Genomic DNA, 103,960 nt, shown 5'->3' with positions numbered 1-103,960 from the left:
CCCTAATTCCCGCCCTGCCGGTGGTTTGGGCGGGATCAGCACGGCGCGTCACGGCGCCTGCAAGGTCGAGTCGCCTGCCGCTCGTCCAAGATCGACGGCCAGCACAGCCTGATCAAATGGCCATGGGCAGCAAAAACGCTGCCCATGGCTTGACGCGCCCAGAAAAAAATCGCGGCCGCCGCGCGCGGCGGCCTTCCCTCAAGCCATTCTGTTCCCGACCTGATCCCGCATATTTCGCCTTTCCCGACTCGGGCCAGCTATGGTGGCAAAGCACATCGCGGATAAATTTCGATTGCGTCATTATTTCGTGGAAACAATGATCGACCAAGCAGTTATCCCCCTGCAAGTCTCCGCGGCTTGCGCGACCCGACTGGCCCTGCATCAACCGGTGCAGGGTTTTTCGACCCTCTCGGTTGACCTCAGCCTGCCTGCAGTGGGTGGCCGGCTGAGGTTGACTCGATGGCCTCAGGCCATTGCAGATTTCATTCAGATTTCGCTGTTAACAGTCAAATCTATCCAACGGGGCGGCAAGGACTGCGCCAATCTGCTGGATGCCCCGCCTGCCTTTCAGAGCGAAGCGACCCGCCTCAAGGCTGGCGGGGCAAGACCTTATCCCGCTCCAGCCGGAACTGTCCTTGCCCCGCCCGTTGCGAGGTCCAACATCATCCAGCGCGCGCTGGAACCAGCATTGCCAGCCTTTCGCCGGAAGTCCTATCAGTACGTGCCGATACAGGGCGCACCGCGGTCGTTGATTACGGACGAAAACTGTCGCGCCGCTTCATAATGCCGGGGCGCCTGCTATCAGCTATTGACCTTGTCCTTGAGCGCCTTGGCCGGTTGGAAACCGACCTTGCGCGATGCCGGGATCGTCATCGGTTCGCCCGTCCGGGGATTCTTGCCCTCTCGGGCCGCGCTCTGCTTCACCTTGAACTTGCCGAAGCCTGCAATCGAGACATCTTCGCCCTTGGCTGCTTCGTCCGCAATAATGGCCAAGGCTGCGTCGATAATCTTCTTCACGTCCGATTTGGTGACGCCCTGCTGGACAGCAACGGCTTCGATCAGTTCATTTCCAGTCATGGCATCCTCTTTCGCTGGGGGAGGGAGCGTTTTGCCAAACATGCCAGCGGTGGTCGAGCGCACTTCATACTGATTGCAAAAAATACCGCCGCACTCTCATTTTCTGGCCGGCCGCGCCAATCGCCGCCGATTCTTGCGAACCGCCTTGCGATAATGGGTAACTGATGCGCTCATTATCGCAGGGGCCGAGGCGCCAAGGCTACCGGTCATGAACTTCCACTGGAGCAGCGCTGCTGCCTCCATCTTCTCTCTGACCATCAACTGCGCTTCGGCCATGGCTAAAGCGTTTCCGGACATCAGGCGGGGAAGCCGCATGCCAATGACGGACCAAGCCTCAAGCCCAAGGCTCCAGCAATCAAATGTCAGGGACAGGGATGATGCGGTGCGCATGCCGCTATAAGGTCGCCCGTCCGCTGGGGTTCCCGAAATCGAATAGGATAATCTCGAAAATTCGGCGCCGCACCGGGCCGCCGTAGCTTACGCCACATCGCGCCGGCGGGGTTCTCACAGCAGATCCGGCCATCAGCCCGGATAGAGGTCGACACGATCAGCCTGTGGTAGGACGGCATCGAGCAGCAAGGTCCGATGGCAGCCTGCCGGATCGCGCTCGAAGCAAAGCAAGGCGGTAGGACGCCCCTTTGCCAGTTCGACCAGTTGCGCTGCCTGGACAATTGCCTCGGGCAGTTCGAGCTGACCTGAATAGATTTCCGCCAGCCGCGCGTGCTGCCTCTTGCGCGCCGCTTCGCGACCTGCCGCAGGGGTCCCAAGTGCCTTGAAACCAACATAGTCGATGCCAGCCTCTCGCAGACCGGCCGCTAGGATATTCTTCGAAAATCCCGGGCGGCGCGACAGGGGTAGGGCCCGTACATCTGCCAGGACTTCAACGCCAGCCGCTCTCAGCGCGTCGATCAGTTGCTCCTGGGTCACCCCCTCATAGCCGATGGTGAAAATCTTCATGGTTGGGAAGCCTCAGCCTTGCCACTATTGAGCGCATCAATTGATCTTGGGACCGGCAAGTTCCTGGCGCATCGCTGGGAGCGCCGTTTTCCGGCAAGGCGGGCTGACGCATGAAAGACAAGCATTCCCTAACGGAAAGTATCCAAGACTTGTCGGATTCTTACAAGGCGACTCGCTTGCAAGCTTGTATCTGCTCATGAGCGACCCGAGGCTTTTAGCCTGCTACTGCCCGCCCGGCGCAAACCGGGCGGGCTTTTATTTTGTCGCGCCATTGAACATGGCATGATCTCTGCTGCGCCTCGCAGTGAGCAGATCGATTTTCCGGGATTTTCAAAACATGCTTTGAATCGCCCCCGTCAGCGGAACGGCGGTCGGCTATCGGACGTTCGAGCGACATCCAAAGAGGAGGATGTCATGAAAAATCATCTGTGGATGAGCGTCGCACCGATAGCGGCCCTCGCGCTTGGTGCTTGCAGCCCGAAAGTGGAAGAAAAGGCCGACAACGCATTGAACGATACCGGCGCCGCCGTTTCAGGGGCCGTCAATTCCACCGGCAACGCAATCGACAATGCCCAGCAGGCTCTCATGACGACGCCGACGGGCCAGGAATTTGCGGACGCGGCCGCCAAGAGCGACGCCTTCGAGATCGAAGCCGCAAAGCTGGCGGCAACAAATGCCCAATCTCCTGAGGTGAAGGAATTTGCCAGGATGATGGTCGCCGCCCACTCGGATTCGACCGCCAAGATCAAGGCCGCAGCCAAGACGGCCAGTCCCGCGATAACGCCCAATGCCACGCTGACCAAAGATCAGTCGGAGGATCTCGCGGAGTTGAAGGCACTCAAGGGCACTGAGTTCGACAAGGAATATATTGATGGCCAAGTCGATGCCCATGAAGACGCTCTTGAGCTGATGCGCAAATATGCTGCGGACGGCACGATCGCCTCGCTCAAGCAGGCAGCTGGGGAAATAGCGCCTGTGGTCGAAAAGCATCTCTCGAGTGCCAAGGCGCTCGACAAGGACTGACGTGATGCCGCCTTCGCACGCCGTGCATATCTTTTCGGACAATGAAGAGACGCCGTAGCGACATCTCTCCATGGCCTGGGCCTCATGGCCCCTGCCAGCATGTCTGGCGGGGGCCTATTGACGGGGCGCAGGACAGGCCCTCGGTAGCAGACATCTACACGGAAGAAATCGGGCGCTGCCGGCTTTGCGTCCAGGCTCTGACCGAGCCGCAGTTTTGTCGACTTTACCCGCCATCAATATCTTCGCCCGCACGGTCTTTATGATAACCGAGGCACAAGTGGATCGCGCCGTCAGCCCGGACGCAAAGCTTGCCGTGCCCATTGGACAATTGCCTGTACCGGCATTGCGCCTGATTCTCGGGCAATCTCCTTGCCCTTTTTCAAAATCAGCATTGTCGGGATCGTCCGGATAGCATAGCGCGCCGCAATTGCCTGGTCGGCCTGCGTATCGAGTTTGCCGAGCCGCAACCAGGGCTCCAGTTGCGGAGCGGCCGCAGCAAAGGCTGGCGCCATCTGCCGGCAAGGTCCGCACCAGTCTGCCCAGAAATCCACCAGCAACGGGATATCGGATCGCAAGGCGTGCGCATCGAAATTACTGGTGCTTAGTGCGACCGGCGCCGCCGCGAAGAGATCGCCACCGCATTTGCCGCATTTCCCGCCGACACCCAATTTTGACGATGGCACGCGATTGAGCACCGCGCACATCGGGCAGGCAATGATCAGCGCCTGGTTGTCGTTACCGGCCAATGTCAGCCTTTCTTGGCGGGCAGCTTCTTGCGAGCTATGCTCGCAAATTCCTCGAGCTGCTTCTCGGTCATCGACTCTTCCATTTGCTTTGAAGCGCCGCGCAACTTCGATTTGGGTTGATCGCCGCGCTTGGCGGCAAGAGCGGCACCGGCCGCCTTTTGCTGCGCCTTGGAGGTTGCAGGCATATCCTCATCTCTCAACATCAGATAGCCCAGAAACGCATCATCCCTGCATTGGTGCCAGCATGCCGCCCTCCTGTCCCAACAGTCGAACCAGGTCCACTCGCGGGTTCTCAGGACTGCTGTGAGAGTGCCACAGGCTGTGGATCTTGGCTCGGAGCATGGTGAAGGCAGACCTGACGCCATCTGTCTGCCCAGCCCCATTCTCCCTCATCCTGGCCTTGGAGCAGCGTGATTACCTCATGCCGTCAACCCCGCGAGGAGGTTCCCGGATGCCATAGCCATCCGTGACGTCGGTAATCAGCTGCCCCCTGGGCTTGGACATCGGGAATGGTCCCGAGCAGACAAGGAGATCACATCATGGCTACCATCGTCGCGAACCTCATCGTCAAGGGCGATAGCCTTGAAGGCACGCTCGCCACCCTGACCATCAGTGCCCCCATCACCGTTGTGCCCAACGCCCGCAAATCGAAGGAGGCGGAGCCCGATTACCGGATCATCAGCCGCAGCAATGGTTTCGAGCTCGGTGCTGGCTGGAGGAAATTCGCCCAGTCGACCGGTGCCGAATATGTCTCGGTCGTTCTCTCGGCCCCGGAATTCGGGACCATCTACGGCAACATCGCCAATGCGCCGGGGAATGACCCGATGCGCAAGGTCATCATCTGGAATGCACCGGCCTGATCGATGCGTCCCGGTCCGCCATTGGTGGACCGGGGCGTGCCGACTGACAGCCCGGCAATGGATTGTGGTTCGCGGCGCCCTGCCGCCACGCTCTGGTCGTCGGGCAGATGTGCGCTGCGGTGGGAGAGAGCACCTTCCCTCATTGGATAAGGGGTGGCCCCTGACCATTTTGCTGCGCATGGTCGCGATCGCTGCACGTCTCCATACCGGTCGCCTGCTTGTTGCGCTATCATCCTTGCCCTGCCAGCGGTGAGCGCAATCCAGCAGGCAGCGCAAGCCTGCAGAATGATTTGGGGACGGGACAGAGCTGCCGATCCGGTCTGCCGAGATCCTCGTTGCCGGCATCGGCGACAGCTGGGCGCAAGGATTGATGTCCGCCTGATCGAGGATGAGCGCTTGTCAGTCATGGCTTCAGCCGTGCGCGCCGATCCCCGACCCATCCCACATTGCCGATCGTCAAACATGTCCGTTGCCCGTTCGTGCCGCGCCATGGGCCTCTTTCCCTGCGCATCTGCACCAACATCGCCTGCGGCTGGAAGGCTTGCCGCAATGGCGCCGCTCGCAGTTTCTTCCCCGCGGCGCTTCGCGTCGCTCCTCGCGAGCCAAGAAACGGCTGTGGCCCCGTCCTTCGCTTGCGCTGCGGGCCTGACAGCTGCGGCGCCTTCCTGTTGCTGCCCCTCATGCGCATCGAGGCCGCAATGGCGCGGCTCGAGCAACAGAAAAGGACTGGATCATGTCGAAGATCGGCAGCTTCAAGAAGGTCTCGGGCGAATATCGGGGCCAGATCATCACTCTCACACTGCTGGCCAAGTCGGTCCGCATCGTCGAACAGGTCACGACCAGCGAACATGCGCCCACCCACCGCATCTATGCCGGCGAAGCCGAAGTCGGTGCCGGCTGGGTCAAGACCCGCAACGAAGATCGCCCCTTTCTCTCCATCAAACTCGATGATCCCAGCTTCACTGCTCCGATCTTCGCGCAACTTTTCGAGGGCGAGAATGGCGAACATGATCTGGTCTGGAACCGCCAGCCCCGCCGTGGCGCGGACTGACTATGGAAAGGTTCGCTCCCCCAAGGGGGCGAACCGTCCCCATTTGCGGGGATAGCGACCCCCTGATGATGGAATGGCTGAGCTTTTGCCGCCACGCCAACTTCCCGCCATGGCAGAGCAAACAGGCGTGGGTGGCAATGAAGCGGCAGGGCGCCAGCAGCTCGATCTGCCTGGCTTTGCGCAGGAATTTCTCCGCCGCAACCCACGCTACCGCGCCGAATATCATGCGCTTGCCATCCTGCCAGCTGGACAAGCGCCATCGGCGCGGGAGGTGATGGCCCGGCGCTGGGGCCTGAGCTTTCCCCTGTGCCCCCGACATGTTTGCCGCAGCGCAGCCCGCGCTCTGGCATCCGCAGGCGGCGCCGGCGGTCCTCATCCTGGACACCGCGCCGTTTGAGGGCGCGGCTCCTGCTCTCTCCGATTTCGAGGGGCGGCCTGACATTCTGGTCGATCAACTGCTCGAAAACGGGCGTCACATCGTCCTGGCAGACGGCGGCGGTCTGCACCGCCTGTGGCTGCGCCCCGGGCCGGCCGACAGATCACTTGCCTATATGGTCATCAGAGACGACGCGATCGCGCTTCGTCAGGCCATGGTGCGCCGCTTCGAGCGGCGCACGGCGGGCGGCCGCGCCGACCGATTGCCGCCCGGCATTTGCCCCACGTCATTTCAGCGCCAGCGCCTATCCATGCTGCTCGACATACTCGATGCTGCCGGCGCGCGGGACGAAGCCCGGCTGACGACACACGAAATCGCGCGCAGCCATGTCTATGCCCACATGCAGGTGGGGCAGGGCAGCGAATGGAAATCCTCGTCCCAGCGCCGCCGCACCCAGCGCCTCATCGATGAGGCCCGGGCATTGATGGAGGGCGGCTATCGCAGGCTCCTACGCCCCTGAGCGCTACGCGGTGCGACAAAAACCCGGCGATCCAGATAGCCGCTCCACCATGCCGGACGCGCTTCGCCATCCTCCGCCGGACGGTCCGCTGATCTTCGATCCCCGGCCCACCTTCGATGGAGAATGATCATGAGCGCCAATCGCGCCCTGTCCTCGCCGCAATATCTCAGGACACCCGACGCCGCCCTGCATCTCGGCCTCAGCCCGCGTACGCTCGAAAAGCACCGCTGCTATGGCACCGGCCCGGCTTTTCACAAACTTGGTGGGCGCGTCGTCTATACGATCGACGCGCTCGACAGCTGGGCAGCGCTCGGCTTGCGGCGCTCGACCTCCGATCCGGGTTCAGGTGTCTGCCTGCCCGCCCGCCGGTTCGATGGCCCGGTACGGCGCTGAACCGATGGCACATCATAGCGCTCTCACCGTCCGGGACGAGCCGGACCGCGCGCAGCTCGAGCTGTTCCGTTCCATTCCCGGCAATATCCCGCCCCGCGATGCCCAGGATCTGATGGCATGGCCCTTCTTCAGCCTCGCCAAGTCGCCTCGGACCGTGCCGATTGCCTTTGAAATGGGCCAGACCTGGATATCGGTCGAGGCCGTGCATCAGCATGGCATGGCGACGATCTGGGATGCCGACATCCTGATCTGGGCAGCGAGCCAGCTGGTGGAGGCCCGCGACGCCGGCCGGCCGACCTCCCGGCTCATGGCGACCACGCCCTTCGAGATACTCACCTATATCGGACGCGGGACCAGCCGCGACAATTATGACCGATTGAAGGCGGCGCTCGATCGGCTGCAGGCGACCAGTGTCGCGACCTCGATCCGACAACAGCATGAGCGCCGCCGGCACCGCTTTTCCTGGATAAATGAATGGCAGGAGCGGCTCGACGGCAAGGGCCGCCCCCTCGGCATCGAGCTGATCCTGCCAGACTGGTTCTATGCAGCTGTGCTGGATCGTGCGCTCATCCTGACCATCGATCCCGCCTATTTTCGCCTTACAGGAGGTCTCGAGCGCTGGCTCTATCGAATCGTGCGCAAGCATGGCGGCCGACAAGTTGGTGGCTGGAGTTTCGACCTTTCCCATCTGCACGCAAAGTCTGGCGTACTGTCACCCTACAAACGTTTTGCCTTCGAACTGCGGGACATTGTCCGCCGTCAGCCGCTGCCCGGCTATCACCTCCTCATTGACCGGGACAGTGGACGCGAGCGGCTGAGTTTCGCACCGATCGCGCTCAGCGGCTTTGAGCGCGCCCTGCGCCGAACCCGTGCGAGCCAGCAGCGATGAGCCGACTTCGCCTCGTCCTATCGGGAACCGGTGGGCTCGTCCTATCAGGAACCCGATCCTCGTCCTATCGGGAACCGAGACCAGCGATAAGCCGCTGGCATCGCTTCCGGAATCCCGCCCCCTCTAACCATGCTAATAGGAAGGAATCTTCCAGATTCCTTCTAACGCGGTGCGCCGCGCGCCTGGTGATCGCATCCCCATGCCGTGAGCGAGACGCAAGATGACGCCAGCACGGGACCGCGCTGGCCCCGGCACAGCCGTGGCGGACAAGAAGCTTCACACCGACATCGAACTTGTCTGGATCGAAAAGCGCATCGAACATTGGATCCGCTTCGGCAACGCAGTGGACGAGACGATCCACTCGCGCTGCACACGCATATTGCGCTTCCCTCCCAACAGTCCTGTCGCATTGGTTCGGTGGTCGGCGAGCGACTATGGCACGATCCGATCGCGCATCGACATCATGTGCACGGTGATACCGGGCGAGGCCTGTTCGACGCTGCCATTCGTCCGCCCGGGCGCGCAAATCTGGCTCAGCATCGAGGGCGGGCCCAAGGTCCAGCTGGTGCTCGAGACAATCGATGCCATCGAAGCGGCCGGCATCGATCCCTGCGCTGTCGTGCCCGAACATTGGAGCCATGTCGCCGACCGGATTGCAGCGGGCGAGCAGCCACGCGCCTACACTGCCGAGCGCCATGTGGCGTGGCGCAAACGCAAGGCGCTCGGACGATGAGCCGGGCTTTCTATCGTCTCACAACGCTGCTCGCAGCGCCGGGCTTTGCCATCGCCTTTGCCATGATTGCAGTCAGCGGACCCGCGCCACGCCTGCTCTGGAACAGCAGCGCGAGTGCGCCCGTCGGGCTCTATCTCGTCCATGTCGGCGCACGGGCGCGGCGCGGTGCCTTCGTCGCCGTCATGCCGCCGCCACGGCTTGCCGCCTTCATGGTGCGGCGTCGCTATCTAGGCGAAAATGTGCCGCTACTAAAGCGGGTCGCAGCGACGGCCGGTGCCCGTGTCTGCAACGCCCAAGGCATTATCAGCATAAATGGGATCGCCCGCTCGATCGCCCACGCGCGGGATCGGGAAGGCCGTGCACTTCCAGGCTGGGTTGGGTGCCGCACGCTCGAGAGGGGCGAACTCTTTCTCCTCAATGCGCCGGCCGACAGTTTCGACAGTCGCTATTTCGGTCCGCTTTCCAGCCGGACGGTGATCGGGATCGCGACGCCAATCCTCACGCGCGCCGCGCCCGATGCGCCCTGGCGGTGGCGCCGCGATGCGACAGCCCAGACCGACAAGGAGAAAAATCGATGCATATCGGTAAATTCCGCAAGGTGATCGGCGGCTATGCCGGCCGGCTCCAGACATTGAGCCTCGATCTCGACATCCGAGTCCTGCCCGCCGGGCGAAAGGCAAGCGCGACAGCGCCGGACTGGCATGTCGTCCTTGCACGCGGCGACGCGCGCATCGACGTTGGCTGCGGCTGGACGCGCACCAGCGACAAGGCCGGCCCCTTTATCGCCCTTCTGCTCGATTGCCCGTCTTTCTCTCGTCCACTCCGGGCAAACCTCATGCGCTCCGATCGCAATCCCGCTGACCATGCCTTGCTCTGGTCGCGCAGTCTGCCGCGCCCTAGGGAGGCGCAGCCATGACTGCCAGATCCGCAATCATGCGCCGTCGCCTGCCCTGTTTTCTGCTGGCCGGCCTCCTAGGCTGTGCCATCGCAGCGCCGTCACGCGCCCAAGAGCATGGCCTGATCATCGCCGAAGCCGCGTATCGCTTCGCGCTTCCCGAGGACCTGATCCGCAGCGTCATGGCGGCAGAGAGTGCAGGCGATCTGCGCGCCGCATCGCGTGCTGGCGCCATGGGACTGATGCAGATCATGCCTGCAACCTGGTCTTATCTGAGCAGACGCCACCATCTGGGTAGCTCTCCCTATGAGCCCAGGGCCAACATATTGGCAGGGGCTGCTTATCTGCGCGAAATGATCGACCGCTATGGGGATCTACGCCTTGCTCTGGCGGCCTATAATGCCGGGCCGGGGCGCGTCGACGCCTACCGCAAATATGCCCGTGCCCTGCCCGCCGAGACCATCACCTATGTCGCTCGTGTCACCGAAAGGCGCGAGGCTGATGCCCGCAATATGTTTGTCCCCATGCCGACCGACTGGCGCGCGTCGCGCCTCTTCTCTGGCGGGATCGCCGCGATGAAGCCGCCGGGCGATGGCGCTGCTGCTCGTTCCGCGCTCACCGCTCATTTGCATGGTGAGGATGGCTTTGTGGATGTGCTGCCGACGATCTTCGTACGGCACTCTACTGGCTCGGCGCGATGAACCATCGTCCTACCGCCCATGTCGCAGTTGCCGGTCGGAGCGCCGCATGGTCGAAGCCGGTCATGCTGGCGAGCGTTGATTGGGGCGCCCATTGGGCAAGGTTCCAGGGCTGCGATGCTCCGCATCGAGCCAGCAATTTTGATACACACCTCACGCACGGGTGCATCGCGCATTTCTGCGGGGTTGACGGGATGCCGATAGCATCTCGCCAATCGCAACGGCGCGGACATGGCGCAATTGCGCCATTTCTAGCGATGGCAAATAGCATCTCGTCACAGGTAGTGCGATGAGCGCTCGGGCCCAAACCGTGCGGCTCTCTCCAGCCCAGCATCGCATCCTTGCCGAATTCGCCCGGCAGCGCGGCTTGAGCGAATATGCCATGCTCGCTCGGGTCGTGGACCAGGGGCTGATCGCCCTCGTCCAGGGAACAGGCAGCGCGATCGACACCCGCGAGATCGTGACCGAACTTGCAGCGGTCGGCACGCATGTCATCGACCTCGAGCATATGCTCGACCGCACGCTGTTCACCGCCTGCGCAGCCTATTGCTACGCCCGCAGCGCGGCGAGCGGCGCAGGCAAGAGCGACGAAGTCCTCACCCAGGAGATCCATGCCGCCTATGATCGGCAGCGGCGGCTCGCGCAGGAACATCGATCATGACCCGGCGAGACGATCGCCGCGACCATGCAGACGCCCTGCGCAAGCATCATCTCGGTATCGAGGGCGCGCGCCTCAAGCGGCAGGCCTTGGTGATGCTGGCCTCTATCGCCATCGGCGGACTGTCCTTGCCGACCATCTTGCTGAACAAGGACAGCATGCTGGCCACCGGCACCTATTATTGGGCCAGGACCAAACTCTTGGCCGTATCGGCCTGGAAGGCGGACACGGGAATCGATGTCCACTATCCCGACCATATCGAGGAAGGACGATCGGCCCGCCAGATCATCGCCCATCCCTATTTCCACCACCAAGTGGATCTTCTCTGGGCCTGCATCAAAGGCGGCAGCATGCTGGGCTTTGCTGGCTGGCTCGTTGCGCTGATCGCCATGCGTCATGCGATGGCCCGGCGACGTGAGCGCCTGCTGGCCGATCGCTGGATCGGCGGAACGCAGGTGGCGGACGAGAAGAAACTCGCCAGGCTGACCGGCAGGCAGGCCGATGCCCGCACCCTCTCGATTGGAAAGGTACCAATTCCCACCCGCCTCGAAACCCGTCACATGGCCATGATCGGCACAACCGGGAGCGGCAAGACCACAGCCTTGCGGCAATTGCTCGACGGTATCGAGGCGCGTGGCGAAGCTGCTTTGGTCTATGACACAAGCGGCGAGTTCATCGCACATTATTACGATCCGGCGCGCGGCGATATCATCCTCAATCCGTTCGATGCGCGCTGCGCCTTCTGGTCGCCGTTCGCCGAGATCGCCCATCCCGCCGATGCCGACCGCATCGCCCACCAGTTGATCACCGAAACCGGGAAACATGATAGCGACGTGTGGCTCGATACCAGCCGCATCCTTGTCGCCAACATGATCAGGGCTTTGTGGCGAGAGAAGAATGGCACTCTGCCAAACCTGCTTCATGCCCTGAAAAACCGGACCAGGGATGATCTCAAGCAATGGCTCGCCACCAGTTCATCGGCACGCACCTTTGCCGACGATGCCGACCGGGCAACGGGCAGCGTCCTTTTCATGCTCGCCAAGGCGGCGGACCTTATCCAGTTCCTGCGCGCCGAGGGCGCCAAGGAGAGCCCCTTTGCCTTTCGCACCTTCTTCAACGGGCTCGATCGGCATTCCGGCGCGCGGCCCTGGATATTCGTGCCAAGAAAGGAGGACTATTTCGAAGCGTCCAAACCCTTGCTCGCCTGTTGGCTGGAATGTGCGGCAAGCGCCGTGCTGGGCCTGCCCCCTTCCGATACACGGCGCATCTGGTTCGTGCTGGATGAACTGGCCGACCTGCCCCGCGTCGACAATCTGGCGCGGCTGCTGCCCGAGGGCCGCAAATTTGGTGCGGCGGTGATATTGACCTTCCAGGCGCTGGGGCAGATGCAGCACCGCTACGGGCCGCAGATCGCCGAGGCCATGCTGGGCTGCTGTAACAGCAAGCTGTTCCTGCAAAGCATCGACAGCGAAACGAGGAAATGGGCCAGCCAGACCATCGGCGAGTGCGAGATGGAAATGCGGACCAAGGCCGACATTCTGGTAGACGGTGATGAGGGCCACCAAATCAGCTTGGGCAAGCGGCGAGAAGTCCGCCCGGCCGTCTTCGAGAGCGAACTGCGCCTTGCGCGGCATGATGGCTATTTGCTGCTGCCCGACGGATTGCCAGTAGCCAAAATCCGGCTGACCGCCGATCATGTCGCGCGGCGCGGCCCCCCACGCCAGCCGCGGCTTATTGAAGCCGATCCGGCGACCATGCTCTGGGGCAAAGCTGCGCCAGCGTCCCCGATATCTCCGGCACCGCCATCTCCAGCAGCGTCGTCACCGCTTTCCACCCAGCCCGAGAGCCAAGGGCCAGTATGATGGTGGCATCGGTATCGGCATTGACCAGCTCGGCGCAGGCGAGCAGCTATTATGAGGCCGATGACTATTATGCCGAGGGCGGTTTGTCGCCCTCCCATTGGCAGGGCCAGGGCGCCGAAGCGCTGGGTCTGTGCGGGGAGGTGGACCGCGACCAGTTCCGTGCCTTGCTGGACGGCAGGATCGGCGATCTGCAGCTCGGCGCCTTTCGGGATGGCGCGCTTCACCACCGTCCCGGCTGGGACGTGACCTTGAGCGCCCCCAAGTCGGTGTCGATCATGGCCCAGGTGGCAGGCGACCGGCGCTTGATTGACGCCCATGGCCATGCCGTGAAAATCGCGATGGCGCATGTCGAACGGCATATGGCCGCGACCCGTGTACGCGATGGCGGCACCGTTGCGCGCGAGGCGACCGGCAATCTGGTCATTGCCAGCTTCCAGCATGGCACCAGCCGTGCCCAGGACCCGCAGCTTCATACCCACAATGTCATCATGAATGCCACGCAGGGTGAAGATGGTGGCTGGCGCAGCCTAGAACCGCGCGCGCTCTACCAGCTGCAAAAGCAGATTGGAGCCATCTATCGACAGGAACTGGCCTTGAAGGTGCGAGAGCTCGGCTATGAGATCGATGCCGGCAAGGAGTCCATGTTCGAGATCACGGATGTGCCAGCCGGTGTCATTGACGCGTTCAGCACCCGAAGTGCCGAGATCGAGGCAGCGCTTGTCGAAAGGGGAACATCTCGTGATGCCGCCAGCGCTCTGGAGAAGCAGATTGCCGCGCTCGACACGCGCGAGGCCAAAGTCCTCGCCGACCAGACGGGACTTGTTGCGCAATGGCGGGAGAGGGCCGCCAAGACCGGCTTTGGGGCAGAAGTGAGGTCGATGATGGTAAGAGAGGCTCAGGCCAGAATGGCCGATCCTTCTCATCGCGCCAGGATGGCGTTTGAGGGCGAGAATGGCGCAGCCCGCGCTGTCGCCCATGCCGCCGCCAGTCTGGGAGAGCGGCAGTCGCTATTTTCCGAGGCCACCTTGAGACAGGAGGCTGGACGGATCGGGCTGGGCCGGATCGGCTACGAGCAGATCGGGGCCGCAATCGATTTGGCCACGAAGAAGGGGGATTTGCTGGAACGTGTCTATATCGACCGGCGCGGCGCCGAATTTTCCGGGTTCACCACCCGCCAGAATGTCGAGACCGAAGCCAGGATGCTGCGGATCGAGGCGGACGGGCGTGGGGGACTTGCCCCGATCGCATCCCCACTTGCGGCCGCAAAGGCGGTTGCCAACGCTGCAGCGCAGGCCGAGCGCGCGGGTTTCGGCTGGAACCCCGATCAGCGCTCTGCCACCCAGCAGCTCCTGAACAGTTGCAACCGGATCACGGCTCTGCAGGGCTATGCCGGCACGGCCAAGACCACGACTGTACTGGCGACCTTTGCCTGTGAGGCTGCGGCGCGAGGCGTGTCGATCACCGCACTTGCGCCTACCGCATCAGCGGCGATGGTGCTTGGGCAGGCGCTGGGCACAAATGGCGATACCGTGGCCCGACACCTGTTATCACCGCAGCGTGGCGATATTGGCCGACCTGCCGCGTGGATCGTTGACGAGGCATCCCTGTTGTCGGCTCACGATATGGCGCGACTGTTCGAGCTTGCAGCCAAGCATGATGCCCGCATCCTGCTTGTCGGGGATGTAAAGCAGTTGGGTTCAGTCGAGGCGGGCGCGGCCTTTGCCCAATTGCAGGACGCTGGCATGGAGACCGCCAGGCTGGCCGAGATTGTGCGACAGACCAATGGTGCCACCAAGGAAGCGGTGCTGGCGTCGATCGATGGGGATGCCAGAAAAGCCATGGCAGCGCTGGATCGAGGTGGCGGGCAGGTCATAGAAAACGCGGATCGGAATGAGCGCTTTGCTGCCATCGCCCAGCGATATGCCGCGCTCGACAAGACAGGACGTGCCCGCACCCTCATCATCGAGCCGTCGCGCGAAGGGCGCGATGCGCTGACCGCAGACATTCGCGCCGCCCTCGCTCGATCGGAGATATTGACCGGTCCCGCCGTTGCCGTGGAAAGCCTCGCCAACAAGGGGCTCACCCGAGTCGATGCACGCGCTCCGCTGAGTTACGACAAGGGCGACGTCGTCAGCTTCACTCGTGACTATGCCGATAAGGGGGTGGCGCGTGGAGAAGCCTATCGCGTCGAAAGCATCGATCCGCTCAAGGCTGCTATCACACTCAGGGCCGAGGATGGGCGCGCAGTGGACTGGCGCCTGCGGCAATGGGGGGCAGGTCATGCTCAGGCTTTCTTGGCCCAGCCGATCGACCTCAAGGCCGGCGATACGATCCGGTTCACCCGCAATGACCGCGAGACGGGGCGGGTGAATGGCGCCCGTGCGCAAGTCCTTGCGGTTGATCAAGAGGCGCGCACCGCCACGGTCCAGACTGGACGAGGGAAGATCGAAACGCTCCATCTCGATTCCGCCCGCGACCGGCATATTGCCCATGCCTATGTCGATACCGCCTTTGCGGCGCAGGGCAGGACCGCCGACCACGTCATCATCCATGCCGACAGCAGAGCGACCAACCTGGTCGATCAGAAGTCCTTCTATGTAGGGATCTCCCGAGCAAAGCTGTCCGCCACCATATACACTAATGATCGCGACAGGCTCGTGGCTGCGATCGGTGAGCGGACCGGCCAAGTTCAGACGGCCATATTTCAGGCCAAGGCCCCGGCACTTGCAGCTGGCGCTAGGAAAGACGCTGGTCTGGGATGAGGCTGGGCCTTCATCCTGGCAGGGTAAAAAGTGGCGGCATCAAACAATTCGATTGGTTCGCGCCGGGCAACGTTCCCGCCTAGAAGTGGACCAACCGCTGTAGGGGGCCGGCGCCGGGCGCCCCGGCAAACAGCGATCGACGGTCGGGAGCGGACGGTCGGAGATCAGTGTCGCCTCGATCGTGAAACCAATTGCGCGCGCGCTTTGTTTGTTTCGACGATGAGTCGAAAAAGGATATCAATGATGCCCACGACACCTAAAACTACCGACGGTCCAGAGGACACCGGCGCTGGCGAGCGCACCAACCGGAAGGCCGCCCAGAAGGTCTCGCCGGGAGATAGTAGCGCAACAATCGCTGGGGAAGGGCTCGGAAGCCCTGCCATACGTACCACAGACATCGACGAGCCCGACGCCCCGGCTCCGACTAGTGATCGTCCAGATAGAGGTCCGAGCGGTGCCGCGACAGCAGGAAGATTCCCAGATAATTTGCCCAAAGGGTCTCGAAGCTAAACCCGAGCGTGATTGCAGTGACGGGTAGATAGCGGACTGTTTCCAATTCTCCCTAAGCAAACTTGAAGAGGCGCTGGGAACAACGGAATCGGTCGCAAGCTGCCATCAGGCATATGCCTTGGAAGTGACGGGAGGTATCGCCATTCTCACATTGCCCAGTGAGGCTCATGGCTTCATAAGGGACTATGACAATTCCCCTAAAGAATTTAGCCGCCCTTTCCCGCATCCAAGAGAATTGGCTTGCCGCGAAAGAGCGGAAATTGCTGAACTGGTTATGCGCTCAAATGCCGCAGTGCGTCACCCCCGATCTCCTGACGGCCTTGGGCATGTTCGGTGCATGTTTGATTTTCATAGGCTATGTGGCAAGCAATCTACACACATCGTGGCTGTCGCTCGCCATTGTTGGTTATGTCGTCCAATGGTTTGGGGATTCAATGGACGGGAGCATCGCTCGCTTTCGCCGCATTGAGCGTCCTTCCTATGGCTATTTCATCGATCATAGTTGCGATGGGCTTGCGACCCTACTCATCCTTGCCGGCATCGGCCTCAGTCCGTTCGTCACCATGGACATCGCGATGGTGGCGCTTGCTGGATATTTGCTGCTCTCGATCCACGCCTATCTTGCTGCGCGCGTGCTGGGAGAGTTCAAGCTGTCATATCTCGCAGCGGGCCCGACCGAATTGAGATTGATGCTTATCGCGCTCACGCTGATGATGATGGTTTTGGGTTCTGGTCCAGGATATCTTGGGCGCCTGTCGGGCTTCGACCTGTTTGTCGGGGCAGCAGGCTTTATTCTTATTCTTCTTTTCGTCATTCAGACCTTGACCACGGGCCGGCGGCTGGCGCGCTCCGAGCGCTGGGAAGGGTGAAAAGCAGCGTCTCAGGGGCGATGGCGGATTGCAGATTTAGAAACCGTAGCATGAACGACGCAAATGGTCGCTTCCCTTCCAGCTGGTTTCCGGCAACGCCCAGGGCAATACATTCCATGAAGGCACGTTCCCGGATATTCACTGCCATAACGGCCCCACAGTGATGCGGGGCCGTTATTTGCATCACGCGATACCGGCGCCTCCCGTCACACCATAGACTTCGCCCGTGATATAACTGCCCTCCTGCGAGGCAAGCAGCACATAAACGGGCGCAATCTCGACTGGCTGACCAGGACGACCGAACTGGCTCTGCCCGCCGAACTGTCTGACCTTTTCCTGCGGCTGCCCCCCGCTGGGCTGCAGCACGGTCCAGAATGGACCGGGCGCCACCACATTGGCGCGGATGCCCTTCTCGATCAGCTGCTTTGCCAGCGCCTTGGTATAGGCGACGATGCCGGCTTTGGTCGTGGCATAGTCCAGGAGAATGGCCGACGGCTCATAGGCTTGCACCGAGGCGGTGGTGATCACGGATGCGCCAGCAGGTAGATGAGGAACCGCCGCCTGCGTGATCCAATGCATGGCATAGAGATTGGTCTTGAGCGTACGGTCGAAATCTTCCGAGCTCACGGCTGTCACATCATCGCGATATTGTTGATGACCAGCATTGATGACGAGGATGTCGAGGCCGCCTAGGCCAGAGAGCGTTTCATCGACAAGTTTGCGGCACCAGCTCTCATCGGTGATGTCGCCCGGTAGCGCCAAGGCCGTGCGCCCTTCAGCCTCGATGAGGGCGACCACTGCCTTTGCGTCAGCTTCTTCACTTGGAAGATAGGAGATGGCGACATCAGCGCCTTCTCGCGCAAAGGCAATGGCTGCAGCCCGGCCGATGCCGCTATCGCCACCGGTAACGAGCGCCTTGCGGCCCTTGAGCTTTCCTGAACCGACATAGCTGTCCTCGCCATGATCAGGCTTTGGATCCATGTTTGCTGCGATGCCGGGAACCGGTTGCGGCTGCTCTGGAAATGGCGGCTTGGGATATTGCGCGCGCGGGTCCTGCATGGTGAGACGCTCTGCCATGTTCGCTCCTTGCTGAGTGGAATGATGGACATTGTCCGGGTTGCCTCCTGAGGCGACAGGGCAATTTACGAGCCGCAAGGGCATCTGGTTCCAGTGAATGAGCTGCGTAGACCGATCGGCGGGAGCAATTGCGATGGCGGCGGCGCGCGCCCTTAAACGATGGTAGAGTTCATATCGGCGCAAGACGCGCATGCTAGACGCATCATCCGTGGTGAAAACGGCGTTCAGCTGAGGCGATCTGTCGTGGCGGAGGGCGGGAGGCCGGGCTTTGAGGTCCTGTTCTGCGAGCTCATACGGTACCGATACCGCGTGGCGCTAACAGGAAAAGAGCTTAATTCGCATCAACTATGGCAGTTGCCATGGCACTCAATGGCGCCACGGGAATTGCACTGACATGGCTACCGCAATCGCTTTCGTCGGCGCAGGTCCGACCACCATCTATACGTTGAACGCGCTGATTGAAGCCCTAGGCAATTTACCAGGCCGGCCTGACGCCAATATCACCATATTTGAACTGCAATCCCAGCCAGGTCTGGGCACCCCATATCGGCCAGGCTGGAATGATCCCGCCATGCTGTCCAACATTGCGAGCGTCGAAATTCCGCCTCTGGCAGAAACGTTGATCGATTGGCTCGGCCGCCAGGATGAAGATCGGCTTCGCGCACTCGGCATTGATCGATCAGGCATCGACGAACGGGCTTTTTACCCGCGGGTAGCGCTCGGCCGGTTCTTTCTCGACCAGTTCACCCAACTGGTCGAGCGCGCCCGGTTGAAGGGGATCGACGTTCATGTCCGCGCGCGAACCAAGGTAGTCGACATTGAAGTTGAAGGAGACAGCCTGAAGCTGATGATCGCCCCAGCCCGCTTGCCCCAGTCAATCGAGTGGTTTGATTATGTCGTCCTGGCGACCGGGCATCAGTGGCCCGAAGAGCCCGAAGTGCGACCCGGCTATTATCTGAGCCCATGGCCGGCAAGCGCACTTCAGCGGATTTCCGCTACAAAGGTTGGGCTGCGCGGAAGCTCACTGACGGCCATTGATGCCGCGGTGGCTCTGGCTGTCGCCCACGGTCAGTTCGAATGCCGGAACGGCGGAGCTCTGACATATCGGTCAAAGCCCGGCCATGAAAAGCTTCAGATAACGATGATGTCGCGCAAGGGCCTGCTTCCGGAAGCTGATTTCTACCATACTATCCCCTACATACCGCTTTCGATCTGCACGGAAGCAGCGATCACAAGCCTGATCGAGGATGGAGAAGGCGATATTCTCCGTCGAGCCTACGCGCTTTTCCGGCAGGAGCTGCAGGAGGCTGACCCGGATTATGCGAAACGCATCATGCTTGCAGACCTCGCGCCCGAACAGTTTTCGGATCGCTATTTTGGAGAGCGCGCCAACGTCGATCCATTTGAGTGGGCAGCGACCAACCTGGCAGAAGCCAAGCGCAACTTCGCCAAGGAAGTCACCGTTCCATGGCGCTATGCCATCTTGCGGATGCATGAGGTGATGGCACTGATCGTTCCGCATCTTGATGAAGATGAACTCGAGCGGTTTGATCGCTTTCTAAAGCCGATATTCATCGACGACTATGCAACAGTGCCACACCTTTCCATCGAACGCCTGATAGCACTACATCGGGCAAAAAAATTGGATGTGAAGGCATTGGGAGAAAATTACAGAATCGATAGTCATCAAGCCGATTCCGGTGTGCATGTGTTGATTGATGGCGAAGATCACCATTATCCTGTGTTCATCGAAGCAACCGGACAGCGTCCACTCAATGTTGACGCATTCCCCTTCCCAACCTTGATCGAACAAGAAATCGTCCAAAATGCCGCAGACACGCAAGGCTGCAGCGTCAAAGGTGTCGCAATCGACGAGCTCTATCATCCTGTCTCTGACGACCCGGCGGCGCGACGCATATTCTGTCTAAGCCTACCTTTCATTCTTGGTCGCCATCCCTTTGTCCAGGGCATCACCAGCTCCCATGAAATGGGCCTGGTAGTCGGCGCTGAACTGGCTTGTGCGATCGCGATACGCCCATCGCGATCGCCTGTACGGTCCGAGCACCAGCCCGGAGCACCGATATGAAGCTTTTTGCGATATATGTGGGCGGCGAACATCCCAGGGCCCATATCGAAATCCACGATATGCGGTTTGTTGTAGCTGATACGATCACGGACACCCATGCAGCATTGCGGGAGCAATGGTGGGGGACGCCAGGCACGCTGCACATAGACTGCTGGGCCGAGATCGATCATGCCGATGGCTACAATGTCACTTTACGCCCAGAGCGATGGACGGGCGCCGAGAGGCTATATTATGTCAATCTGGGAGGGTATGACCCGACCGACTTCGCGGAGCAGCATCGCAACATGTTCGTCGTGGCAACCAGCCTGTCGCGGGCGAAGGCAAAGGCGATTGAGGCCGTGGCTGGATGGAAGGACGCCCATCGTGACGACATGTATGAGGCGGAGCAGGCTTTCGCGCTCGACACGATGGTCGGGGAGCAGCTCCACATCCATTTGACGCCGAGCCTGCCAGCCCGCCCGCTGAAATTCAAATGCAGCTACAAACCGCTAAAATAGAGGCACTCCAATGAAAATCGCCGCCCCTGCCCGGGGCGGCGATTTTCGCGCGGAGGACCGTCAGTCGCCGGTGCCGGGCTTGTCGGTCTTGGGTGGTTTGCCGTCTTCCATCCTACCTTCGTTGCGAAGGTCGCGACCCTCCTGGGCCTTCTTCTGGCTTTCAGGCGATTTGCCATGCTCGAAAGCTTCTTCCTTCACGTAGCCGGCGGCTTCCTTGGCCTTGCCTTCAATGCTCATGATACTCTCCAATCTGCTCGAGACAAATATTGTCCCGCCAGAAGGACAATCCCTAGCCAAGAGGGGCGTTCCCGGTCGCCGCTGTCGCTTTAATCTCGATCAGTGTGATTTTACCGAGCGCAGTCGGCACGTCCGCACGGCTGAGCATCCTTCCCAGGCTAAAGATGTCTCAGCGCGCCAGCGCATAAATGCGACAATGGTCGAGATAGCCTGCTTCATGTCGCGCCGCCAAGGCAACTACGGCCCGCCACAACCAGGATGGCGCGTCCATGCCTTTTGACCGGCCGTTGCGCAAAGTCGTGAGCCATGTGCGGCGTGTCGCTTTGTCCATTTGTCGAGCATGGGCTTTTCCCACAACGAAGGCGAGATATCGCGCGGCTTTTAGGGCCTCGCCCCGAGAAAATTGTTCTGCCTCGATCTTGAGGTCTTGCGGCATCAGTTCGCGAACGAAGATCGAATGTTCAAGCATCCTTGCTGTGGCCATGCGCTCGCCCAGATGCGGAGACAGGGCGCGTGCTGCTGCCAGCACGCGTTCAGCAGGATCATCCGGCATGCAGGCGCCGGACGCGATCGGCGCGACAGGTTGAACAGCTTCCTTGAGATCGACCAGCGCATGATCGGTGCGCTTCTTTCCTTCCAAGGTGACGATCGCGGCGAACCGCAGAAGGCCAAGCGAACTGCAACCCTTCATCCAATAGGCAGCGTCCGTCATGACAGGTGTGCGTTCTTTCCCGCGATGATCGAGAGACAGGATCATCGCGCTGACAGGCGGATGGATCACGACATCGCGCAGGGCCGCATATTCCTTTTCATCGAGCGGCCAAAATCGCTTGCCAAGAGGAATACAGGGTTCAATCGCCTCCAGCCGCTCTTTGGCCAGATGACGCCATTTGCGGTTGAGAGCACGGCGGCGAACCGTGCGCACCGCATCAGGTTCCTGCTGGGCCTGCCGCTCGTCCTGGTCCGGGTCGGAAAACGCTTCGGCGTAGCCCGCAATCATCTCTTCCAGCATGCGAGCGGTGATGACGCCTGGAAGATCGGAACCGCGCGCCGCGGTCGCAAGTGACAGGCCAAGGCGGATGAGATCATGAGCGGGATTGCCAATGACCGCCTGATCAAGATCGCGTATCTGGATCGCGACATTGCCGTCGCTATCCGCTAATGGACCAAGATTGCCAAGATGGCAGTCCCCGCAGATCCAGATCGCGGGCCCTTCCGGGACGATCCGGGCAAGCCTGCTGTCTTCCAGCCATTCGTAGAAACGTGCAGTGTTGCCCCGCACATAAGCATGGGCCGACCGTGCCATTTTGAGGTCGCGACGGGCATGGAGATAGGGGATGCGTTCTGCAGGCGCGAATGGCTTCATGGAGACATGAACGAGCAACAATTTGTGCCGTTCCGTTAGCTTTTGCCATGGGCTTTTCAAGCTGGGCCAGTGGCTCGCCTAGGGGCTTTGGCCCGCAAGGCCGTAACATGCCGTGCTGCACAAATTGATGGATCGGATGCTGCTCTGGCCAAGCTCTCCGGAAACCTGCAGCGGCAGGTCTTTTGCGAGGCCGGCGATCAGCAGCCAGACTTGCGCGCAAAGGCGAGGAGCGTCTCTGCGACAATCATGCGCGCGTCACCTTCTATTGCCAGGCTTTTCGGGTCGAGGCTGTGATCCAGTTCACAATTGAGATGTGCTTGGGCAGCGCCTTCCAGATCAAGCGACAATCCCTGCAATCGCGCCATGTTGATGGCGAATTCAAGCGTGGTCTGCGCCAGCTTGGTGGCGGCGACGGATTGCAGTCTGAGCGCGTAAGCTTCTTCTTCCGTCATGCCTTTACCTGCTCAGATGGTGCGAAAAGCCTGTCATCAATTCCGTGTGCGGAACCTAGTGGGACGATTGGCAATCGGTCAATCTTGAGCAACATTTTGGCGTGCTTCCATGCTACATTTCGACTGAAGCTTGACAATAAATCGATATAAGTGGATTTATTGATCATGCCTCGAACACGTTCCTTGTCCTCTCACGCCCGGATGGTGCTTGCCGTCCTGCTCGATGCCGATGGCCAATGGTCGCACGGATATGAATTGGCGCGCCGCGCTGACGTGAAATCCGGCACGCTCTATCCGCTCCTCATCCGCCTGGAAGCGCAGGGACATCTTGAAGCAGAATGGCAGCAGCCAGTTGAAGCTGGCCGCCCGCCACGGCACGCCTACCGGTTGACGGCGAGAGGTGTGCAGCTTGCCCGCGCCAATCCTCCCGTTCATCTGGTCACAACTGCCGTGCGCAGCCGGCAGGCAACCATATGAGCATAGGGCTTCGTCGCCGCCTGATCGATCTGGCCTGTCGTGCGCTGCAAGCTACGCTGCCCACGCCCTTGCAGCCATGGGTATGGGCGATCCGTTGCGAAGCCGCTGTCATCCCGGATGACAGCAAGGCCCTCTTATTCACGCTCGGCAGCCTATGTGGGCTCATGCCGCATGCGGTCGCATCGCGCCTGCTGACCATCTACGCATCGGTTGTTGGTGACCATGTTTCCCGTCCGGAAGGATCGACCATCATGCATATCGTCAACGCCGCTGTACGCCGTCCCCGTGCGCTGGGCATCATCTGTCTGACCAGCGCTGTCCTGCTCGGCACTGTCTATATGGCGATCGCCGGCGCGCCGATGCGCTATCTTGGGGTGAACCTGGGCGCCTTGATCATCGGCTTCACGCTGCTGCTGCTGCTGGAACGCGCTGCCCGAGCGGGGCAAGGTTGGACGGACGGCGCAAACCTCATGATGGCAGGGGCATTGTTGGCAACAGCTTTTTTCGGCTCCCAAGCCGATGGAATAGCGCGCTGGGTTTATTGGGGCGGATTGGCGATGCAGCCAAGTCTGATCCTCTTGCCGACAATGCTCATCGCATTTTCGCGTTTTCGAAACGTCCCCGCGACTGTCAGCATCGTCGCGGCTGCGGTCGCAATGGCGCTTCAGCCCGATCGCGCGATGGCAGCGATGCTCTTGATCTGCCTAACCGCGCTTGCAGTCATGCGCCCCGATCGACATGTGTGCGCCGCACTTGCTGCCAGCGCCGCGAGCTTTGCGGCAACGCTGATCCGTGCCGACAGACTGCCCGCAGTTCCCTATGTCGATCAGATCCTCTATTCATCGTTCGACCTTCATGCCGTGGCGGGACTGGCGGTATTGGGCGGCTTGATGCTGCTCGTCGTCCCTTCCGTCATTGGTTGGCGCCGGGCTGCGCAGAGCCGCGCAATCTATGTCGCTTTCGGCGCCGTCTGGTTCGCCGTGATCCTGGCGGCTGCCCTGGGCAATTATCCGACGCCGGTTGTGGGCTATGGCGGCAGCGCCATCATCGGCTATGCGCTAAGCCTGCTGGCGCTGCCGAAATTCTCCAGTGCCAATGCCCTGGCTACTGCCCCCAAGTGCGGCGCTATCGATGAGATGCCCACGGACGGCCCGTTGAGCGTCGCGCTTGCCTGATGGCGTGCGGCGCTTCTATCGGCTCGCAGTTGATGAAGGGCAGCCCGTTGTAACGGCAAGAGGTGCCAGGCGGCCATCAGACGACCCAGCGCCGTTCAACATAACTCATTTGTAACGGAACATGGGTGCCGCTCGCCGCTTACCCCTGCATCTCAAGATGCTATCGGGGAACAGTTCATGACCACAGTGGCGCAGGTAATCGTGAAAACGCTCGCGGCAGCCGGGGCTAGGCGCTGCTACGGTGTCCCGGGCGACACCCTCAACCATGTGACTGACGCCATCCGCGAAAGCGATATTCGCTGGGTCCATGTGCGCCACGAGGAGGCGGGCGGATTTGCAGCGGGGGCAGACTCGATGCTGACCGGCGAATTGGCGCTGTGCGCGGGCTCCTGCGGCCCCGGCAGTCTCCACTTCATCAATGGCCTGTTCGAATCCCACCGCAATCGCGCGCCCGTGGTCCTGATTGCCAGCCAGATCGTTCGCGATGAACTGGGCTTCGACTTCCCGCAGGAGGTCGACTTCCGGTCCATCTACCAGAGCTGCAGCGTATTCTGCGAAGAAATCAGGACGCCCGCACAGGCGCGGCGCAAGACCGCGATGGCAGCCCAGGCCGCTCTGGCGAAGAAAGGGGTGGCGGTACTGATCGTACCTGCGGATGTCTCGAGCGCCAAGGCCCCCGACGAGCCACCCTTTGCGGTTCATCCCGCCCGTCCGCTCATACGCCCGACCGATGCGGATATCGACCGCATCGCCGCTGAGATCGCCAAGGGCAAGAAGATCGCCATCTACGGTGGATCGGGTTGCGAGGGCGCCCATGATCAGATCATTGCCTTGGCGCACGCGCTCCAGGCACCGGTCGCCCATACCTCGCGCGCCAAGGATTTCCTGGAGCATGACAATGCGTTCAATGTCGGGATGACCGGTATATTCGGCGGTGAGGCGGGCTATCATGCGCTGATGGCCTGCGACACGCTGCTGCTGCTGGGCTGTGATTTTGCCTGGCGGCAATTCTATCCCGAAAAGGCAACCATCATCCAGGTCGACATAGATGGTAGCCATCTGGGACGACGCCATCCTGTCGACCTTGGCGTCGTGGGCGATGTTGCTGCGACGATCGAAGCGCTGCTGCCACGCATAGCATCGCGCAGCGAACGCGCGTTTCTCGACGAATGCCTAGCGCATCGTGCCCGAACGGTTGAGGATCAGGCCAAGCATGCGACCATCGGCAAAGGTGGGGCAATTCATCCCCAATATCTCACCGAGATGATTTCACGGCATGCGCCCGCCGATAGCATCTACACCGCCGATGGTGGATCGCCGATGGTATGGTGCCTGCGCCATGTCGCGGCCACCGGGCGCAATCGCACCGTTATCAGCCTGAGCCATGGCACGATGGCCAATGCCATGCCTCAGGCCTTGGGAGCCAAGGCGGCGTTCCCCGACCGAACCGTGATATCCTTGTCGGGCGATGGCGGCATCGCCATGCTGTTGGGCGACCTGCTGACCGCAGTGCAGGAGAAGCTGCCGATCAAGGTCGCGGTGTTCAACAATGGCGCACTCGATTTCGTCGAAATCGAGCAGAAGGTTGAAGGGCTGCTGGAGGCCTATACCGACCTCGACAATCCTGATTTTGCGCGCGTGGCCGAGGCAATGGGGCTATGGGGCCGGCGCGTTGAACAAGCCGACCAGCTTGAAGGGGCCGTAACGGACTGGCTCGCCGCGCCCGGACCGGCTCTGCTTGATGTGATCACGGATCGGTTCGAACTGGTCATGCCGCCCAAGGTCGAAGTGGGGCAAGTCGCGGGCATGGCGCTTTATTCGGCCAAGGCGGTGCTCAACGGACGCGGTCGCGATGTGGTCGGGCTGATCCGAAATCTTCTCTCGTGAGCGAGAGACCCAATCTGGTCGCGGCATTGACGCGCGACCGTCCGCTGTCCCGAAACCTGCTGCTGCTGATCGGGCTCGTCGGCACGATTGGAACGCTGGCCATTGGCCGGCATCATCGCCATGCGCTGTGGCTGTTGCTTGTGCTCGCGCCGATTCTGGTCCTGGCGTTGACCGATCTGTTCCAGTCGCATCATAGCCTGCGTCGAAACTATCCCGCCTCCGCCCGCTTCCGCTGGTTCTTCGAATGGTTGCGTCCCTTTGCCAGGGCCTATTTCGTCGAAAGCGATCTGGATGGGCGACCTTATAGTCATGATGAACGGGCGCTCGTCTACGCCCGCGCCAAGGGCGAGGTCGATGCTCATCCATTCGGCACCGAACTCGACGTCTATTCCGACGAATATGAATGGCTCGCTCATTCGATCGCACCGTCGCGTGACGCCCCCAGAGAGACGCGGGTCCATGTCGGCACGGATCAATGCAGTCGGCCTTATCAGGCGGCGCGCCTCAATATTTCGGCCATGAGTTTCGGCGCACTCGGCAGCAATGCTATCGAGGCGCTCAACCTCGGCGCAAAGATCGGTGCTTTCTATCACGACACTGGAGAAGGCGGCCTGTCGCCCTATCATCTCAAACATGGCGGTGACATCGTCTGGGAAATAGGGTCGGGCTATTTCGGCTGCCGAGACCGACAAGGCCAGTTTGATCCAAGCCATTTCGCTGATAGGGCCGCCCATGACGCAGTGAAGATGACGGAGATCAAGCTGAGCCAGGGCGCCAAGCCCGGTCATGGCGGACTATTGCCAGCGGCCAAGGTGACGCGCGAAATCGCCGAGACCCGCGACGTGCCCATGGGCGAAGATTGCCTCTCCCCCGCTGGGCACAGCGCCTTTTCTACGCCGATCCAGCTCGTCGAATTTGCTGGAAGGATGCGCGAACTTTCTGGCGGCAAACCGGTCGGGATCAAATTGTGCGTAGGCTATCCCCATGAACTTTTCGCTGTGGTGAAGGCGATGATCGAGACCGGCATCCTGATCGACTTCATCGTGATTGACGGCGCCGAGGATGGCACGGGGGCAGCTCCCACCGAATTGTCGGACCGGGTCGGCATGCCGCTGCGCGAGGGACTGATGCTTGCGCGCAACGCACTTGTCGGTACAAATCTCAAGGGAAAGATCAGACTGGCGGCGTCAGGCAAGATCAGTTCGGGCGCGGGGATCGCGATGAATGCGGCTCTGGGCGCAGACTGGTGCAATGCGGCGCGAGCTTTCATGTTCTCGCTCGGCTGCGTTCAGTCCATGCGCTGCCATACCGACACCTGTCCAACCGGCGTGGCGACGCAGTCACCGGCCCGTCAGAGAGGGCTGGTGATTCCCGAGAAGGCGGAACGTGTCGCCCGGTTCCAGCAATCCACCCTGTCGGCCCTGCATGATATCGTCGTTGCATGCGGCCTCGATTCCCCTGACGAGTTTACGCCGGACGGATTGCGCCAGCGGATCAGTGCCGTTGAGATGCGTTCCTTCGATGAACTTTATCCCTTCGTTGAGCCTGGGGAACTGCTCGATGGCGCTCGCGATCCGCGTCTTGCGCGCTGGTGGGCACAGGCTGATGCAACCTCGTTCAAGAGGCAAATAGACTGATCGATGGTCGGCAAGCCCGGCTCGGTCTGGCCTTGGATTGCGTTCACCCGAAAGCATTCGCCCGCGGCTGCACGAGCCACTATTTCCGGTGTCTCGCGCTGATCGTCGACGGACGAAACATATCCGCGAAAGCCGAGAAAGAAGCGAAGTCTAGCAAAAGCGAGCTACCCAACCGGGAGGGCTTTCCACAAGCTGGGTAGACTAAGCGAGGCGTCAGCGCGCATACGTCAGTTTAGAGAGCGCGGAAGACGACCCGGCAGCCTATCGATCGCTATCTTATTAAAACTGAGTAATCGACTCATTGATTGGAACTTGAGCCATCGAAAAATGGAGTATATTCTTTGCCTTGCAACCGCATGGGCACTGGATTGTTATGAAGAAAATATCTGGAAAAAGAAGGTAGGCATGCCACACAAGGATTTTCAAGTGAGGAAAGCTGATAACGGATTGGCGAATATTGCGAAATCCGATCCTGTGCAAGACCTTGACCGTGCAGCTGAGAAATCATGCGCTACCTCGAAGCCCTCGCGCCGAATTCTGACACTCCCGTTCGCGACGAATTAGCAACAGAGCGGCCTGTCCAGGTTCCGCACGCAGACATGATGCGGCATGATCCGGCCATCGAAATGCCGGCAGCACGCTGACGGGATAGCTACTATCTCTCGAGGTGGTAGACATTTCTTTAGAAACGACGATGCAGAGAAATGGTAGCTCGGCGTCACCGTGGCTTAAACTTTCCGATCGACCAGAGAATGTTAGTGATCAGAAATCCCGCCTTTGATGAACATTGAAGGGCATGGGTTACTCGCGCCTAGCCCCCCAACATTCCGCTGGTTCACATCGCTAATTTTGGGCGCCCGGTTTTTCCTATCAGGCCCGTCTTCCGGTCACGAACTGATAGACCAGAACGATTACGGCCAGAACCAGGAGTAGATGGATCAGGCCACCGCCGACCGGAATGACGAACGCGCCCAGAACCCAGAGAACGAGAAGGACTAGGAGAATTGTCCACAACATAGAGGCGTTCCTTTTTCATCGAGTAGAAACTGTCCAAATATAAATCATCTCAGCCCACGCGCGAACAGGAGAGCCGTTAGCAGAATGGCGCCACCCATGGCGACATGTTGGCCGGTTGAAGATCGGGACGAAATATTGTCGTCCGACCGCTGCAGTTCTTCGGCGTCCGCCAAAATGGCCAGGTGCGGCAATGGAGAGGGTGGCGCCTCAACGAAGTGCATTAAGGGGGAAAATTGCATCAGGCCGGTCTCCTCGACACAATGAACGCTCAAAGATCTGAAATGGTCCAATCCGTTAGCAAACTTCGTAACGGTGAAGGATGTCAGGCTACAGACAGATGATGTGCCGATTTGCTCTGGTCTCTTGGCATTGCACGTTGCGGTGAGGAGCCGCCTTTTACGGTGAATATATTCTGCTGCCGGTGACCGGATCATATTCGGGCGGCGGCAGGCTGCTGATTCGATCCAGCATGCTCTGACTTGGCGAGACGCAACAAATATCCCAGATCTGCCCGACAGGATAAGCGCCTACCGCGAGGAAATCCCGACTCTGCTTGACTGCGCGGTGGCCGGTTCCGGCCGGCAGCATCAGCGCATCGCCGGCCGCCACCGCAATTTCAAATCCGGCCGATCCTCCAAGTGCGAGAGTGGCATGACCCGAGGCCATTCCAAGCACTTCATGCGCAGTCGAGTGATAATGATCATAATCATAGATCTTGTCACGCCACTCAGGTAGCCAGCCATGGCTCGCAAATCGCGCCTCGAAGGCCTTGGCCAGATCCGTCCTCTCGCTTGGCTCGACTCCGAGGTACAGCCCGACCGGGATGGCAGAATTATTGGGCACCCAACCATCACGCGAGAAAAGGATCGACTTAAAGATCATGCCTTTTCCTTGATGTTTCAATGACGAGTTCGACCGACACTGGCTCATATCGCAGCCCCGTCCCAAGCTGCGGCGACGGATTGCATAGTCGCGCTGCGAGGGGCCTGCATCCGATGGCTTCGCAAGCCGTAATTTTCACCTCGTGGGTGATCGATAGGGCCGCAGATTTCGGTTCAAGTTTTTTCCGCGATTCGCGTCTGCAAGGACAGCATCGCGAACGACCGGAGCATGGGGGAGAGAGATCGTGGCAGGCTTCCGGTCGCCTCAAAGGGCCATCTCAACAATATCCAGGCGATTGTCCTGCGCGTAGATCATCGCAGCCTGCAGGGCGTCCATGCGCGAGGCATAACCTCTGTTGTCGAGACTGAGGACTGGATCGCCCGGTCGGCCGCTCTCGGCGCTGATATGCCAGCGGCCCTTTTCCTGCCTGATCGCAACATATTTGAACATCATCGAAGATCCTGCAAGGCGCGCCATTGGTTCGCCGACAATGCGGCAATCGCCGTTTCGTTCCCCCCGGGTCGATCTTGCGTTCATGGGGGCTATGCGGAATCCAACAATTCCCTGTTCAGTCTCGCGTGGAAGCGGCTTTCTGCTCTGCCAATATATCCCATCCCGTCAGGAAGAAGGCCGCAGCAATCGGCCCAACCACGATGCCGCTGAGGCCAAGCGTCTCGATACCGCCGAGGGTCGTCACCAATATGAGCCAATCCGGCAGACCGGTATCTCGACCTACGAGCATGGGCCGTAGGAGATTGTCGACAAGACCGATCACAAAGACGCCGGAAGCAACCACGATGACGGCCTGCCAAAAATCGCCCGTAGCAAGCAGATAGGTCGCTACCGGCAGCCATATTATCGCAGGTCCGATCGCTGGTAGCAGGGCGGCAATCGCCATCAGCACCCCCCATAGAAGGGCGGCAGGCATGCCTACTATCCAGAAAGTTGCTGCGCCTAGCATGCCTTGCGCCAGGGCGACAATTCCCGATCCCTTTATGGTCGCGCGCACGACGATCACGAAGCGGGTTGCAATCCGATGGGCTATGGTCGGTTCAAGTGGCAGTCTTGTGATGATCTGCGATGCTAACGCCTCCCCATCGCGCAGGAGAAAGAAACTCACATAGAGACCCACCCCAAAGGAAAGCACGAAAGCTGCTGCGTCCGCGCCTATGGTCAATGCGCGCTGCGTCAATATGCTCGCGCTGTTGCTCAATGCCTGAGAAATCTTGGCTTGTGCCCGCTCAAACGTGCCAAAACCGGCATTCTCAACCCACTGCTGCAACCGCATCGGCAAAGCAGCATGCACCTGACCGAAATAGGTCACAAAGTCGATCTGGCCACTTCTGATCTTTGCGTACACGCCGCTTGCCTGCTCGATCACGAGGCTCCCGATTATCAGGGCCGGCATGATGACAGCTATGATAATGATGAGCAGCGTCAACGCCGCCGCCATGTTGCGTCGCCCGCGACAGTCGAACAGGATACGTCTGTAAAGCGGCTGAAAGAGCAGGGCCGCCAGAGCAGCCCACAATAATGCCGAGATGAAACCTGAAACAATCAGACCCAGCCCGAGCGTCGAGATGGCGATGAAGAGGATCAATCCTCCATTGTCGATACGCTCGCGCGAAATCATCCAAATTCCGATCGATCATTGCTGATATGCTGAGCGGGACCAGCATCTTGAGCGCGGGTGAAATAGTCGGCTGATGCCATCCGGCTCAGCTGTGTGCGCTCCTTGGACTGGCTCATCACGCTATACTGACAATCCTCACCTGACTGTCCCGATGCTGCGGTTTGACGACCACCGTATCTCCCAGACGCTCAAGCATGATATCCGCCTCAGCCAGGCCCAATGGCAACGCCTTGATGAAAAGCCGGTCGATAAATGTCGGCAAGGTGGGTTGGCGGAAAAGGATTTCGTTGGACGAGACATCAAATGCCAGTCCAAGATTGGCCTGGATCAGAGATAGCGGGGCCGCCGCCGACCATGCCTGGGGGCTGCAAGCGACCGGATAAAAGGTCGGGCCTTGGGAGCGTCGTCGCGGGAAACCGCAGAACAGTTCAGGCAGCCGCATGAGATCAACATAGGTTGCAGCGGCAAAGAGTCCTTCGAATATCTGCGCCGCCTGACGCTGAAACCCATATCGCGAAAAGCCTGCGGCAATCAGCGCATTGTCGTGCGGCCAGATTGAGCCATTATGATAGCTCATGGGATTGTAGCGTTTTTCGGTCGACGCGATCGTCCTGACGCCCCAGCCGGAAAATGAGGCGGGCGCCATCAAGGTTGCCACCACTATGGGCGCGCGCTCTGGTCGTGCCAGGCCTGTGTAGAGGACATGGCCTGCGTTGGAGGAACGAACCCGGCAGGGCTGCTTTTGCCCATCGAGCGCGAGCACATATGTTCCCAGTTCCGCGTCGAAGAAAGACGCGTCGAAACGCTGCTGGAGATCGACAGCCCGGGCAAGATAGGTTTCCGAGCGATCCAGATCGCCCATCGCACGATAGATGAGGCTTGCCGCCTGCCACGCGCCATAAACATAGGCTTGAACTTCAGCCAGAGCGATCGGGCCTCTGGCGATACTGCCATCGACATGGAAGATGGAATCATGGCTGTCCTTCCAGCCTTGGTTCTGCAGGCCCTGATCCGTCAGGCGTCCATATTCAACGAAGCCATCACCATCGCGATCGCCATGAGTGTCGATCCATCGCAATCCAGCCTCGATATTGGGTAACAAGCCAGCGAGATATTCAAGGTCCCCGGTGCGCTCCAAATAGGCGCCGGCCAGCATGACGAAAAGCGGCGTGGAATCGATGCTGCCATAATAATGACGGAAAGGGACCTCTCCCAGCTCGGCCATTTCGCCGTGACGTACTTCGTGCAGAATCTTACCTGGCTCGGCATCAGCTGTCGGGTCGAAATCCGTCGCCTGATGCGCAGCGAGATATCCAAGCACGCCTCGGCTGATGGCCGGGTCCATCCAGATCGTCTGAAGGGCAGTGATCAGGGCATCCCTACCGAAAACGGTGCTGAACCAAGGAATGCCGGCATAGGGATAAGGCCCAAATTCTGTATCGGTGGAGAGCATCGAGATGTCGGAAACCGAACGCCGCGAAACGGCATTGAACAGGTCATTGGACGATTGCATCGAAGCAGCGCGGCGTCGCGCATGCTGAAGCGCACGCATGGCCTCGCGCAGGGATTTTAGAAAGAGCTTGGGAAGGGGTTGATCGACCTCATTCTTATGTTCGCAGGAGATACGTGCGAATAATGTGGATCGACTGCCGGGGCCAACAGTGACTTCAAATAGCGCCTGCTCCGCCGTTAGTTGCGCGGGTGCGGGATCAAAATGGAGATGTGTCGAGCGTTCAAGGTCATCGCGTCCTCGATAGCCTAGCAGGACATCGGCGTCTCCGACCTGCGGCTCGTGCATGGTGCCGCGTCGCAATCTGGTCATGCCACGTATCTCGAACAGATCCGCAAAATCGGAAGCGAAGGACAGGCCTACCGACACCCGACGCTCTGCAATGTCGAAATTGCGGACAATGATGCGTTCATAGATCGCGCCGTCCCACAGAAAGCGGCTGCGACGCAGATGGATCAGATCATGCTCCACCTCTACGCGCCCATCCTCTCCAATGAAGTCCGGGTTGGCCAGATCACAGGTCAACATTGCATTGTCGTCCCGCAGCGCCGAACTCAGCAGGATCGGGCGCATGCCATTGACCGTGAGGTACAGGTGCGAAAGATGGCGCGTATCGCGATGGTAGAAACCCTCGGGACTACCAGGCCCGGATATGGCGTCGCCGCTGTGATCAAAGACAGCAAAGCTGTCTCCATGCTTGAGTGTGCGTGGGCGACGTTCATGCAACGAGGCGGTCGCAGGAATGAAGAACTGGGTTTGCGCCTGCGACAGCGCCTGTCCCCCTGCAATGCCCGACACCCCTGGCTGCGATTGGGTCTGCGACATGGCGGCTCCTATGCGACGATCTGCAATTCCGATTCTTCGCCACGCCGGCGACGCAGCCAGGCTGCGTCGGTGCGCGCACCAGGCAGTCTATGATATAATGCGGCATAATCGGCAGCCATCCTGTCAGCCGTGAACCGTGCGTCGAATACGCCGCGCACCATTTTGCGCTCGAGGTGACGAATTTGTTTCACCGCTTCGACAGCCTCGTCTTCGCTGTCGACGATGAAACCCGAGCGCCCATCCTCGATGACCTCCGGAACCGATCCACAGCGGAAGGCGATCACCGGCGTTCCGCAAGCCATGGCTTCGATCATCACCAGTCCGAAAGGCTCAGGCCAGTCGATCGGAAACAGCAAGGCGCTCGCACCACCGAGGAAATCAGCTTTCTCTCGCTCGTTGATCTCGCCGATGAAGCGAATATTGGGATATAGTTTGACGAGAGGCGCGATCTCTTCCTCCCAATAGGCGCGGTCGACCGCGTCGATTTTTGCCGCAATTCGCAATTCCATGCCGGCTCGGGCTGCGATGCGGATAGCGCGGTCCGGTCTTTTTTCAGGCGAAATACGCCCGAGAAAGGCGAGATAACCTTCATTTTCACCAAGGCTGGGGGTGAGCAGATCGGCCGGGAGACCATGGTAGATGGTCGCGCCCCAATTGACCGGGGGCATGGGTTGCCGTTGATGATCAGAGATCGAAACCAGGCAGTGATCGCCAAAGCAGCGATAGAATGGCGGCAGATCAGGAAGGTCCAGCCGACCATGTAGTGTCGTCACGGTGCGCCCGATGAAATCCTGGATCATCGGCAGATGCAGAAGATCGATATGGAAATGGAGCGCATCAAACTCGTCCGCCCGTTGCCGCACCGCATCAAGCATCATCATATGATAGGGGATCGTGTCGACGATTCCCGGGGTCAGTCGCAGCGCCGCCGGCGTGATCGGAACAAGCTCGGCCGAAGTCTGTGAATCGCCGCTGGCGAACAGGGTCACTTCGTGCCCCTGATGCACCAAAGCTTCGGTGAGATAGGAGACGATCCGTTCGGTACCCCCGTAAAGCTTGGGCGGTACACTTTCAGCCAGGGGAGCGATTTGAGCGATCTTCATGCGGCTATCCTCTAACGGAGATAGGCCTCGTTCCTCCCCCAGCGCACGAGCCGCAAAGTAAAGCCGCATGAATGGCTAAAGTTGCATTGCGGAAACAATAAAAATAATGAGCAAACCCGAAATGATCTGACATATTGATCTAAATCAATACGATTTTATCTTCAGTCTTCCGCAAAATCTTCGGTTTGTCCTTTTTCCAACTGTTCACGCGCCTGTTCTGCGGCACGCAACAGGGAAAGACCCGTCCCCTCCGCTGCACTGGCTGTCAGCGTTATGGCGATGCCGTTGGGACCATCCAGCATGATCAATCCGGCGTGGGCTGAGGCGATGCCAGCTTCTTCATGGATACCCGGGGTTGGCATATTTTCGCTCCTTCTCCAAGCCCGGACAACGACAGGCTGACAAGGGCGGTTCCGTCAATTCTGGTCGTCGAGGAAAAGGTAAGCGGGATCAAATTCGCCCAACCGCGCCAGGCCTTTTCGATCGCGAATTTCAACATCATGACGATGCATCGCCAAGAGGTTGCGATCTTTGAGTTCCCGCAGCATCCGGTTCATATGAACGGATGTAATTCCGCATGCCTCCCCAAGATCGGCCTGCGTCATCGGAAGGATGAAATGCGATCCATCACTTCGCCCGATCGCGCGCAATTTTGCCTCGGTTTCGCAGAAGAAATGGCTGACTCTCGCAATCGCATCGAGGCGCCCGAGGCGAAATATCCATTCGCGATGCATGGCAGCATCAAGGAGCGTGCTGAACCAGAGCAATTTCGTAAGCGCCGGGCGCGTCGCAACAAGATGATCGAGCGCAACATGGGGCACCAACGCTACCCGACAGGCGGTCAAGGTCGCGAGGTCATGATCAAGATGACCAAGCGGGTAGCCATGAAGGTCGACGAAATCGCCGGCCACATGCACTGCAACAAGCTGTCTTTCTCCCTGCCGGTCATCCATGTACCGGCACATGACGCCGTCGATGAGATAGGTGCTCATGGTGATATTTTGATCGCGAGAGATGAAGGTCTTGCGAGGAGGCAGGTTTCGCACGTCAGCTACCGCAGCTTCAAGCGCTTCGAGATCCTGGGCACTCAGGAGGTCACGCCTTCGACCTCGCAGAAAGTCGGCAAACACCATCATCATGTCCAGCATTGCAAAATGGATGATCAATGCATTCGCACATCACCCGACAAGGGTCGAGTGCAAAGGATCACTCACGCTTCGCACAGATAATCCGGCCGAGATCCGAGCGAACTGGATCGCGGTCGCCACGGTCAAAAAGGTCACGGGTGCATCACGCGGGAGCCGCAACGAAAGCCAGATACTAAAAACCCTGCATCTTTCGATGCAGGGCTAGGGGGGCCGCAAGTCAATGACTTACCGAACGATAACTTCTCAATGTCCGCTTTGTATCCGAAGAAATGCGCTCACTCGAAATTTTCTGGTCAAGCTGCACGCAGGCAGTCGCACCCTTGCCTAAAGATCGCTCAGCCTTGGTCATTCGAAAACTCCAGCGCGTCTTTCTTCAGGAGGCGTCCGGACTAACCATATCAGCCCGCTTTCGCGTATGTTTGTAGCTCACCGCAGGGCTATTGGTCGCCATGGATGGTTTTGTCCTGCAGGCAGATTGCGCATTTTGCGCCACCGTTTTTTCGAAGGTCCGCTTGAGGAGCCAACCCACCGCGAATGTGACTGTCGCAGTGACAGCGGCACGCGCTGCGGTTTCCGCAATTCCGATCTTCACCGCGTCCTGCATCGCCTCATCACGAGACTGGCCAAATGCCCGACCCTGTATGGCCTTTTTACGAAAAATCATTGACCCTCACCCTGTTGCAAAATTGGCGGCCGGCGTTCGCCGCCCGTTCCAGAAAAAGTTCAACGCGATGACGCGTTTGCAAATGCGTCGACGAGCGCAGCACAAAATGCCGGCAGATCATCAGGACTGCGACTGGTGATACACTGACCGTCGATCACGACTTCCTCATCCACCCAATGACCGCCGGCATTTTCGATGTCCGTCCTGATCGAAGGATAAGAGGTAAGCGAATGACCGGGGGCTATCTTGGCTTCGATCAGAAGCCAGGGCGCATGACAAATAGCCCCGATCGGCTTACCCGCATCGAAGATTGCCTCGACAAAGGATATCGCTTCGGGGCTGGCACGCAATTTGTCAGCACCCACACTGCCACCGGGAATGACCAGGCCATCGAAAGATGCAGGATCTGCTTCATAGAAGGTCATGTCGACGGCATATTCGCCACCGGGATCAAGATCATGAACATTGGTGCGTGCCTGGCCAGATTGAAGGCCGATCACTTGAACGCGCGCACCCGCCCTCTTTAAGGCGTTCATCGGCTCCAGAAATTCGACTTCTTCCGTACCGCGCGGAGCGATGAGAAGGGCGATCGTGCGGTCGCTGAGCGACATGGCGACTCCTTTGGAAATAGTTTTTCTGACTGGGTTAGATGAGGGGGTAACGGCCAGAGGCCCTGCAGGATCCGATCGCCCCGTAAACATGCGCCTCGCACCGGCTTGCCATGGCCGACAGGCGGCTGGCGCAGAGGCGGACAGGTCTTCGCCCCGCCGACCCCAGCGGAACAGATCGTCAACCACCCCGTTATCAGACACAGCGCTACATCATCGTCACGAAGGGCCTGTATGACGGCAACGCAAATCGCCGAGACTCCGCACAAGCTGACTGACACAGCATTCAAGCGGGAACTCACGCTGGTCCTGCCGCAACTCAGAGCTTTTGCCCGCAGTCTGTGTGGTGATCGCGATCTTGCCGACGACCTGGTCCAGGAAACCATGCTGAAATCTTGGAGCGCGCGGGGGCGGTTCATAACCGGCACCAATTTTCGTGCATGGACGTTCACTATCCTTCGCAATCACTATTTCAGCCTCAGCCGGCGCAGCAAATTTGTCGGGGCGTGGGACGATCTTGTCGCAGACAGACTACTTGCCGCGCCCGCGGAACAGTTGAAGATTGTCGAGCTATCCGATGTCGTGCGCGCTCTCGCGCAGATCCCCGTTCCTCAGCGTGAGGCACTTATATTGATCGGGGCGGGTGGCTTTTCCTACGAGGAAGCCGCGACCATCATGGGCACTGCGATCGGTACTGTCAAAAGCCGCGTTGCTCGTGCTCGCACGGCGCTCGAAGCTTTGATCAACGATGGCCAATTAGCCCAGTCCCGATCGGAATTCGAAGCCGATGAGAATGTGACAAACCTGTTTTCTGTCATCGATGCCATTGAAGATCGACAGCCGGCTGGAGAGCCGGGTGAGGCCATGACCCGTCTCGTTGCCTGAAGGGCTGCATTCACTTGGCCGGGCGATGCAGAACGCGCTTATCCGTCTGCGACGACTCGCCAGAGTTACGCTGACCGCCATCGCGCCGATCCTGAACCGGCGCCGCCAGCCTCTCGGTTCGTTCGAGATGCACCTTGTCCTGTATTGAAAGAAATAGGCTGCCAGAAGAGCCGAAGGCCAAGAAGGCAAATTACGGAAATTGCGTTATGTGCGAACCCAAAGACTGATCGAGCCGCCGGGCACCTTAAGGATGATGCTTCCGTTTTCATCAGCGATTATCTCTTCAGCATGATGGCCCAGAAAATCATGGAAAGATGCCCCTGCATGCTCCGGTCCGAGCTGGACCGATTTGCTCGCCTCTTCGCCATTCGACACAAGCAGGACACATCCTGGCTGATCCTGGGTGCCATGGCGTATGACACCGACACAATGTGGATCATCAAACAGATCGCTTTGCGGTCCATGGGCATAGAGTTGCCGTGCTCTGAGCAACTGAGGCAGACATGCCACCGGCTCGATGACGATCTCATGCGCGTGCCCATCGCCACCTTGATCGGCATATCGTGCGCCGAAAAGATCGGGATAGAAGATGCATGGGGTGCCCTGTTCGAGGATCAGGATCAAGGCATAGGCCAGGGGTTTGAACCAATCCTCCACGGGTGCTTCAAGAGCCTGGAGCGGTTGGGTGTCGTGATTGCCGACGATCGTTACCGCATGATCCGGGGCGGCATGCAGCAGCGAACCATCGAAGATCGTTCGCAGGTCAAAATCGCCGCCGGCTCGTGCCGCATCGTGAAAACGATGGAGAAGGCCGACATCGAAAAGCATGAGTTGTCGATCGACCATGTCCAGATATGCTTGCAGGACCGTCATGTCGGGATGCCAATATTCGGCGACGACAAACAGCGCGTCGCCGACGCTTTCGCGCATGTGCCCTACCCAATCGCGGAAAAACCATGCAGGGATATGCTTGGCTGCATCGAGACGGAATCCGTCACAAGGCAGTTGATCAGCCAGCCATCTGCCCCAATATTTGAGCTCTTCATAGACCGCCCGGTTCCGAAACTCGACGTCTGATCCCATCAGATAGTCAAAATTGCCCTTTTCGTCGTCGACCTCGATATTCCATTCCCCATCACCATATTCATTGACGAGCCGGAACACGCCATCTTCATCCGGTTCTTCAATATGGTCGACGCCGGTGAAGCATCTGGCATCCCAGACAAACTCTGAATAGCGCCCCTGGCGTCCAGGGAAAACGTAGCGGGTCCAGGCGCGAGCCTGGAATGCTTGGTCTTCCACTTCGTCCCGATTATCGGGATTGGCCCTGCGAACATGGACCGTTTCCATCTCGTCCGCGCCCATTTTATGATTGAAGACAACGTCATGAATGACGCCAAGGCCAACGTCGTGCAGCGCATGCGCCGCCCGTTCCAGCGCGGCGCGATCACCATATTTGGTGGCTATGGATCCTTTTTGATCGAATTCGCCCAGGTCAAAAAGATCATAGCTGTCATAGCCTACGGAATAGCCGCCTGCAGCCCCTTTATAGGCCGGGGGTAGCCAGACGTCCGTCACACCCAACTCCTTGAGATCCTCCGCTTTTTGAGCGACCTCGTCCCAGAGCTGGCCTCCATCAGGATAGTACCAGTGGAAAAACTGAAGCAGCGTGCGTCCGGCCATGAAAGCTCCCGTTCCAACATAAGTCGCTGCCGCTAAACGAGCGCATGGGACAGGAGTTGCAGAGGCCGAATTGCTTGCCGATTTTGCGCGGGGCGCTTCGCGACGGCTGCACAAATTCGAGCCATAGAAAGCGTGTGCCGCTTGCTCATGATTCCCGTTTGGGGGCTGCAAGAGGAGAAAATCCGGAACCACGTCGCTCCACGGGAGATTAGAGCGACTATGGAGAAGTGAGAGGAAGCATCATGTGGATATTCATCCTGGCTATCGCGGCAGCCGCGCAGCCGCAGGCCACGACTATGCAAGGCAATGGTCACCACGCGAATGATGCGCGGCGCACGCAGGAGGAGCAGTCCAAAAACCAGCCGATCCACGGTCAGGAGGCGCAGCCCGACGACCGCGCCCTGGGCGAACGGTCGGGACCTGAGGAGGATCGGAATGCTGACGGAGCCTTGATGCCCGGCGCGCCAGGAACGAACAATCCGACCATCCCCGACGACGCCTGAAAATCTCCGCCTTCAGGGACATCTTGCGACGGCCTGAGGCGCGTGGTCAGGTGCTGCGAGGAAATGGTGGCGGAGCGCTACGCAAAAATTGGGCTCATTCGGCGAGCAGCTCGAGTATCGTATCTCTCAGGGCCGCGGGCGAACAGGGCCTCTCGCACACCGCAGCCTTGGAATAGCGCCGCTTGAGATCCGAGGCGTCGGCATGCCCGGAATGGAATATGATTGGAACGCCCGCTTTTTCGAGCAAATCAGCCGCCGGAAAGACCTCGCCATCCTGCAAACGCACGTCGAGCACAGCGCAGGACGGCAGTTGCGCAGTGACCGCCGCGACAGCATCCTTAACAGAGATGTAGGGGCCGTCGACCGAAAAGCCCTGAGCTTCAATGATGTCCTGTACATCGAAGGCAACCAGGAGCTCGTCTTCAACCAGCATGATCGTCTTAGGCATCGGCCAGAACCTTGTCCGGCAGGGTAAGGCTTATCGTGAACATGTCGTCGCTAATATCTCTTTCCACATGCCCGCCCAATTGTCGGGATGATGTCTGGACCAGCAGGGTGCCAAATCCGCTCCCAACGTCGCCATCCTCGCTCAGTGCGTCCCGGCGCGTTTCGCTCCACGTCAACTGGAGATCATGGTCAAGTTTCCAAACGATGTTCAATCTCCCATCGGAGGCCCCCAGAGCCCCATATTTGACCGAATTGGTCGCCCATTCATGCAGCATCAACGCCAGGGACGAGAGGCAGGAACGCGCGATGAGGATTTCAGGTCCACTGATCGAGATTGCTGCATGATCCCGATAGGGTTCGATGGTTGTCCGAACCAACTCTTCCAGATTGATGGCCTGTACTTCCCCCGTTGGCGAAGCAAGGGAATGCGCACGTCCCAAGGCTGCAATACGCTCCCTCAGATCGGCGGCGTAGGCACGCACATCATCATGAATCCGCGCCCCAGCGGAGACCATTCCGCCCACGATCGCGAAAAGATTCTTCACGCGATGATTCATTTCGCGCAACATCAGTTCACGCGTCTCGGCGAGCATATATTCCGACGTTACATCGATAGAGACGCCGACCAGATGACGGACTGAGCCATCGCTCACGATCCTGCCGAAACTCTTGATGCGACGCGTTTGGCCGTTCTCGACGACGCGATAGCTCGCTTCGAAATCGCCCCCTTGCGCGACAACTTCCGCCAATGCTGCATCGAAAGCTTCACGGTCGTCGGGATGCAGTCGCGCCAGGCGCCGCTCACCATCGGTCGAAGCGATGTCGGGCGCTATTCCCAGGATGGAACGCCCATGGTCATCGATGATCGCCTCGCCCGTGTCGACATTATATTCCCATGTTGCAACGCCACCTGCCCGAATGGCCATCCCAAGGCGCTCACGTTCGGCCGCAAGATCGCGCTCGAGAGACAATGCGTCAGTAATGTCCGTCAGGACGAGCGTCGCGCCGTCCGTCGATCCGCTCTGGGTTCTGTAAGGCAATGTTCGAAGCGAAAGGGTTCTCGCGCCATCGCGGGTCGTGACACGCCTCTGGATCACAGGATGCCCCTCTGACACGGACCGTGCATCATCAAGATAGAGCGTCCCTGCAAGGCGTGACGTGACATCCTCCAATGGTCGTCCGCGGTCGCTGGGCTGAAGCGGAAAAAGGGCCGTCGCAGCTTCGGTGTAGCTTCTGATCTGAAGTTTTCCATCGAGCACAATCACTGCCAGATCGGTCGACTCGAAGAAATTTCGAAGGTCGGAATTTGCAACAGTCAGCTGGTCAACTTTTGACTTCAGCTCATCATTTACGGTCGTGAGCTCCTCGTTGGTGGACTGAAGCTCCTCATTCATCGACATCATTTCTTCGTTGGAGCTTTTCAGTTCCTCATTCGCCGTCTCCAATTCTTCGACAGCGGTACGCAGGCGGTGCCGCGTGACACGAAGCTCGTCCTCCAACGCATCGAGATGATCATCGCTTGCGTCCAGTTCGCCGACATCCTGATCAAGCGCTGGGCGGAAAGGCGCCGTGTCGCGGAAAACGAAAAGCAGCGTGCCATCGGTCAGTGGATCGCAGATGACATCGATCTGCTGCATGCCATATTCGGACATGACCTGCACATCACGCGCAACGACCCGCTTTCGACTGTCGCGCGCTTCGCGCAGTAGCGGCCCAAGAACGTTGCGAAGCCCAGCGCGGGCGAGACCAATCGCGCTCGAGCCTCCCGTCCGTGTGACCGGAAAATCAAAATAGCGGCCGAGCCGACCATAGGCAGAGATGATGGCGCCATCCTGATCTAGCACGAGACTAGCGGGCGTATAGCGCTCGACGAGGCGACGAACCGCTATGGTCTCATCGCTTGCCGACCGACCCGACGGCCTGTTGCCGGAACCTGTCGCGGGTTGATCGCGGAGCCTGCCGCCACCCGGCAGATCGATCGGATAATTGGGTGGCCCAGGCGCGCGTTGGAAAAGGCGCGCCTGCTGATCGATCGCCGGGAAGAGATGCTCGAATCTCCCGACGCTTTCGGACGGTCCAAGAAACAGATATCCATTTGGCCGAACAGCATAATGCAGGATCGGCATGACCGTTTGCTGCAGCCGATCATCGAAATAGATGAGAAGATTGCGACAGGAGACCAGATCGATGCGCGAGAAGGGCGGATCCTTGACCAGGCTATGACTGGAGAAGCGGATCATGTCCCGCAATTGGGGAACGATCGTGAACCTTTCTGCGTGAGGGATCGCATATTGCTCGCGCAGCGCCAGCGGAATATCTGCAAGCGCAGACGCAGGATATACTCCTTCGCGCGCAATCTGCAGCATCTGCTCATCAATATCCGTAGCGAAGATCTGCACGGATGCCGGCAGAATATTTCGTTTGCGAGCAGCTTCGGCGAAGAGCATCGCAACGCTGTAGGCTTCCTCGCCAGAGGAGCAGCCTGGAACCCATACCCTGATTTCCTCGCCATCGGCCTGATCGACCAGCGGCTCGATAACCGTGATCCTCAGACGCTCGAACAGATCTGCGTCCCGGAAAAATCGGGTGACGTTGATCAGGAGATCACGAAACAGCGCTTCACATTCGTCCCTGTCGCTTTTTATCCGCGAAAGATAGCTGTGGCCCGACGTGATCCCCAGCACATGCATGCGCCGTTCGACCCTCCTGATAAGGGTCGTGCGCTTGTAACCCGAAAAATCATGGCCCACCGCAGTTCGCAGTGTCTTGCACAGATCATCGACATGATCGGCGACCAGAGCAGCTTCCCGTTCGGGTGTTTCGGCCGTGGCACGGTGCTGGAAAAATCCTTCCAGACATTGAATTATCTCGCTTGGACGTTTGACGAAATCGACCAGTCCGGTTCCCACAGCAGACAGCGGCATGCCATCATATTTTGCCGTTTCAGGATCCTGCACGACACACAGCCCGCCATTTTCCTTCACGGCACGCAAGCCCATGGTCCCGTCAGCGCCGGTACCTGAAAGTATGACGCAGGCGGCATCCGCCTGCTTGTCCGACGCGAGGGAGATGAAGAAATCATCTATCGGTCTGCGAAGACCGCGGGGCTGCGCGAAGTCGGTCAGTTCCAACATGCCCTCGCGTATGACCAGGCCGCGACCGGGAGGGATGATGTAAACCTTGTCCGCCTCTATCTGCTCACCACCCTCGCACTGGAGAACTTCCAGGGTCGTGTGGCGGTCCAGCAATTGCGCCAGCATGCTCTCATGATTGGGATCAAGATGCTGAACGATGACGAAGGACATGCCGGTCTGGCCACGGGCTGACGCCAGCATTTCGCGCAGGGCCTCAAGCCCGCCCGCCGAAGCGCCGATGCCCACGATCGGCAACCGGCTGGGGTTAGCCGTCTCACCGCTCAAAGGAAATCGCCATTGTCCAGATCCGACAATATGAGCTTGGCCTGTGCTATGGTGGCCACCGTATTCGCGATTGTCATCAGCGAACCTTCAACCACGATCCCGCTTTCCGCCAGGACCGGACTCAATCGGTCAAGCGTACGCTCAAGGTCGAGATCATAATCCGCCAGTCGATCCGGCTGGGTGCGACTGACATCGAATTGAGACGCAAAAATATAGCGCACCTGGCCCGACTGAGCGCGAAGTTTCGTCATGTAGAGAAGATTGACGAAGGGGCGCCCGTCCTTCCGGAAATTGACGATGGACGTCCGCACGTTCGCCTGCCCATCGTCCTGGAGGAACGACCGTATCTGCGCGCGGGCCTCTTCATTCCGGCTGCGTCCCTGCAAGAACCTGCAATTGCGGCCGACGATCTCGCTCGTCGCATAGCCGGTCAGGTTCCTGAAGCCCTCATTCGTCAACAGCAGCTCATGATCGCCCTCTGCGCGGCCGAGCGACAAAGCCACAGGCGAGCTGTCAAAATAGCTTGCCAGCTGCTCTGGGAGGATTGCGCGCATCAGAACTCCATAAGTTGATCCGCACGCACAACGCCCGGCCCTTTCATCGGCTCCGCGATACCCTTGGCTTATCGTCGAAACAAGCCGACCCGATTGAGCCATGCCGCCATCTGGGCAGAAAATGATGATGTTATAGGTTGGCCTGTTCCTCCTCCGAAAGATCTGCGTCAGGCGGGTAGTAAAGTTCAGCGCATTCCGCGCGCAGGCATCCCCCCTCTATCGAGATATCATCGCGATAGGCTTCTGCTACGAAATCCAGCGTGTCGACATGCCTTGCCTCGAAATACATCTGATGAACATCATGCCTTCCAGCGCCGTAAACGACCCTTCCGACCTTTGCCCAGATCGATGCCATCGTGCACATTCCACATGGCTGAAGCGTCGAATAAAGCGTTGCGCCGCGCAGCTCCATGTCACCGCTATTCTCGCAACCGCGCCTGATCGCCATCATTTCTGCATGGGCTGTCGCGTCGGGTAACTCCTGAGTCTGATTGCGTTCGCCGGCTATCATCCTCCCATCCAGCACGATCACGCAGCCCAGAGGGGAGGTTGAAGGATCAGACCCTTTTGAACGCGCAATCGCGATAGCCTCGCGCATCCATGCTTCGTCTTCGGGCTGAATCATCTGGTCCTCCTCGTCCTGACACGTTCCTCAGGACTGCTAAGATGTTGGCGCCGCGCACCGACCTCATGTCGGCGCCAGCTGCTTTGGATGTGCCAACGAAATGAATCTGTCGTCCCGGACAGCTCAGCACAGAATTGTCCGCATGCGCACTAATGGCGCGCATGCGGACTTAGCAGCTGATCTCAGGCGAGATCGCGGATTTTCGGCTCTCGCGCCCAGTGCCGCTTGGGGCCCTTGTCCAGCAGCATCTCGTTTGGAATGACGCCGTCGTCCTTTTCCACCCCCGCCTTGTCGAGGATGATCTGCGTGCCGGGGCAATGGGCGATGGTCTTGCAATGGCCATAGGCGTCCATGAACCATTGGACCGCAGCGCCTTGCTTCGACAATATCTCCGCGCTTTGCGGCATCAGCACGGAGGCAATCGCATCGAACAGCACGGAGGGCGAGCCATCGAGCTTGCCGTCCGCTTCGAGCGTTCCGCCCTTGACCTTGAGGGGACCAATTTTGGGCGCAACCAGAAAGACGCTGCCGCCTGCTTTCTCCACGCCCGTCTTGAGCTTCTCCACCATCGCCTTGTCGGAGCCTTCGGCAAACAGAATTCCGACCTTGCGGCCGGCGAAGCCATCCTTGGCATTCTTCTGGATAGAAAGAGCGTCGGAGATGGGCATCTCCACAAGGTCTCGGGCTGCTGGCGCCTTTTCAGGCAGAGCGATCGACAGCCCGTCGGCGACTCGTTGCGCCAGATCCTCGTCAATGTTGCGCAGACGCGAGAGAACCCGAAGCCGCACATGAGGCATCACCACCTTCGACAACTCGAAGACAATGGCCGATGCGATGTGCGCCTGTTCATTCTCGGTCTGCGACAGATAGAACATCCGCGCCTGACTATAATGATCGGCAAATGTTTCGGCACGTATCCGCATCTTGTCAGTGGGATCGTTGCGTTCTCCATTATCGCTAAAGGATGTGAAGCCGGTTTCGGGCGCAACGCGTGGACCACTATCCTCGCCAGCCTCGTTCAGGCTGTTCGGCTCGTAATTGGCGCGCCCCTTGGGGACCAGCGTCTGCATCAACCCGTCGCGCTGCATATTGTGGAAGGGGCATTTGGGCGCATTGATCGGGATCTGATGGAAGTTGGTCGTTCCCAAACGCGACTTTTGCGTATCGAGATAAGAGAAAAGCCGCCCCTGCAGCAGGGGGTCATTCGTGAAGTCGATGCCTGGAATGACGTTGCTGGGCAGGAAGGCTACCTGCTCTGTCTCGGCAAAGAAATTGTCGACATTGCGATTGAGCGTGAGGCGCCCGATGATCTCGACAGGAATATCCTCTTCCGGGATCAGCTTGGTTGCATCCAGCACATCATAGGGCTGTTCTGCCGCCCAAGCCTCATCGAAAATCTGCACGCCCAGGTCCCAGGCGGGATAATCACCGCTGGCAATGGCTTCGTACAGATCGCGGCGATGAAAATCGGGGTCGGCGCCTGCCGTCTTGACAGCCTCGTCCCAGACCTGGGACGCAACGCCCAGAACCGGTTTCCAGTGGAACTTCACGAACTTGCCGTCGCCGTCTTGGTTGATGAAGCGGAAGCTGTGGACGCCAAATCCTTCCATCATCCGCAGCGAGCGAGGAATGGCCCGATCGGACATGGCCCACATGATCATGTGCATGCTCTCGGGCATGAGCGATACAAAATCCCAGAAGGTGTCATGGGCGCTCGCAGCCTGGGGATAGCCCCGATCCGCTTCCATTTTCACCGAATGGATCAGGTCAGGAAATTTCATCGCATCCTGAATGAAGAATACCGGGATGTTGTTGCCGACCAGGTCCCAGTTGCCGGCTTCCGTGTAGAATTTCACAGCAAAGCCGCGCACATCGCGCGGTGTATCAACGGAACCCGCGCCACCGGCCACAGTGGAGAAACGAACGAACACAGGGCAGCTCGCACCCTTCTTCTGGAAAATGCTCGCTTTGGTCACATCGGGAATGGCCTTGGTGCACTCGAAAATCCCATGGGCGCCAGAGCCGCGTGCATGGACGATCCGTTCAGGGATGCGTTCATGGTCAAAATGGAAGATTTTCTCGCGCAGTACGAAATCTTCCAGCAGCGTGGGACCGCGGGCGCCGGCCTTCAGACTATTCTGATTGTCTGCGATCCGATGCCCGAAATTGTCTGTCAGGGCATCACCGGAGCGCTCATCCTGCAACCTCTGCTGCGTCTCTCCGCCTTCTCCGACCATCGTCTCATAATCGGGACTTCCAGCTCCGGGCTGGTGATCGGCAAGACCATTTTCCAGAGCAGCATCACTTTTGGGACCCGAAACGGCCATATCAATTCTCCCTGACGCGCATGATAGGCTGCGATTGTCGCAGCAGACAGACCTCTAACCGGAAGCGGGAGGCTGGGTTCCGGCGGGAGGCGAGAAGATGTCCAGGACCAATCTGGATCAATATGAATCTTAGATAGCGACCGCGCGGCACTGGGGCGCGTGATGTCTGCGGCCAGAACTCACCGGAACTTTTCGTGCATATGCCTCTTTTGGCGTGAAGCGCGGCCGATGATGGCGGCATGGGAGCGATGATGACTGTCACATATCGTGGGCCGCAGATATTGCCGCGTGGGTCGCAAGTTCAGGGCCCGGCCAGGGAACCGTCCGATATCGAGTTGCTTCACGCGATCAGCGTTACGCTCATCGCCGAGAATGATCGGTTCGAACTCTATGGCAAGATCGTGGAGGCCGCTGTTGCCATCACCGGCTCCCAGTTCGGGACGATGCAACTCCTTTGCCCCGCCGATGACCCTTCGGGACATGGGGGGCAACTCCAGTTGCTGGCGCACAGAGGCTTGCCGGCAGAAGCGGTCGGGTTCTGGCAGTGGGTCAGTCCAGCAGCCTACAGCAGTTGCACGCTAGCCCTGAAAATGGGTCAGCGCGCCATTGTTCCTGATTTCGAGAAATGGGCCGATATCGCCGGGACTGCCGACCTCGATGCGTTTCGCGCCGCGGGCATCCGCTCGGCTCAGACCACGCCGCTTCTCTCGCGCACCGGCCGCTTGCTCGGCATGATCTCCACCCATTGGGATCGTCCGCATCATCCTTCCGAGCGGGACCTGCGTCTGCTCGATATCCTCGCCCGGCAGGCCGCAGACCTTCTGGAGCGGACCATTGCGGAAGAACAGCTGCGCCTGCTCAATGACACGCTGGAGGCGCGTGTCGAGGAGCGTTCGCGCGAACTGTCCTCGGCTCAGGATCAGCTTCGCCAACTTCAGAAGATGGAAGCGATCGGGCAACTGACAGGCGGCGTTGCGCATGATTTCAACAATCTTCTCACCATCATCCGTGGGTCCGCCGACCTTCTCGCGACCCGCGAGCTGCCGCGCGAGAAGCAGAAGAAATATATTGATGCCATCTCGGAGACCGCGGACCGTGCGGCGAAGCTGACGAGCCAGCTTCTCGCTTTTGCGCGCCGCCAGGCCCTTCGACCAGAGACGTTCAATGCCGCGCGCAAGGTTGAAGCCGTTGCGGATATGCTTCGAACGGTCGTGGGTTCGCGCATTGCCCTTGTTGTCGACCCGATCTGCACCTCCTGTTTTGTCGAAGTCGATGCGAGCCAGTTCGAAACCGCGCTGATCAACATGGCGGTGAACGCGCGCGACGCGATGAACGGAGAGGGACGGATTACCCTGTCGGTGGAAGCGGCCGGATCAATCCCGGCCCGCGGCGGCCTCGCGGCTGCCAGGGGCGATTTCGTCAGGATTTCCGTGACGGATGAGGGTTTGGGCATGAGCGAAGGGCAGATAGAACATATATTCGAGCCATTCTTCACGACCAAGGAGGTGGGCAAGGGTACGGGTTTGGGACTGAGCCAGGTCTATGGCTTTATCAAACAGTCCGGTGGCGAGATCGACGTTGCAAGTCGGTTGGGTATCGGGACGACGTTCAGCCTCTATCTGCCGCGGGCTGCCGCGCCACATTCCCTGGAGGATGTCACGCCGTCAGGACGTTGCGCCATCCAGCATGCGAATATTCTGATCGTCGAGGATAATGAGCCGGTCGGAGACTTCGCTTCGCAGCTCCTCGAGGATCTTGGTTACAAGACGTGGCGTGCGGCCAATGCTCCTGAGGCGATCGCGGTGCTTGAGCGTTCGCACGCCAATATCGATATCGTTTTTTCAGATGTCGTCATGCCCGGGATCGATGGTCTGGAGCTTGGGCGTCAGATCCGGGCGCGCTGGCCGGAAATCCCCGTGGTGCTCACCAGTGGCTATAGCCATGTCCTGGCTGATGATAGCCGCCATGGCTTTCCACTTCTGCACAAACCCTATTCGGTGAATGAACTGTCCCGACTGTTGGGAGAGATATGCATCGGCGAAGAACGAAAGCATCAGGCGGTAATATAGCCCTACGCGGATACCAATTATTGCAAATATAATTGAATAGATCATCTTTTGATCAAATAATGAAGGTTTAACATTTGTCGGATGATTTCTGGGCAAAGAAACCATCGAATGACCTGTAGATTTTCATGTCTAGATCGCGCCTCGAATTGGAAAGGCAGTTATGCTCATTCGTGCTGGCTATGAACTGGTCCTGGAAACCGGTGCTCCTACGCCGTTAATTTCCCTCCTCACGATCCGACCGTCTAGGTTTCCCGATCTTCGCAGCCCCCACAGGATCAGGACAGGCGCGCCGATCCCGACCCATGATTACCGTGACAGCTTTGGCAATATCTGCACACGCATGACCCTGCCGGCAGGGCGCACTACCCTGTCATGTGACTTCACCATTGCCGATAGCGGCCTGCACGATCGCCAAAGTCCATCGGCAGTCCAGCATGAAGTTCGGGATTTGCCCTCGGACGTCCTTATCTATCTCATGGGAAGCCGTTATTGCGAGACCGATCTCCTCTGCCAGAAAGCCTGGTATCATTTCGGCCATATCGCGCCCGGGTGGCAGCGTGTGCAGTCCATTGTCGATTTCGTGCACCAGCATCTGACCTACGGATATCAATATGCGCGATGCACCAGGACCGCTTGGGAGGCATATAATGAGCGGGTTGGCGTATGCCGGGACTTTGCCCATCTTGCAGTGGCCCTATGCCGGTGCATGAACATTCCGGCACGATATTGCAGCGGATATCTTGGCGATATCGGCGTCGATCCGGTTGATGTCCCAATGGATTTCCACGCCTGGTTCGAAGTGTACCTGGGTGGTGAGTGGCACAGTTTCGATGCGCGGCATCATGTCCCTCGCATAGGGCGCATCCTGATGGCGTGCGGACGCGACGCAGCCGATACCGCTTTGACCACGGCGTTCGGTCCGATGCGACTGGCCTCGTTCAAGGTTCATACTGATGAGGTGATCCAGATCGGACAGCATGTCGACACCCCGCTGACCATCGCCGCCTGACAAGGCCCCTCGATGGGTCTGCTACCCTTGCATGAGGACATGCAGCCCGCTTCTCTCCGCTATGCGATCACCATTAAGGCCATGTGCAGCGCGGCGGATGGCTCGAGGCGTGATTGGCCTCAACCCGTGGTTCATTCTCGGCAAAACGGATCGCGCGCCAGGGGCGTTCAAGCGTCGAGAAGATGCCTTGCTCGCATCAAGGCCGTTCCGTCGGGCGCGCGTCCCAGGAAGGCCTGAAAGGACGCCATGGGATCGCGGCTATTTCCTGCGGCGAGTATCTCTTCGCGGAACCGCGATGCGAGACCGGGGTCGAAAATATCACCTGTCGCGACAAAAGCCTCAAATGCGTCGGCATCCAGTGCTTCGGACCAGGCATAGCTATAATAGGCAGCCGAATAGCCGCCATCAAAGATATGCGTGAAATAGGGAAAGCGATGGCGCAACCCGACCGCGCGGGGCATTGCGAGCGCATCAAGCTGCGCCTCGACAAATGCGCGAGGATCGATCTGAGCGTCCGGATTCTGGTGGATGGCAAGGTCCACCAATGCGCAACCGATCAATTCCACGGTGGCAAAGCCCTGACCATAAGCCTCCGCCTCGCGAATGGCGCTGATCAGATCTTCAGGCATCCCAAGATCGGCGAGCACCTGCGGGCTGACAATCCAGTTCTCCATGAACTTGCTCGGAAATTCCACGAAGTCGCGGGCAACCGCAGTTCCGGACTGGCTGGGGTAGGTGACTCGTGAAAGAAGCCCATGCAATGCATGGCCAAATTCATGAAACAAGGTGCGCGCCTCATCAATCGAAAGGCGGGTCGCACCCCGGTCGGGTGGCGGAGCAGCGGCAAAATTGGCGACCAGATAGACGATCGGGCGCACGTCGCCATCCATCGCTTCTTGCACCCGCAGGCTTCCCATCCAAGCGCCACCATGTTTTTCCGGGCGGGCCAGATAGTCGGTGAAGAGCAGACCCACAGTGCTCCCGTTGCTCTCCTTCACTTCCCAGGCCCAGACGTCCGGATGATAGCCTTCTATGTCCGCACGCCTGTAGAAGCTCAGGCCATAAAGTCGGCCGGCTGTGTCGAATGCTGCCTGCCGCACCGCATCGAGCCGCAAATGCTCCGCAGCTGCCGCAGTATCGAGTGCGTAACGGGTGCGTCGTACCTGTTCCGCGTAAAAGCGCCAGTCCCAGGGCGCGAGGCGGAAATCGCCGCCCTCCGCATCGATCAATGCCTGCAGTTCAGCAGCTTCCTGCGTTGCGCGCCGTTTGCCCGGCGCCCACAGCTGGCGCATCAGCGCGCTCGCTGCTGCCGGATCATGCGCCATGCTGTCGGCCAGCGCATAATGCGCATGGTCGGCATAGCCCAGCAGGACCGCCCTTTCCCTGCGCAACGCGAGCATTTCGGCGATGATGGGCCAATTATCATGTTGGTCGCCGTCGCAGCGTGCGGTGAAGGCCCGCCATAGGGCCTCGCGCAAGTCGCGCCTCTTCGAAAAGGTCAGAAATGCCTCCATGTCGGTGCGATCGAGCGTTATGTGATAACGGTCCTGCAACCCCTTTGCTGTTGCTCGCGCCGCAGCCGCCTCGCATATTGCGCTGGGCAGTCCCTCAAGCTCATTCTGCTCCAGATCGAGCACCCAGGCATTTGTTGCGGCAAGCACATTCTGCCCGAATTGAACTGCTAGGGCAGACAGGCGAGCCTCGATGGCGGCAAAGCGGTACTTGCCAGCCCTCGTCAATGCTGCGCCGCCTCTAAGGAAGCTTGCATGGCTATCCTCCACGAGGCGGACCTGTTCCGGGGTGAGGCCGCTCTCGTGCCGTGAAGCATGGACTGCGAAGACGCGCGCTGCCAATTGGGCATTATGGCTTATGGCGACGGCATGCGCGCTAAGTCGCGCCGAAATCTCAGCTTCCGCCTCGCGGATGGCCAGCGTGCCCTTCGCCGAGGACAGGGCCCAGAACAACCGCCGGACGCGCGCGAGCGGCTCGCCCGACCGTTCCAGTGCGGCAATCGTATTCTCGAAGGTCGCGGGCGCGACCTGCTCGCAAATCGCATCAAGTTCAGCCTTGTGCCAGGCGATGCTGGTCGTGACCGCGCGAAGGAACTGGTCATCACCTATCCGCGCAAAAGGTGGCGCGCCAAGCGGGCCAGGCCAGGGTTGGAGAAGCGGGTCGCTTTGCTCAGTCAAGGGCGGTTACTTCCTGGGTGTGCACCTGAAATCGCACCAGATTTGCCGGGCCAAAAGCCGTCGTCAAGGCTACGTCGGTGGCATCGCGCCCGCGTGCCATCAGGATCCGGCCGATGCGCGGGCGGTTATGGCGCGCATCATGGGTATACCAGGCGCCGTCGATATAGACATCGAACCATGCACTGAAATCCATCGGAGCATCTACCGGAGGCACGCCGATGTCGCCGAGGTAACCGGTGCAATAGCGAGCGGGAATATTCATGCAGCGGCACAAGGTTATGGCGAGATGGGCGAAGTCACGGCACACGCCCTTTCGCTCCTGATAGCCATTCCAGGCGGTCTTGTCGGCGCGCGCATGCTGATAGCCAAATTCAATATGATGATGCACGAAGCCCACGATCGCCTCCACCCTTTCCCGCGCGCTGGCCAGATGACCAAATTGAGCCCATGCCACGTCCATCAGACGGTCGGTTTCGCAATAGCGGCTGCCCAGAAGAAAGGGCATGACGGCATCTGGAAGCTCTTCCACCGGCATCTGAGGACCACTGGGCGAGCGCTGGTCGGGATCTCCGCTATCCTCGATCACAAAGTCGCATGACAAGCGCACATTGCCCGGTGGGATGGTGAGCCGGGTGGCGACATTGCCGAACCCGTCCTCGAATTGATAAAGCGGAATGTCGGGCGCCGCTATCAGCCGCTGCGGCGTTCGCAGATCCTGATGGCGCGATGGATGCAGGCTGAGCATGGCCATCATCGCCGTCCGGTTCTCGGTCGAGAATTCGATATCATAGCCGCACCGGATCAGCATGTCGGGTTCGTTTCCTGATTGCCGGCAAGCCGGCTGTTGATGGCGCCATGGCCGGAGAGGGAGAATGGTTCTGGATCGGCACGACTGACGTTGACGCTCACATCCATCCCCAGAAAGCTTGCAGGCAGGCCGAACCAGGTGCCCGACAACGGTAGCGCCTGATACGGGTCGCGTGCGATCGCCACGCGGATCAAGCCGCGATTGCCGATGATCCCATTTGTCGGATCGAATTCCACCCAGCCAGATCCGGGCAGGAAGATACGGACCCAGGCGTGGGTGTTGCCGCCACCGACCAGCCCTTCGGTGCGCGATGGATTATAGACATAGCCCGACACGAAGCGGGCGGCGAAGCCCAGCGCCCTGACAGCCTCAATCATCAGCACGGCGAAGTCACGGCAGGTCCCCTGCCGCTTGCGCAACGTCTCCATAGGAGATTGGGTGCCCTTTTCATGTCGTGGCACATAGGTGAAGTCACGCTGGATGCCTGTCGCGATCCGCGTCAGGAGATCGATGGTCGCTGTATCACCATGATTGCTGACGAAACCTCTGGCCCAATTGTCGACGATCCGCTCGGGATCGAGATGGTTTCGTTCGATCGACCGCAACAGATCGGGCATGTCTTCCGATGAATAGGTGAAGGGGAAAAGCCGGGCATAGGGTTCGACGTCGACCTGCTGCTGCGTCAAGGGCGCATGCTCGAGCGTAACCGCGCTCGCGACTTTCAGCTGCGACGTGCGTTTGTCGAACAGAGCAATGGCCACGGAATTTCCGAACACATCATGCAGCCAGCGCAATTCACAAGGTTGGGGATCGATATCGAGCCGCGCGCGGAGCAGTCGCTGGTCGAAGGCCTCACGCGGCCGCATCATGATGCGATGTTCGCCCAGCGACACCGATTGCTGATAGCGATAAGTCGTCACATGTTCGATTGTGAGCAACGGCATGAAAGGAAGTTCCCAATGGGCAGGGAGAAACCATGAATCTACTGGTGCCAGCCGATCCTGCGCCCTTCACCGTCATCAACGCGAACGGCTCCTCCCCGTTCCTCCTGACCGGAGATCATGCAGGGCTGGCAATTCCTTCGGCCCTGGGTGATCTTGGCGTAGGCCCGGCCGATTGGTCTCGGCATATCGCAATCGACATAGGCGTGAGAGATATGGGCCTGGAATTGGCGCGTCTCCTCGATGCCCCTTTCATCTTCCAGAATTATTCGCGATTGGTCATCGACTGTAATCGCGATCCCGCGCGCGACGACGCGATACCTGCGTCGTCCGATGGGACCGATATCGGTGGCAATCAGGGTTTGACCGAAATCGACAGGCTGGCGCGTGTCACCTCCATCCATGCTCCATATCATTCCGGCATTTCAGAAATGATCTCAGCTCGGCTGGCAGCGGGGCAGGAGACAATCCTGCTCGCGCTCCATAGTTTCACCCCGATACTGGACGAGATGAGGCGCCCCTGGTCAGTGGGCGTCCTGCACGCCGCCGGCCGGATCGATTTTGCGATCTGCCTGCTGGACGCGCTACGCCGGTTGCCGATCAAGGTGGGCGACAATGCTCCCTATGCCATGGATGAAACCGATTACAGCATGCCCTTCCACGCCCTTTCAAATGACCTTCGCTACGCTGAAATCGAGGTCAGGCAGGACCTTATTTCCCAAGGCGAGGGGCAATCCTTCTGGGCGGCGCGACTGCGCGATGCGATGGAAGAGGCCTGGCAGCGGCTCACATAGAATATGCTGACACCATGGTGAGCGCATCGCCTCGCGCTGTTCAAGAAAAGTCATAGGCCATCAGGCGTTGACGGCGACCAGAAGACACTGTTCCTGACCCAAAGCCGCTTCGTCCGACATTGTTACGATGCCCCGCCACCACTCGATGCCCGGACTACGGAACATGGCAAGGCTACCCGTTCTGGGGCGCGCATTCCAGTGGACGCCGTCAAACGCAAAACGCCAATAGGAATCGCAGTTGAGCGGTAGATGCCAGAATGCAGGCTCTTCGCTCGCGCTGTCTGCGTGCAGGATACGAAGCTCGCTCGGCACATCCCGACGGCTGCCATCGGGGAAGCGAACTTCGATCGTCATGCACGAGCCTCCAAAATCCTGCAAAGAGCGCAGTAGCCCACTCAAAACGCCTTGATATTCAACGGGTTCATGGTGCGGGAAGAAAATCTCCAGATCATGTGAATGAGCCCGGCACATTCTGGCTGAATGGGTGAACGGGCCCGCTGTAGTTGCCCGCTCTACCCCATGGCAGCGCCCATCTTCCACTCAAGGCGCATGCGGCCCAGAAGCGGCTGCGCGATCAGCCTGTGCGTCCCGGGGGAAGGCCATGTCTTATTCCTTCCCATGGAACTGTGTGGTAATTTTCAGAAGTGGAAAATGACGCCAGCCATGGGACGGAAACTGTCCCAATCATAGGCGTCGACCTGCACGCGCAGGCGCACGCCGCTGCTGCCAGTGACCCCGCCGAGGCCGATCTCCTTTGGCCCCACTTCGACACCCGCACCGTACATCCAGTCCTTCTCGTCGGGCCAGCCGCCTTTGCCATTGACCCACTGATAGCCGGCCGAGGCGTAGATCAAACCGCTCTCGCCTGCACGGGCGCCTACACGGCCCTTCACGCCATATTCCCAGTCGATGTCGCTAAAGCCCTTCGAGGCGTTCCCTTCCACCCCGACGAACACCGGCCCGAGTGGCACATTCACGCCCGCGATGCCGCTGATCAGGGCGCCGTTCATGATCGTCTCGCCCGGAACGCTGCCGAACTCGGTCCCGCGGTCGAAAGTGTGATAACCGCCGAGAATGCCGACATAGGGTTCAATACCGAAGGCTTTGCTGCCATCGGGTGCGGTGTCGTCCTGAGCCATGGCAGCAGTCGGCAGTGCCAGGCAGCCCAGCAATGGGAGAATGATCTTCTTCATGATGTACGTCCCTGTTTGATTATTTCCACGAGGCTCAAACTAAAGGGCATGCACCGGGGTTGCCGCGTGCGAAAACAATAATGCTTATGTTGCAATTTTGACACTATCAGGGCGCGTTCGCCAATGTCTATTGAGGCAGAAGACATGGATGGAGCAGCATTCGAAATATTTATTTCGATATCGTCATGGATTTAGCGGCGGGATTTTCATGAAGCCGTCCGCCGCAACATGATGGCCTTTCTTTTTAACTTGGATTAAATTTCTTGTTTTGTGATTGTGAGATGTTTTTCCGCCTCCGTCAGTCCATGGTGAGCGTTGACGCGAGCCGGGCGGATCGCTGCCCGCAAGTGAGCCAGTGGCCATGCGCCCAGTATATTCACGCATTTTCATGCTAGAGGGGCCGCGATGAATGCGCGGATCCTGACCAGGGGACTATCCCGACATAGGCTTGCGATTAGCTGCGCCATGTTCTCGATCGCACTGTTGATCCTGGGCGGGGCTCAGCCTGCGCGCGCTGAATTGCTACGCATTGGCGATCCTCTATGTCATGCAGTGAGCCGATCGATCGCCCCTGACGACACGCGCCCCTCCCATTTTGTCTGCAATGGTGATCCTGATGGCTATCAGAAGGGCACATTGTGGCTCCATGCCGCCTTGCCCCAGGGCTCGCGCGATCATGAGGATCTGTCGCTGATCATCCACAGCTCTCGATTTGATCGGCTGGTCGTGCGCTTCATCTATCGTGACGGTGCCGTCGAGCAGCAACATGTCCGGAGCGGCAATTTCGGGACCTATTGGAGAGCTGGCGGCCAACTCGCGTTCCGCGCGCCCTATCGCGACGTTCCTGTCGTGGCCTTCACCTTGAGATTTGACAGAGTGGCGAGCGCGCATCTCCTTCGGATGAGGCTTGTCGAGCGTGGTGAAGAAGCCACCCAGACAACTGGCCTGGCTACCTTGACCGGTGCTGCGCTCGTTCTGCTGATTGTGGGCGCGATTTATAACGCCTCACTGGCTCTTGCCGTCCGTCAGCAACATGCCGGCTGGCAGGCCGCATGGGCATGCTGCATGGTCATATGGGGGGCGTGCTGGTCGCAACTTCATCTGTTCTTCTTTCCCTCGATGGCGGGCGCGGTATCGGCCCAAATCTGCACTGGTCTCTCCTGTCTCGCCATCACGCTCGCCACTTTGAGCGCCGTCACTGCTCTTGAAAAACAGCATCTCGATGCGGGGTTGAGGCGCACCGCCCTGGGCCTCACCGCAAGCGTGTGCGCATTGGGCATCCCGCTTTCGCTGATGCGTTCGGGGCCGTTCGACATGCTCGGCAATCTGCTGGGGTTGCTGGTCCTGGCCAATCTGGCGGCGGTCGCATCCTGTATCGGCCAGGCATGGCGACGGGGAAGCAGCGCGGCGCGGCGCCTGGGTGGGGCCTGGGCACTGCCAATGATCGTCCTTGCTTCGACCAGCTTCTTCGATGCGGACGCGATGTTCTGGGGCGGTGGATCGCAAATTCTGGTCCTGTTCGCAGCGGCCTGGCAAACATTGTGGCTCTCCGCTGCCGCTTCGCGTGCTCATGCCCGGTTGCGGACGGAACGAGACGTCGCCCGTCTCGCAGAGGCTAAGGCCCATGAGCTTGCCCGCCGTGACGTTCTGACAGGGTTGCCAAACCGACGGGGTTTCATGGAAAGAACCTGCAGGATGCTCGAAGGCTTGCCTGTATCAGGCGGGCTGGTTGCCCTGCTCCTGATCGACGTCGATTGGTTCAAGTCGATCAACGATGTCTATGGTCATGAGGCTGGCGATCACGTTCTGGCAGCAATTGGCCGCTGCATCGCACAGCATGAGAATTCCTCCTGTGCCGTATGTCGTCTGGGCGGGGAGGAGTTTGCGATGATGGTCACAGGAGCTGAAGTTGGGAACATCGAGCAATTTGCACAAACCCTGCGCGGAACCTTGGCCGATCTGAGCCATGGCGACATCATCGGCAATCGCATGGTGACGGTGAGTATCGGTGTGACGGCCTCGGCATCCCGCGTTGACTTTGGCACGCTCTACCGGCTGGCAGATGAAGCGCTTTACGACGCAAAGCGTGGGGGGCGCGATCAGATCGCAATCCGCCTGGATGAGTGGGCGGGCGCTCGCCGAAATGACAGACCGCTTTTCGCCTGACGGGGTTGCAGCGGGTTGAGGTGTCCCGGCCCGGCAACGCCTCGCCTTTGGCGCGCGCCGGGCTGGCGACCATATCTCAGAGCAGAGGCCGGTCCGGCTCGAAGTTCCACAGTCGAGGCCGGTTAGAAGCATCGTGCTGCTCACGTGCGCCGCCACCGGCACGGCGCCGCATTTCTGCAAAAATTATCTGGTCGTCACTGGTATGGCGCTCGCTTTGGATGAGAAGAAAGGCTTCCATCAGGTCCCCCTCATCCCATTGCCGAACCGAACCTATTTCATTCGACATGCGTCCCAAGCTCCCTGCGCAATTGCACTATCATTGGCGGAGAAGACCTTCTTTGAGGCTATGCCCCCCATCGAAGCTTCGGTCTCATCGCCTGGCTGGCCCCCGAAACTGCTGCTGGAAACTGCTGATAGCTCATATTGGAGAACGCGAACTCCGCCACTGTGTTCCTGTGCACCATTCCAGCCCGGAGGTTGCCAGCAAGATTTTCATGGCAACCAATATGCCCAGGAAAGCCTTCTGGCACAGGCACGGATGTAAAGGAGGGATGAGGGTGGAGAGGGATTTCGAGCTCTATTATTGGCCATTGCCATTCCGCGGACAGTTCATCCGGGCCGCGCTTGCCTTTGCGGGCAAGAGCTGGAACGAACATGATGAAGGTGAGATCGCCGCGCTGATGAAAATGGCTTCGGAGGATCAGCCGGTGCCCTTCATGGGACCACCCCTCCTGATTGATAATGACACCGGATTTGCCCTGTCGCAGATGCCAGCAATCATGGTCTATCTGGCAGAACGTCTTGCCCTTGTGCATGGCGGTGCCCGCGACCGCGCCTTGACGGTCAAGCTCGTCAACGACGCGAATGATATCATTGACGAACTTACGCTGGATGGCGGCCGGCAGATGTGGACGGAGGATCGATGGGCCAGCTTTATTCCTCGGCTGGTGAAATGGATGCGCATCTGGGAGGCTGTCGGCACAAGCAACGGCCTTGAAGCTGGAAAGGGGTTCATGCTCGGCACCGCAAAACCGGATCTGGCCGATATCGTGACCGTGACATTATGGGGCACCATGGCCAGCCGCTTCGGCGCGATCGCTGCCATGCTCGCCCAACATGCGCCGGCAACGATGGGTCTGGTCCAGCGTCTGCGCGCTCATCCTGCCCTGGCGAGGCTCGAGGCAAGAAGCGTGAAGCGCTATGGCGAGGCCTATTGCGGCGGGGAAATCGAGAAGTCTCTTCGCGCAGTTCTGCCTGCCGGCGACGGTTGAAACCGAACGCTATCCCCCTTCGGTAAGGTCGCTTCGCATCTGCCCATGGGCCAGGACCGCGAACAGGCCGCTACCACCGATGATGTTGCCAATGAGTGCAGGCAGAGAGAAGCCGAACCAGGCCTGCTGGAAACTGACCTCGCCGCTCAACCAGAGGAAGCTGATCTGGGAAGAACCGGTGACGACATGCGAAAAGCCGCCAAGACCGATGACATAGGTCAGGAGGAAGATTACCCAGAATTCGCTGCCCTTGGCATTGGGCAAGGCCCACGCAATCGCGGCCATGATGAAGCCAGCCGGAATGCCCAGCATCAGGGTTTTCGACCAGTCCTGCCATTCGAGCTTGGCGAGAATATCGAGCGCCACGATGCGCTGTTCATGCGTGATGATGATCTCACCGGCCATCAGCGCGCTTACGAGCGTCACGCCGACAAGATTCCCAGCCAGCACGCAGGCCCACAGGCGCGCGAGCCTGCCCAGATTGCTAAGGCTCGGACGGGTCGCGACGGGCAGAACCGCAGTGACCGTGCTTTCGGTAAAGAGCTGAAGCCGTCCCATAATCACGATCAGATATCCGACCGGATAGCCCAGCAGGTAGATGAGGGGCGCCCATTCTGTGTCGGGCAGCCTTGCCCGCAGGAACAGTTCGGACATGAGCGACAGGGTGATCGCGAGGCCGGCGGCCAGGCCGGAAAGCATGAGCGCAAGGATCGGGCGATCCAGCTCCTCCTCGCCCTGGAGCCGCACGACCTCATGGACGACCTTTGCCGAACCCGTGCTGCGCTCCTCGACATGGGCGGCCTCTTCTGCGTCAAGATCGGGGTGCGGGCTATCCTTGCCGTCCTTCATCTGCTCCATTCCCCTGTCTGTCGAAACGACGCCTGGCCCGGTCGCCTCTTTCCTGTCCTTACTGTCCGGCACTGCGCAAGGCTCCCAGGATGAGCGCGCGATAGCTATGCTCCCTGACGCCATGGGGCGCATCCAGCCCCATGCGCTCGAGCGCGGCCGATTCCGCTTCGTCGGGCTGACCACCGCGCAGGCCGCGGGCAATCAGGGCGGCCAGTTGGGCGGGCCTAGTCGCATGGTCTGCCAGATATTGCATCACCGGCAGGAGCCGCTGCTCGATCTGCGTAAAGTCCGTGCCGAACGGGAAGGACGGAAATGTCTCCTTGGGCATGGCCGCGCTGATCCGCTCGGGGAGATTATCCCTGTACGCTTCGGGAATGTCCCAGTCGGGCGCTATCTTGCCCGCGGACCGGGCCTTTTCCACAAGTTCGCCTTGAAAGCGGCTGTCGGCGATGGCGATCAGGCGCTGGATGACCTGCTCATCGCTTTGGCCGCGCAGGTCCGCCACGCCATATTCGGTCACGACCATATCGCGCAAATGGCGCGGGATGGTTTCATGGCCATAGCTCCAGACGATATTGGACTGGGTCTCGCCCTTGTGACGCCGGGTGGCAGGCAGGGTGATGATCGAACGCGCGCCGTCGAGTTCGAGCGCCTGCGCGACGAAATTATACTGGCCGCCTACGCCGCTGACGACCTGGCCATCTTCAAGCCCGTCCGAGATCGTGGCGCCCAGCAGCGTGATCATCATGGCGCTGTTGACGAAGCGGGCCTTTTGCCGGGCCTTTCGCTTGGCCGCTTCGTTGCCGAACAGCGCATTGATATAGCTGATCTCGCGCATATGGATGCGATCGCGCAGATCCTCATCCATGTCCCGCAACGCGGCATAGAAGCTGCGCGGGCCAACGAAAAAGCCGCCATGTACGATCGCGCCATCGACTTCACGCTTGACGATGCCGGCCCTTATGAGATCGAGGAAACAGTCGACCAGCATCTCGGTCGGCGCATATAGGCCTTCCTCAAACGGGCCCATTTCCCATGGCTTGGGAGCGCCCAGCCGGTCGAGCGTTGCGCGATAGGAATCGGGCCGTTCCTGCCGGAGGACCAGGCTGTGGGCGATCGCGTCGCCGATCGCGCCGATGCCGATCTGAAGCGAGCCACCATCGGCTATCAGCGCGGCCACATGGGCGCCGATGGCGTGCTGGGCAGGGCTTACGGGTTGGCGTGGCGGCCCGAAGAGGGGAAAGCGTGTCTGCGCGCTGTCGAGAATGATTGCGAATCGATCGGACGGGATTTCGGCCGGACCGCGCATGAAGGGCAATTCGTCATTGACCTGACCGATCAGGGCAAAATCGGCCCGGCCCCGATCGCGCTCGGCAAGCAGGTCGAGGGTCATGTCGCTATTGCAGCTCAGGCTATAGCTGTTTCCCCGTCGCGCCACGATCTGCGCAACGACATTGACGCCCTGGTCGATCAGATAGCGCATCGCATGGGTATAGTTGGCTGCAATATAGTGGCGCTGTGCATCTCCATTGCCGAGCCGGCTGCCGGCCTGGAAGAAAAATTCATTCACCTCGATATTCGCCGGCATCTCGCCCGCACGCTGCGCCTGCGCATAAGCAAAGCGCGGATATCCGCCCATTGTCCGCTCGAACACGGGCTCGAGGAAACGACGCTCGAGGTCCGTGCCAAGCGAGGGCTGCTCGAGGGTGAGCGCCGTGAAGATACGCAGCCTGATGGCGCGATCAGCGCTGGCACGGGCGAAGAGGGCATTGACGATATGAGGCGCCTTGCCCAGGCCCAATGGCAGGCCAAGGACGATATGCCCGTCAGTGCGAGCGATGATGCGGTCGGCGACCTCCTCTGCCGAGCGAAGTTCGAGAAGACCGGTCCCGCCGGTCCTCATTGCAGCATGTCCCAGCCCGGATCGGGCCGGAACCGCTCGCCATGGGCTTCGCGCAGCCCTTCCAGCACGGCTTTGACTTCGCCAATCCCGCGTGCGTGGGCATAATGGAGCGGTCCGCCGCGGAAGGGCGCAAATCCGGTGCCGAAGATCATGGCAGCGTCGATGATATCTGGATCGTCGGTCACCTGCTCGCGCAGGGTCGCGGCCGCCATGTTGAGCATCGGCATGATGAGGCGGTCCGCCATCTCCGGCGGGGGCTGCGGGGCGCTGTTCTTGACCGCATGGCCGTCCTTCCAGGCATATATGCCTTTCCCGGCTTTCCGGCCCAACTGACCCGCCGAGACCTTGTCTGCCAACCATTGCGGCGTGGCAGGCATGGGCCAGTCCAGTTCTCGCTTGAGCATGGCGGCAACTGCAAGGCCGATATCGAGGCCGACCTGATCTGCAAGTTCCAGCGGGCCCATGGGCATGCCGAAATCCATTGCCGCCCTGTCGATCGTCTCGGGCGCGATGCCCTCGTCCATCATCGTCATCGCCTCGACCAGATAGGGGGTAAGGATCCGGTTGACGATGAAGCCGGGGGCGCTACGGGCCGGGGCCGGCAGCTTGCCGATGATGCCGATAAAGGCTCTTGCACCTGCCTCGACCTGCGGATCGACCCCGTCATGGCTGATGACCTCGACCAGATCGAGCCGCGACACAGGATTGAAGAAATGGATGCCGATCAGCCGCTCGGGATGGCGTAACCCCTCGCGCAATTGCTCAAGCGGAATGGAAGAGGTGTTGGTCGCCAGGATTGCGCCGTCCTTCATACGTGGCTCGGCGCTCGCATAGAGGGTCCGCTTGAGATCAACCTTTTCCGGGGCTGCCTCGATCAGAATGTCGGCCTTGGCGATGCCCGCACCATCCGGGTCGGGGATCAACCGATCCAGCGCATCGCGAACCTTGAGCCGATCTCCATGGGCGAGCTTTTCGTACAGTTTCGCGGCTCGGCCAAGAGCAGCGCCAATCGGCTCGGGCTTCACATCGGAAATGCTGGTGCGAAGGCCGCGCCAGGCGCACCAGGCCGCGATGTCGCCGCCCATCGCGCCCGCGCCGATGACATGGACATGGGCGATCGTCTTCGTTTCCGGCCCAGCCAGTCCCTTGAGCTTCTGGCGCAGGAAGAAGGCGCGTATGAGATTTTGCGCGCTATCGCTCATCATGAGATGCGCGAAGGAAGCGACCTCCGCCTGTTTCATCGCCTCCCGGTCGCCACCATGAGTTTCCCACAGGTCGATGAGCGCATGGGGCGCGGGATAATGGGCCAAGGGTGCCTTGGCCTCAGCCTGGCTGCGCATCTGCCGCGCCGCCAGATGGCGGACTGGCGCGGCGTCTTTCAATCGATCCAGCAATGCCTGCCGACCCTGGTCCATCTCTCCTGCAACTGCGGCCATGACGGCAGCGTGGACGTGGCGTTCAGGGACGACCGCATCGACCAGCCCCATGTCTTTCGCGCGCTTGGTATCGATCGACTTGCCGGTCAGCATCAGTTCCATCGCCGCGATCGGATCGCATAAATGGGTAAAGCGCGCTGTGCCGCCGAGACCTGGATGCAGGCCAAGCTGTATTTCGGGGAAGCCGAGCCTTGTCCCTTCGATGGCGATGCGCTGATGGCACGCCAGCGCGACCTCAAGGCCGCCACCCATGGCATAGCCGTGGATGACCGCAATGGTCGGAAAGGTCAGCGCTTCGAGCCGATCGACGATCGCATGTGCGGCGGCGATCCGGTCCCGCACCATCGCCTCGTCGCGCATGTCACGAAACTCGCTGATATCCGCGCCGGCAAGAAAACCCTGTTTCTTGCCTGATCGAATGACCAGCGCCTTGGGCGCGCGGTCGGCGATCATGCCGAGTATATGGCCAAGCTCTTCAAGCACGGCATGGGACAGCAGATTGGTATCCGTTCCCTGCTGATCGAGGATAGCCCAGCCAATGTCTTGGGCGTCGCGCGTGAAGCTCCAGTGATGCAAGGCATCAGGGCGATGGGGCGCGGGACCGGTCTCCAGATCGCGATCGGCAAGAAAGGACCAGACAGGATCGTTCATCATGGCCTCCTTCACAGCCGTTCGATCAACATGGCGCCGCCCTGGCCGCCGCCAATACATTCGGTGGCGATGCCGCGCCTCAGCCCGAGCCGCTCCATCGCCTGCACCAGATGCAGTGCGATCCGCGTGCCACTCGTGCCCACGGGGTGCCCCAGGGAAATCGCGCCGCCATCGACATTGAGGCGCGAGGGATCGATGCGCCCGGCCGCCCCCTCAAGGCCCAATATGGTGCGACAGAATGCTTCGTCCTCCCATGCCGCAAGACATGCCAGCACCTGTGCAGCGAAGGCTTCATTCAATTCCCACAGGTCGATGTCCGCCAATCCATGACCGTTGCGCTTGAGGAGTGCCGTCGAGGCGAGCACCGGACCCAGGCCCATGATGGCTGGATCAAGCGCCGACCACTGGCTGTCGACGATCCGCGCACGGGGCATAAGGCCATGGCGCTCGACCGCCTCTTGCGAGGCGAGGATGGTCCAGCAGGAGCCGTCGCTGATCTGCGAACTATTGCCCGCAGTGACCTTCCCATAAGGGCGCTCGAAAACCGGCTTCAGCGTCGCGAGCTTTTCTGTGCTGCTGTCGGGCCGCACCCCATCATCCTGGGAATATACGGTTCCATCCCTGGCAAAAGCAGGAAGAAGTTCCCCCTCCAGCCATCCCTCCGACTGCGCCCTGGCAAGACGCTTGTGGCTTTCGACGGCATAAGCGTCCGCCTCCGCCCTCGATATGGAGAAGAGGTGCGCCAATATTTCGGCGGTCTGGCCCATGCCAAGATCGGTGATGGGATCAGTTAGGCCGCGTTCCAGTCCGATGATGGGCTTGAGGAAGTCGGGACGAAATCCGCTGGCCGCTTTCAGCGAGGCCAAGGGGCTGGTCTTGTCGCCCTGCATCGCGGCGAACCATTGGACGGCATCCTGGCGAAACACGAGCGGGGCGTGACTGAGCGCTTCGGCACCGCCGGCCAGGATGAGGTCGCTGCCGCCATCGGCGATATAGCGGTAGGCGGTGTCCATCGACTGCATGCCCGAACCGCAATTGATCTGAACGGTAAAGGCGGTCGTCTGCGTCCCGCAGCCCAGACGCAGGGCAGCGACGCGCGCCGGATTGGCTTCATCGGCGATGACGTTGACGCACCCCAATATGACCTGATCGAAATCCGCGGGGGCAAATTTCTGCCTTAGCAGGAGGGGGCGCCCACATTGTACCGCCAGGTCAACAGGCGTGAACGGGCCGGGGCCGCCGCGCGCTTTGAGAAACGGTGTGCGGGCGCCATCGACAATATAGACCGGCCGGCTCATTCGGCGGCCTGTGCCAGGTCCGATGCAGCGGGATTGCGCCGCAGCTCCTCGGGTGCAAAATCATCCACGGCGATGACGTCCGCGACCGCGCGATCGGCCTCTTCAAGCTGCGCCAGTTCTGCGCTCGACAGCAGGCCGCGCTCGCGCGCCTTGGCCCAATCCTTGATCCGCGCCTTGCGCAGCCGGTCATGGATCGGCTGGGTGTCGACCATCAGGCGAAAGGCTTCGGTCAGGCGGGCGACGGGTTCTTCCGGGCCGCCGATGAACACATTGTCGATCAGCCGTTCGCGCGCTGGGCAGGGTTCCAGGATGATCTGCGCGCACTGACGGATGGTCCGGTCGGTCGGGCCATGGCGACGGCGGCCAAAGGGGAGGATGAACAGGCGCAGCATCCAGCCCACGGGCCGCGCGGGGAAATTCTCGATGATCTCGACGAACCTTTGTTCGATCGTCGCGAAGCCGCTGTCCATGCACCAGGCGAGCAGGGGAAGGTCATCATCCTGTCGCCCTTCATCCTCCCACCGCTTGAGGGCGCCGGAAAGAAGATAGAGTTCGGACAGTATGTCGCCCAGCCGGGCAGAGAGGAGTTCCCGCCGCTTGAGCTCACCGCCTAGCGTCAGGAAGGCAATGTCGGATATGAACGCAAAGGCCGCCGCATAGCGGCTCATCTGGCGATAATAGCGGGTCGCGCGCCCGGCCTTGGGCGCCGGCGCAAACAGGCCGCCGGTCCAGTTGCGCGCGAAAGCGCGGATCGCGGTCTTGAGCGCGTGGCCGACATGCTTCCACAGCACATCGTCGAACTGCGCCAGCGCCCGCCCGCGATTGGCATCTGCGACCGCGCGGATCTCCTTGAGCAGATAGGGGTGGGAGCGGATCGCGCCCTGGCCGAATACCATCAGGCTGCGGGTGAGGATATTGGCGCCCTCGACCGTGATGCCGACCGGGATCGCGCGATACTGGTTACCCAGATAATTATTGGGCCCGTCGATCACGCCCTTGCCGCCATGCACGTCCATCGCGTCGTTGATGACGGTCCGCATGCGCTCGGTCGCGTGCAGCTTGAGGATCGAGGAAATGACGGCGGGGTGGTTGCCCTGATCGAGCCCCGCGCAGGTCAGGCGGCGGGCGCCATCGAGCAGATAGGCATTGGCCGCGATCCGCGCCAGCCGCTCCTGTATCCCTTCGAACTTGCCGATCGGCAGGTTGAACTGGGAGCGGACCCGCGCATAGGCACCGGTCGTATGGGCAGCGAAGGCGCCGGCGGCGGCAGACAGGGAGGGCAGGGAAATGCCGCGGCCGGCCGCCAGCGCGCTCATCAGCATTTTCCATCCCTGGCCGACGCGATCCGGGCCGCCGATGATGTTGTCGAGCGGGATGAACACGTCATGGCCCTCATTGGGGCCGTTCTGGAAACTCTGCATCGAGGGGATATGCCGGCGCCCGATCGACACGCCGGGCAGGTCGGTAGGCACCAGCGCGACCGTGATCCCGATCTCCTCCTGCCCGCCCAGCAGATGGTCGGGATCGCGCAGCTTGAAGGCGAGGCCCAGCAAGGTCGCGACCGGACCCAGGGTGATATAGCGCTTGCGCCAGTTGAGGCGGATGCCCACCACCTCCTCGCCGTCCCACTGACCCTTGCAGACGACCCCTTCGTCGATCATCGCCGCCGCATCGGAGCCGGCTTCCGGGCTGGTCAGGCCAAAGGCAGGAATTTCGCGACCATCCGCCAGCCGCGGCAGCCAGTGGTGCTGTTGTTCCTTGGTTCCAAAGCGCAGGATGAGTTCGCCCGGCCCCAGGCTGTTGGGGACCATCGCGGTGACGGCCGCGGACACGGATCGGGTCGCGATCTTGCGGACAATCTCGCTATGGGCGAAATTGGAAAAACCAAGGCCGCCATGTTCCTCGGGAATGATGATGCCGAAGAATTTTTCCTGCTTGAGAAAGTCCCAGGCTTCCTGCGACAGGTCGTGCGTTTCCCAAGTCATGCGCCAGTCGTCGATCATGCCGCACAGCTGTTCGAGAGGGCCATTCATGAAGGCCTGCTCCGCGTCGGTGAGCCTGGCGGGCGGCACGGCAAGGAGCTGATCCCAATCCGGATTGCCGGTAAACAGGGCCGCGTCCCACCAGCTGTTGCCAGCCTCGATCGCTTCGCTCTCCGTAGCGGAAAGGGCGGGCAGGGCTGCCTCGACGAGGGAGAAGATCGGGCGGGTCAGGATTTCACGGCGGGCGTTGGCAAGCATCATCTCTGTCCTTTTTGCTTGCCCCATGAACGCGGAAGACCCCGTACATGATCCGTCGCGGCCTGAAGCCTTGCCTGAAACTCAGCCGCAAAATCTTGTCAGGCCGACCGCCGGTCGTACCGCAAGATTGACGATCTCTTGATATTGGAGGCGGCGCAGTGCTCGGTCGATTGCCGCCTCGCGGGATCAGGGCAGCATATCGCCAATCCGCTTTGCCAATGCGTCCATCGCGAACGGCTTGGTGACGAGCGCCATATTGGGCGCGAGCTGGCCATTGCCGATGACGGCATTTTCAGCATAGCCGGTAATGAACAGGACCTTGAGCTCCGGCAGGAGGCTGAGTGCGGCATCGGCAACCTGTCGACCGTTCATCCCGCCGGGCAAGCCCACATCCGTGATCAGCAGGTCGATTGCCACGCCATTTTGCAACAGCCGCATGGCGCCTGGGCCGTCCATCGCTTCCTGCACATCATAGCCCAGTTCCTGCGCTATCTCGACAACGAGGAGCCGAACCGTGGGCTCATCATCGACCACCAGGATCGTACCGCGTCGTGATTCATTGCTGGCCGCCTGCTCACTCAGCGATGGAATGACTGACGCGTCCTCGCTTTCCTCGTCTTCCATGAAGTGGCGGGGCAGATAGAGGCACATGGTCGTACCCGTCCCGACCTCGCTATAGATCCGCACATGGCCGCCGGACTGACGTGCGAATCCATAGATCATCGATAGGCCAAGGCCAGTGCCTTCGCCCAGCGGCTTGGTCGTGAAAAAGGGATCGAAGGCGCGGGAAATCACCTCTGGCGTCATGCCCGTGCCGGTGTCTGTCACGCAGATCGAGACATATTGGCCCGGTTCCAGATCGCGCTCGCGCGCTGCTGCGTCGTCCAGCCATTTGTTTGCGGTCTCGATCGTGATGCGCCCGCCATCTGGCATCGCATCGCGCGCGTTGATGCAGAGGTTGAGCAGCGCATTTTCAAGCTGATTGGGATCGACCAGGGTGGTCCAGATGCCGGCCTTGCCCACGGTCTCAACCTCGATCTGCGGCCCAACCGTGCGCCGGATGAGTTCTTCCAGATCGAATATCAGCCGATTGGAATTGACCGGTTTGGGATCGAGCGTCTGCCTGCGGGAGAAGGCGAGCAGGCGGTGGGTGAGCGCAGCGGCGCGGCGCACGGCGCCCTGGGCTGCGACAGAATATTTGTCGATCTCGCCGACCCGGCCCTGCGCTATGCGTATCTGCATCATTTCCAGGGCGCCGGAAATACCCGTCAGCAGATTGTTGAAATCATGGGCAAGGCCACCAGTCAGCTGGCCGACCGCTTCCATCTTCTGCGACTGGCGCAGGGCGTCCTCAGCCCTGTCGCGCTCGGCCGTCTTGGTCTCGACCTCCTCGATGAGCCTGCGACGATCCTCCTCAAGCTGGCGCTCGACAGCCTTGCGAGCTGACATGTCCTGCATCGCGCCGACCATACGCAGCGGCTCGCCGGCAGGCGTACGCAGAACATAGCCGCGATCAAGCACATCGGCATAGCTGCCGTCGCCGCGTGCGAAGCGATATTCGTCAGTCCAGTCAGTCCCCTTACCATCGATCACCGCGTGGATGCTGTCATTGATCCGCTGCCGGTCATCCGGGTGGATATGGTCCAGCCACCACTCGCCGGTCGGTTCGACATCTTCGAGCCTGTGCCCATAGGCATGCTCAAGGGCGATGTTCCAGGTCACATGATCGTCGCTGAAGTTCCAGTCCCATACCGCATCATTGGTAGCCCGTCCGGCAAGACGCAGCCGCTCCTCGACCTCCCGCAAACTGGCCTGCGCCTGGCGATCGGCCGTGACGTCCTGCACGGTACCGATAAGGCGAATCGGGGCCTGGCCCTCGAACATCGCCAGGCCCTGAGCATGGATATGTCGTTCGACCCCATCCTCGATCCCGACGGTCCGATACTCGGTGTCGAAAATGCCGCTGCCGGCCGGATCGAGCGCGGCGCGCACCGCTGCGTCGGCCCCTTCGCGATCCTCGGGATGCAGGCCCGCCAGAAAGGCGGTTTCATAGCTGACGGGGGCACCGGGATGCAGGCCAAAAAGGGCACGACAGCGATCGTCCCATTCAAGCTGTCCGGTTTGCGGCCAATAGTCGAACTGACCAAGGCGGGCCGCGCGTGTCGCGAGTTCCAGCTTTTCCCGGCTTGTGGCCAGAGCTTCGCGCGAAAGATGCGAGGCCGTTACATCGGTGGCCGTGCCGAACCACTCAAGGATATTGCCGTCATCGTCGAGGATGGGGACGGCGCGGGACGCTGTCCAGCCGATGGTGCCATCAGCCTGACGTACGCGATGCTCCAGCATGAAGGGGGACCTGGCTTCGATGGCGCGGGCGATCGCGTCCATCACGATGGAATGGTCATCCGTTGGAACATAGAGTTCAAGCCAGCGAACAGATGGTGCTTGCGTGTCGACGAGGAAACCACGTCCGTCGAGGTGGCGCATTTCCTGCCAGTCGGCGCTCATCTGATAGATTGCGTCCGAGGTCGCGCTTACCAATGCGCTGAAACGCGCTTCGCTTTTCTCCAGCCTTGCCCGTTTTTCCTCGATCCTGCGGGCGTCCGTAAACTTCTGCGTCACATCCACCGCGATATCGAGCACGCCGATGATATCGCCTGCGTCGTCGCGCAACGGACTGTAGCAGAAGGTCCACCATGTATCCTCGGCATCACCATTGCGGGTCATGACGAGGTGCATGTCCTCGACCGAAACCGTCTCGCCGCCAAGGGCTCTATCGATCAGGGGCGAGAGCTCGGACCAGATCTCGGGCCAGACATCGCACATCGATTGGCCAAGTGCTGCGGGGTGACGAGCTCCCAAAAAGGGCGCATAGGCATCATTGTAGAGGAATATCTGCGCCTCCCCCCACATGATGAACATCGGAAAATCCGAGGCGAGCGCGAGCTCGACCGTGGTCCGCAGCGAAATTGGCCAGCCGGCCTTGGCTCCCAGTGCCGTTTTCTCCCACGGGAAAGAGGCTATCCGTGTTCTGAGCGAATCCGCGTGCGTGGGCGCCGGAGAAAAAATGGAGGCCATGACTTGGGGATAGACGGACTTCGCCATCCTGTCACCGCGCACGACGGCGTTCTTTCCATCCACTTGGCGCATTTAACCTGATATTGCCGCTATTACTCGACGGCTTCAGTCCTGGGGGCGGCCGATCCTGCGCGGTTATCGCTGTTAACCTCATCCGCGCCGGTCTTGTCGGCCCTGAAATAGCCGATCGCAACCACAATGAGCAGAACCGCAATGACGAGCGCGAGGCTTGTCACCAATATGGAGCGGGTCACGGTGGTACGCGATCCGCTGCGTGCCTCGACTTTCGACAGATGGGTCACCGTTTCGCCGTCTTCCTGTCGTTTCTCCATTTTCTCTCTCCTTGCCCTCTGCCTCATGTCAGCGACGGGTTGGGGCTATCCGCCAGACGCTGTTGGATAGATCATCGGCGACCAGGAGCGCGCCATGGACCAGATCATAGCTCACGCCCACCGGCCGTCCGCGGGCATGTCCATCCTTGATGAACCCGGTCAGGAAATCCTGGGGCTTACCGGTCGGCCGCCCATTGGCGAAGGGAATGAAGACCACTTTATAGCCGGCGAGATCCTGCCTGTTCCAGCTGCCATGCTCCCCGACGAAGGCGCCCTGCGCATAGGTGGGGCCAAGACCGGGGCTTGTTACAAAGCTGATACCGAGTGCCGCGACATGGGATCCCAGGGCATAATCGGGCCGGATCGCGCGTCGCACCATATCGGCATTCTGAGGATGCACCCGCGGATCGACATTCTGTCCCCAATAGCTGTAGGGCCAGCCATAAAAGGCCCCGGGGCGAACCGCAGTCATATAATCGGGCACCAGTTGCGGTCCGAGCTCATCGCGTTCGTTCACCACGGCCCAGAGCCGGCGCGTCTGCGGCTCAACTGCAAGGGCTGTCGGATTGCGGATGCCCGAGGCATAGGTGCGATGCATGCCGGACTGGCGATCAACCTCCCAGATGACGGCGCGATCTTCCTCCACCGCCATGCCGCGTTCGCCGACATTGCTGTTGGAGCCGATACCGACGTAGAGTTTCGATCCGTCCGGGCCAGCTGCCAGCGACTTGGTCCAGTGATGATTGATGCGCGAGGGCAATCTGGTCACCTCAACGCCCGGTATGGTGATGCGCGTTTCGCCCTCGCGATAGGGAAAGCGCAGCAGCGCGTCCTGTGTCGCGACATAGAGCTGGCCCTCGACCAGGGCGAGGCCATAGGGTGCATTCAATCCGGTGATGAGCGTACTGCGCAATTCGGCGCGGCCATCGCCATCGGCATCGCGCAGCAGGGTGATGCGATTGCCACCCTTTACCGATGTCTTCCCCATGGCCTTGATCTGGGTCGCGATGACATCCTTGGGCCGCAGGGCGGGGGCCGATCCCCCTGACCCTTCCGCCACCAGAATGTCGCCATTGGGCAGCACCAGCATCTGGCGCGGAATGGCGAGCCCCGTGGCAAAGGCCGTCACGCTAAAGCCGGCCGGTGCCGTCGGCTTTTCATTCCCCCAGCCAGCGGGCGTCGCGATTTTCATCGGCGGCAGCAATGTCTGGCGCTGATCGGGCAGATCCGGCCGGTCGCCGGTCTGGTCAAGGCCAGGCTGGCTGCGCCCGCAGGCGGCAAGTGCCAGGAGACTGGCGCCCAGGATGAAGGCACGCACGGTCATGGCCGAACCTCCCGATAGCTCGCAAAGGCCGTCCAGCCCGCGGCAAGGGCAGCCAGGCTGCTGAGGATGGAGAGGATAAGGCCAATGGTCCCGACCGAACTCCAGCCGTCGCGGCTATGCTGGAAGGCGTTGATGAGCCCGCAGACCCACATCAGCGCCAACAGCAGCAGATAAAGGCCATGCTGCCGACGTGCAGGCCCTTTGGCGCGCGCCAGCGCGATCAAGGCCCATAGCAATACCAGGCCGCCGCCGATCAGTGCGCCGGTGATCAGCCAGGCCGAAAAATTGCTCCACTGGATTTCCGCGCTGTTGAGATAGGTGATGTCCGACAGCAGGGCAGCGGGAAACAGGGCGACCGGCCAGGCGAGCAGCAGGCCGTGAAGCGGATGGAGCAGGGGCCGGGTGCGCGGCGGGGCGCTGGGCAAGACAGGTCTCCTTGTCGAAGGAAGAACGATCCCTCGCCAATGCGCCGGCTGGCTTTTGGTTTCGCCGACACCGGCAATTCATCCACTTGTTACGAAACAGAAATGTTTGAACCGGATGCCGCTTCGCGTGTTGGCACGAAAGACGCTGCACATAGGATGCGGCGCGAAAGGGGTGACGCGGGCGCAATGCGCAATCCATGGCTCTGGACCATTTTACTGCTCGGCCTTGGCGCCTGCAATGCGCAGCAGTCGGCCCTCCATGTCTTCGGCGCCGAAGCACGGCAGGTGCGCGAGATGGCGATCCTGTTGACCATCGGCGCGGCGATCATCGTGACGGTCATGGTCCTCATCTATGTTCGTGCGCTTCGCGCTCCGGAAGGGGCGCTCAGCCATCGTAGCGGCATGCGGATCATCCTGTGGCTGGGCGCCATCGGCCCGGCCCTGATCCTTGGCGCGCTGCTTCTCTATGCGTTGCCTGCCATGCGCCCGCGCGAGACAGCGCCTGGCGACCTCACCATTCGGGTCGAGGGCGAGCAATTCTGGTGGCGGGTCGCCTATGGGGCATCACGCGCGGGGCCTGGACTTGTTTCTGCCAATGAGATCCGCCTTCCCGTGGGGCGGACGGTGATCCTTGAACTCGGCGCGCAGGACGTGATCCACAGTTTCTGGATTCCCGGTCTTGCCGGGAAGATGGACATGATACCCGGACGGACCAACAGGCTGGTTGTGCGCGCCGAAAAGGCCGGCCGCTTCCGGGGCGTTTGCGCGGAGTTTTGCGGCCTGTCGCACGCGCTAATGGCCTTCGACGTGATCGCGATGAACCCGGCTGATTTCGACGCATGGCTGGCGGGCGCGCGCGGGGCCGGCAAGGGCCTGGTCCCATCGAGGGGCCAGTCTCTCTTCGATGCGCATGGCTGCGGCGCCTGCCATGCCATCCGGGGAACCGCGCATGATGCGGCGATCGGGCCTGACCTTAGCCGTTTTGGACAGAGGCGGACGCTGGGGGCCGGGATATTGCCACCGACCACCGCCAATATCGCCGCCTTCATCCGAGCGCCCCAGATCGCAAAGCCAGGCGCGCGCATGCCCGCCTATCCCCAGCTGTCCGAGCAGGAGGCCATTGCCATTGCCCATTATCTCGAGGGGCTGAAATGAGCCTCCACGATCAGGATGACCCGGCGCTCCGCGCGGCGCAGGAAGAAAGGCTGCGCGCGGTGTGGGCGCCGCCCAGGGGGATCTTCCTGCGCTGGACCGACTGCAACAATAATCGCGTCGGCGTCTGGTATGTGCTGACCGCCTTTGGCTTCATGCTCTTTGCCGGCGTGCTCGCGCTCATCATGCGCACCCAGCTTGCCGTGCCCGACAATGATCTGGTTGGGCCTGATACCTTCAACCAGCTCTTCACCCTGCACGGCTCGATGATGATGTTTCTCTTCGCCGTGCCGATGTTCGAGGCGGTGTCGATCATCCTGCTGCCGCAATTGCTGGGCGCGCGCGACCTGCCGTTCCCTCGCCTGTCGGCCTTTGGCTACTGGTCCTTCCTGATCGGCGGGCTGTTCGTCGGGGGATCGATCTTCTTCAATGCCGCCCCTGACGGCGGCTGGTTCATGTATCCACCGCTGACCACCCGCACCGACCTGTCGGGGCTCGGAGCCGATATCTGGATGCTCGGCCTTTCCTTCATCGAGGTGTCGTCGGTCGCGGCCGCAGTCGAACTGATCGTCGGCGTGCTCAAATGTCGACCGCCGGGCATGCGGCTCAATCTCATGCCGCTATATGCCTGGTACATACTGGTCGTGGCGGTGATGATCCTCTTTGCCTTTCCGCCGCTCATCGCCGGCGACATATTGTTCGAAATGGAAAGGCTGCTCGACTGGCCCTTCTTCGATGCGCGCCGGGGCGGGGATCCGCTCCTGTGGCAGCATCTGTTCTGGATCTTCGGTCATCCCGAAGTCTACATCATATTCCTGCCCTCGATCGCGCTGTTCGCGATGCTGGTGCCGACCTTCGCCAACCGCCATCTGCTGGGCTATCCATGGATCGTGCTGGCCGCTGTGGGCACCGCATTCCTGTCCTTCGGCCTGTGGGTCCACCACATGTTCACCACCGGGCTGCCGAAGATCAGCCTCGCCTTCTTCTCGGCTGCCTCCGAAGCCGTGGCCATTCCGACCGGCGTCCAGATCTTCGTGTTCATAGCGACGCTGTGGGCTGGGCGGGTCACCTGGTCCACACCCCTACTCTATGCGACCGGCAGCCTCGCCATTTTCGTGATCGGTGGTCTTACCGGCGTGATGGTGGCAGTCGCACCGTTCGACTGGCAGGCGCATGACAGCTATTTCGTCGTCGCCCATCTCCATTACGTGCTGATCGGCGGCACGTTGATGCCGCTTTTTGCCGGCCTCTATTATTATTGGCCGTTGGTGACGGGCAAGAAACTGTCCGACCGGCTTGGCCGGATCGCTTTCTGGATGCTGTTCGTCGGCGCCAACCTGACCTTCTTCCCGATGCACCTTTCCGGGCTCATGGGCATGCCGCGGCGCGTCTTCACCTATCCTACCGAGCTGGGGCTGGGCGGGCTCAACATGGCGTCCACCCTGGGGGCCTGGCTGTTTGCCGCGGGGGTGGCGGTGATATGCGTCGATCTTAGCCTCTCGCCGCGCCGTGTTCGGGCCGTCCGCAATCCCTGGAATGCGGGCACGCTGGAGTGGCTCGCCCATCCCGAGGACGAGGACTGGGGCATAAGGTCGGTGCCATTGATCGAGAGCCGCTATCCAATCTGGGACCAGACAGATTTCGTGCGCAAGGTGGATGAGGGCCGCTTCTTCCTGCCCGATGCACAGGAGGGGCGACGCGAGACGATCGTCACGAGCGTCCTTGATGCCCGGCCACTGGCCGTGATCCGCCTGGGAACCCCTAGCATCAAGCCCATGCTGACGGCGGTCGCGCTCGGCGGGGTCTTCATCCTCACCACCTATCATCTCTACTGGGCTGCGCTCGTCAGTGGCGTTGCCACACTCGCCATGGCGCTGTGGTGGCTCTGGACCGGGACGGCCGAAATTCCCGAAAAGCCGTGCAAACCGATCGGCCACGGCCTTGAGCTGCCGCTCTATCTCTCCGGGCCCTCTGCGCCAGGCTGGTGGGCGATGTTCATCACGATGATGGCCGATGCGACCGCGTTTTCCGGACTGGTCTTCGGCTATTTCTTCTTCTGGACCCGCCATGCCGATTTCCCGCCGGTCGCTCTGGCGGACGGTCCCGGCATGGCCTGGCCCATGCTCGCATTGTTCTTGGGCATCGCAAGCTGGCTGCTGACGCTAGGCGCGCGCGAGGTGCATGCCCGCAAGCATGTCGGCATGGCACGGCTCTGCCTCATGGTCGCGCTACTACTCAGCCTTGCCGGAGTCGGGGCAGGGCTCGCCGGACCATGGACCCATGGCATGGACCCGCAGGCGCACAGCTATCCTGCAATCGTGTGGACACTCGCCATCTGGGCCGCGGCCCATGCGGGCGTTGCCGTCATCATGCAGGGCTATGCACTCGCGCGCAGTCTCGCCGGGCGCATGTCCCCGGTGCATGACGCGGACCTGCGCAACGTCACCGTCTACATGCATTTCTATGCGCTGACCGCTATCGTCACCTATGCGACGATCGGCCTGTTCCCGCAGGTCACATGAGCGAGCGAGGCAAATGGCATGAGCGGCTCAAGGTCACGCTCTGGACGCTGATCGTGCCGCCAGCCATCTGGGCGGGTCATTTCCTGGCGTCCTATCTCTGGGCGGCCATCTCCTGTGCCAAGGCCGGGCGCTTTGCCAGTTTTCCGCTGCTGTTCGTCATCGGCACGATGCTTGCGCTGCTGATGATCGGGCTTTCGGGATGGATCGCCTGGGCGCAGGCACGCCTGCCGGGCAATCCGCCGCCCCATGAGGACTCGACCCGGATCGACCGGCTCCGTTTCCTGGCCAAGTCGACCTTGCTCCTGGCAGGGCTGAGCTTCGTCGGGGTGCTGTTCACGGCGCTTCCGGTCATCTTCCTGCGGGACTGCCGATGAAACGCGCCGCACTTGCCGCCGGCCTCGCGCTGGTACCGATCGGCTGGATCCTGGCTGTGCTGCCGCTTGGCATGACTGGCCACATGGCAGGCCATATGATTGCCGTGGCGATTGCAGCGCCTTTTCTTGCCCTTGGCCTTTCGCAAGGGCGGCTTGATCCTGCGCGTCTCTGGCCCGGCCTCGCAAGCCCGATGGCGATGATGTTGGTGGAACTTGTCACGGTCTGGCTCTGGCACCTGCCGGCCCTTCGCGCGGCGACAATGACGTCCCTGCCTCTGCTCGGGCTCGAGCAGTTCTGTTTCCTTGGCGCAGGTCTGCTGCTCTGGTCATCGGTGCTCCGCGCCGATCATCGGGCCGCTGGCATGGGTGCCCTGTTGTTGACATCGATGCATATGACCCTGCTTGGTGTCCTGATAGGCCTGGCGCCACGGCCTCTCTACGCGGCGGCGGATCATCATCATCTGGCCGGCATGGACCCGCTGATCGACCAGCAACTGAGCGGTGTCCTCATGCTGCTGGTTGGCGGGGCCAGCTATTTCATCGGTGGTCTTGTCCTGTTGGCGAGCCTCCTGCGCCAGAGGGGGGCGGCATGATCCTTCGCATCAGCTTGAAGCGCGCAATTGTCGCGTTGCTCGGACTTGGGGTTCTCGGCATGCTGTTCGCCTGGTCCGGGGCCATGAAGATTTCCGCGTCGTCGGGCCATTGGCGTATTACCGACTGGTTCCTTCACTGGACGATGCGCAATTCCGTGCGGACTTATGCCTGGCTGGACGCACCGCCCGATCCGCTCGACGATGAGGGCCTGGTCAGTGCAGCGGGGCATTTTCGTCAGGCCTGCCAGGTCTGTCATGGCGCGCCGGGTGTGCGTCCATCACCCGTGATGCAGCAGGCAACGCCGCCAGCGCCTGATCTTGCCCGGACGGCAGGGGAATGGCGGGATCGCGAATTATTCTGGATCATCCGGCATGGCGTCAAATTCACCGGCATGCCGGCCTGGGCGGCGGCTGATCGACCGGACGAAGTAAGGCGCATGACCGCTTTCGTCCGGCGCTTGCCGCATATGACGGCGGCGCAATATCAAGCGCTGACCCAGGCTGGCGAGGAGGGACGTCTGCCCGGCGTTGCTCCGGCAACCTTGTCGGCATGCACAAGCTGCCATGGCGTCGATGGTCGGGGGAGGGAGCAATCCGATATTCCGGTCCTGGCTGGGCAGAGCGCGGCCTATCTGGTCGCCAGCATGCGCCAATATGTGTCGGGGAAGCGCAGCAGTGCGGTCATGCAGACGGCGCTGGCAACGACCGGGCGCGAGGACATGGCGAGGCTGGCGACCTATTTCTCTGCGATGCCCGGGCTGGCGAATATTGCCACCACACGCAGTTCACCGGGGCTGGACCGTTTCGGTCAGCCCCTGCCCGCCTGCAGCAATTGTCATGCAGTCGGCAAGGCGGCGCCCATTCTTGCCGGGCAGAAGCCAGGCTATCTTGCTGCGCGCCTGCGGCTTTGGCAGCAAGACGATAATGTCATCGACGCGCGCCTGCCGCCGGACACCATGGCGATGATAGCAAGACGTATCCCGGTCGATCAGATCGATGAACTGGCACGGACCGTGGCGCAGTCCGGTTCGGACTAAGGGGCTATCGCCCGATTAGGCGTGCATGTTGACCCAGATGAAAGCCAGGATGGCTGCAACGATGAATGCGAAGACGAGGTAGAGCGCAAGGCGACTGGTGGCTTTGCGGGCAGGACGCTCCTTGTGATGGGGCATTATGATCCTTTCATGCTGATCTTCTCCCAACAACGCATGGCGGGGTTCATGGTGCCCGAAACGGATCATAGATCGGGCAGGGTCTGCGCAGCGAAGCCCCAGCCTTTGAGCTTCCCCGCGCGCTCCCCCAATATTTCGGCATCTCCAATTTCGTAGGGATGGGCGTCCTGCAAATCGTTCAATTCGTCCCAGTCGACCGGTATGGCTACGGGCGCGCCGGCGCGTGCCCGCGCCGAGTAGGGGAGGATGGCGGTGCTGCCGCGCTGATTGCGCAGCCAGTCGATGAATATGCGATCCTTGCGCTTGGCCTTGCTCATCGTGGCGACAAAGCGATCGGGTTCTGCCGCGCTCAAGGCCTGGGCGAAACGGGCGGCGAAATCCTTATGTGCGTCCCAGTCGTGGGTGGGGCTGAGGGGGACGACGACATGGACCCCCTTCCCTCCCGACAGCATGGCGAAGGAGATCAGACCGATGTCGCGCAGATGATCGCGAATATCCTTTGCCGCTTCACGCACCCGTGCAAAATCCATGCCCTCGTCGGGATCAAGATCGAAGATCATGCGATCGGGCTTCTCGACGGCATCGGCACGGCTCGCCCAGCCATGAAATTCAATCGTACCCATCTGGACGCAAGCGATCAGGCCTTCGGCATCGTCGACATAGAGATAATCTTCCGAGCCGCCGTCTTTCTCGCGGATCGCAACATGGCGGACATGGTCGCCAAAGGCGCCGCTGTCATGTTTCTGGAAAAAGCATTTCTTCGCGCGGCCCTGGGGGCATCGCACAAGACTGATCGGCCGATTGGCGGCGAAAGGTAGCATCAGCGGGGCGATCCGCGCGTAATAATCGGCCAACTCCCCTTTGGTCTGCCCGCTCTCCGGGAAAATCACGCGCGCGCGATTGCTGATCCTGATGGCTGTGGCCGAAGGAGGCGTTGGGGCCGCTTTTTCGGGCTTGACCGTCTTTGCCAACTTGTCGCTTCGTAGCCCCAGAAAACTGCCATGTCGCACGAGACCCTCCCTTGTGAACTCGGCAAAACCGACTTCCGCAACGAGCTTGGGTTTGACCCATTGGACGCCGCGCGCTTGGGCGGCGGAAATGATGATCTGCGACGTGCCGGTCGCAATCGGACTCATGGCCTCGGCCAGGTCGGTCATTGTGGCGGCATCGAAACCAGTGCCGACCTTGCCCTTATAGACCAGTGCACCGCCTTCATGCTGCGCCAGTAGCAGGGAGGAGAAGGCACGCCCTTTTACCTTGCTACGGGTCCAGCCGACGATCACGAATTCCTGCCGACGAGTGCATTTGACCTTCACCCAGGCGCGTGTCCGTCCGCTGCGATAGGGCGCATCGACGCGCTTTGCGATAATGCCTTCCTGCCCGGCCTGACAAAGCGATCGGTAGAGCTTCTCGCCCGAGCCGATCAGGTGATCGGCAACGTGGATCGGTTGTTCTGCATCCGCCAATAAGGCTTCGAGCCGCTCCTTTCGCTCGATTGCGGGGAGAGACTTCAAATCCATGCCGTCAAATGAAAGAAGATCAAAAGCGAAGAAATGGAACGGCGTGTCGGCTCGCTCCGCGCCATGGCCCCGTTTCAACACCGCCTGCAGCGCCGAAAAACTGGGATTGCCGTCAGCGTCAAAGGCGATGATCTCGCCGTCGATCAATGCAGGCGGGAGGTCGAGCGCTTTTATGGCTCCGGCCAAAGGACCAAATTTGTCCGTCCAGTCCAGGCCGCTGCGCGTATATATTTTTATCGCTTCGCCACTGACTGCAACGAGCGCGCGATATCCGTCATATTTGATCTCGTGCAGCCATTCGTTGCCGACCGGTACATGGTCGACCAAAGTTGCAAGCTGCGGCTTGATGAAGCGCGGCATAGCCTCCGTTTTGGCGATCGCCTTCACCTTCGTCCTGCCGATCTTTGCATTATGCGCGTTTGCCGCCTGCATCCTATCCGTGAATGTCTTGCCCCTGGCGCCTTTCAATGACTGCGTGCCGGCGATGTCCCCGGCGATTTGCGCCATCGAGCGGTCAGTCAGAACACTTGTCAGCGCGCGCTCGACCAGATCGCCATTCCGGCGGGCTTCGCCATCCTCAATCTTGCGGAGCAGCCAATTCTCGCGCTTTTCGCCCGCGCGCCCCTTCATCCGCACCAGCAGCCATTCCCCCTTCATCCGTTCGCCATGCAGGATGAAATGGAGATGGCCATCCTCTATATCCTTCGCGCTCTTTCCCGGGATCGGTTCCCACCAACCGCGGTCCCAGAGCATCACACTGCCGCCGCCATATTCGCCCTTGGGAATATTACCCTCGAAACTGCCATAGCTCAGAGGATGATCTTCGGTGCGGACAGCAAGCCGCTTGTCATCGGGATCTAGGCTCGGCCCCTTGGTGACGGCCCAGCTCTTGAGCACGCCATCGACTTCCAACCGGAAGTCCCAGTGCAGCCTTGTGGCGGCATGTTTCTGGACAACGAAACTGTTACCGCCTTTCTTTGCCATCTTGCCTTCAGGCTCGCTGGTGCGATTGAAGTCCCGTTTGGCATTATAGGAGGCAAGGGGATGGAGCCGGCTCATTCGCCCGGTCGCTCCTCGGACGCGAGCCAGCGCCGTTCCACAAATCCCAGCAGGCTGAGCATGAGGATCGCGACGAGAGTGGCACTGGCGACCAGGGGCCAGAGGGCAGCGCCGGAAGCGATTCCGATCATCGACGCCAGCCAGATATGGGCTGCCGTGGTCAGATTCTTGATCTCACCCTTGCTGAATATGATGAGGCCAGTCGCTATGATGCCCGAAAATGCGGCAGAAGCTTCGAAGACTCGCAGGGGATCTATATTCCCCTCGCCTTGCAACTGATTGTGCAGCGCGATTGCACAGACAGTCATAAGGGCGCTGGTGAAGCAGATGAGGCCATGGGTGCGTAGCCCCGCTGCATGGCCGCGTAACTGTCGATCGAGCCCCAAAAGCAGGCCGAGCAGAGCAGCAATGCTCAGGCGCAGCATGACCGGCCCGTCGATAAGGTGGAGCGGGGTATCGGGATTCAGCGTCATCACGCGCTTTTGCGCTTGGCTGCAGTCGCACGTCTATTGCCAGTGTCTGTCGGCGAACCGCTTTTCGACTTCTTCTTCGTCGCGGTGGTACGAGCCGTTTCTCCTGCTGACTTCTTGAGCGCCGCCATCAGGTCGATGACATTGCCGCCCTTGCGCGCCGGCTCATCGTCCACCTCTTCTATTATCCGCTTCCCCTTGGCCTTTTTCTTCTTTTCGATCAGGCGATGGAGCGCATCGACATAGCGATCGCGAAACTCTTCCGGCTTGAAGGGCGCCGTTCGCTTGTCGATGATGCTGGTAGCAAGATCGAGCATGTCCTCATCCGCCGTATCGGCAGGCAAACCTCGGAAATATGTCTGCGCCTTGGTTACCTCGTCGGCATAGCGCAGAACTTCCATGACCAGCCCCCGTCCACAGGGTTTGATCGATACCAGCTGTTCCCGTCCACGGACCGACAATTGGCCAAGTCCGACCTTCTTTGCCTTTCGCAGCGCATCCCGCAGCACCGCATAGGCCTCTTCTGCGAGGTCATCGGCGGGTACGACGAAATAGGGCTTCTCATAATAAAGAACGTCGATCGCATCGGCCTCGACAAACTGGACGAGGTCGAGGGTCTTGCGGCTCTCAATCTTGACCGCTTCGATTTCCTCCTGTTCGAGCAGCACATAATTGCCTTTTGAAAGCTCGAACCCCTTGAGGATCTCATCTCGGTCGACGGGCCCCACGCCGCTCACGACCTTTTCATAATGAATGGGTTTGCCGGTTGGCTCGTGAATCTGACGAAAGCTGACCGCCGCACCCGATTTGGTTGCGGGATAGACTTCGACCGGGATGGACACCAGTGCCAGCTTGATCTGGCCCTGCCAAAATGCGCGTGCAGCCATGTGCGACCTCCCCGATGAGAGCGTGCAATCGGCAAGTTGGTTCCGTGATAGCCTCCAACAGAAAGCCGACAGCACAGCTTCGCCATTCCCATGGGGTGGCAAGGCAAATCACTCATCTTCATGTTGCTACCATCTGGCACCGGCACCTGATCGGGGCGTGTCGCTGAACTTTCGTGCACGCGGAAGTTGCACAGCAGCGGCATCGCTCAGCCAATTCTCCCTCGATCCGCAGAACCCATTACGCGCCCAGGTGTTCTTTCCGCGAAGAAGGGATGGGCGCGTTCTGCTGATCCTGGCCCCTCAAGGAGATGACACATGCCGCTCAAGGCGCTGGCGCTTAACTGCACGCTCAAGGCGGACTCCCGCCAGGAGAGTTCGACCGACGCGATGATCGCCGTGTTGACGAGGGCCTTCAACAAGAATGATGTGACGGTCAGCGAAACGGTCCGGGTTGCAGCCCTTGACATCAGGCCAGGCGTTAGCTCCGACGAAGGGGATGGCGATGCGTGGCCTGGACTGCGCGAGAAGATACTCGCTCATGACATTGTGATCTTCGGAGGACCGATCTGGATGGGGCAGATCAGCAGCATCGCCAAACGCGTCCTGGAACGGATGGATGCCTTCCTCTCCGAGACCGACGATGAGGGTCGGATGCCGAGCTATGGGAAGGTCGCTGTCGCAGCAATCGTGGGTAATGAAGATGGCGCCCACTTCTGCTCCGCTCAGCTGTTCCAGGCTTTGAACGATGTGGGCTGGACGATCCCCGCTGTTGCGGCCTGCTATTGGGTCGGCGAAGCGATGGGGGCGGTCGATTTCAAGGATCTCGGCGAGACGCCGGAGGCGGTAATGAAGACGGCGAAAATGGTCGCCGGCAATGCCGCGCATCTCGCAAGCCTGCTTCAGTCCAGCCCTTATCCAGGCTGAACGCGATGGCCGGTCTGTCACGCCAAATCCGCGAGAATATCGTCCTCTATGGCGCGCTTTTCGCCAATGTCGGGATAGCGGTCGCCAAGTTCGTGGCGGCGGCGATCAGTGGCTCTTCTTCCATGCTGACCGAGGGTGTCCACTCGCTGGTCGACAGCGGAAATCAGGTTCTGCTGCTCTATGGTCAGGCAAAGGCCAGACGTCCCGCCGACGCCACCCATCCCTTCGGCTATGGCCGCGAACTCTATTTCTGGGCCTTCGTCGTTGCGATCCTGATCTTTGCCGTCGGCGCGGGCGTTTCGGTCTACGAGGGCTGGTTGCACATCGCCGAACCTGAGCCCTTGCGTGATCCGACGATCAATTATGTGGTGCTGGGTGTTGCTGTGCTGCTTGAAGGAACAAGCTGGTTCATCGCGGTGCGCGAATTCAACGGCAAGCGCGGTGCCAGCAGTTGGTGGCAATCGATCCGCCGATCCAAGGATCCCGCCGGGTTCATTGTCCTGTTCGAGGACAGCGCTGCGCTGATCGGCCTCGCCATTGCAGGCATCGGCGTCTGGGCCAGCCATTATTTCGCAAATCCACGGATTGACGGTTTTGCATCGATTGCCATTGGTCTCATTCTGGGTGGGGTCGCTATTCTGCTTGCGCGCGAAGCCAAAGGCCTGTTGATCGGCGAAAGCGCCGACCCGGCGATCATTTCGGTTCTATGGACCATTCTCGCCAAGCGGTCGCAGATCAGCGCGGTCAATCATGTCCGTACGATCCATACCGCGCCTGATGCCGTTTTCGTAGCGATCAGTGCTGATTTCGTCGACGATCTGCCGATGGGAGATGCAGAGCGTCTGATCGAGGATATTGAACGCGAAATGAAGGCTTGCGTCCCCGATCTGACGTCCATTTACATCCGGCCGGAAAAGCAGTCGGATGCTGTGCGACAAACACCGCCGGCCTAATTTCCTTCCTCGCGTCCAACAGGCGGGATGAAGCTCACCTGTGCCAACCGCCAGGACCTGTCCTCACCCTCCGGCCAATAATGGCGCGGGTGACGACATTCGCCCGGTGGATGCGTGTCATGCACTTCGGCCCGAATAAGGCGGCCGGTTTCCCGCAGCCGTATCGTGGCACCGGGAAATTCAGCGCTGAGGCGATCACACAGACTTTGCGCATCATCCGAGAGATCAGTGCTGGAAAGCGCCCTTGGCGCACCATCGACCAGTTCTGCCGTGGAAGAGCGCAACGCCTTGATACCGTCATTGAGGACATCGAGCGAAATGATAGCTGCTGCCAACGAGTCAGCCCACCACCAGCCAAGCCCCAGCCCAATGACACCGGCGAGCCCCGCCGCCCCGGTCAGCCAATTGGCCTTGTTCATGAGTGCGTCGGTATGCAGCAGCTTGTCGTTGAGAGCCTGCGCCAGCGGAAGTTCCTTCCGGCCGATGAAGAGCGGCGGGATGAGGGAGTAAATCTGGGCGGCGATCATCAGCCATCCCAACCAGATATCATGCCCCAGAATGACGATCGATCCGACGGTCGCGTGCTCCTGCGAGCCCAGCGCCATCATCGCATTGTAGAGGAGCAGCGCGCCGACGGCAGTCAGTGCAACAGCCGCCACAAAGAAACCAAGGCCGTTGACCCGCTCGAAACCGAAAGGAAAGCGGCGCGATCGATGGGCGCGACGCTCCAAATGCGCGGCGATCAGGAACATGACAGGCGGAACCAGGCCCAGCGTGTCCTCTATCCACGCGGTCTTCATCGTCTGGCTCTGACCAAGCACTAGGCCCATCGTCACGATGATGGTTAGGGTCCAGAAGATGTTCCAATATTCCAGGCGCACCGCCCGCGCCATCGTCTCGCGCAGTTCATCGGGAAGACTCGTATCGCTCATTCGTCGCGCGCCTCCTGCGAAATCGCGCGGCTCGCACGCTCGACTGTCATGATCCACCGGTTCTCGCCGTTGCGCATGGCCGCCTTGAGTTGCAGCGGCGTGTCTTTCGTTCCTGTCGTCGAGAGAGGCGGACCAAATGCCACATCCATCGCCCAGGGGCTCTCGGCCGAAAAACGTCCGATCACCAGGTCAAGCGTACCGTCGTCAAGCTGCTGGAAAAGTGCCTCGCCCGCGCCTGTCCGCCATTGTGCCTTCGCGCCGGTTCGCCGCTCAATTTCATGTACCAGCGTCCGGACTTGTGCGGCTTCGTGCACAGTTGGATCGGCGAGTGCGACCGTGAAGGTTCGTTGCTCTGCAATCCGCTTCGATGTGCCGGCCGGATCGCGAGGCAATATATCGCATGCGGCGAGGAGAGAAACGGCAAGGATTATCGCGCGCTTCATTGTTCGCGCGTCCTGTGATCGATGCGAATGTCGAGGCGGCAAGAATGAAATTCATTTCGAGCCCGGTCGACTTTGCCAGCCTGCCAGGCCTGGATCATCTGTGCTGTTAGAGTGGCATCGGGGATATTGTCGCCGCCACAGTCCTGCGCTTTCGTGGGCCGTGCCCTGAGCGAGCTCGCGTCGAGGGCCGCTGCTCCGCGCGTCGAAGCACAAACGAAGGCAATCGAAGAGCGATTGATGATTGGGGATGCTAACTGGGCGGTTTCCGTCCTGCCGCTGAATAGGGCTGCGCTTTGCGGGACCAGAGCATCGCGCATCTGGGCATTTGCCTCTTCCATATGTCTCGCCGCCTGGGATGATCCGGCTCGCCTCCTCGGCACGAAGAGGACACCATCACATTCTTCGGAATAGTTGCAGGCTGATAACGTCTGGCAGCGAAAAAGAGCCATCGCTCTGGCGGAGAGGCTTCGCTGAAAAACGACCGACCTCGGATAGGGAGCTCATCTCCATGTCATGATGGTGGAGGGCGATCATCTGCACCCTCGCAAAAGTTCATCGATATACTCGGCTACCGCCGTTGCGGCGGCGCGCAGCGGCTCATCGATATGGATGTAGCGCTGCGTGACGCCGCGGGAGGCGTGTCCCAGCAGTGCCGCAATCGTGAGTTCGGAGTAGCCAAGCCCGCCGGCGACACTTGCGAAAGTGTGGCGCAAGACATGGGGTGTCACGCCTTCGAGTCCTGCTCGATGGCAAATTCTATCCAAGACCCGCACTATGCCGATGAAGTGGCCATCTCCCCAATCGGCTGGGAAGAAATATCGCGAACCCGAATCGGCCTGCGCCGAAAGAAGCTGGAGAGCAGGCTGACCTATCACGCGTCGTTGCGCCCCCGTTTTTGTCGTCCTGAAGTGAATCGCGCTCTCCTCATCAAGGAGCCAGTCGCGCTCAAGACTGAGTGCTTCGAGCCGACGAAAGCCAGTCAGCAACAGCAATCGGATCACGGCTATCCCGGTAGGATGCTCGTCATCTGCCTCAGCTTCTCTGAGCGCTATGCCGAGCTTCCTGATCTCAGCCTGAGAGAGCCACCTCATTTTGGGCGTGCTCGCAATTCTGCGAATGCCCCTCGCGGGATTTTTGTCGATTTCGCCAAGTCGCACGGCATGTTCGAAAATCGAGTGAAGCGTAGACATGCAGCGCGAGGCTACGCCTTCGCCGCCTTTGGTGGCTCCCCCACGACTGCCCACCCTGGGCTTGGAGGTCGCACCAGCAGCGATGTCGGCTTGGGCGCCTTCGATATCACCGAGCTTCAATGTGGCAATTATTCTGTGGCCTAGCAACGGACGGATGTGGGCATCGACACGACTTCGATCCATCGTCAGAGTGGATGCCTTGATCGGTTTGCGGCTTCTGCCGATGATTTTGCCGGCTGAGGCTCGCTCAAGGTACCAGTCACAAATCTGGTCTACAGTATAGCCCTGCCCGCTCGACCGGGCATCCTCGACAGGGTCTCGCCCATTGGCGACATCGCCAAGGATGATGCGAGCCTGCCGCCTGGCTTCCTCCACGGTCATCAACCCGAACCGACCAATCACCTTTCGACGGCTCTGTCCGTTCGGCAAACGGTACTGAACGACGAAACTTCGCCGGCTCTGGCCGATAGAAACACCGAAGCCACGCAGCTCGCTGTCCCACAGAAGATGATTCGAACCCTTGACCCCATCTTTCGAAGGTTTCTGAGCTTCGATGAGCGTTTTTGTGATTTTCGCCATGATTTCAGTCGCCTGCCAAATGACCCAAAAATCTGCTTACTTTTTCCGGATTTCGACCTGATTTTGCTTATTTTATAAGTCCTGGAGGTCAAATCCGGGCGTAGGGCAGGATAACACTGACGAATCCCGATCGCAAATAAACGGCAGAAATGCGTGCTTTTTGCCGTTGTAGCGTAAAATCGAAAAAGACAGAAAATACGCTTCGGGCGAATTGCCAAGGTTGGGGTCGAGGGTTCGAATCCCTTCGCCCGCTCCAGTTTTCCCAGAAATCGATGCGATAATCACCCTTCGGGGGCAGCAAGGCCGCGTTGTCTTATACGCTTCCTTCTGCGGCCACGCGGCCCTGATCTGCCTGTGGCCCGCCCTGTCATGTGGTCAAGGGCTGCCAATGGCGATAAGCCACCAGCCCCATTCCCACCGCCCTTGTCGCACAAATGAAAGAATGCGCTTCTAGGCGCGATGCATTCCGCAATTCCCCGTGCGGTCATGACCATCAGGGGCGATCGAGGTGATCTGGACACGGGACGATGGCCGCATGCTGGCCTATGCCTCCGGCAATTTCGGCAAGGCACTGGTTTTCAGCGGCGCGGATCTGACGATATTGTTCCTGCTGAGCGACGTGCTGAACCTTGGCGCGACGACGGCGGGATGGCTGATGCTCGCCGCGCTGTGCGGCGACCTGATCTTCGATCTGCTGGCGGCGCGGCTGACGATCCGCCTGCGGCATGTCGGCAAGGGCTATCGCTGGATGGTGGCGGTCGCAGCAACGCCCTGCGCGATCGCCTTCGCCCTGCTCTATGCCATGCCGTTGCTTGGCGCCCGACAGCTATGGATGCTGGCCATGGCCTTGCTGATATTTCGGGGCGCCTATGCCATCATCGACGTGCCGCACAATGCGCTGATGGCGCAGGTGACCAGCGACAGCAGCGCGCGGGGCCGTGTTTCGGGCTATCGACTGCTGTTCAGTACGGCGAGCGCGCTGATTGTCGCGACCTTGTTGACGCCGCTGGTGCAAGATGCGGGCAATACCCGGTCCTTCGATCGGCTGGCGCTCACCGGCGCGGCGACGGGCGCCGTCTTTGCCCTGACGATGATCCTGTGCGCATGGACCTGCGGCGGCGACGCAAGCGGTGATGCGGCCCGCACCACCCGGCAAAGCGCAAGGCAGGACGGCATCGACATCCCGTTTCGCGACCCGATGGTCGGGGCACTGGCTCTTCTGGCCCTGCTCACCGGATTTGCCGCACCGGCATTCGGACGCTCCCTGCTCTATATCGGCAGCTATGTCGTCCGCCGCCCCGATCTTGTCGCAACCTTGCTGCTGGCCGTGACGATCGGCCAATTCGCAGGCGTGATCCTGTGGACCGCGATGACCAGACGTTTCAGCAAGAGCGCCCTGCTCGCCATGGGTCATGGAGTCAGCATCATCGGGCTGGCGGGTGTTGCCGCCTGCCTGTCCTGGCCACCTGCCCTGGCCATCTGTGCGGCGGTGATCGGCGTCGGCCTCGCCAGCATGTTCATGCTGCCATGGGGGCTGCTGGCCGATGCCGTCGATGTGGTAGAATGGCGCCATGGCAGGCGCTTCGAGACGGGCCTGTTCGCCTTCTATCTCGTCGTGGTCAAGGCAAGCGGTGCCGCCTTCTCAAGTCTGACCGGCTGGACACTTGGCCTACTGGGCTATGTGCCGGGGCAGGCACAGACTGCGGCAGTCCAGGCCGGCATGCTCGGCCTGGGACTGGGCATTCCTGTCCTTGGCAGCCTTTGCGCGATCCTGCTGATGCGGCGCTTCGACCTTGGCCATGCCCGCCATGCCCGGCTGCTCGCAGCGCTGGCATGGCGGGAGGAACGCGATCAGTCGGGCGCCGATCCGGTTTCCGGGTTGAAGCGCGGATTGGAGAAATCGAGCGGCGCGGGCACGACCCTGACCGGCGGGCTGGCGCTTTCCGCCCAGGCGCGGCAGAGCATGTCGCGCAGCATGGCAGCGCCGGCAGCGGTCCGTTCATAGACGAGGGCGCGCACATCCTTGTCGGTGAAATCGGCAAAGCCGTCCCGCTTTTCCAGCTGATAGACATATTCCATCCGATCGCCGGCCTGATCCAGGAAGGCGAGGATCGCGTCGAACATGTCGCCGTCGCGATGGCCGGGCGCGCCGATGCGCGGCGCGATGTCGGCCACGGTCAGCTTCATGCCATCGACGAACTGGCTTTCGAAGCGGCCATGGATGCTGCGATCACGGGTGTAGCCGCTGGGATTGTCGCCGCGCCAGCCATCCGAATGGATCGAGTCATGCAGCGGCTGGGCGCCGTCACCGATATAATGGCCAAGGCGGATCGTCTGGAAGGCGCAATGTTGGGCCGGGACGGATATGTCGCCCCCTTCGGCCTGCGCCTTGCGGACATGGCGCATGCAGACGACGAGCCGGTCGTAAGCCTCGATCGCCGCATAGGGCAAAGTGCCGGTCCAGCGGACATTGGTGCGCGCGGCCGTTGCCGGATCGCTGTCCTTGATCGTCTCATAGCGCTTGTAGAGCGCCAGGATGAATTCGTAGCGCGAGCGCGGGATCGGCTTCACGAAGCGGAACTGCTCGCGGAACCAGCCATGATTGGGGTCTTCCTCCATCTTGGAGAAATTCTCCGAATCCCCGCGCCAGCTGTCGGGCAGCGAGGCGGAGGCGGCGATATAGTCGGTATAGGCCTTGAGGAAGACGGGACCGTCCTGCGGGATGGCGTCGAGCGCGGCACGATCGATCACTTCATGGGCGGTGCCGCCCCAAGCCATGGCGGCGCCGGGGCTGAACGCCAGCGCACCGAGCGCCAGGGCCAAGGTCAGTTTACGTGTCATCATGCCTCCCTTCAGGGGTCGAGCGGATCGCGCGGATCGACCCGCGCGGACAGGCGCGACGGGCGAAACAGCAATTCGGTGGGGGTCAGGCGCGCGCCGATGGCACCGGGCTGATAGCCCAGTTCCTTGTCGTTGCGCTGCGCGAACAGGGGATTTTCGATCATCGCGCTCTGCCCCGGATTGCAGACGATGAGCGTATCCTTGTCCAGCGGCGCCGCCATCGCCATCAGCAGGCGGGTGGCGTTGCGCAAATTGGTGGTGGTGTGCCGGGCATAGGGCTCGATGATGATGGCATCGGCCGGCACGCCATAGCGCTCGATCAGCGCCTGGCGCATCTCCTGCGCCTCGGCAAAGCGGGTCGCGCGCGGATGAGCGCGGCCGCCGGTCAGGATGAGGAAGGGTGCATCGCCATCGGCAAAGCGGTTGGCGGCAAGACGCAGATGATATTTCCCAAACGGGCTCAGCGGCATGCCGTCGACTTCCGGGCCGACGCCGGTGACGATCAGCGCGCTGTAGCGATAGCGTTTCCAGTCGATATTTTTGGCCCGCGCCATGGCGGGGGCGTTGAGGCCGCCGGTCAGCGGTTCGAAGCCGATCGCGTCGGTGCGGTCGCTGACGTCGAGCAGCGCAAGGGCATAGTCGATGCTGGAATCCAGCGCCTGGGCCGATCCCTTGCGCGACGTCTGCGCGATCCAGGCGGCGGCGCGCAGCCGGGCCTGGCGCTCACGCGGCTCGATCGTGCCGGCGCCGTCAATATCGGGATAGGCGGGCATCTGCCCCAGCGCATAGCTGCGCAGGATGGCGTTGATCCCCTCCACCTCGCGGCGGATCTGCGCACCGGCCCCATCGTCGGCGACCGGCACGTCACGCAGCGACAGCGCAGCCTGCACCATCAGGGCGATTTCGGTCGGGGTCCAGATATGGGCCTGTGCCACGCAATCGACATCGCCGGCACATGCCGTGCGGCGATCTTCGCGGGCATGGAGCAGCGCATCCATATCCGGCCGGGCGCGGAAAGCGGCAAGGGCGGCCGGATCGTGTCCAAGGGCGTCCAGCACGGGAAAGAGGCGCCGCGACAGCGCCTCCGTCACGGCGTCGCGCGCCGCCCCGGCCAGAGCCGGGACGGGCGTGATCGCCACCGCCGCCATCGTCATCAACGACGCCGCAACGCGGCCGAGGCGGCGGGCCATCACCAGGACTTGCTGATGACGAGGCGGAAGTTGCGACCGAAGATCGGGCGGCCATAGATCGCCTCGGCACTGCCCTGACCGCTCAGCGAGTCGGTGCGGGTATTGCCTTCGGTCAGGCCATGGGCGTTGAACAGATTGTCGCCCACAATCTGTGCCTGCCAGCTGCCATGGCGCGCCGTGATGCCGGCGCCGATCGTGCCATAGGCCGGCAGCGCGGTGTTGTTGTAGAGGTCGACATAGCGCTTGCCCATATAGGTGTATCGTCCATAGACCGACACGTCGGTGTCGCCCGTCTGGAAGTCGAAGCTGGGGCGGATATTGCCGTAGACCTTGGGCTGGCGGACGATCTGGTTGCCTTCGGCCTGTTCCGGATCGGCGCCGGTCGAGCTTTCAAAATTCTTGTATTTGGGATCGCTGATGGTGAGCGCGCCGTTGAGCGAGAACCAGTTGGTCAGCGCCAGCTTGCCGTCGAATTCGACGCCCTTCACCTGCGCCTCGCCGATGAAGGGCACGTTGACATCGTTGCGGCCCGTGGTCGGATCATAGGCCAGGAAGCTGGCGTTCAAGGGATCGAAATTGGTGTAGAAGCCGGTGACGTAGAGATAGGAGCGGCCGAAGGCGAGCTTCAGCCCGGCCTCGAACTGGTCGGCCTTGGTGGTGATGATTGTCGGGTTGATGCTCATCACCGTCTGGACGTTGGGCGGCGTTTCGAGGTGCGATGCGCGGCCATAGATGCCGACATGGCTGGAGAAGTCGTAATTGGCGCCGACCGTCCAGTTGGTGACGTTGGGCTTGAGTTTCTGGTTCAGGATCACGCCGGTGAAGGCACGCGTGCTGTCGTCCGCCAGGGTGCTGGAGTCGCCCAGATTGGCCGCCTCGGTCAGCGCGGCCCAGCCCTTGTAGCTGTAGCGTTCGTGACGGATGCCGGCGTCGATGCGCAGGCCCGGCACGATTTCCCAGGTGTCGTTGGCGAAGACGGCGAACATCTTGGCGTCGCTGTCGCCCTGATTGAGGGTGGCGGCATAGTTGAGCACGCCATTGTCGGTGACACGGCCGATTTCCGCGCCGGCGGCATTATAGGCGACCAGGTCCAGCGTGCGCGGCTTGCCCGCCACCTCGATCAGGTAATTCTGATAGAGGGTGCGGCTGTCCTCGCCATAGAAGCTGCCATAGAGGCCGAGCTTGAGGTCATGGGTGCCAAAGCCGGTCTCGAACTTCTTGGCGACCGACAGATTGGCCTGGGCCGAATAGAATTTCGAGTGGATGTCGCGATACTGGCCCTGCATCACCAAGCCCGACGCCGCATAGGGATCATAGACGGTGTTGGTGCCGGCCAGCGTATAGCCGAAATGGTCGACCGCGCCGAAAGCCGTCGTGGCACGGGCGAGATAGCCTGCGGCAAAGGCGTTGCCGTCGGCCGGGTTGGTGGTCGAGTAGAAGGCGCTGAAATCGAGCTTGCCCTGGGTGTAGCCGGCCTTGGCCGAGACCAGCCAGCCGTCGAAATCGCCATCATATTGGGCGCCGAAATTGACCATCTGCATATGGCGGCCATCCGACAGATCGCCGGTGCGGCTCTGGATCTGGCCGGTGCCGTCGCGATATTTGAGGTTCACGTGGCGCAGCGCCGGCGAATTCATCGTGCCGTCGAAATAGTCGATATATTTGTCGAGCGAGACGCTGGGATCGCGCGGGTCGGAAATCGGGATCGGCAGATAGAAGACGTTGTGGTCGTTCACATAGTTGAGGTTCAGCTTGATCGAGCCATTGTCGAAATCATGCTTGATATTGGCGCGCAGCTGGCCGCCCTTGTCATTGGCGAAGCCATTGTCGCGATAGCCGTCATGATAGCGGATGAAGCCGCCGATCGCATAATAGGTGTCGTTGCCGAGCGGCCCGGCCTGATAGGCGTCGAGGCGATAGAGGCCGGTGTCGCCCAGCGTGACCTGCGCCTTGCCGCGCGCTTCGTCGCTGCCGGTCACGGTGATGGCATTGATGATCGCGCCCGAATAGCTGGCATAGACCGGGGCCGGGCCGCCGCGCACGACTTCCACATGGTCGGTCATCAGATCCTGTTTCAGGATCGCATCGCCGCGGAAGAAGACGCCGTCATTTTCATGGAACAGCGGCAGGCCGTCCTGCTGGAAGCTGACGAAGCCGCCATCATTGGGCAGGCCGCGGATGCGGTAGATATTCTGCACTTCGCCGCCGGTGATTTCGGTCTGGAAACCGGGCAGCTGGCCGATCAGGTCGGCGAAATTGACAGGCGCGATCTTCTCCACATCCTCGGCCGAGATGGTGTTGATCGCATAGGATACGTCGAAGCGGCGCTGGGCGCGGGTGGAGCCGGTGACGATGATGTCGTTGGGGCCGTTGCCGGCATCGGCGGCCGCTTCGGCGGCAGGCGCGGCGTCGGCGGCGGCCTGCGCCAGGGCGGGCGTGGTGATGGTGCAAAGCGCGGCAAGCGCCGTGCCGGAGGCAAGGAAAGTCTTGAGCATGATGCGTCCCCTCTGAATTGGTCGGGGCGCCTCTGGCCGTGCGATATGACATTTTTAATTATTGTTGTGAAAATAAATAAATCGCCATAACCGGTCGTCGCTTTTCACCGATAGCGGGATCGATCATGCTATTTCCCACCCTGGACAAGGACCAGCGGCGCATCCTGCAGATGCTGCGCAAGTCCGGGCCACTGTCCCGTTCCGCGCTGGCATCCGCGCTGGAAATCAGCGGGACCGCCCTCACCCGCCTGTCGCGCGACCTGATCGGGCTCAATCTGGTGGAAGAAGTGCCGGGCGCGGAAGCACAGGGCCGCGGGCGCCCGGCCATTCCCCTGCGCCTGGCCGGCCATGGCGGCTATGCGGTCGGCGCGACGGCGCACAAGGGCTTCATCGACATCGCCCTGGTCGATTTCACCGGCGCCACCATCGCCACCCATCATGAGGCCGTTGCGCCGATCGATCCCCAGGGTTTTGCCCGCAAGGTGCGGCGCATGACGCATGAACTGGTGGACCGGCACGGCCTGCTGGGACGCCGCATGCTGGGTCTGGGCGTCGCGGTGCCGGGACCATCCCTGTCGCCGGCCGGCGATCGGTGGAGCGTCGTCGACGTCCTGCCCAACTGGCGCGATGCGCCGCTGCGCGACATATTGTCCGCCGAAATGGGCTGGCCGCTCTGGATCGAGAATGACGCCAATGCCGCGGCGATCGCCGAATATTATCTGGGTGGCCTGCTGCGCGATTTCGGCACGATCGTCGTGCTGCTGCTGGGCTTCGGCATCGGCGCCGGCGTCATTGTCGACGGGCGGCTGATGCGCGGTCAATATGGCGTGGCGGGCGAGATTGGCTGCCTGTTTCCCGGCCATCTGCCGCGTCCCAGCCCGCTGGACCTGCTGGCGATGCTCCGCAACAATGGTTGCGACCTATCCTCGGTCGCGGACATTGATTTCCATGCTGCCGACCAGGCACCGACGATCGACATCTGGCTGGACCGGGCGGCCGAGCAATTGCAGATGGTCAGCAACACGGCCTTCGCCTGGCTCGATCCAGGGGCGATCGTGCTGGCCGGCACATTGCCATCGACCATCCTGCAGGGGCTGGCCGATCGCCTGCATCAGGCGGACCTCGTTACCACGGTCCATCATCGCCGCCCGCCGGTCAGAATATCGAACCTGCATGGATCGCCGATCACCTTCGGTGCGGCCCTGCTGCCGATCCATGCCCTGTCGGCCGAGACATAGGCTTGGCGCCGGGCCGGTGACCGGCGGCAGTGCTGAAAACGGGCCACGACGCGGCTCCATGGCCATGAACCACAGAGTACGCGCTGCCGCCGCTATTTCACCTCATTGCGCAGGCAGGGTGCCGGGCCGCAAATAGGGGAACATGTGGGCCACATAATCGACCTTGCCCAGGTCCACGCCCTGTGCCCGCAGGATCGCGTAGGCGGTCATGATGTGGAAATAGAATTGCGGCAACGCCCAGTCGCGGACAAATTGCCCGGCGGTGAGGTCGAAGATCATGCCTTGCGGCAGTGCATGGGCGATCGGCGCAGCCGGATCGATGGGCGGCGCATCCGCGGCAAGGCTTTCCACGATCGCAATCGTCTCGGCTATTCTCGCCTGCGCGTCGGCGATCGATCCGGGATGCTCGCCCGCGTTGCGACCTTCATCGAGCAACTGCCCGACCAGCGGCGGGAAGGCTTCGCCGCGCAACCGGTACATGCCCTCCTGCGCCTGGACGCAGGCGAAGCGGATCTGGGTCGACAGCGGGAACATGTCCGGCGACAGCCGCGCGCCCGGCAATGTTTGCGCCGTGCCATCCTGCGTCCCGGCCTCGGCCTTGGCCAGCCAGGCCGACAAAGCGCCCAGCATCTGGACATAAGTGGGGGCAAGAATATCCGGCAGAATCATGATCTTCTCTCGTTCAGGCTGATGAGCGACCCTAGGGGTGATCGGGCCGTCTTGTGATGGCCGGCTCAGCGATCCGGCACGACCTGCATGTCGTAGACCACGACCTTCTGCCACAGATGCTCGCAGGATTTGACGAAGGCCTGATGGATTTCGTGGTCCTGATAGACTTTCTGGTCGACCGCATTGTCGAAGACCATCAGTTCCGACACGTCGAAGGAGGAATCGACCACGTCGCGCTTTTCGGTGCTGGCGGGCACGCCGATCTGCAGGTCGCGGATCACGGAGATCGCGCGCAGCGTGCCCAGGCCGGCGATCAACTGGTCGCGATCGGCCTGGTTGCCCGGCCGCTTCAGCCAGAAGAAGACATGATGGACCAGCTTCGCCTGAATCGGGGTCGCGGCCTGGGCCGAGGCCTGTGTCGAAGACAGGGCCATGCCCGCGCCGCCCAATGCCATCATCGCCGCCAATTCCCTTCTGCTCGTTTCCATGATGCTCCGTCCCCTGTCGCTGAAAGGGCGGCGATCCGCGCCACCCGGTGAAACCCTAAGTGCTGGCCGGCGCGATCGACGCGCGCTGCACCAGTTGATGGTCGAATATCTCGTCGCTGACGCGCATCCCGCCCTTGCCGAGCGCGCCGATCAGGCATTGGGTGGCGCGAAAGGCCATGTCCTCGACCGGCTGGCGGATCACGGTCAGCGGCGGCCAGACGCGCGAGGCGAGGATGGTATCGTCAAACCCGGTGACGCTCAGATCATGGGGCAGGGTCAGCCCCATCTGTCCGGCCTGGGCGATGACGCCCGCCGCCAGATCGTCGCTGCTGCACAGGATCGCGGTCGGCCGGTCGGGCCGGGCGAGCAGCGCCTGCGCCGCCGCCATGCCGGACGCATGGTCGAATGCGCTGTGCTCGACGATCAGGCTATCGTCCACGCGCAGGCCGGCATCCTGGAGGGCGGCGTAGAAGCCGTCGAGCCGGGCGGCGACCACGCTGTAATGATCGGGGCCGGCGACATAGGCGATGCGGCGATGGCCATCGGCGATGACGCGCCGGGTCAGCGCCTCCATCGCCGCCTGATTGTCGATCCGCACCGTCGATATGCCCGATAACGGCGTGCCGGTGGCGATCGCGGCGAAAGGCACGCCGAGCGCCGGCAATATCGCCGATCCGCTCAACTGCTCGGCAAAGGGGGGGATCAGCAGCAGCGCGTCGGCGCCGCTGCGCACCAGTTCCTGGGCAATGCGTTCGGCCTCGTCCAGCGTCACGCCATCGCCGTCGCGCAGGATCAGTTGCAGTCCATTGGCGTTGGTCGCGCGCAGCGATCCGACCAGCACCGCGTCGAGAAAGGGCGTGCGCCGATTGCTGTAGATGAGGCCCACCGTCGTCGCCCGCGCCTTGGCCAGGCGACGGGCGGCGAGATTGGGAACATAGCCCAGTTCCGCGATCGCCGCCTGCACCGTCGCGACCGTGGCCGCGCTGGCCCGGCCGGCGCCGTTGATGACGTTGGATACCGTCATCGCCGACACGCCGGCCCGTTCCGCCACGGCGCGGATCGTCACGCCATTTTCCCGCCGCCGGGCCATCAGAAGCTCATCCTCATGGCCCCTGATAGCCGGTTTTGCGGCGCAGCACAGCGTCGGGAGTGGGCCGCCCCTGTCAGACCCGGCCTGCCTTCATTTCCTTGACCGCATGATCGACCGCGCGGGCGGTCAGCGCCATGAAGGTCAGCGACGGATTGACGCAGGAGATAGACGCCATCTGCGCACCGTCGGTGACGAACAGATTGCTGGCATCATGCGCCTGGCTCCACTGGTTGAGCACCGATGCGCGCGGATCGGCACCCATGCGGGCGCCGCCCATTTCATGGATGGCGTCGCCCGGCACATGTTCGCGGACCGAACTGGTGACGTTGGTCAGGCCCGCCGCACGCAGCATCTTTTCGCCCTGTTCGCGGGCGTCCGCCATCATCCGCATCTCATTGTCGCGGAAGGTGACGTTGAACTGCATCAGCGGCATGCCGAACCGGTCGGTCTTGTCGGGGCTCAGCGCGACATAATTATCCTCATAGGGCAGGCATTCGCCAAAGGCGCCCATCTGGAATTTCCAGCCGCCATATTTGCGCATGCCCTGCTTCATCGACGCGCCGAAGCCGACCGGCTTGGACGGTTCGCGATAGGCGCCACCCTGATAGCCATAGCCGCGCTTGAAGCCGACATCCTCGCTGTCGCCATTGTTGCGGAAGCGCGGGACATAGATGGCGCCGGGGCGGCGGCCATATTCGATGAACTCTTCCATGCCGGGGATGTCGCCCTTCACGCCGACGCGGAAGATATGGTCCATGACATAGCGGCCCAGCGTCCCGCTGCTGTCGAAATGGCTCTTGCCGCTGCCTGCCGGGCGCGAGTTCATCAGGATCTGGGTCGAGGCCAGCGCCGACGCGCACAGGAAGACGAGCCGCGCGGTCACGGTTTCGGCCTGTCCGGTTTTGGCATCGACGAAGCGCACGCCGCTGACCTTCTTGGTCGCCGGATCATAATCGAGATTGGTGACGACCGCGTCGGACCGCAAGGTCAGCCGCCCGGTTGCCCGCGCAGCCGGCAGGGTGACCGCCTGGGTCGAGAAATAGGCGCCGAAGGAGCAGCCATTGCCGCACTGGTTGCGCAGCTGGCATTTGGTGCGGTTCTGCTCGGGCTTGTCCTCGGTCATGTTGGACAGGCGCGCATTGATCATCTTGCGACCGGGGAACTGCGTTTCCAGCCGCTGCTTCATCCATTTTTCCGCGATGTTCATCGGCATCGGCGGCTGGAATTCGCTGTCGGGCAGATAGGCCAGATTCTCGCGCGATCCCGATACGCCGATATATTTTTCGACATAGCTGTACCAGGGGACCAGATCCTCATAGCGGATCGGCCAGTCGCCGCCGATGCCCTCGCGCTTGTTCGCCTCGAAATCGGCCGGGCTCCAGCGGAAGCTCCAGCGGCCCCAGATCAGCGACTTGCCGCCGACCGCCGCGGGGCGGATCCAGTAGAATTTGCTGCCCGCGCCATAATCATAGGGGTTCAGCCGGTCATTATTGTAGAAGGCCTGGTTGCTGGGCGCGACATAGCCATGCTGGGCGATGAAATAATCGCTCTGCTTGAGCGGGTCGGGCATGATGTTGCGGGCGGGCACCTCATAGGCGGGCTTGCCGTCATAGGTATAATCCTCGCCATGTTCGACCATATGGCCGCGGTCGAGCATCAGCACCCGCAGCCCCTTTTCCGTCAATTCCTTGGCGGCCCAGCCGCCGCTGATGCCCGAACCGATGACGATCGCATCGTACCTGTCTGTCGAAGCCATGATGTCCTCTCCTGGAGTTTTCTGTCTTGAGGCAGGCCAGTGGTCAGAAGCGCAGCGCGCGCAGCGTCTGGAAGCTCTTGGTGATGTCGGGGATATAGGGCGCGGGCGCCTGGTCATTCTCGACATAGAAATGCTGGACGCCGGCGATGGCATTGAGCTTGAAGATCGCGGCGAAATCGACCGTGCCGCTGCCGACCGAGGTCATGCTGCGGTCCGCGCGCATATCCTTCACATGATAGGAATAGATGCGGCCGGCCAGGCTGCGGATCAGCGCCTGCGGATCCTGCCCGGCATAGATCGCCCAGTAGAGATCCAGTTCGATCTTCACGAGGTCGGGGTCGCACGCCTTCACCAGTTGGTCGAACAGGCTGACGCCGTCCGGCTTGGTGGTGAATTCGAAATCATGATTATGATAGGCAAAGCCCAGGCCCGCGGCCTTGAGCTGCGCACCGAAGCGGTTGATGTTGACCAGCGCGGCCTTCCACGCCTCCGCATTGCGATATTTGTCGACCATATAGGGCAGGACCACGGTGCCCGCGCCCAGCGTCTTCGCCATAGCCACGCTGGCGTCGAACTTGTCGAGCAGCGCGTCATAGCCGATGTGCAGCGACGGGCAGGTGAGGCCCAGCCGGTCCATCGTGCTGCGCAGCAGCTTGTGATCCATGGCGTCATAGCCGCCACCGCCAAATTCGACCTCGCGATAGCCGACCTTGGCAACCTTCTCCAAGGTGGCGACCGGATCGGCGGCGAACAGTTCGCGCACGGTGTAGAGTTGCAGGCCGATGCTGGCGATCTTGCCGGATTTCGCAGCCTTTGCGGCCTGTGCGGCGAAGGGGGAGGCGGCGAGGGCGGCCAGGCCGCCGGCGCCCAGCATCATGGAACGACGGTTGAGGTTCATGCGGAATAGACCTTGTTGACCTGGGAATAGGGGAAGGCGCCGTTATATTCGCCCGGCACCGGCAGATATTCGCGTTCCTGGGTGATCCCGATCTCGGACGTGTAATAGCCCACGATCACCATCTGCCGGAACGCCTCGAAAAACTCCTCGCCCTTGGGAATCTGGTCGTTCATCGCCAGGGTCAGCAGCGCGTCATGCTGTGCCGCCGATGCCTTGGTCGCGGGGATCTTGTAATCCTGCCAGCTGCGGGCATCGATTTCGGCAAGGCCGGCGATGATCGGATCGCGATCCTCCGCCACCGACCAGTCGGCCAGCAATTTCTCGATATAGGCGGGGACGCCAGCCTCGATCGCGCCGGGCGTGTCGGTCGCCGGCAATATGCGTTCGCACAGCGCGGTCATCAGCGCCCGCTGATCGGGCGTGAACAGTTGCAGGCTGGGTGCGCCCTGGTCGATCACGCCAGCGGCCGGCATCACCCCGGCGGCGCGCGCCAGCGGCGCGAACAGCCCGGCGCCGAACATGGCGACCATGCCCGCCAGCGCATGTCTGCGGTCCATCATTGTCCTGCTCCCTTCAGATCCTGTGCGATGGCCTCGTCCGGCAGCGGCCGGACCCAGATGTTGCGGAACGACACGGGGCTGTCATGATCCTGCAACTGGATCGGCGCCTTGTCCCCATGGGCCTGATATTGGGCGATCGAACGCCATTTGGTGGTGCCCAGCATCGCCTGATGATTTTGCACCAGCACGCCGTTCAGCAGCGCGGTGACATAGGCGGGCCGGACCAGGCTGCCGTCGGCGGCGAAGCGCGGCCGCTCGAAGATGATGTCATAGCTTTGCCATTCGCCCGGCTGGCGCGACGGGTTTACCAGCGGCGGCTTCCAGGCATAGACCGCGCCGACCGTGCCGTCGGCATAGGTCGGGTTCTGATAGCCATCCAGGATCTGCACTTCGTAGCGCTGCATGAACCAGATGCCGCTATTGCCGCGATCCTGCGAGCTTTTGGTCGGCGGATTGGGCGACCGAAATTCCAGATGCAGCTGGACGTCGCCAAATTCCTGCTTCGATATCAGGTTGTTCTCGCCGCCGCTCTGACTGCGGGGCGGGATGGTCATGATCCCCTTTTCCAGCGTCCAGGGGCCGCGCTCGCCGCGCCATGCGTCGAGCGACTTGCCATCGAACAGGATGGTTGCGTCGGACGGCGCACCGCCGGCCTGTGCCGCCGGGGTGACGACGGTGGGGGCGGGGCGATCGGGATCATGGACGTGCCAGTTGCCGCCGGGCAGGATCGGCGTGTCCTTGAAGCCCAGCTTGCCAGGCTTGTCTTGCGCCTGCGCCGCTGTGCCCACCAGCAGAGCCGTGGCCAGCGCGATACCCGTCCCTGCAAAGCCAGTCGGGATGATTTTCATCCTCGTCCTCCTCTCATCCTATATTTGGTCGATGGCGCGATAGGCGGCCACCAGCCGGTCCTCGCCCTCGCGTCCGGCCAGCGAATTGCCATGTTCCATGCCGATCACGCCGCCATAATTGCGGCCCCGCAGCCAGCGGACGATATTGGCGTAGTTGATCTCGCCGGTGCCCGGTTCCTTGCGGCCGGGATTGTCGCCGAACTGGATATAGCCGACCTCCGCCCAGCAGGCCTCCAGCGTCGGGATCAGATTCCCGGACTGGATCTGCTCATGATAGAGGTCCGCCAATATCTTGACGCCCGGACTGTTGGCGCCGCGCGCCACCGCATAGCCCTGGGCGATCGACTGCATATAGACGCCGGGATGGTTGGTCCGCGTATTGAGCGGTTCCATCACCAGCGTCAGGCCGTGCGGCGCGACGATGTCGCCGGCGCGGCGCATGCAATCGATGATCCGGCCGGTCTGGATATCCTGCGGCACCTTGCGGTCCATGAAGCCGGTGACGACGGTCGCATGTTTCGCGTTCAGCCGCTTGGCGACCTCCACCGATGTGCGGATGTCGGCCAGGAAGGCTTCGCGTTCGGCATCGTCATTGCTGCCCAGCAGCGGGCGGAACTCGGCCCATTTGGGCATGCTGGCGACGAACACGCCCATGGTCATGCCGCGCTGTGCCAGCGCCCTGGCCATGGCCTCCTGCTGCTCGACCGGACGCTTGCGCGCCTCATTATCCTCCCAGGCGCGAAAGCCCTGGTCGGCGGCATAGGCGATCTGCTCCAGCAATCCACCCCGGCTGGCAAAGCTGCCTTCATGCGGGGCGTAGCCGAGCGAGAAGCGGGCGGCATTGGAGGATCCCTTGCCGGCCGCAGCGGCGATGGCGGGGCTGGCGGCCGCGGCGACGCCGGCGGCGATCAGGTGTCTGCGCGACAGCTTCATGCCACGGCCTCCGCCCGGCGACCGGCGCGCCGGTCGGACAGCCAGATCAGGCCGAAGACGACCAGCAGGATCAGCGGCACGAAGGCGAGGCGGGCGAAGGATTGCGACGCCGCCGCATCCTCCACCGCGCGCAGCGCCGGCCCGGTCAGGCGGGTGAAGGCTTCTGGCCCGCCGGCCAGTTCCACCTTGGCCTGGTCGAACATCTCGCCCAGCCGTGGCAGCACGAAGAAGCTGGCAAGCGCGCCGGCCGAGCCGACCAGCCCCAGCGCCCAGGCGTCACCGCGCGGATAACGTTCGGCCACCGATGCCAGCATCGTCGGCCACATCGCGCATACGCCCAGGCCCCAGACGGTGGAGGCGAGGATGGCGGAGGCAGGCGACTGCGCCTGCGACAGCATGAACAGGCCGATCGCAGCGAGCAGGCTCGATACCCAGAGCAGGCCGGGGTTGGACAGGCGGCCGGCGATCCGCCCGGCAAAATGGCGGAACACGAACATCAGCGCGCTGACATAGACCAGCAGCAAAATGCCGCGCATGCCGACCCGGTTGCTGAGCGCGACGTCGAGCCACTGGCCCGGTGCCAGTTCGGACGAGGCGGTCAGGAACAT

Annotated in this window: 97 protein-coding genes and 1 pseudogene; 39 read left to right on the top strand and 59 right to left on the bottom strand. The window is 61.0% G+C overall.

Features of this window, described 5'->3' with window-relative positions; translation table 11 throughout:
- Nucleotides 1-259 precede the first annotated feature (259 nt).
- Nucleotides 260-784, top strand: coding sequence for a hypothetical protein (locus tag CG471_RS04460; RefSeq protein WP_037490795.1), 525 nt, complete (start codon nucleotides 260-262; stop codon nucleotides 782-784).
- Between the two features lie 17 nt (nucleotides 785-801).
- Here the strand turns inward: CG471_RS04460 and CG471_RS04455 are convergent, their stop codons facing one another.
- From CG471_RS04455 to CG471_RS04445, 3 genes are all read right to left on the bottom strand, one after another.
- On the bottom strand, nucleotides 802-1,140 hold the full coding sequence (locus CG471_RS04455; RefSeq protein ID WP_373562041.1) for an HU family DNA-binding protein: 339 nt from the start codon (nucleotides 1,138-1,140) through the stop codon (nucleotides 802-804).
- 33 nt (nucleotides 1,141-1,173) lie between these two features.
- The gene (locus tag CG471_RS31130; RefSeq protein ID WP_234415668.1) at nucleotides 1,174-1,353 is read right to left on the bottom strand and encodes a hypothetical protein; all 180 of its coding nucleotides are present in this window, start codon (nucleotides 1,351-1,353) and stop codon (nucleotides 1,174-1,176) included.
- Between the two features lie 246 nt (nucleotides 1,354-1,599).
- On the bottom strand, nucleotides 1,600-2,034 hold the full coding sequence (locus tag CG471_RS04445; protein WP_004209627.1) for a DUF488 family protein: 435 nt from the start codon (nucleotides 2,032-2,034) through the stop codon (nucleotides 1,600-1,602).
- Between the two features lie 414 nt (nucleotides 2,035-2,448).
- Between CG471_RS04445 and CG471_RS04440 the strand changes: the two genes are divergently transcribed.
- A complete protein-coding gene (locus CG471_RS04440) occupies nucleotides 2,449-3,057 on the top strand; it encodes a DUF4142 domain-containing protein (protein WP_004209626.1) in 609 nt (202 codons plus the stop codon).
- 290 nt (nucleotides 3,058-3,347) lie between these two features.
- Here the strand turns inward: CG471_RS04440 and trxC are convergent, their stop codons facing one another.
- Together trxC and CG471_RS04430 are read right to left on the bottom strand one after the other, a co-directional pair.
- Nucleotides 3,348-3,803: a thioredoxin TrxC gene (gene trxC, locus CG471_RS04435; protein ID WP_080604481.1), complete on the bottom strand. Its 456-nt coding sequence runs from the start codon at nucleotides 3,801-3,803 to the stop codon at nucleotides 3,348-3,350.
- 2 nt (nucleotides 3,804-3,805) lie between these two features.
- The gene (locus CG471_RS04430) at nucleotides 3,806-3,988 is read right to left on the bottom strand and encodes a DUF3008 family protein (protein ID WP_004209625.1); all 183 of its coding nucleotides are present in this window, start codon (nucleotides 3,986-3,988) and stop codon (nucleotides 3,806-3,808) included.
- A 354-nt stretch (nucleotides 3,989-4,342) separates the two neighbouring features.
- Here CG471_RS04430 and CG471_RS04425 point away from each other — a divergent pair, with 354 nt between their 5' ends.
- The 14 genes from CG471_RS04425 (at nucleotide 4,343) to CG471_RS04355 (ending at nucleotide 16,879) form a co-directional block, all read left to right on the top strand.
- Nucleotides 4,343-4,663 (top strand): DUF736 domain-containing protein, encoded by a 321-nt coding sequence (locus CG471_RS04425; RefSeq protein ID WP_004209624.1) that lies wholly within the window; start codon nucleotides 4,343-4,345, stop codon nucleotides 4,661-4,663.
- Nucleotides 4,664-5,396: 733 nt separating this feature from the next.
- Complete coding sequence (locus CG471_RS04420; protein ID WP_004209623.1) at nucleotides 5,397-5,714, top strand: DUF736 domain-containing protein; 318 nt, start codon at nucleotides 5,397-5,399, stop codon at nucleotides 5,712-5,714.
- A gap of 73 nt (nucleotides 5,715-5,787) precedes the next feature.
- On the top strand, nucleotides 5,788-6,111 hold the full coding sequence (locus CG471_RS31125) for a transcriptional regulator domain-containing protein (RefSeq protein WP_306452542.1): 324 nt from the start codon (nucleotides 5,788-5,790) through the stop codon (nucleotides 6,109-6,111).
- Entirely contained in the window at nucleotides 6,032-6,610 is a 579-nt protein-coding gene (locus CG471_RS04410) for a DUF2285 domain-containing protein (protein ID WP_004209622.1), read from the top strand. Before CG471_RS31125 ends, CG471_RS04410 begins: the two co-directional genes overlap by 80 nt.
- A gap of 129 nt (nucleotides 6,611-6,739) precedes the next feature.
- A complete protein-coding gene (locus tag CG471_RS04405) occupies nucleotides 6,740-7,003 on the top strand; it encodes an AlpA family transcriptional regulator (RefSeq protein WP_004209621.1) in 264 nt (87 codons plus the stop codon).
- Nucleotides 7,004-7,007: 4 nt separating this feature from the next.
- Nucleotides 7,008-7,892 (top strand): replication initiator protein A, encoded by an 885-nt coding sequence (locus CG471_RS04400; protein WP_004209620.1) that lies wholly within the window; start codon nucleotides 7,008-7,010, stop codon nucleotides 7,890-7,892.
- Nucleotides 7,893-8,112: 220 nt separating this feature from the next.
- On the top strand, nucleotides 8,113-8,625 hold the full coding sequence (locus CG471_RS04390) for a DUF2840 domain-containing protein (RefSeq protein ID WP_004209619.1): 513 nt from the start codon (nucleotides 8,113-8,115) through the stop codon (nucleotides 8,623-8,625).
- A complete protein-coding gene (locus tag CG471_RS04385) occupies nucleotides 8,622-9,227 on the top strand; it encodes a S26 family signal peptidase (RefSeq protein WP_099230821.1) in 606 nt (201 codons plus the stop codon). The genes CG471_RS04390 and CG471_RS04385 overlap by 4 nt, the downstream gene beginning before the upstream one ends.
- Nucleotides 9,200-9,541, top strand: coding sequence for a DUF736 domain-containing protein (locus CG471_RS04380; protein ID WP_004209617.1), 342 nt, complete (start codon nucleotides 9,200-9,202; stop codon nucleotides 9,539-9,541). Before CG471_RS04385 ends, CG471_RS04380 begins: the two co-directional genes overlap by 28 nt.
- Nucleotides 9,538-10,221 (top strand): lytic transglycosylase domain-containing protein, encoded by a 684-nt coding sequence (locus tag CG471_RS04375; protein WP_004209616.1) that lies wholly within the window; start codon nucleotides 9,538-9,540, stop codon nucleotides 10,219-10,221. Before CG471_RS04380 ends, CG471_RS04375 begins: the two co-directional genes overlap by 4 nt.
- A gap of 286 nt (nucleotides 10,222-10,507) precedes the next feature.
- Nucleotides 10,508-10,879 (top strand): hypothetical protein, encoded by a 372-nt coding sequence (locus CG471_RS04370; RefSeq protein ID WP_004209615.1) that lies wholly within the window; start codon nucleotides 10,508-10,510, stop codon nucleotides 10,877-10,879.
- Nucleotides 10,876-12,738 (top strand): type IV secretion system DNA-binding domain-containing protein, encoded by a 1,863-nt coding sequence (locus CG471_RS04365; RefSeq protein WP_004209614.1) that lies wholly within the window; start codon nucleotides 10,876-10,878, stop codon nucleotides 12,736-12,738. Before CG471_RS04370 ends, CG471_RS04365 begins: the two co-directional genes overlap by 4 nt.
- Nucleotides 12,738-15,500 carry a MobF family relaxase gene (gene mobF / locus CG471_RS04360; protein WP_037491911.1) on the top strand — a complete coding sequence of 921 codons (2,763 nt, stop codon included), beginning with the start codon at nucleotides 12,738-12,740 and terminating at the stop codon, nucleotides 15,498-15,500. Before CG471_RS04365 ends, mobF begins: the two co-directional genes overlap by 1 nt.
- Nucleotides 15,501-16,195: 695 nt before the next feature.
- Nucleotides 16,196-16,879 (top strand): CDP-alcohol phosphatidyltransferase family protein, encoded by a 684-nt coding sequence (locus CG471_RS04355; RefSeq protein WP_099230819.1) that lies wholly within the window; start codon nucleotides 16,196-16,198, stop codon nucleotides 16,877-16,879.
- Between the two features lie 183 nt (nucleotides 16,880-17,062).
- Here the strand turns inward: CG471_RS04355 and CG471_RS04350 are convergent, their stop codons facing one another.
- Nucleotides 17,063-17,956 (bottom strand): SDR family oxidoreductase, encoded by an 894-nt coding sequence (locus CG471_RS04350; protein WP_004209610.1) that lies wholly within the window; start codon nucleotides 17,954-17,956, stop codon nucleotides 17,063-17,065.
- A gap of 394 nt (nucleotides 17,957-18,350) precedes the next feature.
- Here CG471_RS04350 and CG471_RS04345 point away from each other — a divergent pair, with 394 nt between their 5' ends.
- Both CG471_RS04345 and CG471_RS04340 read left to right on the top strand, forming a co-directional pair.
- Nucleotides 18,351-20,042 (top strand): FAD/NAD(P)-binding protein, encoded by a 1,692-nt coding sequence (locus CG471_RS04345; RefSeq protein WP_004209608.1) that lies wholly within the window; start codon nucleotides 18,351-18,353, stop codon nucleotides 20,040-20,042.
- Nucleotides 20,039-20,539 carry a DUF1543 domain-containing protein gene (locus tag CG471_RS04340; RefSeq protein ID WP_099230817.1) on the top strand — a complete coding sequence of 167 codons (501 nt, stop codon included), beginning with the start codon at nucleotides 20,039-20,041 and terminating at the stop codon, nucleotides 20,537-20,539. The genes CG471_RS04345 and CG471_RS04340 overlap by 4 nt, the downstream gene beginning before the upstream one ends.
- Before the next feature lie 60 nt (nucleotides 20,540-20,599).
- On the opposite strand, the gene CG471_RS30520 is transcribed toward CG471_RS04340, so the two are convergent.
- The 3 genes from CG471_RS30520 to CG471_RS04330 all read right to left on the bottom strand — a co-directional run bounded on the left by CG471_RS30520 (nucleotide 20,600) and on the right by CG471_RS04330 (nucleotide 22,594).
- Nucleotides 20,600-20,776 (bottom strand): hypothetical protein, encoded by a 177-nt coding sequence (locus CG471_RS30520; protein WP_163000303.1) that lies wholly within the window; start codon nucleotides 20,774-20,776, stop codon nucleotides 20,600-20,602.
- Nucleotides 20,777-20,945: 169 nt separating this feature from the next.
- A complete protein-coding gene (locus CG471_RS04335) occupies nucleotides 20,946-22,142 on the bottom strand; it encodes a DUF2252 family protein (RefSeq protein WP_099230815.1) in 1,197 nt (398 codons plus the stop codon).
- 197 nt (nucleotides 22,143-22,339) lie between these two features.
- Nucleotides 22,340-22,594, bottom strand: coding sequence for a hypothetical protein (locus CG471_RS04330; protein WP_037509513.1), 255 nt, complete (start codon nucleotides 22,592-22,594; stop codon nucleotides 22,340-22,342).
- 150 nt (nucleotides 22,595-22,744) lie between these two features.
- On the opposite strand from CG471_RS04330, the gene CG471_RS04325 reads away from it, so the two are divergent.
- The 4 genes from CG471_RS04325 (at nucleotide 22,745) to CG471_RS04310 (ending at nucleotide 27,770) form a co-directional block, all read left to right on the top strand.
- Complete coding sequence (locus CG471_RS04325; RefSeq protein ID WP_257211419.1) at nucleotides 22,745-23,071, top strand: PadR family transcriptional regulator; 327 nt, start codon at nucleotides 22,745-22,747, stop codon at nucleotides 23,069-23,071.
- 338 nt (nucleotides 23,072-23,409) lie between these two features.
- Nucleotides 23,410-24,246: a hypothetical protein gene (locus CG471_RS04320; RefSeq protein ID WP_257211418.1), complete on the top strand. Its 837-nt coding sequence runs from the start codon at nucleotides 23,410-23,412 to the stop codon at nucleotides 24,244-24,246.
- A gap of 177 nt (nucleotides 24,247-24,423) precedes the next feature.
- On the top strand, nucleotides 24,424-26,133 hold the full coding sequence (locus tag CG471_RS04315; protein WP_099230813.1) for a thiamine pyrophosphate-dependent enzyme: 1,710 nt from the start codon (nucleotides 24,424-24,426) through the stop codon (nucleotides 26,131-26,133).
- A complete protein-coding gene (locus tag CG471_RS04310; RefSeq protein WP_099230811.1) occupies nucleotides 26,130-27,770 on the top strand; it encodes an FMN-binding glutamate synthase family protein in 1,641 nt (546 codons plus the stop codon). The genes CG471_RS04315 and CG471_RS04310 overlap by 4 nt, the downstream gene beginning before the upstream one ends.
- Before the next feature lie 870 nt (nucleotides 27,771-28,640).
- On the opposite strand, the gene CG471_RS30040 is transcribed toward CG471_RS04310, so the two are convergent.
- The 8 genes from CG471_RS30040 to CG471_RS04270 form a co-directional block, all read right to left on the bottom strand.
- The gene (locus CG471_RS30040; protein WP_004209597.1) at nucleotides 28,641-28,787 is read right to left on the bottom strand and encodes a lmo0937 family membrane protein; all 147 of its coding nucleotides are present in this window, start codon (nucleotides 28,785-28,787) and stop codon (nucleotides 28,641-28,643) included.
- Nucleotides 28,788-29,183: 396 nt separating this feature from the next.
- The gene (locus CG471_RS04300) at nucleotides 29,184-29,669 is read right to left on the bottom strand and encodes a hypothetical protein (protein ID WP_004209592.1); all 486 of its coding nucleotides are present in this window, start codon (nucleotides 29,667-29,669) and stop codon (nucleotides 29,184-29,186) included.
- Between the two features lie 264 nt (nucleotides 29,670-29,933).
- The gene (locus CG471_RS04295; RefSeq protein WP_004209591.1) at nucleotides 29,934-30,122 is read right to left on the bottom strand and encodes a hypothetical protein; all 189 of its coding nucleotides are present in this window, start codon (nucleotides 30,120-30,122) and stop codon (nucleotides 29,934-29,936) included.
- 115 nt (nucleotides 30,123-30,237) lie between these two features.
- Complete coding sequence (locus tag CG471_RS04290; protein ID WP_004209590.1) at nucleotides 30,238-31,302, bottom strand: AI-2E family transporter; 1,065 nt, start codon at nucleotides 31,300-31,302, stop codon at nucleotides 30,238-30,240.
- A 115-nt stretch (nucleotides 31,303-31,417) separates the two neighbouring features.
- Nucleotides 31,418-33,637, bottom strand: a complete 2,220-nt coding sequence (locus tag CG471_RS04285; RefSeq protein WP_099230809.1) for an amylo-alpha-1,6-glucosidase — start codon at nucleotides 33,635-33,637, stop codon at nucleotides 31,418-31,420.
- Nucleotides 33,638-33,645: 8 nt separating this feature from the next.
- Nucleotides 33,646-34,740 carry a glycosyltransferase family 4 protein gene (locus CG471_RS04280; RefSeq protein ID WP_004209588.1) on the bottom strand — a complete coding sequence of 365 codons (1,095 nt, stop codon included), beginning with the start codon at nucleotides 34,738-34,740 and terminating at the stop codon, nucleotides 33,646-33,648.
- Nucleotides 34,741-34,901: 161 nt separating this feature from the next.
- The gene (locus CG471_RS04275) at nucleotides 34,902-35,102 is read right to left on the bottom strand and encodes a hypothetical protein (protein WP_004209587.1); all 201 of its coding nucleotides are present in this window, start codon (nucleotides 35,100-35,102) and stop codon (nucleotides 34,902-34,904) included.
- A 54-nt stretch (nucleotides 35,103-35,156) separates the two neighbouring features.
- On the bottom strand, nucleotides 35,157-35,873 hold the full coding sequence (locus CG471_RS04270; protein ID WP_004209586.1) for a Crp/Fnr family transcriptional regulator: 717 nt from the start codon (nucleotides 35,871-35,873) through the stop codon (nucleotides 35,157-35,159).
- Nucleotides 35,874-35,877: 4 nt separating this feature from the next.
- Here CG471_RS04270 and CG471_RS30035 point away from each other — a divergent pair, with 4 nt between their 5' ends.
- Nucleotides 35,878-36,093, top strand: coding sequence for a hypothetical protein (locus tag CG471_RS30035; protein ID WP_180275604.1), 216 nt, complete (start codon nucleotides 35,878-35,880; stop codon nucleotides 36,091-36,093).
- Between the two features lie 168 nt (nucleotides 36,094-36,261).
- Here the strand turns inward: CG471_RS30035 and CG471_RS04265 are convergent, their stop codons facing one another.
- Nucleotides 36,262-36,552, bottom strand: a complete 291-nt coding sequence (locus CG471_RS04265; RefSeq protein WP_037490782.1) for a hypothetical protein — start codon at nucleotides 36,550-36,552, stop codon at nucleotides 36,262-36,264.
- 59 nt (nucleotides 36,553-36,611) lie between these two features.
- Nucleotides 36,612-37,163: a type 1 glutamine amidotransferase domain-containing protein gene (locus CG471_RS04260; RefSeq protein WP_004209585.1), complete on the bottom strand. Its 552-nt coding sequence runs from the start codon at nucleotides 37,161-37,163 to the stop codon at nucleotides 36,612-36,614.
- 231 nt (nucleotides 37,164-37,394) lie between these two features.
- Here CG471_RS04260 and CG471_RS04255 point away from each other — a divergent pair, with 231 nt between their 5' ends.
- A complete protein-coding gene (locus CG471_RS04255) occupies nucleotides 37,395-38,045 on the top strand; it encodes a sigma-70 family RNA polymerase sigma factor (protein ID WP_004209584.1) in 651 nt (216 codons plus the stop codon).
- A gap of 204 nt (nucleotides 38,046-38,249) precedes the next feature.
- Here the strand turns inward: CG471_RS04255 and amyA are convergent, their stop codons facing one another.
- The gene (amyA, locus tag CG471_RS04250; RefSeq protein WP_004209583.1) at nucleotides 38,250-39,728 is read right to left on the bottom strand and encodes an alpha-amylase; all 1,479 of its coding nucleotides are present in this window, start codon (nucleotides 39,726-39,728) and stop codon (nucleotides 38,250-38,252) included.
- Between the two features lie 242 nt (nucleotides 39,729-39,970).
- Between amyA and CG471_RS04245 the strand changes: the two genes are divergently transcribed.
- Nucleotides 39,971-40,231, top strand: coding sequence for a hypothetical protein (locus CG471_RS04245; RefSeq protein ID WP_004209582.1), 261 nt, complete (start codon nucleotides 39,971-39,973; stop codon nucleotides 40,229-40,231).
- Nucleotides 40,232-40,325: 94 nt separating this feature from the next.
- Here the strand turns inward: CG471_RS04245 and CG471_RS04240 are convergent, their stop codons facing one another.
- The 5 genes from CG471_RS04240 to CG471_RS04220 form a co-directional block, all read right to left on the bottom strand.
- Nucleotides 40,326-40,679, bottom strand: coding sequence for a response regulator (locus tag CG471_RS04240; protein WP_099230807.1), 354 nt, complete (start codon nucleotides 40,677-40,679; stop codon nucleotides 40,326-40,328).
- Nucleotides 40,672-44,097, bottom strand: coding sequence for a chemotaxis protein CheB (locus CG471_RS04235; protein WP_004209580.1), 3,426 nt, complete (start codon nucleotides 44,095-44,097; stop codon nucleotides 40,672-40,674). The genes CG471_RS04240 and CG471_RS04235 overlap by 8 nt, the downstream gene beginning before the upstream one ends.
- Entirely contained in the window at nucleotides 44,094-44,651 is a 558-nt protein-coding gene (locus CG471_RS04230) for a PAS domain-containing protein (protein WP_004209577.1), read from the bottom strand. The genes CG471_RS04235 and CG471_RS04230 overlap by 4 nt, the downstream gene beginning before the upstream one ends.
- A 130-nt stretch (nucleotides 44,652-44,781) precedes the next feature.
- The gene (locus CG471_RS04225) at nucleotides 44,782-45,276 is read right to left on the bottom strand and encodes a nucleoside deaminase (RefSeq protein ID WP_004209576.1); all 495 of its coding nucleotides are present in this window, start codon (nucleotides 45,274-45,276) and stop codon (nucleotides 44,782-44,784) included.
- Between the two features lie 182 nt (nucleotides 45,277-45,458).
- Nucleotides 45,459-47,603, bottom strand: coding sequence for a catalase (locus tag CG471_RS04220; RefSeq protein ID WP_004209575.1), 2,145 nt, complete (start codon nucleotides 47,601-47,603; stop codon nucleotides 45,459-45,461).
- 239 nt (nucleotides 47,604-47,842) lie between these two features.
- Between CG471_RS04220 and CG471_RS04215 the strand changes: the two genes are divergently transcribed.
- Together CG471_RS04215 and CG471_RS04210 are read left to right on the top strand one after the other, a co-directional pair.
- On the top strand, nucleotides 47,843-49,672 hold the full coding sequence (locus CG471_RS04215) for an ATP-binding protein (RefSeq protein ID WP_099230805.1): 1,830 nt from the start codon (nucleotides 47,843-47,845) through the stop codon (nucleotides 49,670-49,672).
- Between the two features lie 160 nt (nucleotides 49,673-49,832).
- Nucleotides 49,833-50,681: a transglutaminase family protein gene (locus CG471_RS04210; protein ID WP_004209572.1), complete on the top strand. Its 849-nt coding sequence runs from the start codon at nucleotides 49,833-49,835 to the stop codon at nucleotides 50,679-50,681.
- 167 nt (nucleotides 50,682-50,848) lie between these two features.
- Here CG471_RS04210 and CG471_RS04205 read toward each other — a convergent pair whose 3' ends face one another.
- From CG471_RS04205 to CG471_RS04195, 3 genes are read right to left on the bottom strand one after another with little or no spacing between them, the layout of a single operon-like run.
- Nucleotides 50,849-52,870, bottom strand: coding sequence for a M3 family metallopeptidase (locus CG471_RS04205; protein WP_099230803.1), 2,022 nt, complete (start codon nucleotides 52,868-52,870; stop codon nucleotides 50,849-50,851).
- A complete protein-coding gene (locus tag CG471_RS04200; protein WP_004209570.1) occupies nucleotides 52,863-53,678 on the bottom strand; it encodes a transglutaminase family protein in 816 nt (271 codons plus the stop codon). Before CG471_RS04200 ends, CG471_RS04205 begins: the two co-directional genes overlap by 8 nt.
- Complete coding sequence (locus CG471_RS04195; RefSeq protein WP_004209569.1) at nucleotides 53,672-54,622, bottom strand: transglutaminase family protein; 951 nt, start codon at nucleotides 54,620-54,622, stop codon at nucleotides 53,672-53,674. Before CG471_RS04195 ends, CG471_RS04200 begins: the two co-directional genes overlap by 7 nt.
- Before the next feature lie 32 nt (nucleotides 54,623-54,654).
- Here CG471_RS04195 and CG471_RS04190 point away from each other — a divergent pair, with 32 nt between their 5' ends.
- Entirely contained in the window at nucleotides 54,655-55,413 is a 759-nt protein-coding gene (locus tag CG471_RS04190; protein ID WP_004209568.1) for an N-formylglutamate amidohydrolase, read from the top strand.
- Nucleotides 55,414-55,473: 60 nt separating this feature from the next.
- Here CG471_RS04190 and CG471_RS04185 read toward each other — a convergent pair whose 3' ends face one another.
- Nucleotides 55,474-55,767: a hypothetical protein gene (locus CG471_RS04185; protein WP_004209567.1), complete on the bottom strand. Its 294-nt coding sequence runs from the start codon at nucleotides 55,765-55,767 to the stop codon at nucleotides 55,474-55,476.
- A 284-nt stretch (nucleotides 55,768-56,051) separates the two neighbouring features.
- A complete protein-coding gene (locus CG471_RS04180) occupies nucleotides 56,052-56,606 on the bottom strand; it encodes an outer membrane protein (protein WP_099230801.1) in 555 nt (184 codons plus the stop codon).
- Nucleotides 56,607-57,071: 465 nt separating this feature from the next.
- Between CG471_RS04180 and CG471_RS04175 the strand changes: the two genes are divergently transcribed.
- Nucleotides 57,072-58,772 carry a diguanylate cyclase gene (locus CG471_RS04175; protein WP_037491889.1) on the top strand — a complete coding sequence of 567 codons (1,701 nt, stop codon included), beginning with the start codon at nucleotides 57,072-57,074 and terminating at the stop codon, nucleotides 58,770-58,772.
- Nucleotides 58,773-58,848: 76 nt separating this feature from the next.
- On the opposite strand, the gene CG471_RS04170 is transcribed toward CG471_RS04175, so the two are convergent.
- Nucleotides 58,849-59,058, bottom strand: coding sequence for a hypothetical protein (locus tag CG471_RS04170; protein ID WP_037490766.1), 210 nt, complete (start codon nucleotides 59,056-59,058; stop codon nucleotides 58,849-58,851).
- Nucleotides 59,059-59,323: 265 nt separating this feature from the next.
- Here CG471_RS04170 and CG471_RS04165 point away from each other — a divergent pair, with 265 nt between their 5' ends.
- Nucleotides 59,324-60,043 carry a glutathione S-transferase gene (locus CG471_RS04165; RefSeq protein WP_037490762.1) on the top strand — a complete coding sequence of 240 codons (720 nt, stop codon included), beginning with the start codon at nucleotides 59,324-59,326 and terminating at the stop codon, nucleotides 60,041-60,043.
- 9 nt (nucleotides 60,044-60,052) lie between these two features.
- Here the strand turns inward: CG471_RS04165 and CG471_RS04160 are convergent, their stop codons facing one another.
- From CG471_RS04160 to CG471_RS04120, 9 genes are all read right to left on the bottom strand, one after another.
- Nucleotides 60,053-60,901: a formate/nitrite transporter family protein gene (locus CG471_RS04160; protein ID WP_037490759.1), complete on the bottom strand. Its 849-nt coding sequence runs from the start codon at nucleotides 60,899-60,901 to the stop codon at nucleotides 60,053-60,055.
- Nucleotides 60,902-60,950: 49 nt separating this feature from the next.
- Nucleotides 60,951-62,795: an acetyl-CoA hydrolase/transferase C-terminal domain-containing protein gene (locus CG471_RS04155; protein WP_004209560.1), complete on the bottom strand. Its 1,845-nt coding sequence runs from the start codon at nucleotides 62,793-62,795 to the stop codon at nucleotides 60,951-60,953.
- The gene (locus CG471_RS04150) at nucleotides 62,792-64,885 is read right to left on the bottom strand and encodes a 3-hydroxyacyl-CoA dehydrogenase NAD-binding domain-containing protein (RefSeq protein WP_234415677.1); all 2,094 of its coding nucleotides are present in this window, start codon (nucleotides 64,883-64,885) and stop codon (nucleotides 62,792-62,794) included. The genes CG471_RS04155 and CG471_RS04150 overlap by 4 nt, the downstream gene beginning before the upstream one ends.
- Before the next feature lie 8 nt (nucleotides 64,886-64,893).
- Nucleotides 64,894-66,180, bottom strand: a complete 1,287-nt coding sequence (locus CG471_RS04145) for an acetyl-CoA C-acetyltransferase (RefSeq protein ID WP_004209558.1) — start codon at nucleotides 66,178-66,180, stop codon at nucleotides 64,894-64,896.
- On the bottom strand, nucleotides 66,177-68,423 hold the full coding sequence (locus CG471_RS04140) for an acyl-CoA dehydrogenase (RefSeq protein ID WP_004209557.1): 2,247 nt from the start codon (nucleotides 68,421-68,423) through the stop codon (nucleotides 66,177-66,179). Before CG471_RS04140 ends, CG471_RS04145 begins: the two co-directional genes overlap by 4 nt.
- Nucleotides 68,424-68,606: 183 nt before the next feature.
- Entirely contained in the window at nucleotides 68,607-71,567 is a 2,961-nt protein-coding gene (locus CG471_RS04135; protein WP_004209556.1) for a PAS domain-containing protein, read from the bottom strand.
- Nucleotides 71,568-71,587: 20 nt separating this feature from the next.
- Nucleotides 71,588-71,827 (bottom strand): hypothetical protein, encoded by a 240-nt coding sequence (locus CG471_RS04130; RefSeq protein ID WP_004209555.1) that lies wholly within the window; start codon nucleotides 71,825-71,827, stop codon nucleotides 71,588-71,590.
- A gap of 28 nt (nucleotides 71,828-71,855) precedes the next feature.
- Complete coding sequence (locus CG471_RS04125; protein WP_099230799.1) at nucleotides 71,856-73,151, bottom strand: sorbosone dehydrogenase family protein; 1,296 nt, start codon at nucleotides 73,149-73,151, stop codon at nucleotides 71,856-71,858.
- Entirely contained in the window at nucleotides 73,148-73,576 is a 429-nt protein-coding gene (locus CG471_RS04120) for a DUF2231 domain-containing protein (protein WP_004209552.1), read from the bottom strand. The genes CG471_RS04125 and CG471_RS04120 overlap by 4 nt, the downstream gene beginning before the upstream one ends.
- Before the next feature lie 186 nt (nucleotides 73,577-73,762).
- Between CG471_RS04120 and coxB the strand changes: the two genes are divergently transcribed.
- The 5 genes from coxB to CG471_RS04095 are packed head-to-tail and all read left to right on the top strand — an operon-like array spanning nucleotide 73,763 to nucleotide 79,254.
- Entirely contained in the window at nucleotides 73,763-74,731 is a 969-nt protein-coding gene (gene coxB, locus CG471_RS04115) for a cytochrome c oxidase subunit II (protein WP_004209551.1), read from the top strand.
- The gene (locus tag CG471_RS04110; RefSeq protein ID WP_099230797.1) at nucleotides 74,728-77,250 is read left to right on the top strand and encodes a cbb3-type cytochrome c oxidase subunit I; all 2,523 of its coding nucleotides are present in this window, start codon (nucleotides 74,728-74,730) and stop codon (nucleotides 77,248-77,250) included. The genes coxB and CG471_RS04110 overlap by 4 nt, the downstream gene beginning before the upstream one ends.
- Nucleotides 77,247-77,624 (top strand): hypothetical protein, encoded by a 378-nt coding sequence (locus CG471_RS04105; RefSeq protein ID WP_004209549.1) that lies wholly within the window; start codon nucleotides 77,247-77,249, stop codon nucleotides 77,622-77,624. Before CG471_RS04110 ends, CG471_RS04105 begins: the two co-directional genes overlap by 4 nt.
- The gene (locus tag CG471_RS04100) at nucleotides 77,621-78,217 is read left to right on the top strand and encodes a cytochrome c oxidase assembly protein (protein WP_004209548.1); all 597 of its coding nucleotides are present in this window, start codon (nucleotides 77,621-77,623) and stop codon (nucleotides 78,215-78,217) included. Before CG471_RS04105 ends, CG471_RS04100 begins: the two co-directional genes overlap by 4 nt.
- Nucleotides 78,214-79,254 (top strand): c-type cytochrome, encoded by a 1,041-nt coding sequence (locus CG471_RS04095; protein ID WP_004209547.1) that lies wholly within the window; start codon nucleotides 78,214-78,216, stop codon nucleotides 79,252-79,254. Before CG471_RS04100 ends, CG471_RS04095 begins: the two co-directional genes overlap by 4 nt.
- 200 nt (nucleotides 79,255-79,454) lie before the next feature.
- On the opposite strand, the gene ligD is transcribed toward CG471_RS04095, so the two are convergent.
- Genes ligD through CG471_RS04080 form a run of 3 tightly spaced genes read right to left on the bottom strand, consistent with a single transcriptional unit; the run spans nucleotide 79,455 to nucleotide 83,325 of the window.
- Nucleotides 79,455-81,968 (bottom strand): DNA ligase D, encoded by a 2,514-nt coding sequence (gene ligD, locus CG471_RS04090; RefSeq protein WP_048936695.1) that lies wholly within the window; start codon nucleotides 81,966-81,968, stop codon nucleotides 79,455-79,457.
- The gene (locus tag CG471_RS04085; protein WP_037509452.1) at nucleotides 81,965-82,441 is read right to left on the bottom strand and encodes an MgtC/SapB family protein; all 477 of its coding nucleotides are present in this window, start codon (nucleotides 82,439-82,441) and stop codon (nucleotides 81,965-81,967) included. Before CG471_RS04085 ends, ligD begins: the two co-directional genes overlap by 4 nt.
- A complete protein-coding gene (locus CG471_RS04080; RefSeq protein WP_048936696.1) occupies nucleotides 82,441-83,325 on the bottom strand; it encodes a Ku protein in 885 nt (294 codons plus the stop codon). Before CG471_RS04080 ends, CG471_RS04085 begins: the two co-directional genes overlap by 1 nt.
- Nucleotides 83,326-83,640: 315 nt before the next feature.
- Between CG471_RS04080 and CG471_RS04075 the strand changes: the two genes are divergently transcribed.
- Together CG471_RS04075 and CG471_RS04070 are read left to right on the top strand one after the other, a co-directional pair.
- Nucleotides 83,641-84,249, top strand: coding sequence for a flavodoxin family protein (locus tag CG471_RS04075; RefSeq protein WP_048936697.1), 609 nt, complete (start codon nucleotides 83,641-83,643; stop codon nucleotides 84,247-84,249).
- A gap of 5 nt (nucleotides 84,250-84,254) precedes the next feature.
- Nucleotides 84,255-85,202 (top strand): cation diffusion facilitator family transporter, encoded by a 948-nt coding sequence (locus CG471_RS04070; RefSeq protein WP_048936698.1) that lies wholly within the window; start codon nucleotides 84,255-84,257, stop codon nucleotides 85,200-85,202.
- On the opposite strand, the gene CG471_RS04065 is transcribed toward CG471_RS04070, so the two are convergent.
- The 4 genes from CG471_RS04065 to CG471_RS04050 all read right to left on the bottom strand — a co-directional run bounded on the left by CG471_RS04065 (nucleotide 85,199) and on the right by CG471_RS04050 (nucleotide 88,346).
- Complete coding sequence (locus tag CG471_RS04065) at nucleotides 85,199-86,095, bottom strand: cation transporter (protein ID WP_257211416.1); 897 nt, start codon at nucleotides 86,093-86,095, stop codon at nucleotides 85,199-85,201. The two genes, CG471_RS04070 and CG471_RS04065, sit on opposite strands and share 4 nt — an antisense overlap.
- 35 nt (nucleotides 86,096-86,130) lie before the next feature.
- On the bottom strand, nucleotides 86,131-86,577 hold the full coding sequence (locus CG471_RS04060) for a hypothetical protein (RefSeq protein WP_048936700.1): 447 nt from the start codon (nucleotides 86,575-86,577) through the stop codon (nucleotides 86,131-86,133).
- Nucleotides 86,574-86,915 (bottom strand): hypothetical protein, encoded by a 342-nt coding sequence (locus CG471_RS04055; protein WP_048936701.1) that lies wholly within the window; start codon nucleotides 86,913-86,915, stop codon nucleotides 86,574-86,576. The genes CG471_RS04060 and CG471_RS04055 overlap by 4 nt, the downstream gene beginning before the upstream one ends.
- Nucleotides 86,916-87,107: 192 nt before the next feature.
- Nucleotides 87,108-88,346, bottom strand: a complete 1,239-nt coding sequence (locus tag CG471_RS04050) for a site-specific integrase (protein ID WP_048936702.1) — start codon at nucleotides 88,344-88,346, stop codon at nucleotides 87,108-87,110.
- Between the two features lie 535 nt (nucleotides 88,347-88,881).
- Between CG471_RS04050 and CG471_RS04045 the strand changes: the two are divergent.
- Nucleotides 88,882-90,129, top strand: a pseudogene (locus CG471_RS04045) (MFS transporter); the annotation flags it as partial.
- Nucleotides 90,130-90,197: 68 nt separating this feature from the next.
- Here the strand turns inward: CG471_RS04045 and CG471_RS31640 are convergent.
- The 3 genes from CG471_RS31640 to CG471_RS04035 are packed head-to-tail and all read right to left on the bottom strand — an operon-like array spanning nucleotide 90,198 to nucleotide 94,872.
- Nucleotides 90,198-91,190 carry a nuclease gene (locus CG471_RS31640; protein WP_306552718.1) on the bottom strand — a complete coding sequence of 331 codons (993 nt, stop codon included), beginning with the start codon at nucleotides 91,188-91,190 and terminating at the stop codon, nucleotides 90,198-90,200.
- A gap of 8 nt (nucleotides 91,191-91,198) precedes the next feature.
- Complete coding sequence (locus tag CG471_RS04040; RefSeq protein WP_099230795.1) at nucleotides 91,199-92,377, bottom strand: YdcF family protein; 1,179 nt, start codon at nucleotides 92,375-92,377, stop codon at nucleotides 91,199-91,201.
- Nucleotides 92,377-94,872, bottom strand: coding sequence for a TonB-dependent receptor (locus CG471_RS04035; RefSeq protein WP_017501016.1), 2,496 nt, complete (start codon nucleotides 94,870-94,872; stop codon nucleotides 92,377-92,379). Before CG471_RS04035 ends, CG471_RS04040 begins: the two co-directional genes overlap by 1 nt.
- 125 nt (nucleotides 94,873-94,997) lie before the next feature.
- On the opposite strand from CG471_RS04035, the gene CG471_RS04030 reads away from it, so the two are divergent.
- On the top strand, nucleotides 94,998-96,110 hold the full coding sequence (locus CG471_RS04030) for an ROK family transcriptional regulator (RefSeq protein ID WP_099230793.1): 1,113 nt from the start codon (nucleotides 94,998-95,000) through the stop codon (nucleotides 96,108-96,110).
- A 102-nt stretch (nucleotides 96,111-96,212) separates the two neighbouring features.
- Here the strand turns inward: CG471_RS04030 and CG471_RS04025 are convergent, their stop codons facing one another.
- From CG471_RS04025 to CG471_RS03985, 9 genes are all read right to left on the bottom strand, one after another.
- The gene (locus CG471_RS04025) at nucleotides 96,213-96,779 is read right to left on the bottom strand and encodes a DUF1993 family protein (protein ID WP_099230791.1); all 567 of its coding nucleotides are present in this window, start codon (nucleotides 96,777-96,779) and stop codon (nucleotides 96,213-96,215) included.
- Between the two features lie 65 nt (nucleotides 96,780-96,844).
- Complete coding sequence (locus tag CG471_RS04020; protein ID WP_257211414.1) at nucleotides 96,845-97,267, bottom strand: Dabb family protein; 423 nt, start codon at nucleotides 97,265-97,267, stop codon at nucleotides 96,845-96,847.
- 55 nt (nucleotides 97,268-97,322) lie between these two features.
- Nucleotides 97,323-98,357, bottom strand: a complete 1,035-nt coding sequence (locus CG471_RS04015) for a LacI family DNA-binding transcriptional regulator (RefSeq protein WP_099230789.1) — start codon at nucleotides 98,355-98,357, stop codon at nucleotides 97,323-97,325.
- A gap of 73 nt (nucleotides 98,358-98,430) precedes the next feature.
- Nucleotides 98,431-100,113 carry a GMC oxidoreductase gene (locus tag CG471_RS04010; RefSeq protein ID WP_004209527.1) on the bottom strand — a complete coding sequence of 561 codons (1,683 nt, stop codon included), beginning with the start codon at nucleotides 100,111-100,113 and terminating at the stop codon, nucleotides 98,431-98,433.
- A gap of 43 nt (nucleotides 100,114-100,156) precedes the next feature.
- Nucleotides 100,157-101,011, bottom strand: coding sequence for a sugar phosphate isomerase/epimerase (locus CG471_RS04005; protein WP_099230787.1), 855 nt, complete (start codon nucleotides 101,009-101,011; stop codon nucleotides 100,157-100,159).
- Nucleotides 101,008-101,571, bottom strand: coding sequence for a gluconate 2-dehydrogenase subunit 3 family protein (locus tag CG471_RS04000; protein ID WP_004209525.1), 564 nt, complete (start codon nucleotides 101,569-101,571; stop codon nucleotides 101,008-101,010). The genes CG471_RS04005 and CG471_RS04000 overlap by 4 nt, the downstream gene beginning before the upstream one ends.
- On the bottom strand, nucleotides 101,568-102,419 hold the full coding sequence (locus CG471_RS03995) for a DUF1080 domain-containing protein (protein ID WP_099230785.1): 852 nt from the start codon (nucleotides 102,417-102,419) through the stop codon (nucleotides 101,568-101,570). The genes CG471_RS04000 and CG471_RS03995 overlap by 4 nt, the downstream gene beginning before the upstream one ends.
- Nucleotides 102,420-102,437: 18 nt before the next feature.
- A complete protein-coding gene (locus CG471_RS03990) occupies nucleotides 102,438-103,352 on the bottom strand; it encodes a hydroxypyruvate isomerase family protein (RefSeq protein WP_099230783.1) in 915 nt (304 codons plus the stop codon).
- Nucleotides 103,349-103,960, bottom strand: a 612-nt coding sequence (locus tag CG471_RS03985; RefSeq protein ID WP_143560140.1) for a sugar MFS transporter, incomplete at its 5' end; no start/stop codon positions are given. The genes CG471_RS03985 and CG471_RS03990, both read right to left, overlap by 4 nt.

This window comes from Sphingobium sp. IP1, from assembly GCF_002708645.1.
GTDB classification, from domain to species: Bacteria; Pseudomonadota; Alphaproteobacteria; order Sphingomonadales; family Sphingomonadaceae; genus Sphingobium; species Sphingobium yanoikuyae.
The sequence above is the reverse complement of the archived record's forward strand: the minus strand, read 5'-3'. Positions and strand labels throughout refer to the sequence as shown.

Coding starts and splice junctions, on each gene's coding strand:
- CG471_RS04460 (WP_037490795.1), top strand. CDS start 260: ATGGTGGCAAAGCACATCGCGGATAAATTTCGATTGCGTCATTATTTC.
- CG471_RS31130 (WP_234415668.1), bottom strand. CDS start 1,353: ATGGCCGAAGCGCAGTTGATGGTCAGAGAGAAGATGGAGGCAGCAGCG.
- CG471_RS04445 (WP_004209627.1), bottom strand. CDS start 2,034: ATGAAGATTTTCACCATCGGCTATGAGGGGGTGACCCAGGAGCAACTG.
- CG471_RS04440 (WP_004209626.1), top strand. CDS start 2,449: ATGAAAAATCATCTGTGGATGAGCGTCGCACCGATAGCGGCCCTCGCG.
- CG471_RS04430 (WP_004209625.1), bottom strand. CDS start 3,988: ATGCCTGCAACCTCCAAGGCGCAGCAAAAGGCGGCCGGTGCCGCTCTT.
- CG471_RS04425 (WP_004209624.1), top strand. CDS start 4,343: ATGGCTACCATCGTCGCGAACCTCATCGTCAAGGGCGATAGCCTTGAA.
- CG471_RS04420 (WP_004209623.1), top strand. CDS start 5,397: ATGTCGAAGATCGGCAGCTTCAAGAAGGTCTCGGGCGAATATCGGGGC.
- CG471_RS31125 (WP_306452542.1), top strand. CDS start 5,788: ATGGCTGAGCTTTTGCCGCCACGCCAACTTCCCGCCATGGCAGAGCAA.
- CG471_RS04410 (WP_004209622.1), top strand. CDS start 6,032: ATGTTTGCCGCAGCGCAGCCCGCGCTCTGGCATCCGCAGGCGGCGCCG.
- CG471_RS04405 (WP_004209621.1), top strand. CDS start 6,740: ATGAGCGCCAATCGCGCCCTGTCCTCGCCGCAATATCTCAGGACACCC.
- CG471_RS04400 (WP_004209620.1), top strand. CDS start 7,008: ATGGCACATCATAGCGCTCTCACCGTCCGGGACGAGCCGGACCGCGCG.
- CG471_RS04390 (WP_004209619.1), top strand. CDS start 8,113: ATGACGCCAGCACGGGACCGCGCTGGCCCCGGCACAGCCGTGGCGGAC.
- CG471_RS04385 (WP_099230821.1), top strand. CDS start 8,622: ATGAGCCGGGCTTTCTATCGTCTCACAACGCTGCTCGCAGCGCCGGGC.
- CG471_RS04380 (WP_004209617.1), top strand. CDS start 9,200: ATGCATATCGGTAAATTCCGCAAGGTGATCGGCGGCTATGCCGGCCGG.
- CG471_RS04375 (WP_004209616.1), top strand. CDS start 9,538: ATGACTGCCAGATCCGCAATCATGCGCCGTCGCCTGCCCTGTTTTCTG.
- CG471_RS04370 (WP_004209615.1), top strand. CDS start 10,508: ATGAGCGCTCGGGCCCAAACCGTGCGGCTCTCTCCAGCCCAGCATCGC.
- CG471_RS04365 (WP_004209614.1), top strand. CDS start 10,876: ATGACCCGGCGAGACGATCGCCGCGACCATGCAGACGCCCTGCGCAAG.
- mobF (WP_037491911.1), top strand. CDS start 12,738: ATGGTGGCATCGGTATCGGCATTGACCAGCTCGGCGCAGGCGAGCAGC.
- CG471_RS04355 (WP_099230819.1), top strand. CDS start 16,196: ATGACAATTCCCCTAAAGAATTTAGCCGCCCTTTCCCGCATCCAAGAG.
- CG471_RS04350 (WP_004209610.1), bottom strand. CDS start 17,956: ATGGCAGAGCGTCTCACCATGCAGGACCCGCGCGCGCAATATCCCAAG.
- CG471_RS04345 (WP_004209608.1), top strand. CDS start 18,351: ATGGCTACCGCAATCGCTTTCGTCGGCGCAGGTCCGACCACCATCTAT.
- CG471_RS04340 (WP_099230817.1), top strand. CDS start 20,039: ATGAAGCTTTTTGCGATATATGTGGGCGGCGAACATCCCAGGGCCCAT.
- CG471_RS30520 (WP_163000303.1), bottom strand. CDS start 20,776: ATGAGCATTGAAGGCAAGGCCAAGGAAGCCGCCGGCTACGTGAAGGAA.
- CG471_RS04335 (WP_099230815.1), bottom strand. CDS start 22,142: ATGAAGCCATTCGCGCCTGCAGAACGCATCCCCTATCTCCATGCCCGT.
- CG471_RS04330 (WP_037509513.1), bottom strand. CDS start 22,594: ATGACGGAAGAAGAAGCTTACGCGCTCAGACTGCAATCCGTCGCCGCC.
- CG471_RS04320 (WP_257211418.1), top strand. CDS start 23,410: ATGGCGATCGCCGGCGCGCCGATGCGCTATCTTGGGGTGAACCTGGGC.
- CG471_RS04315 (WP_099230813.1), top strand. CDS start 24,424: ATGACCACAGTGGCGCAGGTAATCGTGAAAACGCTCGCGGCAGCCGGG.
- CG471_RS30040 (WP_004209597.1), bottom strand. CDS start 28,787: ATGTTGTGGACAATTCTCCTAGTCCTTCTCGTTCTCTGGGTTCTGGGC.
- CG471_RS04300 (WP_004209592.1), bottom strand. CDS start 29,669: ATGATCTTTAAGTCGATCCTTTTCTCGCGTGATGGTTGGGTGCCCAAT.
- CG471_RS04295 (WP_004209591.1), bottom strand. CDS start 30,122: ATGATGTTCAAATATGTTGCGATCAGGCAGGAAAAGGGCCGCTGGCAT.
- CG471_RS04290 (WP_004209590.1), bottom strand. CDS start 31,302: ATGATTTCGCGCGAGCGTATCGACAATGGAGGATTGATCCTCTTCATC.
- CG471_RS04285 (WP_099230809.1), bottom strand. CDS start 33,637: ATGTCGCAGACCCAATCGCAGCCAGGGGTGTCGGGCATTGCAGGGGGA.
- CG471_RS04280 (WP_004209588.1), bottom strand. CDS start 34,740: ATGAAGATCGCTCAAATCGCTCCCCTGGCTGAAAGTGTACCGCCCAAG.
- CG471_RS04275 (WP_004209587.1), bottom strand. CDS start 35,102: ATGCCAACCCCGGGTATCCATGAAGAAGCTGGCATCGCCTCAGCCCAC.
- CG471_RS04270 (WP_004209586.1), bottom strand. CDS start 35,873: ATGGTGTTTGCCGACTTTCTGCGAGGTCGAAGGCGTGACCTCCTGAGT.
- CG471_RS30035 (WP_180275604.1), top strand. CDS start 35,878: ATGTCCAGCATTGCAAAATGGATGATCAATGCATTCGCACATCACCCG.
- CG471_RS04265 (WP_037490782.1), bottom strand. CDS start 36,552: ATGATTTTTCGTAAAAAGGCCATACAGGGTCGGGCATTTGGCCAGTCT.
- CG471_RS04260 (WP_004209585.1), bottom strand. CDS start 37,163: ATGTCGCTCAGCGACCGCACGATCGCCCTTCTCATCGCTCCGCGCGGT.
- CG471_RS04255 (WP_004209584.1), top strand. CDS start 37,395: ATGACGGCAACGCAAATCGCCGAGACTCCGCACAAGCTGACTGACACA.
- amyA (WP_004209583.1), bottom strand. CDS start 39,728: ATGGCCGGACGCACGCTGCTTCAGTTTTTCCACTGGTACTATCCTGAT.
- CG471_RS04245 (WP_004209582.1), top strand. CDS start 39,971: ATGTGGATATTCATCCTGGCTATCGCGGCAGCCGCGCAGCCGCAGGCC.
- CG471_RS04240 (WP_099230807.1), bottom strand. CDS start 40,679: ATGCCTAAGACGATCATGCTGGTTGAAGACGAGCTCCTGGTTGCCTTC.
- CG471_RS04230 (WP_004209577.1), bottom strand. CDS start 44,651: ATGCGCGCAATCCTCCCAGAGCAGCTGGCAAGCTATTTTGACAGCTCG.
- CG471_RS04225 (WP_004209576.1), bottom strand. CDS start 45,276: ATGATTCAGCCCGAAGACGAAGCATGGATGCGCGAGGCTATCGCGATT.
- CG471_RS04220 (WP_004209575.1), bottom strand. CDS start 47,603: ATGGCCGTTTCGGGTCCCAAAAGTGATGCTGCTCTGGAAAATGGTCTT.
- CG471_RS04215 (WP_099230805.1), top strand. CDS start 47,843: ATGGGAGCGATGATGACTGTCACATATCGTGGGCCGCAGATATTGCCG.
- CG471_RS04210 (WP_004209572.1), top strand. CDS start 49,833: ATGCTCATTCGTGCTGGCTATGAACTGGTCCTGGAAACCGGTGCTCCT.
- CG471_RS04200 (WP_004209570.1), bottom strand. CDS start 53,678: ATGCTGATCCGGTGCGGCTATGATATCGAATTCTCGACCGAGAACCGG.
- CG471_RS04195 (WP_004209569.1), bottom strand. CDS start 54,622: ATGCCGTTGCTCACAATCGAACATGTGACGACTTATCGCTATCAGCAA.
- CG471_RS04190 (WP_004209568.1), top strand. CDS start 54,655: ATGAATCTACTGGTGCCAGCCGATCCTGCGCCCTTCACCGTCATCAAC.
- CG471_RS04185 (WP_004209567.1), bottom strand. CDS start 55,767: ATGACGATCGAAGTTCGCTTCCCCGATGGCAGCCGTCGGGATGTGCCG.
- CG471_RS04180 (WP_099230801.1), bottom strand. CDS start 56,606: ATGAAGAAGATCATTCTCCCATTGCTGGGCTGCCTGGCACTGCCGACT.
- CG471_RS04175 (WP_037491889.1), top strand. CDS start 57,072: ATGTTCTCGATCGCACTGTTGATCCTGGGCGGGGCTCAGCCTGCGCGC.
- CG471_RS04170 (WP_037490766.1), bottom strand. CDS start 59,058: ATGTCGAATGAAATAGGTTCGGTTCGGCAATGGGATGAGGGGGACCTG.
- CG471_RS04165 (WP_037490762.1), top strand. CDS start 59,324: ATGAGGGTGGAGAGGGATTTCGAGCTCTATTATTGGCCATTGCCATTC.
- CG471_RS04160 (WP_037490759.1), bottom strand. CDS start 60,901: ATGGAGCAGATGAAGGACGGCAAGGATAGCCCGCACCCCGATCTTGAC.
- CG471_RS04155 (WP_004209560.1), bottom strand. CDS start 62,795: ATGAGGACCGGCGGGACCGGTCTTCTCGAACTTCGCTCGGCAGAGGAG.
- CG471_RS04150 (WP_234415677.1), bottom strand. CDS start 64,885: ATGATGAACGATCCTGTCTGGTCCTTTCTTGCCGATCGCGATCTGGAG.
- CG471_RS04145 (WP_004209558.1), bottom strand. CDS start 66,180: ATGAGCCGGCCGGTCTATATTGTCGATGGCGCCCGCACACCGTTTCTC.
- CG471_RS04140 (WP_004209557.1), bottom strand. CDS start 68,423: ATGATGCTTGCCAACGCCCGCCGTGAAATCCTGACCCGCCCGATCTTC.
- CG471_RS04135 (WP_004209556.1), bottom strand. CDS start 71,567: ATGCGCCAAGTGGATGGAAAGAACGCCGTCGTGCGCGGTGACAGGATG.
- CG471_RS04130 (WP_004209555.1), bottom strand. CDS start 71,827: ATGGAGAAACGACAGGAAGACGGCGAAACGGTGACCCATCTGTCGAAA.
- CG471_RS04125 (WP_099230799.1), bottom strand. CDS start 73,151: ATGACCGTGCGTGCCTTCATCCTGGGCGCCAGTCTCCTGGCACTTGCC.
- coxB (WP_004209551.1), top strand. CDS start 73,763: ATGCGCAATCCATGGCTCTGGACCATTTTACTGCTCGGCCTTGGCGCC.
- CG471_RS04110 (WP_099230797.1), top strand. CDS start 74,728: ATGAGCCTCCACGATCAGGATGACCCGGCGCTCCGCGCGGCGCAGGAA.
- CG471_RS04105 (WP_004209549.1), top strand. CDS start 77,247: ATGAGCGAGCGAGGCAAATGGCATGAGCGGCTCAAGGTCACGCTCTGG.
- CG471_RS04100 (WP_004209548.1), top strand. CDS start 77,621: ATGAAACGCGCCGCACTTGCCGCCGGCCTCGCGCTGGTACCGATCGGC.
- CG471_RS04095 (WP_004209547.1), top strand. CDS start 78,214: ATGATCCTTCGCATCAGCTTGAAGCGCGCAATTGTCGCGTTGCTCGGA.
- ligD (WP_048936695.1), bottom strand. CDS start 81,968: ATGAGCCGGCTCCATCCCCTTGCCTCCTATAATGCCAAACGGGACTTC.
- CG471_RS04085 (WP_037509452.1), bottom strand. CDS start 82,441: ATGACGCTGAATCCCGATACCCCGCTCCACCTTATCGACGGGCCGGTC.
- CG471_RS04080 (WP_048936696.1), bottom strand. CDS start 83,325: ATGGCTGCACGCGCATTTTGGCAGGGCCAGATCAAGCTGGCACTGGTG.
- CG471_RS04075 (WP_048936697.1), top strand. CDS start 83,641: ATGCCGCTCAAGGCGCTGGCGCTTAACTGCACGCTCAAGGCGGACTCC.
- CG471_RS04070 (WP_048936698.1), top strand. CDS start 84,255: ATGGCCGGTCTGTCACGCCAAATCCGCGAGAATATCGTCCTCTATGGC.
- CG471_RS04065 (WP_257211416.1), bottom strand. CDS start 86,095: ATGGCGCGGGCGGTGCGCCTGGAATATTGGAACATCTTCTGGACCCTA.
- CG471_RS04060 (WP_048936700.1), bottom strand. CDS start 86,577: ATGAAGCGCGCGATAATCCTTGCCGTTTCTCTCCTCGCCGCATGCGAT.
- CG471_RS04055 (WP_048936701.1), bottom strand. CDS start 86,915: ATGGAAGAGGCAAATGCCCAGATGCGCGATGCTCTGGTCCCGCAAAGC.
- CG471_RS04050 (WP_048936702.1), bottom strand. CDS start 88,346: ATGGCGAAAATCACAAAAACGCTCATCGAAGCTCAGAAACCTTCGAAA.
- CG471_RS31640 (WP_306552718.1), bottom strand. CDS start 91,190: ATGATGACACGTAAACTGACCTTGGCCCTGGCGCTCGGTGCGCTGGCG.
- CG471_RS04040 (WP_099230795.1), bottom strand. CDS start 92,377: ATGGCCCGCCGCCTCGGCCGCGTTGCGGCGTCGTTGATGACGATGGCG.
- CG471_RS04035 (WP_017501016.1), bottom strand. CDS start 94,872: ATGCTCAAGACTTTCCTTGCCTCCGGCACGGCGCTTGCCGCGCTTTGC.
- CG471_RS04030 (WP_099230793.1), top strand. CDS start 94,998: ATGCTATTTCCCACCCTGGACAAGGACCAGCGGCGCATCCTGCAGATG.
- CG471_RS04025 (WP_099230791.1), bottom strand. CDS start 96,779: ATGATTCTGCCGGATATTCTTGCCCCCACTTATGTCCAGATGCTGGGC.
- CG471_RS04020 (WP_257211414.1), bottom strand. CDS start 97,267: ATGGAAACGAGCAGAAGGGAATTGGCGGCGATGATGGCATTGGGCGGC.
- CG471_RS04015 (WP_099230789.1), bottom strand. CDS start 98,357: ATGGCCCGGCGGCGGGAAAATGGCGTGACGATCCGCGCCGTGGCGGAA.
- CG471_RS04010 (WP_004209527.1), bottom strand. CDS start 100,113: ATGGCTTCGACAGACAGGTACGATGCGATCGTCATCGGTTCGGGCATC.
- CG471_RS04005 (WP_099230787.1), bottom strand. CDS start 101,011: ATGAACCTCAACCGTCGTTCCATGATGCTGGGCGCCGGCGGCCTGGCC.
- CG471_RS04000 (WP_004209525.1), bottom strand. CDS start 101,571: ATGATGGACCGCAGACATGCGCTGGCGGGCATGGTCGCCATGTTCGGC.
- CG471_RS03995 (WP_099230785.1), bottom strand. CDS start 102,419: ATGAAAATCATCCCGACTGGCTTTGCAGGGACGGGTATCGCGCTGGCC.
- CG471_RS03990 (WP_099230783.1), bottom strand. CDS start 103,352: ATGAAGCTGTCGCGCAGACACCTGATCGCCGCCGGCGTCGCCGCGGCC.